The sequence below is a fragment of the Paenibacillus sp. JGP012 genome (genome assembly GCF_014203995.1).
GTDB lineage: Bacteria > Bacillota > Bacilli > Paenibacillales > Paenibacillaceae > Paenibacillus > Paenibacillus silvae.
Genome location: NZ_JACHKG010000014.1, coordinates 1 through 115,343 on the forward strand (window position 1 = coordinate 1; position 115,343 = coordinate 115,343).

The following is a 115,343-nucleotide window of genomic DNA, read 5'->3' on the forward strand; positions in this document are numbered from 1 at the left end:
CCATGATACTTTAATTATAAGCGAAAAAGGTACAGTCTCCACAATTTTCTTGAGAGCTGTACCTTTAACATGGAATGGACTTTTTCAGTGGCCTCTCCCTCGGGCAGTGTCTTTTTTTGTTATATAAGCAGACTTTGAGGAAGTGAGAGAGTATTATTTTCCTGGCAGTATGCAGGGAAGTCGAGCTAATCATGTCGTTTTTGTCTAGTTGTTCGTGACAAAATGTTCATTTTCTGCTTTTTTTTCAGCATCATTTTCATCAACATTGTAACTGGAGATGTAAATCTTTCCGGGAGCGGGGTAATTATAATAAAGAGGTAAGCGTATGACATATGCAATCGAGTTTTTGTTTACATACGCAATGGATTTTATGGTAAAGACCAGAGAGGAGTTTTATAGATGAAAACATGGAAAAAGTGGACAAGTGCATTATTGGCAGCAGGTGTAATTATGGGGGGCAGTACAGCATGGGTAGATCAATCTGTACAGGCAGCTGCGGTATCTTCCAAAGTAACTGCACCGGCTGAAGTCACGTTAAAAGCAGGTGGCAAGACGCTGGCGCAAAAAGGATTGCTTCAAGGTGGTTCGACTTGGGTGTCACTGACAGCGGTCAAAGACGTAGCAGGTGGTACACTCAAATATGATGCCAAAACGAAGTCATACACGGTAACCGCAGCTAACAACGCGATGACCGTTAGTCTGATGGATGGACAACCAAACGTGTACATTAACGGTTATTACCCTCAGGTGGAAGCAAAATTGATTCAGGGCCGATTGTACATTCCGTTCTCTGCCATGAGAGATTATTTGGGTGTGCAGGGCAGTTGGGATGCCAAAGCGAAAACATTGACCCTGAGCAAAGTGAAGCAAAACAGCGTGAAGGTGACTTCCGTGACGAAGAAAGCAACTGTGAAAAATGCCGAAGTAGATATCCGTTATCCGCAGGTGAGCGGGCTTGCGAGCAAAGAAGTGGAAGCAGCGATCAATAAAGTGCTCAAGGATGAGGTGGATACGTCCTTTGCAGCCTTCAAGAAACAAACAATCGAGTTCGGTGGAGCAACAGCCAAACGTCCATATGCATTCGAAACGTCGTATGTGGTGACATACAATGAAAATGGCGTACTGGGTCTGATCACCCAACATTATGAGGACTATGCAGGAGCACACGGCATGACTTACCGTACAGGTCACACATTTGCACTGGACACAGGCAAAGAGCTGACCTTGGATGATGTGATTGCAAACAGCAAATCCATGCGTGAAACGATCAGCAAAAAGGTTGGCGAGCAATTAAAAGCAAGTGGTGGATATTTAGACGGATATAAAGGCTTGAACAAGGACCAGGACTTCTATGTATCTCCAACGGGTGTAGTTGTATTTTTCCAACTGTATGAGTACACAGCTTACGCGGAAGGCTTCCCGGAAATGACATTCTCTTATAAAGAAATTCTGCCTAAAGGCACTGCACCTTTCAGCAACGTAGCATCCGAGAAATAAGCAGGCACTTCTAACAAACGTATACTTGCATCTCCACATCAAGAGCCCTTATTCATTTATACTTGCAAAAAAGGTAAATAGAAACCCCTCGTCATTATTCAAGTGACGAGGGGTTTCTATTTGTCCAGGCAATGCACCCTGTTAACGGGTGGTGTTATTGCCTGTTCATATCAATATGGCACAGGGCGGATTCACCTATACTTCGGTGAATCCGCCCTGTGTATGGAACGGCATGCCTCCAGGCTACAACTTAGATGCCTTGGGAGCCTACGTTTTGAATTACTTTATCGATGATACCGTAATCGGCTGCTTCAGCAGCACTCATGAAGTAGTCACGATCTGTATCTTTTTCGATGCGTTCCAGTGGTTGGCCTGTACGCTCGGAGATGATGCGGTTCAACGTATCACGCATTTTCAAGATGCGGCGTGCGCGAATCTCGATGTCCGATGCTTGACCTTGTGCACCACCCAGCGGCTGGTGAATCATGATCTCGCTGTTCGGCAGCGCAAAACGTTTGCCTTTAGCCCCTGCGTTCAGCAGGAATGCACCCATGGAAGCCGCCATACCTACACAGATGGTAGATACATCCGGTTTGATGAATTGCATTGTATCGTAGATGGCCATACCCGCGGTGATCGATCCGCCCGGGCTGTTGATGTATAAGTGAATGTCTTTCTCCGGATCTTCCGCTGCCAGGAACAACATCTGTGCCATGATGGCATTAGCCACAACGTCATTCACGTCGCTGCCAAGGAAAATAATACGATCCTTCAGCAATCTGGAATAGATATCATAGGCGCGCTCACCCCGGTTGCTCTGCTCAACGACCATTGGAATATAACTCACGTGAAAAACCTCCTCGGGAATGTAAATGTTAAATTGGTGTTTATATTTAAACTGTTACCGTATTAACCACATCATAAACAATCTCAAACAAAAAGTCAAAGAAAGTCAAACTAACTTTGAAAAAAAAGAAACCTTTCCGGTTTCGTTGGTTAAATGCATTATGAGCTGTTATAAAATAAGTGGCGCGCCCGCCAAGAATCGAACTTGGATCTCAGGCTTCGGAGGCCTACGTCATATCCATTGGACCACGGGCGCAAATTATGTGACAGCAATAATGATTATAGCCTATGGAGTATTGAAATGCAAGCCATTGCTTTGCAGGGCAATGGTTTCGCTTATTCGGCAGGTGGTTTGAATTGATTCCGAAATGATCATGATAAAGAGGAATGGATAAAGTCTGGTTTTGAGTACATGCTATAAGAAGTTTTGGACATGCCTGCCAAAAAGCAAATCGTACCGCATATAGACACTAATTTCACCTTTCTTCTATATGTAGTGTGAAGTGTAGTGTGAAACATCTTATAGTATGGTGCGAAACTAACTCATAATCAATGTGAAGCTTCGAGGTCGCTCATCGTGTCCATAACGAAAGTGCAGAGATTGTGAAAATAGGCGCGTACAGAAGCCCGCAAACGTATCGAAATAAGCCATCGAAACACTTGCATATCGCGTCAGTTTTAGGTAGAATAAACGTGGGACTTAAAAAGTTAACCCGGGACATTTTAGGGCCATGAAAGAAGCTTGGAGCGAGAAGCTTGCGGGAGTGGAAAGCATGCGAACGATTTTAGAAGTGCAAAAGCAGCTTCTGCCCGATCTCATGGATGTCTTGAAGAAGCGCTATACGATTCTGCAGCAGATCATGTTATCGGATGTGATCGGACGGAGAACGTTAGCCAATTCCATGCAGATGACCGAGCGGGTTCTGAGAGCTGAGACCGATCTGTTAAAGGCTCAGGGACTTATCGAAATTGACAGTGCCGGCATGAAGATCAGTGAGGCGGGTTACGAGTTGCTGCAGCAGTTGGAGCCTGTCGCGAAAGAGCTGTTCGGATTATCCGAGCTGGAAGAGCGAATCAAGCAAGCCTACGGCCTGCAAAAGGTAGTCGTAGTTCCTGGCGATTCGGACGTATCTCCTTTTGCCAAGAGAGAACTGGGAAGGGCCGGAGCGAAAGCTCTCGGCAGTGTTATGAATGACAACGACGTTGTAGCCGTCACAGGCGGATCGACAACGGCCGAAGTTGCAGAACAGCTCACACCACCAACTTCGCTCAAGGGTGTCTGGTTTGTACCAGCCCGTGGCGGACTGGGAGAGAGTCTTGAAATTCAAGCAAATACGATTGCATCCACGATGGCAAAGCGGGCAGGGGCTCAGTACAAACTCCTGCATGTACCGGATTTGCTTAGTGATCATGCCTATGAATCGCTGCTTCAGGACCCGAGTGTTCAGGAGATTTTGCAGCTGATCAGGCAATCGCGCATCGTTATTCACGGCATCGGTGATGCGGTAGAAATGGCGAAGAGACGCAAGCTTGCCCCTGAGATTATTGACGAGCTTCAGGAGCAGGGCGCTGTATCGGAGTCTTTCGGGTATTATTTCAACGATCAGGGTGAGGTGGTACATACCATGCTTACACTGGGGATGCGGCTTCAGGATATCGAACGCACGGATGTGGTCATCGGCATTGCGGGCGGCACAAGCAAGGCAGCTGCCATTCATTCCGTACTGCGGTTCGGGCAGGAGGATATTCTGATTATTGATGAGGCTGCGGCCAAAATCATTGTCGCGGAAATGGAATGAATCCATTTTCCAGAGCTGAAATAGATTTATTTTCAACACAACTCTTGTTGTCTTGACGGACTTCACCGTCTGTCTTGAATATATAAGTTTCATAAAAATCAATCAAAACTTGGGAGGAACTTACTCATGATTAAAGTAGGTATTAACGGTTTTGGACGTATCGGTCGCTTGGCATTCCGCCGTATTCAAAATGTAGAGGGCATTGAAGTAGTAGCAATCAACGACTTGACTGACGCTAAAATGCTGGCTCATTTGCTCAAATATGATACAACTCAAGGTCGCTTTGACGGCGATGTTGAAGTACACGACGGCTTCTTCAAAGTGAACGGCAAAGAAGTTAAAGTTATCGCTAACCGCAACCCTGAAGAACTGCCTTGGGGAGACCTGGGTGTAGATATCGTTCTGGAATGTACTGGTTTCTTCACAACAAAAGAAGCTGCTGAGAAACACTTGAAAGGTGGAGCTAAGAAAGTTGTTATCTCCGCACCAGCTACTGGCGACATGAAAACCATCGTTTACAACGTAAACCATGACATCCTTGATGGAACTGAAACTGTAATCTCCGGTGCATCTTGCACAACAAACTGCCTGGCTCCTATGGCAAAAACACTGCAAGACAAATTCGGAATCGTTCAAGGTTTGATGACTACAATTCACGCTTACACTGGCGACCAAAACACTTTGGATGCTCCACACCCTAAAGGTGACTTCCGTCGTGCTCGCGCAGCAGCTGAAAACATCATCCCTAACACAACTGGTGCTGCTAAAGCAATCGGTCTGGTTATCCCTGAACTGCAAGGTAAATTGGACGGTGCAGCTCAACGCGTACCGACACCAACAGGTTCCTTGACTGAGCTGGTAACTGTTCTTGGTAAAAAAGTAACAGCTGACGAAGTTAACGCAGCTATGAAAGAAGCTTCCGATCCACAAACTTTCGGATACACTGAAGACGAAATCGTATCTTCCGACATCGTAGGTATCACTTACGGTTCCCTGTTCGATGCGACTCAAACTAAAGTTCTGACAGTGGGCGACCAACAACTGGTTAAAACTGTAGCTTGGTATGACAACGAAATGTCCTACACAGCTCAACTGGTTCGCACATTGGAGCACTTTGCAAAAATGATCAAGTAATAACTTGTAATAACATAGAGCGGAAACAGATTGCCATTGTTTCCGCTCTTTATATATGAAACTTTTGCAAATTTCTCATGAACACCAGGGCTGACAAGGGATTAGAGCCTTGAAAGGTCCACCAAATACATGGGTGCGGAGGAAATAGAGATGAACAAAAAAAGTGTACGTGATATCGAATTGAATGGAAAACGGGCATTCGTGCGCGTAGATTTCAATGTGCCGCTTGAAGATGGTAAAATTACAGATGACAAACGTATTCGTGCAACATTGCCTACGATCAACTATCTGATCGAAAAAGGTGCTAAAATCATCCTGGCAAGCCACATGGGTCGTCCGAAAGGCGAAGTTGTTGAATCTATGCGTTTGACTCCAGCTGCAGAGCGTTTGTCCGAATTGCTCGGCAAACCGGTCATTAAAGCGGATGATTCCGTTGGCGAGGCGGTTAAAGCTCAAATCGCGGCAATGAACAATGGCGACGTATTGTTGCTTGAGAATGTTCGTTTCCACGCAGGTGAAGAGAAAAACGATCCGGAACTGGCTAAACAATTTGCTGAGCTGGCTGATGTATTCGTTAACGATGCATTTGGTGCGGCGCACAGAGCACACTCTTCTACAGAAGGAATCGCTCACTTGCTGCCAGCAGTATCCGGTTTGTTGATGGAGAAAGAACTTGAAGTGTTGGGTAAAGCATTGTCCAACCCAGAGCGTCCTTTCACAGCGATCATCGGTGGTTCCAAAGTTAAAGACAAAATCGATGTGATCGACAACCTGCTGAACATTGCAGACAACGTAATCATCGGTGGCGGTCTGTCCTATACATTCATGAAGGCTCAAGGCTACGAAGTGGGTCAATCCCTGCTGGATGAGTCCAAACTGGATGTTGCTCTGGGCTTCATCGAAAAAGCCAAAAAACTGGGCAAAAACTTCTACCTGCCAGTGGATATCGTAATTTCTGACGATTTCAGTGCGGATGCAAACACTAAAATTGTTGAAGTTGGCGACATTCCTGCGGATTGGGAAGGCATCGACATCGGTCCAAAAACACGTGAGATTTATGCTGACGTTGTTAAAAACTCCAAACTCGTTGTATGGAACGGACCAATGGGCGTATTCGAAATCGAACCTTTCTCCCACGGTACTCGTGCAGTAGCAGAAGCTTGTGCGACAACATCTGCTTACACAGTCATCGGCGGTGGCGACTCTGCAGCGGCAGCTGAGAAGTTCAAATTGGCTGACAAAATGGACCACATCTCTACAGGTGGCGGTGCATCGCTCGAGTTCATGGAAGGCAAACAGCTTCCAGGCGTAGTTGCATTGAATGACAAGTAAGCTTTAAGCTATAGCATGAAGGAGTTGAAACCAATGAGAACACCAATTATCGCGGGTAACTGGAAAATGTTCAAAACGGTTTCCGAATCCAATGACTTCATTCAGGAAGTTAAAGGAAAAGCGGAAGTCGAAGGCGTGGAAACGGTAATCTGCGCACCTTTTACAAATCTGCCATCCCTGGTAGAGGCTGTGAAAGGCACTAACATCAAAATCGGAGCACAAAATCTTCACTTTGAAGACAACGGTGCATTCACTGGTGAAATCAGCGGTGTCATGCTGAAAGAACTGGGTGTAGATTATGTGATTATCGGTCACTCGGAGCGCCGTCAATATTTTGCGGAAACCGATGAGACGGTTAACAAAAAAATGCATGCAGCATTCCGTCATGGCTTGACGCCAATCTTCTGCCTCGGTGAGACACTGGAAGAGCGCGAAGCGGGTCAAACGAAAGATGTATGCAAAGTACAGACGGAAGCAGCTTTGGCAGGTCTGTCTGCCGAGCAGGTAGCACAAACGGTTATCGCTTATGAGCCAATCTGGGCCATTGGTACAGGCAAATCCTCCACATCCCAGGATGCGAATGAAGTTATTGCTTACATCCGTACACTGGTGAAGGATCTGTACAACGAGCAGGTTGCAGATGCAGTTCGTATCCAATACGGCGGCAGCGTGAAACCGGAAAACGTAACGGAATACCTCGGACAAAGCGACATCGACGGCGCACTTGTTGGCGGTGCCAGCTTGCAGCCAGCTTCGTTCATCGCACTTGTTGAGGGGGCGAAGTAAGATGACAGCTCCAAAACCTGTAGCACTGATCATTATGGACGGCTTCGGTCTGCGCAACACGGTGGAAGGCAATGCGGTAGCGCAAGCCAAAAAACCGAACTATGACCGTTTCATGAGCCAGTTCCCACATACAACACTGACGGCTTGCGGTGAGGCTGTAGGTTTGCCGGAAGGCCAAATGGGGAATTCCGAGGTGGGTCACCTGAACATTGGTGCCGGCCGGATCGTATATCAGGATTTGACCCGTATCTCCAAGTCGATTCGTGACGGCGAGTTCTATGACAATGAAACACTTGTCAAAGCGGTGCGCGAAGCGAAGCAGAACGGTAAAAAGCTTCATCTTTACGGCTTGTTGTCCGATGGTGGTGTACATAGCCACATCGACCACCTGTTCGCCATGCTGGATCTGGCTAAAAAAGAAGAAATGAACGAAGTATATATTCATGCCTTCCTGGATGGCCGGGATGTTATGCCGGACAGCGGTAAAGACTTCATGCAGAAGCTGATCGCTAAAATTGATGAGGTTGGTGTAGGGAAAATCGCTACAGTCCAAGGTCGCTATTATGCAATGGACCGTGACAAACGCTGGGAGCGTGTAGAGAAATCTTACCGCGCCATCGTTTATGGCGATGGACCGAAATACACTGATCCGCTCAAAGCGGTTGAAGAATCATATGAGAAATCCGTATTTGACGAGTTCGTTGAACCAACGGTTATCGTTAAAGCGGATGGTGAGCCGGTAGGTTTGGTGGAAAGCGGCGATTCCGTTGTATTCCTTAACTTCCGTCCTGACCGTGCAATCCAGTTGTCACAAGTGTTCACCAACTCCGATTTCCGCGGTTTTGACCGTGGACCGAAGTTCCCTGTGGGCCTGCACTTTGTGTGCCTGACGCTGTTCAGTGAGACGGTTGAGGGTTATGTGGCTTATGAGCCGAAGAACCTCGACAATACGCTGGGCGAAGTGCTTGTACAGAACAACAAAAAACAACTGCGCATTGCAGAAACCGAGAAATACCCGCACGTAACCTTCTTCTTCAGCGGCGGCCGTGACGTAGAGCTTCCAGGCGAAACTCGCGTGCTGATTAACTCGCCTAAGGTTGCAACATATGACTTGCAGCCAGAGATGAGTGCTTATGAAGTTGCGGATGCAGCGGTTCGTGAGATCGAAGCAGATAAACACGACGCAATCATCCTGAACTTTGCTAACCCTGACATGGTTGGACACTCCGGCATGCTGGAGCCAACGATCAAAGCGGTTGAAGTTACAGATGAGTGCATGGGCCGTGTCGTAGACGCAGTTCTTGCCAAAGGCGGCGTGGTACTGATTACTGCGGATCACGGTAACGCGGATATGGTGTTTGATGAGCAAGGACGTCCGTTCACAGCTCATACAACAAACCCGGTTCCATTTATCGTTACAGATCCGAACGTAACGCTGCGTGAAGGCGGAATTCTGGCCGACATCGCGCCAACCATTCTTGACCTGATGCAATTGCCTAAACCGGAAGAAATGACAGGTACATCTGTTATTGCTACCCGCAAATAAGTTGCACAGCCACTATATATGAAATCGGGAAGTTTGGCGTTTACCTCGGAACGAAGGCAGCAGAAATGGTCTGAAGAAGCGTTAGCGTTCGCCTTTATCACAGGATTCCAACTTATGAAAATAAGTTCAAAGGAATCCGGGGATAACAGCGATCGGAGGACGATTCTGCTGACGTAGTGGATATGGGGAAACACAAGTGGTCCTGATTTTAAATAAACTTAAAATTAAAGGAGACTATCACTCATGACTATTATTACTGACGTGTACGCACGCGAAGTCCTTGACTCCCGCGGTAACCCTACAGTTGAAGTTGAAGTATATCTGGAGTCCGGCGCACTCGGACGCGCAATCGTTCCATCTGGTGCATCTACTGGTGCCCACGAAGCGGTTGAGCTTCGCGATGGTGACAAATCCCGTTACCTCGGTAAAGGCGTACTGCAAGCTGTTAAAAACGTAAATGAAGTTATCGCTCCAGAAGTTATCGGTATGGACGCTTTGGATCAACTGGGCATCGACAAAATGATGATCGCTCTGGACGGTACACCAAACAAAGGTAAATTGGGTGCAAACGCAATTCTGGCTGTATCCATGGCAGTAGCTCGCGCAGCTGCTGACGCTTTGGAAGTTCCACTGTATGTTTACCTGGGCGGATTCAACGCGAAAACTCTGCCAGTTCCAATGATGAACATCATCAACGGTGGTGAGCACGCGGACAACAACATCGACGTACAAGAGTTCATGGTACTGCCAGTTGGCGCACCAACATTCAAAGAAGCTCTTCGCGTTGGCGCAGAGATCTTCCACAACCTGAAATCGGTACTCAGCTCCAAAGGCTTGAACACAGCTGTAGGTGACGAAGGTGGTTTCGCTCCGAACCTGGGGTCTAACGAAGAAGCAATCACAACAATTATCGAAGCAATCGAAAAAGCAGGCTACAAACCAGGCGTTGACGTATTCCTGGGTATGGACGTTGCTTCCACTGAGTTCTACAAAGATGGTAAATATACACTGGCTGGTGAAGGTAAATCCTACACTTCCGCTGAGTATGTTGACCTGTTGGCTTCATGGGTTGAGAAGTACCCGATTATCACCATCGAAGACGGTATGTCCGAGGATGACTGGGAAGGTTGGAAATTGCTCACTGAAAAATTGGGTGACAAAGTACAACTCGTTGGTGACGACTTGTTCGTAACAAACACTGAGCGTCTGTCCCAAGGTATTGAAAAAGGTATCGGTAACTCTATCCTGATCAAAGTTAACCAAATCGGTACGCTGACTGAAACGTTCGATGCAATCGAAATGGCTAAACGTGCAGGATACACAGCTGTTATCTCCCACCGTTCCGGTGAGTCCGAAGATAGCACAATCGCAGATATCGCGGTTGCAACGAACGCTGGACAGATCAAAACAGGTGCTCCTTCCCGTACAGACCGTATCGCGAAATACAACCAATTGCTCCGCATCGAGGATCAACTGGATACACGCGCTCAATACATCGGTCTTAAAGGCTTCTACAACCTTAAAAAATAAGCTAGGAAAACAAAAAGAGACAGACCAGTTTCCGGTCTGTCTCTTTTTGTTTTCCTATATAGGTTGCGGTCCATTGGAAGCTATTAATGTTATGTGCTATTCTGGCCTGAGCATGCTCTACCTTCAGCCAAGTTGGCTGTGGTGATTTGTTTAATTGATAGCTGTTACAAAGAGGAAGAGGAATATTGCCATGGAGATATTCACAATTTCGAGTAGTAATAGTGTTTTGCTCATTTTTGTCGGTGATTTAGGGAAAATACCCGCAAGATCAACGGCATACACAATAAAATATAGAACGGCTATCACCTGAGCCATTAATATAGCATGGGAAGATGAAACTAACAGCAGATAGCTGACGATGTAGGATCCGACTCCTAACAAAATTAAAAATACGTTAAAACTCCAAAATACGATTCCCTTGAGCTTGGAAAAATTCCGGTTTTCGATGGGTCCACCCGGAACAAGGATTGCCAGTAAAGTGACATTCAAAAACACGACTATGCTTGCTATAATCATCATCGTTCCATACACATTCCTTTCTTATACGTATCTTCGTTGTTTCCAAAGTATATCAAGTTCGAAAGTGCGTTGTATTGTAAAAAATCAGCATGCACCTGAGGAATTATGATCTGTTGTTGCGCCGTAACATAAAGTTAAGAGTTAGTTCTTCTATCGAATTTTCAAGTTCATTTACGGTTTTACCGGAAAATTTTTTGCAAGTTTTAATGAAATGAGACTGATCATAATATTGCTCATATATGTCGGTGTGCAGTTGTGTATTCATAAGGTTCTGTTGGAACTTTAAGATATCTCCATAAACTTTCGGGGGTAAACCAACATATCGCTTGAATGTTCGTTCAAGCGTACTTATAGAGATTCCAAAATATGATGCCATGTGAGAAACGTTCAGGTTACTGCAATGCTGCTTGACATAAGAAATCATGTGATTTTTATCGCAAGTTTCCAGTGCATTTGAGTTTACTTTTCCAAGAAAATATTGATTAATAGCGGTAATAAGCAGATCGTGATTTTGTGCATCGATGATTTTTTTTCGCAGTTGTTTCATTTCAGGAAATACATCACTTACTGAGCATATTCGCTCGGTTAATTGAGAAATGGGGTAGTTAAAGGACTGAATATATCCCAGAGGGGTCATCGAAATGCCAACTTGGTATAAGTTCTCTCCGTATTGAACATGCTTGGCCCTTTTAATCTGACCAATTACTGCTGAATCAGGGATAAGTACTCGTTTTTTTGTATCTATGAAATAGTAAGGGGATTTGAAGTTAAAAATGATATTAATATGGCCTAGTGGCATAATAATATCTTGTCTGTTCGTTGAGGATAGATGTTCTGCTTCTATAATCCATATGTAATCAATGCTGCTTTTCAGGGCGTCTGTGGCTTGAAATGTTTGGATCATCTGGCCCTCCTATAATTTTATGATTAAGGGATGCATTGCTCAGTTAATATTATAACGTTAATCTGAGCGTATCATCATTCTTAATTCTGGATGTACCAGTTTCTATTCGTTACACTACTTGTATCAGACCCGTTGCTATGCTACAATTAAAGTAACTGTTTTTATGGTGAGATGTTATGCCCACATGGGTAGGAGGTGGAAAGAATGGATATTGCTTTGAAATTGCTGCTCGTTGTTTTCTCGATCGGTCTAATCACTGTAGTATTGCTGCAGCACGGAAAAAGCGCTGGTTTGGCGGGTGCCATCTCCGGTGGTGCGGAACATCTTTTCGGTAAAACGAAAGCGCGCGGACTGGATCTCTTCTTGCAACGTGCAACAGTGGTACTTGGTGCAGGATTTATGATCTTGGCTATTATTGTTACGGTGGTTTCCAAGTAACCTTAAGTTATCTGGATTCCCGAATTGAATTAAATAGCTGAAGCCCCATGGCTTAACGGATAAAAACCTTCGTTTCGTGCTGAAACGGAGGTTTTTTAATAGAAATTTATTGAACCAAAGTTTTCCAACTGTTATGATTTATCGCTGATATTCAATTCAATATCTCTCTTATTACAATAAAAAATGAAGGAAAGTTTGACTTTTTGCTTCTGTACGATTCCCCTTTTGCTGCGACGTATCCCCGAAAATAGCAGGGCATGCTCTTGCCAGTGCTGGATATTCCTAATGTATATTCTCAGTTATGCTGTTTTTTATAAAAATGCTGATGAAGTCAGATCGGGCAGTCTGCTGGCTGCATAAACTGTGTGAAGAAGTGGACTGCCACCGAGTGGGTGCATTGAACCCTGTAGGTTTTTTGGCGTGGTACGGATGGGCTGGATTGAATTCGTGTATACTAGGGTATGAGATAGTGAGGCCGCAGGTTTTAACATTTACCTTATGGCATCTGTATGATTACGGCGCGAATTCGATACATAAAGAGAAGAGAACAGACTACACTCTTACGTTTCCCGAGGTGAAAACTAATGATAACCGAACAACAATTACTCGACTTCATGCGGGAGACCGCTTATAAACCGATGACTTATCAGGAGCTGGAACAGCACTTTCAGATTGAAGATGCTGCAGATTTCAGAGCCTTTTTGATTATGCTGAACACGCTGGAGGAATCCGGCCAAATTTTACTGACGAGAAATAACCGCTATGGTATGCCTGAGCGTATGAACCTGGTGCGTGGGCGCTTGCAAGCGCATGCGAAGGGTTTTGCCTTTTTGATTCCTGAGGATCGGGAGCATCCGGATGTGTACATCCATGCCAATGATATGAAAAGTGCAATGAATGGGGACACTGTGCTTGTAAAAGTGACGTCCCAAGGCCCGTCTGGCGGACGGCTGGAGGGTGAAATTGTACGCATCGTGAATCGTGCGATCACACAGGTTGTGGGTGTTTTTCAGAGTCACGAAGTGTATGGATTTGTTATTCCGGATGATAAACGGATTAATCGTGATATTTTTATCCCGCGTACGAATTTTGCAGGGGCTGTAGATGGGCAAAAGGTCGTTGCCAAGATTGTCAGCTATCCAGAAGGTCGCGCGGCAGCTGAAGGAGAGATTATCGAGATTCTGGGTCACAAGGATGAGCCGGGCATCGATATTTTATCGGTCATACGCAAACATCAGCTGCCTGAGGCATTCCCGGATGAAGTGATGGAAGAAGCAGAAAAAGCGCCGGATTCCATTACGGAAGAAGAGATCGTTCAGCAGGGACGCCGCGATTTGCGCGGATTGAACATCGTGACGATTGATGGCGAGGATGCGAAGGATTTGGATGATGCGGTTAACGTGGAGAAGCTGCCGAACGGCAACTACCGACTGGGTGTGCACATTGCGGATGTGGGTTATTATGTGCGAGAAAACTCCAAGCTGGATCAGGAAGCGTATAACCGTGGATGCAGTGTGTACCTCGTAGACCGGGTTATTCCGATGCTGCCACAGCGTCTGTCCAACGGTATTTGCAGCTTGAATCCGCAAGTGGATCGTCTGACGCTGTCTTGTGAGATGGAATTCAACGACCAGATGAAGGTTGTGAAGCACGACATTTTCACGAGTGTGATCAAGACAAAGGAACGCATGACGTATTCTAATGTGCGTAAAATCCTTGAAGGCGAAGAGCCGGAGCTGCTCGAACGTTATAAAGATCTCGTGGATGACTTCCACCTGATGAAAGAAATTGCACTGAAGCTGCGTGCGATGCGTATGCGCCGCGGGGCGGTTGACTTTGATTTTGAAGAGTCCAAAATCATTGTCGATGAGAACTGCAAACCGGTTGATATTGTGAAACGGGAGCGTTCGATTGCGGAGCAGATCATTGAGGAGTTCATGCTTGCAGCGAATGAGACGGTTGCCGAGCATTTCCACTGGCTCAAAGTGCCGTTCATCTATCGTGTGCATGAGGACCCGGATCAGGAAAAACTGCAAAATTTTCTCGCCTTTGCGGCGAATTTCGGACATCACGTCAAAGGACGTGGCAATTCCGTTCATCCACGCGCGCTTCAATCGCTCTTGGAGGATATTAACGGCACGAAGGAGCAGACGGTCATTAGCACGATGATGCTTCGTTCGATGAAGCAGGCGAAGTATGACTCTGAAATGTCTGGTCACTTTGGTCTGGCGGCAGAGTTCTATAGTCACTTTACATCACCGATCCGTCGTTATCCCGATCTCGTTATTCACCGCGTCATTCGTGAAGTCATCGAGAATAACGGAGCACTGCCGGAGAATCGTCAGGAATATCTGGCAAGCCGGATGTCGGATATCGCACAGCAGTCGTCGGAACGTGAACGTGTGGCGGTTGAAGCTGAGCGGGATACGGAGAAAATGAAAAAAGCCGAATACATGCTCGATAAGGTCGGCGAAGAATTCGAAGGCATGATCAGCAGCGTAACGAGCTTCGGTATGTTCATCGAACTGGAAAACACGGTAGAAGGTCTGATTCGTCTTAGCGCACTGACCGACGACTATTACCATTTTGATGATCAGCATATGGCACTCATTGGGGAGCGCACCTCGAAGGTGTTCCGTATCGGTGACGAAGTGAAAATTCGCGTGGCTCGTGTAAGCATGGAAGAGTATACGATTGATTTTGAGATGGTCGATATGAAACCTCGCAGAGAGCGTGATGGCGGCTTCGAACGAGGTGGTCGCTCTGGTGGTAAAGGTGGTCGCCCGGGAAGCGGCGGCGGACGAGGCGGAGCCAAAGGTGGCTTCGGTGGAAGCCGTGGTGGCAAAGTCGGTGCTGGTACAGGCGGTGGCAAGCGCGAGCGCGGTGGCCGTTCAGCGAGTGAAGGTGGCAAAGGCGCGCGTGGTGGCCGCGGCGCTTCTCCTGCAGCAGCGAATGCTGGTTCAGGTGCAAGCACGGGCTCCGCGACAGGTGGGTTTACTGGCAAACGCGGTGGTAAACCGAAAGGTGAGCGCCGTGGAGGCGAACATGGTGGTGCGAGCAGCCGTGGGCAAGGTGCGGTAAGCTTTGGTTTTGGCTCGGGTAAAGGCGGCTACAGCTCAGCACCGATGGGCCAGGAAAGTGCTTCTGCAGGCGGACAAGGAAGTGGCCTGAACGGCAGCGGCCGTGGCGAAGGCAGGTTTAAATCCGGTAAGGGCGGCAGCGGTAAAGGTGGCAAAGGCGGAGGTAAACGTAAGAATACATCGCCTAGCGGTATTTTTATCGGTGAAAATGCCACACCAGGCGGAGCACAGGAAGAAGGAGCGCCACGCCGCAAGCGCAAGAAAAACAAAGGCGGAGCCGGGAATGCCACAGCGGCGTTTGTACGGAAGAAAAAGAAGTAAGCGAGAAGCCTATAACATGTATTGAGGAGGGGCGGCAGAGACCGCCTCTTTCTTGATTTTAACAGCCGTCCTTGCTACAATTAAGGTCTGGCACAGGGTTTAATGGTGCAACATGGATGCTATGTTAATACAGCATGGTACGGGTTTATTTTACGAAGAAGGAGTGAGGACATGGGCAAGAATGACGGGCAAAATAAAGTGCTTGCACAGAATAAAAAGGCTTCCCATGACTACTTCATTGAAGATACGTATGAAGCGGGCATGGTACTGACCGGCACGGAGATCAAGTCTATTCGCAACGGCCGTGCGAACATCGGGGATGCGTTTGCTACGATTCGCAACGGGGAGATTCATATTCACAATATGCATATTAGCCCTTTTGAACAAGGGAATCGTCATAATCCACTCGATCCGACGCGTACACGCAAGCTGCTGCTGCACAAGGCACAGATTCATAAGCTGCTGGGGTTGTCGAAGCAGGATGGATACAGCATTGTGCCGTTGAAAATTTATGTGCGTAACGGGTACGCAAAGCTGTTGCTCGGACTTGGTAAAGGTAAGAAGCAGTATGATAAACGGGAGGCAGCCGCGAAGCGGGATGCTCAACGTGATATTCAACGTGTACTGCGCGAGAAGCAGAAGGTTGCGCGTTAAGAGAGCATTACGTGTCGTGCGAACCGAAAAGTTGTGCACATCAGGTGGCTGACCACCTTGTCATGAGGAAGGGTACCGCGTGCTTGGAACGGGGTTACGGTTTGTCTGTCGGCTAACTTGTTGATGGAGTAATGAACGTTAGGAGTCCTCACAGCTTGCCATGCATTGGCGCGAGTGGGGATTTTTTTTATGGTGGTTATTGCGTAAATTGGCTTGATGGTGGGTAATTTAATGTCATCAGGGATGTCAGATTGGATTAGGAATGGAATGAAGAAGAATAGGATCAGGTGAGAATGTAAAATGTTTTTGCTTGATACTTCTGGTGAATTCGACTTAGCATTATCTGCATGATGTGTGTTACTGGTGGTGCACGGTTCACCGGATGTTAATCTTCAGGATAAAGGTGTGTAGGCACATATTACAAGATATGATGTGTGTTTGGGCAAACTTTACTTCCGATGATTGACGCGGTATAATATGTAGACGATTGAGCTTGATGTGTCAGGTTGAGTGATCTGATTGGATTAAGTCGGATATTGGATAACCTTACATCTGTGCTCAGTACACTGGATTGCCTTCCAGCAATCTGCACTATATCGGTGATTCGGGCTGTGATATGATTATACATGTAGCAGACAGGAATGCCGAGTATGTAAGAAACATCTTTTCACCTTGGAGGGATTAGATGTGCAGCACCTTTGCTCCGTATTCACGGATTAATCCTGGAGCCCTTCTTATATGAGGGGGCGTTTATGGATTCGACGGGGATAGTTCGAGCATGGGTAGCGGGTAGTGGGGACGCGTCCGCTTTATCAACGCTAAAGCCTATTAAACGGCAAACAACAAACAAACTACGCTTTCGCAGCCTAAGAAACTGTGTGCGTGCTTCTAACCTGCATCGCCCATGTGACAGGATTAGGGGCTAACAAGTAGTGGGATACGCTGTCACATCTCCGCCTGGGGTGTGCTGAAGAAGATAATCAGGCTGACCCAACGTATAGCCGGTTACGGGGCGATACTCGGGTGACATCAAAACTGTGACTACACCCGTAGAAGCCTATGTGTCGTTATCTTCGGACAGGGGTTCGACTCCCCTCGCCTCCATTAGTAGTAACAGCAACGGCCACCATTTGGTGGCCGTTTTTGTTTTGCGTTCACATTTATAAATGGAAAATGATGATTTTTACATATGCTATAATGTAAAAAAAGATGTGATATTATATTTTTTTATAGTCAACTTTTCAACTAACTCTGAGAATTAGCCTTTCTTGACGGTAGATTCGAAATATTCTCTTATTCTACTCTATTAATATACTGAATTCTTATATATAAGTATGCTGTATTACATAGGTTCAAAGTACTAAGGTTAAGGTTCATTAATTACTTATTTTCTATAGTGAAAATTTACTAATATTAAGGGAGAAATAATATAATGCAACCGACAGTAATCTCATTATTCTGTGGAGTTGGAGGATTGGATCTTGGTTTTAACAAAGCTGGTTATAAAGTTATTTGGGGAATAGATATTAATAAAGATAGTTGCTTCTCTCATCGAGCTTGGTCTGACACTGAAATTAGAAATGAGGATATTCGAAGTATTAACAAACTGGAAATTCCCGATTCTGATGTAATAGTAGGATCAGTTCCTGTGAATAGTTTTTCTAGAACTTATAGTACAAAGTATGGAGAAGAAAAGAAGAATTATATAGATATAGTTATAGATATTATCGAGTTTAAAAGTCCAAAAGCTTTTTTGTTAGAAGTTAATAAATTTGAATTTAAAGATGATTTATTAAGAAAATACATTCTAAGATTTAACACTATAGGATATGATGTTTCTTATAAGTTACTTAATACTAAAGACTATAGCATTGCACAACATAAAGAGCGACTAATACTAGTAGGATGCAAGAGCGAATTTAATACATTATTCCAATTTCCTAAGATCCATTCAAATTTAGTTACTGTAAGAGAAGCTATTAAAGATTTAGGATTTATAGATCATAAAGATAGATTTTATATAAGTGAGAATGCACTACAAAAAAGTCTTTCAAGGTGGAATGGTATTAAGAAACTTGATCTCGATAGTTTATCTCCTTCCATCAACGGTGTTACCAAACTAATACGTGAAGACTTATACCAGCACATTGGAAAGCACTGTACTATTGCTTGGCAAGAAGCTGCCGCAATACAATCGTTCCCCAAAGACATCTACTTTTACGGCAGTCTTAATTCGAAGTTCAGACAAATTGCCAATGCGTTTCCTCCGCAGTTAGCATACTATCTAGCACATGAATTATTGCAAATTTTCAAAAAAGATAAAAAAACATCTTATATAAATGAATCTTTCGACAACTCTAGTGATTCTGTTTCGGTAAATCAGTTAAACTCTTCTATCATCTTTCATCAGGATACAAGTTTAGAGTCAGATGAGTTACTCGTGGTAAATAATTTAGAAAAAAATACTGATAAGTTAACTGAAGCTGAAAGTTTTATACACCAGATTAAGTCTTTGCCAAGGGGGAATGGAACAGCTAATAATTATCATGAGCTAATTTTTCAATGTCTAAATTATATATTTATAGACAGTTTCAAAAGGGGGAGGTCTGAAGTTCAATTAAATAATGGGAGGAAGCGTGCTGATATAGTTTTTGATAATTATGCAACTACTGGATTCTTTGCCCATGTAAAAGACGGTTATCAAGTTTTTTGTCCTAGAATATTTATTGAATGTAAGAACTATTCATCTGATCCATCTAATCCTGAAGTGGATCAATTACTTGGTAGATTAGGGAATCGTGTAGGACAATTAGGGATTCTTATTTGTAGAGAGGTTCAGGACACTGAAAAATTGATGAACAGATGTAAGGATGCACTTTATCAATCAGGTAGTTATATTTTTTTTCTTACGGATAAAGACATTATAGAACTATTGAGATTCAAAGAAGCTTCTGACGAGGAATCAATTCTAGAGTACTTGTCTTTATTATGGGATAAACTAACTTTAAATAATTAAGAAACTAGCAGCCTAAGAAACTGTGTGCGTGCTTCTAACCTGCATCGCCCATGTGACAGGATTAGTGGCTAACAAGTAGTGGGATACGCTGTCACATCTCCGCCTGGGGTGTGCTGAAGAAGCATCTTTTATAGGCTCAGGGTCTTTACCAATGTATGGATTTGCTTAGCAATGGTTCATATTCATGAACCCTAATCTAAATAAAACCACAAAATGGTAGTGGTTAGGGCCGCGTTTTATATTTTCCTGAGTTATAAAGGGGTAATAATTAATGAATGACAGGTTCGAAATGGCGGAAAAACTCTTAAAAAGAGTGAAGAGATTAAGAGATGGGCTCGGAGATCATGGCGATCCTTATGAAGAGTCTCTATTAACTGGAGTGGTTACGCCGGAGTTGAAAATCATTGTTAAAGAAATATTTGATCATTTACGTTCCGTTCTTGATTATTGTGCAAGAGAGGTTGTTGAAAAGAGTGTAGCAACTGTAAGTGCTAATGTTTATTTTCTGATTACGAATGTAACCTTCAAAAAGGAGAATTTTAAATCCCGTATAGGTAAGTTATTGCCAGGGATACTTAATAATAGACCGGATTTAGAAACAGTTTTCGAATCATTTCAACCGTTTTACTCGACTCAAAGTGTTTGGTTAGCGGAGTTTGCGACGCTCTGCAACGAGAACAAACATGAGCAACTCAGCGTAAGTAAACGTTCCGTAGCAAAAGTGAATAGTGAAAAACGAGAAGAGGGTAAGGTTTATGTGAGGTATACAAAAGATGATGGTACATATCCCTTTGAAAATGGGATGCCTCTAGTTTTACATGATGGATATTCAGAGAATGGAGAAAGTTAGGCTTATTATATATCATTTGAATCCATCGATAAGGAGTTGCTTGGATTCTTAGATACTTGTATAGATGGTGTGACCAATATTGTTTCCTCTCTTAAAAAGGCGCTTTAAGTGTAAGCAACTCCAATGCTGGAGAAAAGTAACCAAACTTAAACATCCGCATCATCACACTGCGGCGAATTGTGGTTTTGAACAGCCATGGTTCGCCTCCATTAGACCAAGAAACCATCGACCTTTCTGGTTGGTGGTTTTTCTTCTCTTGATATAATCAAGCGTGTTTTAAAAATTGGTGGATTTAACGATGTTAGAGAATCGAGAACAGCATTCAACATTCCAACATAATCCGTGAGCATGACCACTAACGAAACAAGGGGTAAAAATCATATAACAACTCATTTACAATTATAAAAGCGGTTACAAATTGCATTCATCATGGTATAATATGAGGAAATTTATAATAATTTCTATATTTTATGGGGGGGAGGAGGTAGGCAGGAAGTAGGAAGGTAATGTTTCTAGGTTAGGTTCAATGATTATGAATATGCAGTGAATTATAATTAGAATGGAGTGAATGACGCATGAACTTGAAAAAGTTATCGTTAGTGTGGTGTAACAGCTTGGATAAGTTGTTGCTACTGCTCGCCCCTATCTTTGTAACTGCGGAATCTTCTGAATCTCATTACGTATCCGGTATGGATCAATCTACAGGGTGGAACAAGGCATGTGTTGGAAACAGTCGATTAAATTGTTGCCCTTCCACACATAGTAGCCTATGACAATAGATACATTAGATACACAACAGATGTCGTTGCTGACAGAAAAAAAAGTGGTCAAGATTATTATGGACTATGGTTCCATTATATTCGGTCTCAAGCATATTATTGAACAATTCGAATTTATCGAGAATGTAGTTATTAGCCACGGCCTAGATTCGGATGACGTTGAACGGATGAAGCCTGATATTTTAATGCTGCAAGATTCGATTGCTTATCGATATGCCTCCAAACTGGCGAAGTGGAAAAGCAATGGGATTGTTGATCATATTATCGTTTTGTACGATAAAGATAGTGAGCTGAGGGTAGATCAATTATGGAAATGTCAGATCGCTAGCTACTTGCCATCTTACTCAGATGCCAAACAACTGCTGATTGCGCTTGAAGGTCAATTGAGAGGTTTTTCTATTATACCTACCCATATTACCGAGCATATCGAATTAAGACAAAAATCGCAGAAATCGATGCATTTACTGACTCAAAATGAGCAGCGAGTGCTCAAGCTGGTGGCAGCGGGGCAGACAAACACAGAAATTGCACAAGCCATCCATCTAAGTGTCCGTACAGTGGAGACATATCTGAACAAAATATATCGTAAGCTTGACGTACGTAACCGAGCAGAAGCGGTTTGCAAATATTATCAAATTAATGCACATTAATTCAACTTATATTAGCCGAAATCTGAGACATGAACAGTCTTGGTTTTCGGCTTTTTTTATCGAAGTTTGTTATCTTATGGAAAACCACATGGAAAAATGTGGTTTTTACGGATAGGCGATCATGTCATCTTTGAATAATATAAATGTAACAGGATGTTGCTGATCGAGACAGTTTAAGTTAATGGAAGGAGGTGAGAACCTATGAAGGCGTTGGAAATGATAGGCGAAATTAATGAACAGGAATTGATGGAATTGTCGGGTGCCAGAGAAGTACAAGTTGCTTCTTCTTGGCCTTGTGCCATTGTACCGCCAGTAGTCATTTGGACAATCACTGATTCGGCTAATTCTTGCCCGTCGACAGCATGTTCTTCAAGATGCTAATTTTTTCGAATTAAAAAGGAAGGTGGGGATATCAGATGGTTACTTTTCATTCGGATCATCCATATATGAAGGCCTCATATGTATCGGAGCGAATTCCGGCTGGAGCTAATCCTCTCCGTCTGAAAGATCGTTCGGACACATTGTTATCATGGATGGGACAATCCAAAGCAACCGAGCAGGAATTCGCAACAAGGTTACAATCGAAAGGTTTGAATCTTGACGAATTCAATCACTTGCTCGCTAACAAAGATATCCCCGCCACCTTACATACAGGGTGGATGGGCGATCTGGATACAATCTTGAACCAAACACTAGAATCATGGTTGACTCAACATGTACATATGGGAATCGGTGTTGTAGTACTTCCTTTTTTATACGAATATTCGGAACAAGTACGGCGTTGGTTTTCGCTCTCAACCACAGGGAAAATCCTGCAGGAGCCCGTCTTGAATTCGTTGCAGGCAGGCTTCTTGCGTGACTTGCGAATGGTAGCTGATCGGACGAGTGTCTATATGTATCACCTGGCAAAGGAGCAGGAGGCTGATCTGACGCTCGAAACGTATGTGAAACGGTTAGCTTCGGGAATGACTGAGATCAGAAAAATGTTAGAGCAGTTCCCTGTGTTGGCCAGAATTTTGACAGAGATGTCTCTTCGAGCGGCCAATAATACAATTGAAATGTTAGAGCGATTTCAGAATGATTATGACGAGATTGCTGCTACGTATTTTGATGGAAGACAGCTTCGCTTGAAATCAGTACAGACCGGTGCAGGTGATAGCCATCAAAATGGCAGAACAGTCACTATTCTGGAATTTGATTCGAACATCAAGTTGATTTATAAACCGCGTTCGCTAGATACAGATCTTGCTTTTGCCGAGTGGCTGCGTTATTTGAACAATAAAGGACTCCGTTATGAGTTAAAGGGACCGCTGACTTTGTCTAAACAGCAGTACGGTTGGCAGGAGTTCGTGGAGCATCGTGCGTGCCAGAATGAAGCTGAAGTGAGAACGTATTATTATCGCATGGGCATGCTCTGTGGAATTTTGTATGCGTTTCAATCTACGGACATGCATTATGAAAACATCGTTGCTTGCGGTGACATGCCCTATATTATCGATTATGAGACGCTTCTGGCGAATAATATATATGATGAAGAGAAGCTGGATTTCCCGATGTCCATGCTTTACCGAAGTGTATTTCTTTCAGGCTTAATCCCTGTTGGACAAGTGTTCCGTTCCCAGATTGATTTTGATCTGAGCGGGATCGGCGGCAAGCCAGACCAAACCTCAACAAATATGAAAGGTTGGGTCCTCAAACAAGACAATACGGATGAAGTCCAATATGTAGAAGTGCCTTTCAAAACGGCTCAGCTCCAACACCTAGTGCAACTGAATGGCCAGACTGTTGAGCCAGTTCGCTATTTAGCAGAGATTAGCGATGGTTTTAGGGAAATATATCAGATCATGGCGAATGAAAAGGAAACCCTAAAAAGAGAAATTCGAGAGCGGTTTGGTAAGTTGACAGGGCGAGCCTTGTTACGTCCAACATTTTTATACGGTCGCTTCTTGGCAGCATCCCAGCATCCGAAGTATTTACGCAACGGGTTAGATCGGGAAAAATTGCTTGAAATGTTATGGAATATCGTGAAAGTTGATAAGCGTTTCGAACAGATTGTACCCACTGAGATCGATGATTTGCTTAACAATGATATACCGTACTATACCTTTCCGATAGACGACACATGTTTATATACGAGTGATCACAGGAAGATTCCGAATATATTCAAAAAAACGTGCTTAACATGGATTGAAGAAAAACTTGATCGGTACAATGAAAAAGATTTAGCTAACCAGTTGCACTTATTGCAATACGCTATTCATTCCGCTCAGGTCGAACATATGGAATTGCCTGAAATGGAAGCCTTGGACTATGTGGAATCACTTCATTTAACATCGAGTCAATTTGATCCGACAGCCACGGCGATAAATATAGCGGATTATCTACTTGATTATCGATTGACAGAGCAAGGTCATTCAACCTGGCTGGGGCTCAGAAATCACGATAATCGATTCCGTTTGACCCTGTTGGATTTCTCGCTCTACAGTGGAACGTTGGGAATTTCTATGTTTCTCGGCCTTATGTATGTGCAAACTGGAAATTACGAATATAGAAATGTCGCCATGGAGAACTTTCGATACGTTATTTCTGTTTTTGAACGGGTTGCGGATGATGAATTATCACCATCGGTGTTTCATGGTAGAGGCTCCGTTGTCTATGCTGGATTTTTTCTGGATGCGCTCTTTGACTTTCCAGAAGCACGTCAAGCAGCCAGATTGCAGTTAACAAAGATGAAACAATATTCTACGCAACCACTGTCTGCTCAACCGATGGACGAGCTACAGTCAAATCTGGACTTTCTCGATGGATATGCCGGGATCATCACATTATGTGTGCATATTTGGGAAAGTTTTGCGGAACCGGAAGCTCTTGAGACGGCACGCATATATGCGGAGAGACTCTGTCAGCACTTGAAACAGGATCAAGCAAAATTGGTCGGCTTCGCCCATGGTTCCTCGGGGATGATATATGCTCTTCGAAAGATAGAGGCATATGAGTTGCTTTCTCCTGATGAAGACGTGCTGGACACCTTGTTGCAATTTGAGCGAAGCAATTATGACTCTACACGAGCCAACTGGATGGATCTGAGGGGTCATGTAGAGGACCCGTTGGGCTCGTATTATTGGTGCCATGGAGCTCCGGGTGTGCTATTAGGCCGCAGTGAGTTAGATGAACCAATAGATGAGGCTGAGAGATTGAAGCTGCTGAACGCTATGCTTGAACACGCAACAACCAATCCCAGATTATCTTTATGCCACGGTGTTTTTGGGATGATAGAGATTCTTCTGAGCTTGGCTAACAATCCAGGTTGGCAAACGTCAAGCTCGATGATTCGTGATGCGATATGGGGTCTGGTAAGCAGGGCGAGTGTCTCCACCCAGATTGAGGGCATGAAAGATCGCGGTTTAGTAGGGTTAATGCTGGGCGTTTCTGGAATTGGCTGGACCTGTCTGCGGCTTGCGAATGCAGAACTTCCATCTGTGATGACGCTGCAATTTCCAGCCAAAGCCGTCTCGATCACGGAACAGGCGAATCCCGTACTTGCTGAGGAGGGGGCGCGTTGATTCGAAAACGGAACATTCCGTTCATTGAGCAGATGAGTCAAACGGAATGCGGAATTGCATGTATGGCGATGCTCTGTGCCTATTACGGAAAACATGTAACCTTATTTGAATTGCGCGATCGCATTGGCAGCGGCAGGGATGGAAATACATTATATGATCTGAAACGGTTAGGCGAAGATCTAGGTTTGGAGGCAAAGTGCTACAAAATTGAAGATTTAAATCTATTATCCCAATTGAAAGAGCCGTTAATTTGTTTCTGGGAACAAAAACATTATGTCGTATTAGAAAGGATTAGCTCTAAATATTATTACATTCTGGACCCTGCTCAAGGGCGAATGAAATTAAATAAAGAACAATTCATGCATTCTTTTTCTAATTATGTCCTGCATGGTAAACCGGGCACCTTGTTTCAACAACAAAAGCCGAAAAGTCTATGGAAGCCTTACTTGAAAATGTTATGGGAAAAACCGAAATTGCTCACATTTATGCTGTTCACCAACTTGTTGCTTCAATTATTTGTGCTGATTTCTCCCATCTTTGTACAGCAGATGATTGATAATATCGCAATTCAGGATAACAGCAAGTACATAAATATCTACTTGCTCGGAATGATTGTTTCGTTTGCACTATATTTTGTTTTTGCACTCATTAAAAATGAAGTATCCATTCATGTGTTCAAATATTTAGATCATTCGATGTCCTGGCAGTATTTTCGTCACCTGCTTGTTATTCCGTACAACTTTTTTCAGATTCGCAGCACAGGTGATCTGATGTATCGTTTCTCTAATTTGCGATCTATTCGGCTGATCCTGTCCAACCAAGTGATGAAAAGTATTCTGGACGCGATTTTGTTCATTGTCATTGTAAGTTATATGCTTGTGAAATCGCCCTTGTTATCCATCTATGTATTCTTGTTTGCAGGCTTGCTCTATATCGGGATTCAACTGTTAAGACCGCATTTACATGAAGCTAGCCGTAATGAACTGTCTAAAGATACCAAGCTGTTTTCCTATCAGAACGAATCTGTATCAGGGATTTTAAACATCAAAATTACTGGAGCGGAAGAGACGGTATCACAGCGGTGGAAATCATACTATGACCATTTTGTTAAAGCATTTGTCACTCGCGAACGGCTGTATGGTATTTTAAGCGCATTTTCTGGCGGGTTGACCATGTATATGCCTCTATTCATTATCTGGATAGGTGCGGGTCATGTAGCAGCAGGAGGCTTGTCCTTAGGGGAATTGATCGCTTTTCAAACCATTGCGGTTTACTTTATAAGCACTGCGAATTCACTGATTTTGTCCTTGGAAACATTTTATCAGCTTAAAGTTTATTTGCGAAGAATTCGAGATGTCGTAGATACCCCGGCTGAGGTTCCACAAGGAAGGAAGCTGCTTCAGGCAGAGCTGACAGGCGAAATTGCTTTTGACCAGGTATCCTTTGCCTACACAATGTATTCTGAACCCGTATTAAAGGATTTAAACTTTCAAATTCAAGCAGGTCAGAAAATTGCGATCATTGGAGCTTCTGGATCTGGAAAAAGTACATTGGCAAATTTACTAGTGGGCTTGTATCGACCAAGTGAAGGTGAAATCTACTATGGTCCACATCGGTTGGAAGAGCTGGATAAACCGTATATTCGTCAACAGATGGGGATCGTCAATCAACAACCATTTATGTTTAACCAATCAATTGTTGACAATATTAAAGGCAATAACGAGCAAGTCACGATGGAAGATATCGTGCAGGCGGCCAAAGTGGCACAAATTCATGAGGAAATTATGAACATGCCGATGAAATACGAAACTCTTTTATCAGAGAACGCTCAAAATATGTCCGGCGGACAAAGACAGCGATTGGCCATTGCCAGAGCCCTCGTGCATTTGCCCAAAGTTATTGTGTTCGATGAAGCAACCAATGCGTTAGATAGCATTAATGAGAAGAAAATTGATGAATTTCTATCACAATTGCAATGTACAAGAATTGTAATTGCTCATCGATTATCAACGATTATGGATGCCGATCAAATCTTTGTGATGTCCAATGGAAGCATTGTAGAGAAAGGAAGGCATGATGAATTAATTCAAACGAGCACCTATTATCAAAATCTGGTTGAAGCCTATCGCTTTATGGATATGAAAGGAGGTGAGAAACATGTCGTATCAAGCGTTGAAAAACCCGTATTCCAGAACTCATAACAACGTACTTCCCATTGAGAATCCGCTTGTTGAATTGAAAGAGGATGAACTCTTGAAAGCGGGAGGTGCAGCACAACCGCAATGGGCCGAAGTCATCATTACGAGCTTAGCATGTGCCGCTGCGAGTTATTTCATGGGTAACCCAGGGCATGTGTGCACATTGACAGTTGAATGTCAGAAGTCTTGTAACTGATTAGGCAAAAAATAGAGAGACCGAAGGTTTTTACCTCGTCTCTCTATTATCATTTTTGGGGGTGATTCGATGTCCATCTTCAATTCAACGATCGCATACAATGCGCTTTATATTCATGAACGTAAATTATGTGGGCCGGTGGAGTCTGATGCCGATATGTCTTTGGTTATCCCATATTGGCAGCAACTTTTGGATTTTGAAAATCAGCAGTCTTTCCAATCGTATATTGAGCGCCACTATCAAATCGATATTTCCTTTCTTCGTCGTCACTTTTCTGCAGGTTCATCTGGTTTCAGTAAAGTGACTTCCCTCGAATCTGCAGCGTCAAGCTGGCTTGAATACATTACACACATTTTTGATAATCCGCTATTACAACAAGATGATGAGACAGATTATAAGCAGGATATGGAAGGAACGAACTTATCAGCTTTTCCATTTCATCGATTTTATGAAATTTTTGTTCGGGAGTTATATTTTGATTTGTTTAGAGACAGAAGTATAACTGCCAATACGACGATATCCCGGCTAGCGAAGCATAATATTATTCAGTATTACCTGGATCTACTGTATGCAGTAACTCACAAGACCCTTATGTTGGAAATCAATTACTTGCGGATGGAAGGCAAGCTGGAAGGGGAAAGCCCCGAGCAAAGATATTTAGCCTATGTCACAGATTTCCTTGGAGATCACAATTATCTCCAGAGCTTGGTGGAAGAGTATCCGGTCATGTTTAGGCTAATCGCGGAAAAAACTCAAAATCTCAAACAATTTGTTCGTGAGATCATCGCTCATCTGGAGCAGGATCGATCTGAATTACAGCAACAATTTGGTCTGAAAGACACTGAAATTGTTCAATTTATGTTGGGGAGTGGTGATTCCCATAAACAAGGGAAAACGGTAGTTATTCTTGAATTTTCCTGTGGTACAAAGTTAGTTTATAAGCCTCGTCAAATGGGAATTGATGAAACATTTCAGCAGTTTTTACAATGGATGAATGAGCAGGTGCATGATGGGAGACCACTTCGGACAGTGGGCGTGTTGAACAAACACAAGTACGGCTGGATGGAGTTCATCCCTTACCAAGCTTGTATATCGAATGAAGAGCGCAAGCAGTTTTATTACCGTCTAGGTAAGCTGCTGTCTGTGCTACATACGATGAATGCTACTGATTTTCACTATGAAAATATTATTGCGAATTCGGATCAGCCTGTATTAATTGATCTGGAATCGCTGTTTCATCATACGATTATTCAAGATCATAATTATACAGAGAGTGGCGCTATTAATCGGGCGCTTACCTTAATTCGGGATTCGGTATTATCGACTGGAATAGTACCCACTAACATCAATCGGGAGCAGACGTTTGACATTAGTGGAATCGGTGGAATAGGAGAGCAGCAAAGTCCCTTTCAAATTCAAACAGTAGAAGGTCAGAATACAGATGAAATTCGCTTGGTCAAGCAATTCGGTACGCTAAATTCCGGGCATAATTCCCCTCTATCAGGTAGTGATGGAAACGGAGAAAACGATGAAATTATGAACTATCTGGACGATCTGTCAGATGGTTTTCGCGCAGGATATAACTTATTTCTATCTCAGAGAGACGAAGCGGCAAGACAACTGGAAGCATTTAAGGATTGCGATATTCGCAAGATATTAAAAAGTACAATGGTCTACGGCAAGTTGCTTCACTTGAGCTACCATCCTGATTTTTTGCGGAATCAGTTGGACCGGGAGTTCTTGCTTAATCGAATTGCTCTTTCAGCGGATCATTTGAATCAACAAATCATTCGGGCTGAGATTGCGGATTTGTTAGAGGGTGACATTCCATACTTTTCTGCAACCCCTTACGGCACATGGATACAGGATTCACGTAGTCAGATGATTAATGGTGTATTTGTTGAGGATGGGTTAACGAGAAGCATGCAAAAGTTATCCCAGTTTTCCAAAAGTGATTTAGACCAACAGATACAGATTATTAAAGCAACCGTGTCTGCGGTGTATGCCAAGGAAGATATTAAGATTGTTCAGTTGAAAAATTGGAGAGTGCCTGAATCTGAACCGATTAATTTGCTTGATAAGGCAAAGATTATTGGAGATATGTTAATCCGCGAGGCCATTCAATATGAAGGGGAGCAAGGTTTGGAATTTTGCTGGACCAGTATGGTGACCAAGGGAGGAAGGAAGCATTTTTGGCAATATTCCGTGACTGGGCCAGGTATTTACGATGGTAACCCAGGTGTTGCCTTGTTCTTTGCCCAACTTTGGAATTTGACGAGGGAAGAAGTATATCGGGATGCGTGTTTGGCAACCATTCGACCGATTCAAATGATTTTGGAAGAATTAATCCATCCAGATCAGATCAATTTGGGGGCATTTTTAGGTTTAGGCGGTATGGCATATGGTTTTGCACAACTGAGCAGTGTGTTAAATGATCCAGCTATGAAGCAAAGTGCTGACCGCTTATTACAGGAAATCCCCAGATTGCTTCCGCAGGATCGATTGTATGATTTGATTGGAGGGAGTGCCGGGGCATTGGCTGTTATAGCAAGCATGCTTGAACAGAATCAAGAAGATACCTGGTTAATTGACATTGGGGAACAGATCGTAAAACATCTGATTCAATCCGCTGCTCCAATGGAGATCGGGGTAGCGTGGAAACCGGGGAACTCTCCCGAGAGTCCGTATATCGGTTTTTCTCATGGAAACGCGGGCATTATCTTTGCGTTATGTCGTTTTATGCCTTGGTCTGGACAACAAGCAGCTATCCATAAGATTGTGCGGGATGCGATTGATTATGAAAACCGCTTTTATGATGAATCGGTTGAAAATTGGTTCAGTGAACATTTGAATCATCATTCCATTGCGTGGTGTCATGGTGCGCCTGGTATTTTGCTTTCACGTATAGAAGCCGTCCGTCGTCAAGTTGATCACGGGTTACTGGAACGTGACTGTCAAGCTGCCCTGGCGACAACTCTTGATGTATCGTTAGGCAGCAATTTTTCATTATGTCATGGAAACCTGGGTAATCTCGATGTGTTGTTGCTGGCTTCACAAAGTTTAAACGCACAACAACAATCCTTGATCAAAGCAAAACAAAGTGTAATATTGGATGATTTGTTCCACTGTTCTGATGTCATTCATGCGGACATTAACGCTATAGGCGTGATGAATGGTTTGGCCAGTATTGGATATGGACTGTTAAGAATAGCGGACCCGCAACACGTTCCATCCCTCCTGACTTTAGAACTAAAAGGTCCGAAGGGGACAGTTACCCCAAGTGGAGAATTCTCTCGGTTGGCAAATGCAATGCGCAAATAGTAATTTATTTCTTACCTAATGTAATATATTCTTGACTTTAGGTAGGGAATAATTTACAATTGCTGTAAAGGAGGGAGTGACTTGTCAGAACTACTATCAAACAACATTTATATGCAGCGTGCCGAAAGAAGGTGGTCACAGCAGCATCTGGCCGATCTAGTCGGTGTCAGTAGACAGACCATCCTCTCACTTGAAGCGAATCGCTACAATCCTTCCTTAGTTTTAGCATTTCGCATTGCAGAGGTTTTCGAGGTGGGGATTGAAGACGTATTTCAATACCGACCTCAACAGCCGAAAGGGGATGAGTGATCTGTTTATGACTTATTTGCTGCCAGCCGCTTTGTTTATCTTCTTTTTGTCCAGCTTATACTTTTTGCTTGTTTTTCCTCGGGAAAAAGATGAGCGCTACAATTTAATTATGATGTATTCTTTCAAGTATGCTTACTATGCCTTGATGGTGATGTTACTCGCAACATTTATTTTTTCTGAATTGTTGAATTTTGAAGTTGTCAACGAATACTTTACCGAAGCAATTCTGGTCGATCTGCTTATATCTCATCTTGCTTTTACACTAACGGCCATCATTTTAAATAAAAGGATGTAGGTGATGATGGGGTGAGCATGCAACCAGTTCTTGCTGTTAATCAGGTGACCAAAAAAATGGGCAACGAGCAGATTATTCGCTCGGTTTCCTTTAACATTGATCGAGGTGCAGTATTCGGTCTGATCGGGGAAAACGGTGCAGGTAAAACAACAACCCTCGGGATGATCTGCGGGCTGATTAGACCAACCTCCGGCTCCGTATATATTGAAGGGATTCCCGTGAGCTCAAGGCGGAAACATGTGCTCAGACAGGTTGGTGCATTAATTGAAGAACCTCAGTTCTACAAGTACCTGACTGGGATGGAGCATCTGCTTTACGGAAGTCGTCTGTACGGTAAAGTCACAACCGAGCGTCTGGATGAGGTGCTTTCTTTATTGAAAATGAAGGACTTCATCCACAAAAAAGTGGGACACTATTCACTGGGCATGAAAAAACGGCTTGCGATAGCCCAATGTCTACTGCATCGGCCTTCATTGCTGATCCTGGACGAACCAACGAATGGACTTGACCCGGGAGCCATGATTGAATTCCGTGAAATCGTTCAAAGCATTACAAGCAAATTTGAAATTTCCGTTCTAATTTCCAGTCACCACCTCAAAGAAATTGAATCGGTTTGTGACCAGTTTGGCTTACTGCAAAAGGGTGAGTTAACATTGCTTGGCGGTAACAAATCCAGTTCTGCCAATAGTGTTGTCTTCGTTATTGAAGCGAAGGAGCTTGATAAGGCTCTCACCCTGCTCCAACAACAGAACTACATTTTTGAACCGAAGCTTTATGATCACGATAAGATCACATTTAAGATGGACCGTACTCACTATTCTTCACTGCTTATGCTGCTTAGCCAAGTCGAAGTGCAGTCGATAAAGGAAAAGTCGTTTGATTTAGAGGAGGCATATCTGGAATTGACCCGCGTGGATGAATGGGGTGGAAGCTGATGTTGGCATTGTTGCAGGGTGAATGGTTGAAGATTCGGCGGCAGAAAGTGATATATTTGGTGCTTTCAGGGCTTTTTGTGTTGACGCTTGTGCATGGGGTATTTCAAGCATTTCAACAACCTGCTGATCCGATACCGGAGTCGTGGCAACCAGCTTTGCAGAGTGAGTTGGCCCGATTGCAAGAAAAGCAGCCTGAGTTGAATCCGGGTACATTAATGTATGAGGTCAATCGAGACAAAATCTTACTGTATCAATATCAGCTTGAGCATCAAATTCCGCCGGACAACAGCCAAAGCGCATGGAAATTCCTCTCCAGCAACAAGATGTTGCTGACGCTTTCTGGATTGTATCTCATTACGATGTCTGCTTATATTGTAGCGTCTGAATACCAACAGGGCACCGTCAAATTTCTTTTCTTAAAGCCAGTGTCTCGTGTGTCCGTCATGGTAGCAAAATGGTTAATGATTTGCTGGTTGCTGTTGATAACTGTGGGATTTTTTATGATCGTTTCGTTTCTAACCGGGCTTGTCTTATTCGGTAATTCCGGGCCAGCTGAAACTCTCGTGGTGGTGGGAGACGAGGTGATTGTTCAAAACGTAGCCTTTGCTACTCTCCGCTATTATTTTTTCTCGGTCTTAGGAATAGGCGTGTTGTGTGCAGGTGCATTTACGTTAGCTTGTGTGATAAGAAGTGTAGCCGTTGTCACGGCCATCTCGCTGTTCCTGTATTATTCGGGAGAGCTGGTAACCCGACTATTGACTGCCAGATTCGATATAGCAAAATATTTAATATTTGCACATACGGATCTGAATATGTACTTTGAAGGCAGGGCATTCGCCGAGGGAATGAGCATACAGTTTTCATTAACGGTCCTGTCCGTTTATCTGCTCTTCTTTGCAGCTGTTGTATGGAGGAGTGTTTATCGGAAAGATGTTCCCTTGTCTTGAACATGAGAGTTTATTGTGTTGTTACAACTGTATAAACTTTTAAGACAAAGAGCGGCTACCCATAAGATAGCTGCTCTTTTTTGGGAATGATGCGCTCAGCAATGTATAATGAGCATATCAGTGAAGGGCTACGGCTTATCAGCTGGAAGATGAGATTACGGGTTAATCAAAAGTGAGGTCAGGTTATGTCCAAACATGATAATATGCTTGCCATTCTATGGATGTTGAACACAGGAGAGAAATGCACGGCGAAGCAAATATCGGAAAAGTTAGAGATACATATAAGAACAGTTTATCGGTACATCGATGCACTATGTGCCAGTGGCGTCCCGATCATATCTGACACAGGACACAATGGTGGGTATAGTTTGCTGCACAATTTTATCAAATCTCCTCTATTATTTAGTATTGATGAAAAAAAGACATTGCTCCAAGCTGCTCAATTTGCCAAAGAAGCCGGATATCCTTCGAGTGAGACATTAGACAATGCCGCTTCTAAGTTGAAAAGGTATTCGAATCAGGAGCAGGAGCGGTTGCTAAGCGATCATATAACCGGCTTGGAAGTCATAAACCGTAAGGGGTACCCCGCTCTTCAGCCGGTTTTGCAGGAATTGGAATACGCTGTAGCTAAAGAATGGTCTGTCGAAATTTCTTATCGCAACAGTCATGAAGAGCATTCCTCGGATAGGGTCATAGACCCCTATGGCTTGGTTAATTGGAACAACAAATGGTACACCACTGCATTTTGCCACCTGCGCAATGAAATCCGACGTTTTCGGGTAGATCGAATTATGAACATCACACGCACACCATTATCCTTTAAACGTCCCCTTGAGTTTTCAGCTCGTAGTTTTTTTATGAAAAATCTGTTGCCAGATGTAGCTGATCAATCCAAATACATTTCATTTATTATTAGGGGCAGGGCAGAGTCGCTGGATGATTTATGTATTCATTGGTTTCTGGAGCATCATTTGCAGGAACGGACATCAACACAAGCCACTTTTTTAATGGAGGAAAAAACACTATACACACACATTCCGTATATCATTCTTCCCTATGGGAAATCCATTCAAGTTATCGAACCGCAGCGTTTAAAGAATAAACTTGTGGAGGTTGCTTCAGAGCTAATGGAATATTACCAAGAATAACACGTTCACTGACAGGAGTTGTCAGTGAACGTGTTTTATTATAAGAGCAAGCAAGCCACTCATCATCACAGATGAAAGACTGCTGTTACCGAATGAACTTCAAGAGGAGCGTTAGAAATGAATAATACAGTATATCTCTATGTGTTTGACACAATGGCCGATTGGGAAGTGGGTTATTTAACCGCCGAACTGAACTCTGGAAGATATTTCAGAAAAGGGTTGGAAAGGGTAAAAATTATTACGATTGGAATAGAAAAAACGCCAGTAACAACAATGGGTGGATTGAAAATAACACCAGATGTTAGAGTGGATGAGTGTAACATTAAAAGCATCGATGCACTGATTTTACCTGGTGGGAATACATGGACAGAAGCCGTTCACGGGCCCATATTAAAAATGGCCGAGATGTGTCTAAAGGAAGAAATAGTCGTTGGGGCAATTTGCGGTGCTACCTTGGGACTTGCTCAAGCAGGCTTGTTGAATTCACGTTGGCACACAAGCAATGACTTGGATTATCTTAAAATGGTGTGCCCTACGTATACGGGAGAAGAATATTACAACAGGGAATTGGCTGTTACCGATGGGACATTGATCACTGCATCCGGAGTAGCTCCGATAGAATTTACTAGCCATGTTTTAAAAAGGCTTGATGTATTTTCTGACAGGACATTAGACGCTTGGTATCATCTTAATAAAACGCATGAACCTAAATATTTCTACGATCTAATGAGTTCGATCCAATAATCCGGGCGATTCAATCTCCGAATACTTTCGGATTTCTTGAGACACTGGGTGGCGGGTTCCTGAGAAGGGACTCGCTTTCTATTGGTTAAATGCCTGAGAAGAATTTGTTAAAATCTTACGAATAAGAAGGAGTATAGGTGAACCTATAATTGTTGATTAATAGTTTTCTAGATAATACAATATAAACAAAATATTTGGAGGTCAGAAAAATTAAACATATCACTACAATATTATTGTCATTATTGATTTCGATAGGTGCTTTTATCCTCTTGTACATATACGCTATTGATTCAACTGATGAGCCTGAGATAACGGATATATCTGGTCCTGTCCAGTTACTCACATTAACAGTGTTCAGTAATGAAGATCTCGCTGGAACTTCAACAATAAAACAGTTCAATATTCCAGCTGGATATGGTTATGTACAAGTGACTTTTAGAAACACAGGCTCAAAACCGTTCACGTTTACGATTAACCAAGGATCAGCTGCTGGCGCAATGCAGATGTCTGGTACTGTCCCAGCCGATGGTGAAGAATATGAATTTTCTAATGACGAAGCTTGGTCAACTGGAGAATTCTATATAAGCACATCTTCCGCACAAGGAATGTCAGGTACATTGGATGTACAATTGGGCATATTGAACTTTTGATGGAGAATTATAGTAGCCAATCCGTAGTTGTTAGCTTGACACACAAAGATACGGACAAAGTATATTTTTCTCAAAAAATACCTGAAAGAGGTATGATTACGTGGAGAAATTTCGAGCATGGTTACGAAATGGGGCTACGCGGAGGAGAATATATACTTCAATGGAGTGGAGGTGGAAGTCGTGTGAATGGGGCGTTTTCGGGAAAAATGGGTGCCTCGAGTTCAGATTTCTCCAATTGAATGATGTTTTGACTCTGAGAGAATGCTTCAACAACCTGAGCATCACACTTCGGTGTGTTTTTGATCAGCCACGATGTGCCTCCATTAGTAGTATCAGAAGAAGCACCTTGATGGGTGCTTTTTCTTTGTTCTTATACATGGTAATTTGAAAAAACCTATAATTACTGGGGGGTTCCCAGCAATTATAGGACATCAGAAAGTTCAGGGGAATTTTTTCGGAACTCCAAGAGATTATAGACTGCGCTCTTATTAGTCTGCATACCTGTATTGTCATTATCAATTATAGCTTTATCATTTGCTCGCATTGTTCTGCAACAAATTCATCATGTGTAACTATAATAACGGTTTTACCTTGCTGATGGAGCTCATGCAAAGCATTTAGAACAAAGTTGCGATTCATGGAATCTAGTGAACCGGTTGGCTCATCAGCTAAGATAACATCAGAAGGCTTCAATAAAATTCTTGCTAGTGCCAGACGCTGTTGTTCTCCACCAGATAACTCATATACTTTTTTATTAAATGGGATGTTCAAGCCTACTTTCTCTAATGCAGCAGTTTTTAAATGTTTTTTTTCATTTTTCGATTTTTTACTGTAGGCTAGTGCGACCTCCAAATTGTTGCCCACAGGGTCATTTTCGATTAAAGCGAAGTTCTGAAATAAATACGATATGTTATTTCTTAGGAGAAGCATTTGTTCTCTGCTTCCGAGTTTAGGTGCAACGATCCCTTTAAATTTTAAAGTACCTGTGTCCGGACTTTCCAGCATACCTAACAAGTTCATTAATGTTGTTTTACCTGATCCACTTTTGCCTGTAATAGCAATCAGTTGCCCCTGATAAATCGTTAAGTTAAAGTTTTGAACTACCTTATTGTCCCCATAAGACTTACTAACATTATGAAGCTCATACATTGGATTTTGATTCAAATTACTGATCTCCTCCCTTTAGAACTTGGGTCAGGTTTTTTCGCCAGTTTTTTTTCAGCCAGACTAATGTGACCCAAAATTCTAGTAATAAAAGAAAAAGGCACATAACAATAGCTAGAGCTAAATTTGTGCGTTCTGCATAGACCAGCCCTAGTATGGATATAGTCCATGTTAAGGAAAATAAAGCGATAAACTCCTTGTATTTTCTATGTGCAGAGAAACCGAACATTCCGCGTATAATGAATTTCTGCTGATATTTGCCGAAGACAATAGATATGCTTTGAAGTAGTAGAAGGATTAGTATAAACATGCTAATAACCAATGAAACGGAAGCGGTGTAGAACTGAATCTTCAAATGGTATAGCTTAGTTGCTATATATTGGTCAACCGTAATAAGGTAATGAAGATTATCATCCAATTTAAGCTGCTTTAGAGCGGGCTTAATTGACATATACGTTTTTTTTGTGTCACCGTCTATTAATTTTATTTTTAAGGGATCTGTACTACCACCACCCAATATGGCATCTCTATCTCCGAGTAGACTATTCTTTAATGTAACCACCTGAATAATAGGGTCGACAATATTATTATTATTTTGTGGGTAAACATCGGTGTTGAAGCTAAATACTTCTTGTCCATCCGTTGTCCAAATTATGCGAATATTAGGAGAGGCTACTGTTTTAGGTACATCAACTCCTAAAGTTTGTTTATCAAACTCGACTCTTTGTTTGCGTTCAGTTTGAAAGAAATTTAAGAGTTCACTCTCCTTATTTTTAAATTGTTCAGGCACAAGTAATATCCAATCCGTCTCGTCTTCAGAAATATTAACGATTTTCCCTTTTAGATCGTACAAAGGAAACTCATTTAGAAAGTTGGGATTAACATATACAGAGCGATACCCATCATAGTTCTTATCTAATTCAAGAGATGTCGTTTCATATGAGCGAGAGTTAATAAGTACAGAACCCATACTATTGAGTAAAGGATATAACTGATTGGCAGTTGTGCGAATGAATTGTGTTGAGCCATTTTGAAAATCGACAGAATCATAGCCAATGTTTACAGGGTAGAGAACTCCGTAATCGTTACTTTTTTGCCACTTGTGAAGTGTGGATTCTTCATTTTTCATTGCTCCGTAATTGGTGGCCAGATTAACGAACGAAGATACAACTGCGATTATTACTACCACTTTAAGCAGCAAATTAATAGTTAATATAATGGAGGTACTCTTTTTATTCTTTAGTACATAAACCACATTAAGACGTGCCATGCTAATATACGCAGGTATCGTTAAAGTTACTATTACTAGAGATAACAAGCACTGCTGAATAATAAGATCAGAAATAAATAAATAGCTACTACCCGGGACAAAGGATACCAGTATGATGGATAGCAACATTGCAGTAAAAAATACGTATAAGATCCATTTTCCAATTGACTCGAACCAAATTTTTTTTAATGAATATCCGAATAATTTATAAATTGCCAGACGTTTGGCTTCTTGGAATGAGTAGTAGAGAACAAAAAAAGCAGTGATAATAACTAGTACATAAAGTAGTAGTTTGATGTCTGTATTTGAAGTAATGTTGTACATATCCCTCGGAGAAGACATGTTCATAAAAGTTTGGGATGATACAGTAATATGCATATTCTTTGTTTCAAAGTAATGATTAATATTTTCGGTGAATTTTTTTAAAAAAAGCCCTAGAGTATCCCGATTACCTTCTACATAGTAGTACCCGCTAACAGGCAAATAGTCAAAAGAGCTTTTTAAAGGTTTAATAGATATACTATCATTACCTGCAAAATCCTGGATAACCCCTATCTGATGAGCATTACTTCCTTTAGATGTTGATAAAAAAGCCTTATTGTTCTTAGTATCCTCAATACTCAGAAAATTTCCGGATTGTAACGTTATATAATCAAATAGAGTAGTAGGTTTATTTAATAATATGTATTTTACCAACTCCATTTGCTGATCAGGCTTATTGTTAATGGCTGGTCGAATTAAATTCACGTTCATTTCTGAAGAGGTTCTTAATAAAATAGGGTAAATCTCGCTTGGATCTGATAAACCTGCTTCATCAGGTATAAAAAAAGCAGATCCGATTTTCTCTTCCAAAAGCAAAATGCGATTAAGTTCTTTTCGATCATAAGCTTCATAACTGACAAATAGAGAGAGAGAAAACGATAGTATCAAAAACAAGATAATGAGTTTTTTCAAATCAAATATCTCCTTCGCTTTTCTGCACTATTCAGCATTTTCTTGGTTTTATATATAATCCCAGAATTTATATATTATATCATAGTATGTAACAAAGCGAGATCCGAGATGTGTTGACGATAGAAATCTGCCAATGTTAACTTTTTTAGAAAACTGTATTCAGATGGAGGGAAACCCAAATGACCGAGAAACATTGGCTTGTCGTGCAGTATCCGCTGAAGAGTGCCAAGGGCAGCAAGCGTGATCAGTGGTTGAAGGAGAAGGTCATGGAGTATCTTGAAGCTGCGCTGACTCAGCATGATCTGGGAGAGGTGGATGGATGTGACCTGGGGAGCAGTGTGGCCGATCCGAACAAATTTGTGATGAATATTTTTTGTGTGGTGACGGATGAAGATCGAGGTATAGCAATGGTTAAAAAGGTACTGCGAGAGAGTCGGCTGGATTATACCCGTATCAACATTGCGACCATGCCTTACGGCACAGAAGGAAGTTACACGCTGAAATATGCTTCCAAAAAGGGTATTACCGAGTTCTCGCTTTAATTCGCAAGAGTAGCGTTGTTAACGAAGCTCTGCTTTCGCCTGTAGATGTTAGCTACGCGCTTGCGGGAGTCACCTGGCCTATCCTCATTCCCAATATAACTAATATGAGCGACGTTCACTTTTACGGTGAGGGTCGTTTTTTATGTCGTCCAATGTACATTTATTCATTCCCTTTGGAAATCACCTCCCTTACCAGACCGGTTCTCTACCAAAACAAACCTGCTAAAGCGATAAAAACAGTTGAGGTCCTTCAAGATTCAAGCATATAATATACAATTGTATAAAATCCGAGAGAGTGTATACGCCCGGAAAATTTGAGCCGATGGGAGGGCCTGATGTTGAGAAGGAAGCTCCAGCTAAAGTTTCATTGGAGAGAGTTGATGCAGCGTAAGCCCAGGACACTTGCTTTTAAAATCCCCTTTGCGTACTTTGTCATTATTCTGCTAACGGTGGCGTTCAGTGCGCTGGTGCTGAATCGTATTTCGGAAAATGATGCGCAGCAGAAAATTAACGAAGCATCTCTGCAGACGATTACCTCCATCCAGACAAACGTGAATCTTATGATGGAGAATGTGAACAATTATTCGAAAATGATTTTCTCCGACCCCAATCTGCAAAACCTGCTACGGCAGGGCAATGTGTATTCGAATTTGCAGACACAATCCAAGGTTAGTGCTTATTTGACCAACCTTATGCAAGCGGTTCCAATTATTGATTCAGTCTATATCTATGATAACTCGGGACATCGCTTTTCGGTAGGAACGCAGCAATGGCCTGCTTTTCTCGAAGCAAAGGTGGAGGATGCGCCATGGTATGAGCAGGCTTTGAGGTACAAAGGGAGGTATCTGCTCAGACTCAATGGTGGGGACAGCATCGAAAACGAGGTTGAATCGGTAACGGTGGCTAACAAGGAAACAGACAGGAGCCCGAATAACAATGATCAAGGCATTGGGCAACCGGGTCGAAACAATCGTGATAACAATAGTAGGAATATCGGTGAAAACAGCAGTCCAAAAGTGAATGGCCCTCCAGCCATTGGAATGAACATGGAACAAGAATATGAAAAAGTAAAGGACAACCAGCAAGAAAAAGAAAGGGACGCCGGGAGAGAAGATGATCAAGAGAGAATTGTCTCTTTTATACGTTTAATGCGTGATCTGGATGACACATCCCCGCTTGGCTTTCTGGTCATGAACATTAAAGAGAAATCCATTGCTCAAGCTTACGCCAATCTGCCTGCATCTGATTCGTTTCAGGTGGCTATTCTGGATGAGCATATGCGAGTTATCGCAACCAATGCCGCAGCAAACGTCGCTAGAAATACCGCTACAAACATGGCTTCTACAGCAGTTGCTTCAAAATCTCCAGTCCCTTCAGCACTTACATCGTCTACGAAGTCTACATCATCTCCAGCATCAGCAGAGTCATTTGCTTCCCAAGCCTCCACAGCTGCGGCTCAGAAGCAGGCGGGTATGCAGGAGATTTTACAGGCCAATCAGGCCAGGTTATCCCAAGCATTTCAGGAACAGCCCTCGGGTGTTGTGACACTGCATTCCGGCGGACAGGACTACGCAGTAACCTATCTCTCCGCTGGTGAAGATCAGTGGAAATATATCAGCATGAGTCCATACCGTGCCACAGATACCCGTAACAAATCATTGGTGCTGCTTGCACTTATGCTGCTTGCGGTGAACGGGTCTGTCTTTTTCATCAGCTCCTTCATCATCTCTCGCAGTGTAATCAAGCCCATCCATAAGCTGCTTCGATCCATGCAGAAAGCACCAAGCGGTAATTTTCGCAAAGTCAAAGTGGAGCTGAACAGTTCCGAATTCGAACAGCTGTACAGCGGTTATAACCAGATGATCGAGCAGATTGAACAGATGCTGAAGCGTATTATTCAGGAGCAGCAGACGATCCGCCGAGCCGAGCTGAACACACTTCAAGCGCAGATCAAGCCACATTTTCTATACAATACGCTGGATTCGATCACATCTCTGGCGATGTCGGGTATGAACGACAAGGTATGCGAAATGCTGGAGGCGCTCGGGAGCTACTACCGGTTAAGTGTAAGCAAAGGTAATGAGGTGATTACACTGCATGAAGAGGTTGAGATTGTTCGTCATTATCTGTCCATTCAGCAGGTACGTTATCCGGGTGTATTCGAGGTGCAGTATGATATTGATCCTGACTGCGAGCGGGTTATGATGCCGAAGCTCGTACTCCAGCCACTGGTGGAAAATTCACTGTATCACGGCATTCGCGCCAAAGGCAGCCCAGGCATGATACGTATTCAGGCTCGGCAAACGGCAGATGCTGTCACACTAACACTTACTGACGACGGAGTGGGTATGTCCAAAGAACAAATGCAGCAGATCCAGCGTTCAGAAAAGCAAAAATCCTTTTGGCCAATGCTCAAGCCATCGCAATCTGGCACCATCAGTTCAATTCAGGCCTCTTCCGTTCCAGCTTCTGCCCCCAACTCGGACGCTAATGTGAATGCGAGCTTTGGCCTGTGGGGAACGATGGAGCGGCTGCGTATTTATTATGATCGTGAAGATGTAATGAAGCTTGAGAGTGAGCCTGGAAAAGGAACCACCATAACCATTACCATCCCGAAGGGAGAAGGTGCACCATGGAACCATTAAAAGTATTGATTGTGGATGACGAGTACCTCATCCGAAATCTGCTGCGCATGCGCATCGACTGGCAGCAGCAGGGCATGCAGATTGTTGGCGAAGCCTCCGATGCTGCGGAGGCTCTGGAGCAGGTAGAGAAGCTGCATCCAGACATCGTGTTCACGGATATTTATATGCCCAAGATGGACGGCATTGAGCTGAGCGAGCGGATTCTGGAGTGTTATCCGAACATCAAAATCGTAGTGGTGACGGGACATGATGAATTTGAATATGCACGTCAGAGTGTGAAGCTGGGCATATCCGATTTTATTTTGAAACCGATCCGGGCATCCGAGTTATTGCAGGTTACCGCCAAGCTGCGAGCATCCATTGAGCAGGAGAGAGGGCGGGAGATTGAACTGGCGAAGCTGCGGGAGGAGATGGAGCGCAGTCTGCCGTATCTCAAGGAGCGATTTGTGAATCAGTGGCTGCAGGGGGCACTGCATGAAGAGGAAGGACGTGAGCAGATGCACTTTTTCGACGTTCCCATCCCGTCAGGCATGCCGGAATCTCAAGTAGCTGTAATCGAGATTGATGCATCTGTCCACCCATATGTCACAGAGGAGATCCCGATCATGCTTCGTTTGCAGGGTTTACAGCATGTTCAGGCCTACTACCAGGAGAATCCGCACATCATTATCGTGATGGACACACATAACCGCATTGTCACCCTCTCGATCGATCCTAATGCAAGCCTCGCTTCTCAGATGGAGCTCCTTCAGGAGAAACTGCAGCATTTGCTTACTCTCGAAGGCATTGCAGTACAAGTAACGGTAGGGATCGGACAGAGGCATGCCGGGTGGGAGGGGGTCTGTACGGCGTACCGAGAGGCTTGTCGAGCGCTGGAATACCAGGCATTTGCGGGGAAAAATCAGGTCATTTGCTTCGAGGATCTCGTGATGGACGGACGCAATCACAATCAGCCCTATCGCTCCGACACCAGCCTGCTTCAGCAGCTGCAATTTTGCGTCAGTGTAGGTGCGGGGGAAGAGGCGCTGTCTCTGCTCGCCAAAATCCTCGCTGCTCCATTCTCCAATGTGGTACAGTTTCGCATGGCTGCCATGGATGTAATTACGGAATGCCAGCGCGCCGCGATGGAGCAGCAGCTTGAGGGTGAGCAGGTGTTTAACAAGGAAGCTGTTGCCATGATGCTGATGGTAGAGCATTTGCCTGAGCTGAAAATGCTGCTGGAGCAGCATGTCCGGACCATAGCGGATGCGATTCAGACGAAACGTCAAGCGAGGGAAGGCAATCTGATTGATCAGGTCAAGGCGTACCTTGAAGAGCAGATGGGCAATGCGGATGTGGGTTTATCGAGCACAGCGGCTGCTTTTTACGTAAGTCCGGGTCATTTGGGGCGTTTGATGAAAAAAGAAACCGGGCAGACGTTTGTTGAATATTTAACGCAGCTTCGCATGAGAAAAGCCGAATCGCTGCTGAAGCAGACCGATCTGAAGGGGTATGAGATCGGGGAGCAGGTAGGCATCCCGGACCCGCATTATTTCAGCGTGTTGTTCAAAAAACAGTTCGGCCGCTCCATGAATGAGTATCGAAACGTCAAAAGTTAGCGCACTCCGCACCCGGCAATTTGGTCGCGCTTTCATAAATGTTCGAATATTACAAAGCGATGCCTGTTTTCTAAATGGAGCACACTGCACACGTTTACTAAAATGTGAATAGAACCAACAAAAAGATCGGGGAGGTCATATGATGAAAGCGCTATTAAAGAAATCTTTACATCTGTTTCTGGCTCTGGGGCTTGCGGGAAGTCTGGCGGCATGTTCGTCTGGATCAAGCGGCGGGTCGCAGGGAGAAAGCAATGGCAAGATCAAGCTGACACTGTGGGATCAATCCGTCGGTACAACAGACCCGTCAGCCAAGCTGCTGCCCGAGATTGTGGAGAAATGGAACAGCGAGCATCCCGACATCCAGGTTGAACGTACAGGCACCACAGGAGAGCAATATAAAACCAAGGTGAAAACCTCTATCGCGGCAGGTGAGGCGCCAGACCTGTTTTACGGAATGGGCGGGGGCAGCTTTATGCAGCCTTATATCAAATCCGGCAACATCCTGGAGATTACAGAATATTTGAAAGACGATATCAAGGAGCGAATGGGCCCGGGGATGGCAGAGGCGATTAACATGGACGGCAAAATCTACACGCTGCCTGTGTACACACACATCGCTAATCTTTACGTGAATACGGACCTGTTTGACAAGGCGGGTGCCAAAATTCCGACTACATATAACGAGCTGCTGGATGCTGTCACCAAGCTGAAGGCGGCGGGGATTACGCCGGCTGTCATTGGCGAGAAGGATCGCTGGCCGGGCATGTATTGGTATGACATTATTGCGATGCGTCAAGCAGGCAATGCAGCCGTGATCGAGGCCTTCAAAGACCCGTCCAAGTGGGATTCACCAGACTTTGTGGCAGCCGCCACCAAAATGCAGCAGCTCGCCAAGGCTGGAGCGTTCAACAGCAGCATGTTCAGTATGAGCTATGACGAGATGCTGGGGGCGTTTAACGCTGGCAATGGAGCGATGATGTTCCAGGCCAACTGGGTGAATGCAGGTATTGAAGACCCATCGTCTTCAGCGGTAAAAGGCAAAGTGAAGGTCATCCCGTTCCCGATATTTGAGGATGGCAAAGGCACCAATACCGAAATCTTCGGCGGAGCCGTCGATGGATTCTACATCAGTCAGACGACTCAGCATCCGAAGGAAGCCGTGGAATTCCTCATGTATCTGAGCGAGCAGCTGGGTACGCAGGGTTTCCTTGCTGGAGCCGGACTGCCGAGCTGGAAGACGGATTCCCTCGATACGTCCAGCCTGTCCTCTCTCGACCTGTCTGCTGCGGACATTATGAAAACGGCAACCTCATTCATCGCGTGGTGGGATAACATTCTGCCTGCCGAATCGGCCGAAGCACATAAAAACCTGATCGCACAGCTGCTGGCTGGTGATGTGACGCCAGAGGAGTTCTGCAAGCAGATGGCGCAGCTGAAGCCAACGGAGCTAAGCCTGTAGGTTAAACAGGCAAGCATGCTTATGCTGCGTGCACGTCCTTTCGAACTTTGAATGCATATACATCTTGTAAACAGGCTCTCTCTGCCGCCTGCTACAAACAAAATAAAGCCCAAACGAGGCGTGGTCCGGATGTTCCCGGTCACGCCTTTGAGAGGAGAAGAGTGATGAACGCTGTATTTTCCAATAAAGGCACGATTGCCGTCTTTGTCCTGCCCACACTGATTCTGTTCTGCGGCATTGTGCTGATTCCGATTTTCATCTCCAGCTATTACAGTCTGCTCGATTGGAACGGGGTAGGAAAGGGCACATTTATCGGGCTGGACAACTATGTAGAGATGTTCAAGGATACCCGGGTGCTCAACTCGATCAAAAATTCACTGCTCTTTGCAGGTGCCTCTGTATTCATTCAATTGCCTATATCGCTGGTACTGGCGCTGATTCTGGCCTCCAACGTGAAGGGGGAAGGCTTTTACCGGACGGTATATTTCATTCCTGTACTGATCTCCACGGTGGTCATTGCCCAGCTATGGTCCAAAATCTACAATGCGGATTACGGGCTGCTGAACGTCCTGCTGCAGAACATCGGTCTATCCAGCTGGGCGCAGGATTGGCTCGGACAGAAGCACACGGCCTTGACAGCTTCGTTTATCCCTACACTGTGGCAGTACATGGGATATCATATGCTGCTTATGTATGCGGGAGCCAAATCTGTATCTCAGGATGTGCTTGAGGCAGCCCGTATGGACGGTGCTTCCCGTATACGTGTGGCCTGGTCCATTATGATCCCGCTGATGAAGCCGATTCTCAAGGTGTGTCTGGTATTTTCGGTGATAGGAGCATTCAAAGTGTTTGACCTGATCTATGTCCTGACAGGCGGCGGTCCATTCTACAGCACAGAGGTGCCAAGCACGCTGATGTACAGCACGATTTTTGACATGTTCCGGTACGGATACGGCAGTGCGATTTCAGTTTTTATCATTGTGGAATGTCTGGTGTGCACCATTCTCATTAATTCATTGTTCAAGACAGAGTAGAGGAGGGAAGACGTATGAGTACCCTTAATGTGATGCTGCAAAAAAAGCCCCGGCCTCAGCGCTCCATCACCGGAGCCATCGGCAAAGTGCTGCTGCAGGCGTGTCTGATGCTGATCGCCTTCATTCAGATATATCCGCTGATCTGGCTGGCGCTGTTTTCCCTGAAGGATAACAGTGAAATTTTCAGCGGGGATGTCGTGGGACTTCCCAAAGCTTTTCTGTGGAGTAATTATAGCAGGGCCCTGTCTGACGGGCATGTACTGAACTATTTTATGAATAGTGTGCTGGTTACGGTGGTATCCATTGTTCTCGTGCTGATTCTGTCCTCGATGACGGGATATGCGATTACAAGAATGAACTGGAAGCTGAGCGGGCTGACAATGACGCTGATTTTGCTGGGCATGATGGTGCCGATTCATGCGGCGCTGCTGCCGCTGTTTATTATTTTGAAAAACCTGAGTCTGCTCAACAGCTATTGGGCCCTCATTATCCCCTATGTAGCCTTCGGTATTCCGATGGCAGTGTTCATTCTGGGCAGTTTTTTCAAAGGCATTCCGAGAGAGATGGAAGAGTCTGCGGTTATGGATGGGTGCGGCATATACCGCACGTTTTTCTCTATTATTCTTCCGCTCGTAACCCCGGCAATCTCCACGGTAGCGATTTTTACGTTTTTGTCGTGCTGGAATGAGCTGATGTTTGCAGTTACGTTTATTAACAATACCGCTTATCAGACGCTGACGGTGGGCATGATGTCCATGGTCGGAACGTACATTACGCAGTGGGGCATCATCGGAGCAGGTCTGATGATTACAACGGTGCCAACGGTGGTAATCTACCTGCTGCTGAATAAACAGGTGCAGAAGAGCATGATTGCAGGTGCAATCAAAGGGTAGCTCTAAGGCTCTAAGTTGCCTCCAATGTTCTCTCATCGGCGTGTTTGTGTACACATGTTCAACTTTTTATGGACTAGACCCGGGCTTCGGGCCATGAAATAATAAGGTAGAGTGAATCTGAGCAGTCAGAGAGAGGGGAACGAGGTTATATGGTAAAGCAGTCGATCATCGAGCAGGTAACGGTGCAGGAAAAGGTTGTAGCTTTTACATTTGATGATGGTCCGCACCCGGTATACACCCCGCAAGTGCTGGACATTTTCCGCCGCGCTGGCGGTCATGCGACATTTTTTATGATTGGCGAGGAGATGGAGGCACATTCGGACATTGCGGCAGAGGTGCACCGTGAAGGGCATGAGATTGCCAATCATACCTATACCCATCCGAACCTGACCGAGCTTACGCTGGAAGAGGCCGGGGAGGAGCTGCGGCGGGCAGAACAGCTGGTTCAGAAGGTCACGGGCGGGTCTGCCCGGAGCTTCAGGCCGCCTTATTTTGGCGTAAATGATGATATTCTGGCTCTGGCTGCGGAGCGTGGATATCGCACAATTGGGGCAGCGAACGGCGCCGCCAGGGATTGGGACAATCCCGGAACCCAGCATATTGTGGAGCATAGCCGCTCGGCAGTGAAGCCTGGCAGTGTGCTGATTTTCCATGACGGATATGGCGACCGCTCTCAGACTGTTGAGGCTGTGCGTGTGCTGGTGGAGGAACTGACGGCAGACGGGTATCGTTTGGTTACAGTGAGTGAACTGTTAGATATGTAATGCGTTGAAGTGAATATGCAGGTACGAAAATATAGCAAAAATACTCCCCACAGAAACGGACAGGTCATTGCAAACATGATAACTGTACCGTTCATGGGGAGTATTTAATTTAGAATGGGCCTACCTGCTCGTGGTTCTATTCCCGGTTACCGTGATATCAGCAGACTGTACGGTGTCCACCAACGTCAATAACTCTGATACCGGTGTACGTGGTCTGGCGCGGCGAACCTTCGACGGATCGAAATATCCCATATGCAGTGTCCCAACCACCTTCTGGCCTGGCTTTACACCCGCCGCTTCCCGGAATGCGGGATTCCAGTTGTAGTCATTCGTTTTCCAGACAACGCCGATGCCTCGTTCCCAGGCTAACAGCTGCAAATTTTGAATGAGAGCACTTGCCGCTGACAGAGCTTCTTCCCATTCCTTCCAACGGGGCTCCTCGTCAATCAGCACCAGCAGGTGCACCGGGACCTCGGAGCAGTAGGCCTGCTCAACTCGTTCGCCGTACTGCTCACGCTTGTCCGCTGTATATGTAGCAAGCACTGCATCCGAGAAACGCTTGCGTCCTTCTCCAACAAACATGAGGAACCGCCAGGGCTCCTTGCGCGAGTGAAAGGGTGCCCATACAGCGGCATCCAGCAGCTCCATAATGAGCGGTACAGGTACGTCTTCGCCTGTAAAATGATTTACGGTACGCCGTTCGCGGATCGTTTTTTCAATAATCTGATAGGTTTCTTCCATCCTCTGCTCCATGCTCGATTCCCTCCTGATTATGCATATCTTCAGTACACACAATTACGATCATTTGACGAGTGCTTGCAGCACATCATCCACCTTTTTGTTGTAAGCGAGCGGCCCGAAGGTCATCCAATGATCCATGCTTACCTCGTAGGTCTGATTCTTTTTCACGGCGGGGAGGGATTTCCAGATGCTGCTGTTAATCAACTCCTGTGCCAGCTCTTTGCCGCCTTCATCGTAAGTAATGAACAGATGATCTGCTGTAATCTCCGGGATGATTTCCTTAGAGATGACAGCCATGCTGGTGTCTTCACCCCAAGCCAGATCTTTAGCTATCTGTGGTGGATTTAATCCCAGATCGGTATAGAGGACATTGCCGACATATCCCCCTGGTCCGCCATAAAGCCGGATTTCCTTATTGCTGCGAACACGGACAAAACCGACCGTTTCATCTCCGATGGCGGCTTTAAGTTTGGCCTTGGCATCCTTCACCTTGCTGTCATAGCTCTGGAGCACCTTCTCTGCTTCGGCCTGCTTACCCGTTAGCTCACCGATGGTCCGTAAGGCTTCTCGCCACTGATCTGGAGCATCTGCTCCGAAAACGTAAGTAGGTGCAATGCTGGAAAACTTGTCGTAATTCCCGTCATTCGCATAATTAGGGAAGGCAAGCAGGATCAGATCGGGTCTGGCAGCGAGCATCGCCTCGTAATCGATGGCGCTGGTATCCACTTTAGGCAAATCCCCGATGGATGACTGCAAGTATTTCAACGAGAACGAGCCTATAACGGTCTGTGTCACCGGTTTGATTCCCAGAGCTACAAGGTAATCTTCCAGATATAAACCCGCAATCCGCTGGGGGTGGGCAGGTACTTCAATACTTCCAAAGTCATGTTTGAACGTGTTCACCTGAGCTCCGTCCTGCTGTGCGGTTGTTGTTGATGCTTGGTTGTCGCCGGATGCCTCTGCTGTTTGGTCTGAACGGCTATCCTGAGTGGAACTTGCCGGATTCGTGCTCCCACAAGCGGTTAGAACAGCGAATACTAAAACGATGAAGCACACCAGCAAGTGGTCACGTAGGTTCCTCATGTTGTATCCTCCTATATGATAAAGATTATCATTCTCATACGGATTCTAACATGGGCTCTGGCAAATCGACCATACAGAATTGTTCGATTTCATTTATGAGATTGTGCGTTTCATCCGTGGACAGCCTCGCTTCACTGTTGCCGAATCGCGCTTATAGAGCTTATTTTCTGCGGCTCCGTATGGAGTCCAGCACCTGCTGGATTTTTCGTTCATGTCCGAGCATACCAAAGGTCATCCAGATATCGGTTGTACCCATGTACACCTGATTGTTTCGAACTGCGCCGAGTTCAGTCCAATAAGGACTTTGAAACAGCAGCTGTGCCTGTTCAGTCTGAGCATCGTCCACAATAACCAGCAGATGGTCTGCTTCAAGCTGGCTTAGACTCTCGGGTCTGAGCGGAATGACCGCACCTGCAGGGTGGCGAGACCATTCCTGAAGCAGCGGTGGCATTTTCAGGCCTAAATCCTCGTATAACACAGAGCCGGTGTAGCTTTCAGGCCCACCATACAAGCATAATCCTTCTCTGAAATGAAACCGAAGCAAAGCCACAGATTCATCTCCGATCATGCCTGCGAGTTCCTGCTTGGCCCTGTGTGCCTGCTCATCGTATTGTTGAACAGCTTGCTGAGCCTGCTCCTCCCGGTGCACCAGACCTGCGATGCTCATTAATGTTGATCGCCAATCCAACCCGGCTTGCTGGAATACATACGTAGGGGCAATCGCCGCGAACTGCTCGTATCGCGCATCTGCTGCAAAGTCGGGAAATCCGAGCAGGATCAGATCAGGACGCAAGCTTCGCAGCGAGCCAAAGTCGATGCGGCTGACATCCAGCTTCTGCACACCATCCAGAGCGCTCGACAAGTATCTCTGATAGTATCCGGAGCGTGAATACTGCACGATCGGCTGGATGCCCAGTACAGTTAAATGATCTTCCAGAAAGACACCGACAATCCGCTCAGGCGGTCGGTTTTCGGCTGCTGCCGGAGAAATGGAAGCACGCAGATGAGTAGTATACAGCAGGGAGCTGGCGATGCTTCGTTCTTGATTACGCTGTACATATGCCGTCGGTGGCAGGCCCACCACCTGTTTAAAGCGTGAGCTGAAATAATATGGCGTACTGAAGCCGACAGATTGAGCAATCTCGCGTATAGGTTTATCGGAGGTGACCAGCATTTGTTTTGCATGCTTGATTCGAATCTCGGCAAGCCTGTCCATCGGGCTTGTACCCGTTTCTTTGCGAAATAAAGATGAATAATAACCAGGGCTCATATCAGCGATCTGTGCAAGCTGCTCCCGGGTCAGCTCCTGATCGTACTGCTGCTCCATATAGAGAATAGAGCGCTGAATGGCCGGGTTGATGTCTGGAGCCGAGGTTTCCAACCAGTCTGCCTGTTCCCACACATGATCCAGCAGCTCCATGAAGAGCCGTTGCCTCTGAAACTCCTGCCGTTCATCAGACTGTCCACGTCTTGCATATAATTGATCTATCATTTGGCCGATCTGTGGCGGTTCGTACCAGCAGATTTCTCCTTCGTACGGAAATCTTGCGGGTACACGCCTGATCTGTCCTTTTGCATGGTAAGCTTCGATGATGCGTATCCCGTCAAAGACGAGTTCATACCCTTGCAGAGGCGCTTCTTCTTCCTCCATAGAGAGATGATATGCCGTTTCCGGCGAGAGCAAAAAGCAGCTTCCCGAACGCACGGGACATGGCGGCTTGTCCTTCCATTGGAGCCATCCCTGCCCTGAAGCAATATAGATCAACTTGTGGCTGTCGAAGCGAGGCGTGTTTCCCTCCTGCCCGGACAGCTGTCTTATATGTAGAAGCGCAAAGGTCAGAGATGACGGGCCATGCGATGTATATGAATTCATCATGATGGGATTCCATTCCTTTCATATCGTTGACGAGTCAATTTCATCGTCTATCGTCCATCGTTTAAAGCCATTATAGAAACTTGCAGGCAAGGAATCAAACGTAAAGATACAAAAATCACGATGTGGTGAAGGAACAGACCTGGAGAAGTAAAGTGGAAGTTTCCACCGGGTTGTATCGGTTATTCTTGTTTTTGGTTTTTCAGTGTATGATATAATGGCTTAAAACTATAGAAACGGAAGGACTAAAGTAGAATTGATATTACATTGGCAGAGAGGGAGATTTCAGGGTGCATAACATCGAATCACTTGAAGTTGCGATGGCAATGATCCCAATGTTTAAAGCTGCAGTTCCGGCCGAATTATCGATCGCGATTTGTGATACAGAGAGGTTTTTAGCGTATTGGCCTGGTGAGAACATCGACTTGTGTATACAAGTTGGTCAGCCGTTGCATACAGAGGAGCCTTTAATGCAAGCAATTCGAAACAACGTAGCTCTGCGGGCAGAGGTCCCCTCTGGGTTTTACGGATTCGAGTTTATAGGGACAGCTACACCACTACACGATACAAACGGAAAAGTCATCGGTGGTATTGCGATTCAGGTCAGAAAGCAGACTGAACTAATATCCATTTCCAATCAAATTTCAATTTCACTATCTCAAGCCAATCTTCAGCTTTCGCAAGTAACGGAAAGCTCGATTGGATTGGCAGGGACTGCTCAGGATCTTCGTGATCTGGCCTATCAGACAGTAGAACAGGTGAATAAAACGGACAAGGTGTTAGCTATCGTCAGACGAGTAGCGGATCAAACGAATTTACTGGGCATAAATGCGGCGATTGAAGCAGCTCATGCTGGCGAGCATGGGAGAGGATTCGGTGTTGTAGCCAACGAGATACGGAAGTTGTCCAATGAATCAGTCCACTCCACGAATACAATTCAACATACGTTGAAAACATTTGAAGCAGCAATGGATGATATGCGTGATTCGATTGAACATATAACGTCTATTGTGGATCAGCAAGCCATGTCAACTAAACAGGTTCTAACCTACATCGAAGAAATCCATCGAATGTCGGAGCAGCTTAATCAATTTGCCAAAAAATTATGAATAACTCTCCCTTGTTCATAAACATAAATTAATTATCATAACCCCCAAAAAAGCAACCTGTCTGGTTGCTTTTTTGTGTATAGTTCATTATTTAAATATAATAGATGAAATTTTACTTCATGCTCGAAACTGTCTTATAATAATTAGTTAATATACATTGCGTTGGGAGGAAACTATGGAATTTATCCGAAAACAACTAGAAGAGTTGGGCATAAGCGAACCCGCCATTGGATATGTTGCGAGTGTCATAATGATCATATTTATCGCGCTAGTCTCGATGATTGCCAACTATATCGCCAAACGACTTGTATTGAAGACCGTGCATCGGATCGTGAGCCACAATCGGTTTAAATGGGGACACATCGTTGTTCAGAAACAGCTATTCCAGAGGCTGTCCCATCTTGTACCGGCTGTTATTATCTATTACACTGCGTATATTTTCCCGGCCTATCAGGCTTTGATTGAAAAAGCGGCAATGACCTACATGATTGTGATCATGATAACGGTGCTGAATGCACTGCTTAATGTGTTTGACGATATTTATCGTACCTACGAAGTCTCCAAAATTCGCCCGATTAAGAGCTACATTCAGGTAGCCAAAATTGTCCTGTTTATCATCGGCGGCATCATCGTCATCTCCAGTCTGATTGGACAGAATCCGTTAATTATTCTTAGTGGACTTGGTGCGTTATCGGCGGTGCTGATGCTGATCTTCAAGGATTCCATTCTAGGTCTCGTTGCGGGTGTGCAGCTGTCGTCCAATGATATGGTACGTGTTGGCGACTGGATTGAGATGCCCAAGTACAACGCCGATGGCGATGTAATCGACATTACCCTTAATACGGTGAAGGTCATGAATTTTGACAAGACGATTACAATGATTCCTAGCTATGCGCTCATTTCGGACTCGTTCCGCAATTGGCGAGGTATGCAGCTGTCAGGCGGAAGAAGAATCAAGCGAAGTATTTTTATTGATATTAGCAGTATCCGTTTTTGCAATGAAGAGATGGTGGCCGATTTTGAGAAAATTCACTATTTAACGGAGTACATCACATCCAAATTAAAGGAAATTGAAGCCTATAACACAGAACACCAGGTGAACAGGGAAAGTAATGTCAACGGCAGACAGCTCACCAACATCGGTGTGTTCCGTGAATATATCCATCAGTATCTGAGACATCATCCGAAGATCAATAAGGACATGACCATGATTGTGAGACAGCTGGCCCCTGAAGATCGCGGACTGCCTCTCGAAATCTATGCATTCAGTAACGATACCAACTGGGGTGTGTACGAGAATGTACAGGCAGATATTTTTGACCATATCTTTGCGGTGGCACCAACGTTTGGGCTGCGGGCCTTCCAGAATCCAACGGGTCATGACATTGTGCAGCTCAAGGAGACCAGGGAAAAGGAATATGTTCGCGAATACTAACGTCTTGTCTTCAAGCTCCCTTACCTAAGATGTTTTTAAATTTCAGATTGATAGAAAGCCATGACCCTCCCCGGTTGATGGCTTTTTGTCTGTGATATAATAGGCGTATTTAAGGGACGCAGGATAAGAAAAAGAAGCAGTACGGGTCATGAGGGAAGGATATAGGCAGGGGGAAGATTTAATGGAGTTGTTAGTGGATTGGAACGCCCATATCGAGCAATGGAGCCGTGCGGCTGTTCGTCTGCAAAGTATCCGGGCCTATCGTGAGCAGGGGCAGGGTAAAGGTGAGGTTGTGGGGGAACAGTTCGATTCGCAGCCCGGGTTCGAGTCCGGGTCGGAGCCGGAGTCCACATTGGATGCACATATCGGCTGTTTCTTCGTTCTTACGCGAGGAGAGGTCAGGATCAGGATGGCAGATGAGGTGTATCATTGCCGCTCACCGTATATTTTGCATGGGGGTGAGGGTACAGGGCTGAGCTTTGAAGCACCCGATCAGACTCATACATGGACTGGTTATCTCGTAGTATATAAGGTGGTACCAGCATCTTCAAAGGATCGGGAAAGTCTGGCACAATCGTATAGTTTTGCTCCCGCTGCACTATTGCCGATTCAGGAGAAATGTGAAGCCATGGAGCGTTTGCTGCAAGCCAATGATTCGCTGGACAAGCTGCAGGCCCAGTCCTATTTAATGCCCTTCGTGCACGAGATTCTCAGACAAAGAAAACAGCTGCTCACTCAGACCGGGAACACTCGCACCAACATGGTTTCTCAAGCGATTCAATATATACAGGTACACTATAGTGAACCGATTACTGCGGAGAAGCTGGCGAGCAGGTATCATTGCAGCACCAGTTATTTATCTCGTTTATTCCGAAGTCAGATCGGTCTTGGGCCGATCGAGTATTTGATCCATGTACGTGTGCACCGCGCCAAGCAGCTGCTTCTCAAGTCAGGTTCCAAAATTCAGGACATTGCAAGTCAGGTGGGTTATGCAGATGTCTATTATTTCAGTCGGTTGTTTAAAAAATATACCGGGCATTCCCCGCTTCGATATCGCGCAGAGCATCAGCAGAAAATGAACACTCGGGTTCAGAATAATCCATTGCGTGCGTTAGAATCGTCTATTGTCTCCAACTCCTTACCTTCTCATAATGAGAATGAATCTTATTATCAGTGGAGTTGGGAAGGGGATACATCCATGTTTCGATTTTCAAGACCAGCCTTTGGAGCCATGATGGTACTGTACACATCATTGATTCTGAGTGCTTGTCAGGCAAGCACAACTACGGGGGGAACTGCTGCTCAGCAGCCCGTCAGCTCTGCGGCTTCAGCGACTGTATCAGACAGTGCAGCTGTAGAAACGCGGACATATACACACCTGAAGGGCAAGTCAGACATTCCCGTGCATCCGCAGCGTGTTGTCAGCCTCTTTCATCTGGGGGAGCCTATAGCACTTGGCGTGAAGCCAGTGGGCACAACGACATATGTTATGGATAATCCGCATATCAGTGACAAGACCGGGATTACTGATGTTGGAGTTCCGCCGGATGCAGAGAAGATTCTGGCGCTGGAGCCTGATCTCATTGTCACGACACCAACCTTTGCCGAGCTTGTGGAAGGCGGTTATGAAGCGTTGAACCGGATTGCCCCGACAATTGTTGTCGAGCAAACAAATGATCCGATCCAGGATGTGGAGATGTTCGGTGATATTCTCGGGAAGCAGGAAGAGGCGAAGGAGTGGATTGAGCAATTCGAGACCAAGATTGCAACCTACAAGGAGAAAATCAAACCTTATGTCAAAGAGGGTGAGACCTTCACAATCCTGAATGTACGTCCAGATGCACTGATGGTATACGGGGATACCAACATGGGAGGCAATATTTTATACAAATACCTTGGTCTGAAGCCAGCTGCGAAAGTGGATTCGGATGTCATCCATGGCGATACGTGGGAAATCTCGAGCGAGGTCATTCCCGAATATATCGGTGATCGTTTGTTCCTGGCGGTAAACAAGGGAGCAGAGGAGAAGGTCAAGGATGTGCAGAAGCTTATCGATGCCTCACCAGCAGGGAAATCGGGGCATGTGTACTCCATTGATTTTGATGAATTCCTGCCAAGTGACGCTATTGCGGTAGAAAACCAGCTGGACATCATCACAAACATATTAATGGGGAAAGCTCAGTAATTCTGTTTTCCCAAAGCGTTATTCGGGCTGGAGCGTAGTTTGCATTGATTCAGGCTTGTGTGCAGGGGTAGAATAACGAGAGAGCGGTTCGACTTTTCCATTTTATTCAGGAAGAAGGATACTACCTTATACAAAGGAGAGTTCTCGAATGAATCATATCCCGGAGTACACATTAAATGATGGCTTGAAAGTCCCTGCAATTGGATTTGGCACGTACAGTCTGAAAGGGGAGGCTGGCGTTCAATCCATTGCATCTGCAATGGAAGCAGGGTATCGCTTGATTGATACAGCTTATAACTATGAAAATGAGGCGACCGTTGGCAGAGCAATCAAGAACAGCTCTATTACGAGAGACGAGCTGTTGATTACCTCCAAGCTGCCTGGACGATATCATGCCTATGATAAAGCGTTGGTCGCAATTCAGGAGTCTTTGTACAGAGCCGATCTGGACTATTACGATCTGTATCTGATTCACTGGCCGAATCCCAAGCAGGATAAGTATGTTGAAGCATGGCAGGCCTTGATCGAAGCGAAAAAACGCGGATACATCCGCTCCATCGGTGTCAGCAACTTCATGCCGGAGCATAATGAACGGCTGATTCAGGAGACGGGCGTGGCGCCGAGCCTGAACCAGATCGAGCTGCATCCGTTCTTCGATCAGGCGAATCAGCGGCAGCAGGATGCGAAGCATGGCATTGTCAACGAGTCATGGAGTCCGATTGGACGGGGTAATGATGCGGTGCAGGATATTTTGCAGCATGAGCACATTCTTCGGATCGCAGAGACACATCGCAAAACGCCAACTCAGATTATTCTGCGCTGGCATGTGCAGCTCGGCTCCATTCCTATTCCCAAAGCAGGCTCGTTGCAGCATCAGCAGGAGAATATTGAACTTTTTGATTTCGAGCTGAGTGCAGAAGAGATGCAGATTTTGGCCTCGTTTAACCGAGCGGATGGACGGTTGTGGAATCAGGACCCGAGGGATTACGAGGAATTTTGATAAGCTGTTGCGGGAGAGGACGATGAGCATTGGCGGCGAATTGGTGGCTTGCATTAATCATTATGGTTGTGGTTAACGGCATTACAGCCTGGAGTCTATGGACAGGCGAGCGAATCAGCCCGAGAGCGAGAAAATGGTTTTTTGCTGTGACTAATGTGATCGGATTAGGTCTGGCCATCTCTCAATTTTTCTGGATGGATTTTAGCTAAAATAAAGAAGGGTTGCCTCCGTGTCGGAATGACAGGAAGCAGCCCTTTTCTAGTTGTTGCAGTAGTTGGTACGGTTACTGATTCAGTTGTTTACCCGGGGAATGCGGAACGTTAAAATCTCATATGGCTTGATGTCAAAAGTAATACGTGCATTCTCTACGTGGAACTCCGCTTCGATATTCTCCATTAGATCACATGCGTACGCTGTTGAAGCTGCTTCCTCAGGCAATTGCAAGGAGGCACGGCTGCGGCGGCCATGGGCTTCATATACACGGATGATCGTGTCATCGTTGTCCTCGGCTTTTTTAATAACCTCGAGCACCACATTTTCCTGATCTACGGAAGCAAGCGACCATGTACCCGGCAGCGTACCGCTTTGTGAACCTATTTCCAGGCCGACCAGCGGACGGTTCAGATCATAAGCGGCCTGGATGACACGTCCCTCACGGAAATCGCCCTGATGCGGATAGAGCGAGTAGGTGAATACATGCTGCTCTTTATCGGCATTTTCGTTCGGATACGTTGCGCTTTTGATCAGGGACAGACGCATCACCGAATTGTGAATGTCATATCCGTATTTGCAGTCGTTAAGCAGGGCAGCACCGTATCCGCTCTCAGCGAGATCCGCCCACTTCTGACCACATACCTCAAACCGCGCCTGATCCCAGCTGGTGTTGCGGTGTGTAGCGCGTTCCACATTGCCATACTGAATTTCATAGACGGCTTTTTCACTCCAGATATCGAGCGGGAATGCAACTTTGAGCAGCAGGTGCTCCTGTTTCCAGTCTACAAAGGAACGGAAATCAATTCGCCGTGTGTGTGCATAGAAAATGATCGTCTGCTCAACGACAGAGTCCAGAAACTGTCTCTTCACTTGAAGCACGGAACGAACCGGCCCGTTTTCGAGCCATTCCATCGAATGCAGGTCGTTGATCTCCCACATATGCTGTTCGTAATAATCGTCAATATTCCATGCCTCATACTCGGCAGGACGATCCTCGAATACTTGCAGCACGTTGCCGCGCTCACCGGCTTGAAGCAGTTCACGGCCCTCCAGTTTGTCCCATACCGATACGAATTCGGCACTGTCATTCAGGCGAATATCGTACCAAGGGGTTTCGATGGAGCGCTTTTCGGACTGCCACTGGGCAACGGATACCCCTGCGATGCCAAGTTCAGCGGCGGTATCCGGTATGATGCGGAACGTTTTATACCCGGCAGCTGGCACGTTCTCAGCGAGGAACACAAGGCCGCCTTCCTGCGTGAGCTGGCTTGGTACAGGTTGATCACCATCATAGACCGTTACTTTTTTCGCCAATGAAGGCAGCTCCACCACATCGGTCCGGACAAAGCCGGTTGTGTTAAACACAACAATCCCTTCACCGTCTGACGTAATCCGGCTTACGATTCCGTTCAGGGCGCTGTCCTTCAGCTCGTCCGTGACGCGCAGCACCTCTTCATACTGCTCCTGCGAATCGACGTAAACCTGCTCGATCGAGCTGCCCGGCAAAATATCATGGAACTGGTTCAGCATCGTCAGCTTCCAGGCATGCTCCAAAGCATCGGTTGGATATGCTGCCTGTGCATCTGCCTGACGTTGAATCATGGAGAACAGCTCTGCGTCTGCCAGCGCAAATTCACTGTGGCGGTTGTAGCGTTTGTTGCGAGCCATGGACGTGTACGTACCGCGATGGTACTCCAGATAGAGCTCCCCTGACCAGCGCGGAACGGAACGGACTCCGTCCAGATTCTGTTCCAGCTTCTCGAAAAATTCACGTACAAAGGTGCGCTTCACCGCCGGTACGCCGGGCAGTCCTTTTTCAAGCCGTCTGCCGTGTTCCAGCATTTCTTCCGTTGGCCCGCCGCCGCCGTCTCCAAATCCGAAGCACTGCAGCACATCGGTGTTGATATTTTTGTTCTGATATCGCTGCCAAGTGCCCTTCACTTGTGAAGCATTAAAACGGCCGTTGTATGTTGTTTCGAAACGGTGCTTGCCGAATTCCGGATGGGGAATATAGTCTTTGGCCGTAATGAAATGCGTCAGTACCTCGGAGCCGTCAATACCTCTCCAGTACATCGTGTCGTTAGGAATCTGGTTTGTATCATTCCAGGCAATTTTGGTCGTCATAAAATATTCGATTCCGCTCTTGCGCATAATCTGCGGCATCGCTGCACTGTATCCGAATACATCGGGCAGCCAGAGCACACGGTTCTCTACGCCGAATTCTTCTTTGAAGAAACGTTTGCCATAGATAATCTGACGGATCATCGATTCGCCCGAGATCAGATTGCAATCCGCCTCCAGCCACATCGAACCTTCTGCTTCCCAGCGGCCCTCGGCAACTTTTTCTTTAATTTTCTCATATAACGAAGGAAAGTCGGCTTTCAGGTATGCATAGAGCTGCGGCTGTGAGGACATGAACGTATATTCAGGGAACTTGTCCATCAGATAGAGCACACTCGCGAAGCTGCGAATGACCTTCTCCCGTGTCTGATCGAGCGTCCACAACCAGGCCACGTCGATATGGGTATGTCCGATACAGTGAACGGTCGGGATATGATCAGCCGCAGGGCGAGTTTCGCCATAGACATGGTTTTGCAAATACTCGCGAGCTTCCAGCACGGATGCATGGAAGGCGGCGCTGTTTTCCTGACGTAAATCGAGCAGATTCACCGCTTTGTTCAGTTGTTCAATCAGCCTCAGGCGCTCCAGATCATCCTCGCGCAGCAGGTCTGCAGCATCCAGTGCAGCCTTGATGTCATAATACAGATCGGAGACGGCCTGATGATGCTCGGCAATATAGACGTTCAGGAAAACATCTGCAGCGGATGTGCTGCAATAGGCATACAGCGCCAGCTCGAACTCTTCGCCTTTGACAGCGGCAGGAGTCAGGTCAATTTCAGTATGGTTCACATCCAGGCCGCAGATCAGCTCACCATTCAGGAACGCCAGAAACTGCGGATTATCATAGTTCCAGATGTCGGTCGCACCGGTAACGATAGCACATACGACCTTCTTTCCTTCCAGATGATCAGGAATACGGATGCGTGTTTTGAAGCAGCTGTGTACATCCTTACCGCCCCACCCGTCACCCTTGCGGAATACGTTCCACGAAGAAGGGTCTTCATGTACGAGGTCCCACGAGTGGTAACCACTCTCTTTATGATAAAGCTCTGGTATATACGTTTTGGAAGTCAGGCGTGCACTTTCCAAATGTTTAACAATCGTATGGATTCGAGTGGACAAGGAGTTAGCTTTCATATTGGTTTCCCCACCTTGAGATTTAGTAAGTAGACTGTAAGCCTGGCTGTAACGGTTAGCTGTGTAAAAAAGAATAATGTTGAAAACGCTGACATTCAGCTTCATCATATCAAACCCCCACTGCTCCAAACTACGTAATGTATGCTGAAAATACCGTCTTTTTATTGCATTTCATGCTAAAATAAAATCAGGCATGATCAAGAAAGGAGGCATATCCATGACATCGTCGGTTCTGTCATATGAGAAGGGATATGCGATCCAGGTGAACCAGCCGGGTGATCCACTGTTCTATCATCTGGATTACGACGAGCGCTCGCATGATCTCAATATGGAGTTTCAGCATTTTCACGATTTTTATGAAATCTGCATTCTGTTGGACCGCAGTGCGGCACATATTATTGAAGGCAGTTTGTACGAGATGCAGCCCTATGATATCGTTCTGCTCCGGCCTTCCTTGCTGCACAAGACCCAGTATCCTAAGGGCTTACCGCCCAAAAGGTTAATGATCAATTTTGCTATGCCTCGCAGCTTGCCTGGACTTGAGAGCGATTACAGCGAGCTGTTTAACCTGTTTCATGCGCAGGTTCCGATCTTTCGCTTCTCGGAGGAGCGACGGAGGGAAATCCTCGCGCCTATAAACGATATTTTTGCGATATCACAGCATCCTTCACCTATTCAGTCGGTGGCTATACATCATAAATTTGTTGAGTTTCTATGTGGCCTTCATCGTTACGCGGCAGAGAATGCTTATGTACGTGAGGAAACAGGCTCGTCCATGTCAAGGCGTATGTATGCCATTGCATCGTATATTCACAGCCATTATCAGCAGGAGCTGTCACTGGACGAGGTGTCCAGACGTTTTTATGTGAGTGCTCATCATTTATCTCGCCAGTTTAACAAAGTAACAGGCTTTACGTTTACAGAGTACGTGCAGATGACCCGGATTCGTAATGCACAGCAACTGCTGCTGCATTCCAGTGAGAAAATTACAGATATTGCTGCCCAATGCGGCTTCGCCAGCTTTTCGCAATTCAACCGGATTTTCAACAAGCAGAGCGGTATGTCACCGAGTGCTTATCGCCGAAGCAGACCCGCTCAGGATGAGCGTCAGTCGGTGTTTGCAGGGGCAGGTCAGAAGGTGAACTGAGCGAAGCGAGCAGGTGTAGCGCATAGAGCGTCTGAACGGGGTAAACGAATAGAGTGAGGAAGCCTCACGCCAAACAGGAAGAGTCAGCTGCCAAGAAGGGAGCTGACTCTTTGTCACACAGGAGTAGTGGGGAAAAAGCAGTTCCCTATGAAAATGGAAGATAACAGGGTTGCTGAAAAGGTTTAACGATTCTGTGTACCCCACTCGCACAGCTGTTCCAGTACAGGTAATAGCGTCTGTGCTTTGGGTGTCAGTGAGTATTCTACCTTGGGAGGAATTTGCGGAAACTCCTTGCGTATAACCAATCCATCGGTCTCCAGCTCCTTGAGCTGTGCACTTAAAACCTTGTAAGTGATCGTTCCAATTTGCCGCTGCATTTCATTGAAACGAACGGGTTGTTTAGCAGCTAACAGATATAAAATGATCATCTTCCACTTCCCACCGATGACTGACATGGTGTAGCCAAAAGGTGTATCTTGAATAGCCATATTCTCGCTGTTTAAGTCGGATATGCCCATGTTTACACTATCCTTTCAGATAGTACCTATCATCATTGTGCGTACTATCCTAATCTTTTTGCCCAGTCTATACTAGCCTTAATTCAAAGTAAAGGGGCTAGGAACATGACCACCATTCAAACATACAATCACCATCTTTGGGATCATGGTATCTCTCAGGGCTACTGTGTCGACAACACCCTATATATCTCAGGACAATTTTCTCACAATACAGAAGGCAGCTTTGTTGGAGAGGGTGATATTCAGGCACAAGTATTACAGACATTAGAAAATCTGGATACCGTATTAGCACAGTTTGGTGCAACGAAGTCTAATCTTGCATATGTTGAAATATACTTGACCCGGGCGCAGGAGCACGGGGAGGCTGCCATTGAACTGTTCAAACAATATGTTGGCGAGCATCGGCCAGCAGGCAGCCTGATTGGGGTGAATTATCTGGCGTTTCCAGAACAATGGGTAGAGATCCGAGCCGTTGCTAAAATATAAAAGGGATGTGCCTCAATCCATCCTCTGATCTATTGCATTTAATATGGGAGACAGGTGAGAGAACGGAGCGATCACGTCATGAAATATTTGATCATCAATGCCGATGATTTCGGTCTGTCACCGGGCGTGAACCGAGGGATTGTTGAGGCATATCAGGCTGGAGGGATCAGCAGCACGACGCTAATGGTGAACATGCCCGGCTTTACAGATGCCGTAAGGCTGGCACGCTTGCATCCAGGACTGGGGGTGGGTCTGCATTTTAATCTGACCTATGGTCGACCTGTATCTGATGTGAGGCTTGTTCCGTCCCTTGTTCAAAAGGACGGCTGTTTTTTTTCCGATTAGCGAGAACAGCAGTAGGGAGCGGAGCGAGATCGAGATTGAACTGTCAGCCCAGTGGGATCGGTTCATTGCCTCAGGCTTGCACCCGACACATCTGGACGCACATCATCATTTGCACCAGGTTTTGCCGGAAGTATATGAAGCTATGGCACAGTTAGCAGTCAAAGAAAACATTCCGAACCCAAAGTTTCAAAAGCTAGTGAAGAACCTGGGGCTAGTGAAATCCTTGATCCGAATGAATCAACGCATTCGAGGTGAGATGACCATGCTTTCTGAGTTGTTTTCAACGTCTCCATCGCAATGTCCAAACCGAGTGAAGCAGAGACTTCATAAGCTAAAATCTCATTCGTGTCAGCATTTTTAATGGTCGATAGGTAGGCTCGCTTATTTTTCCTATACGTTAAATACGTGATGTCCGTTAATAGCACCTTGCCTGCAATCCCTTGCTTAAAAGCTCGCTTTAACGTGTTAGGACAGGTTCGATGCTCCCTAGTCGCTTTTACGCTTTGATCATCTTGTTCCTGTTTTTTACGATGTAACCTAGCATCTTCGCTACAATATTGCTAATAGCCCGAACGTGAAACTCCAGCAATTTCACAAAGAACATGCACCTTGCGGTGGAAAGAGGATGTATGCATCATCTGTTGAATCAGTTCGAATTTTTGCCACGTACTTAGTTTGGATGTCTTTTTTCTCATCTGCCTTCGAGTTGATCGAGCTTTTTTTAAAATTCACTCTTCGCTTCAAGGTATTTCATTTTTTCTTCCAACCGGGCGTTTTTTTCTTCAAGACTTAATTCACGGGTCAGAGGACGGACTGAGGCGTGTTTTCTACCGTCAGTTAATCAAGCAGGTCCTTGTTCTCAATAATCAGTATGATTTTGTAGTCTTCATATGCTTTGGTACATCTCTCTATTTTTAACAGCTACTAAAATGGCATATTTATGTATAAATGGTGTAATAGATATTAGTTTCCCTTAAACAGAAATTAATGTTTAGACGTAACTGAAATATTGGAATAAAATTATCAGTGCTCACGCTGTAAGAGACTATTTTGAAAAGTATATTTTGTTTTACAAATCTAGGAATAAATTATTCCTGTTGAGGAAGGAGATTATCGGTGCCCTATAAGACCCTTTAACTAACTGTTTTAAACTAAAAAACGGAATAATGATTACTTTGATTCTAGGTGTTTTCTTTAGTTTGATGAATGGATTTCCATAGAAAGTGGATTATTCGTTATCGGGCCTAAGAAATAACATTTCTATGAGGTGAGAATGATGAAAAAAATGTTCTTGATTCTTCTTTTACTAATAGTTGCATTACCAGTAAAAAATGCTTCTGCCTTTTCGGGTGGTTTGCTAAACGGTTTAGCAAGCTACAATCCTTATGGTAATGTCACAACAACCACTGATGGTGATGCATCAACGTATTGGGATTTGGTAAAAACGTCTGATGCTGGGGCGAGTGCTCCTACATATAAAGCAGGTTTAGCTTATAAATTGACCGGATCAGATAGAATGACAGTAAGTAGCTATCGTTTAAAAGCTACTGGAAACTTCATTATGTATATGTACAATGCGGCAGGAAGTGAAATAAGCAAGCAGACAATAACAGCAGATGATACAGTACATACAATTGCTACAGTACAAAATGTACGTCAGATATCTTTGTTCAATTCATCATCCACAGCTGTAGCGCGCGTATATGAATTTGATGTATTTGGTACTGCTCATGATTTGACGGCTCCAAAGGTGCCGACAGATCTTATAGGAAATGCGAATGATGGTGAGGTCATCTTGAATTGGAATGCCAATAGCGAAAGTGATATAGCGGGCTATAGAGTTTATAAAGATGGGATACTATACACTACGGTTACAACTCCAACAGCAACAGTGACAGGGCTAACTAATGGTACTAATTATACATTTTCAGTATCTGCCATTGATAATGTAGCTAATGAATCGGGTAAGGCAAACATTGTTTTAACACCAATTCAGGATCCAAAACCAATACTAAAGCCTACTCTTGATGTGGTCATCGTTCCCGAGAAAATAGGTTTAGGTCAAGAATTCACAGCGGACATTTCTCTCAAAAACGTAAAGGATATCTATGCTGAGGACTTTGAATTAAAGTATGACAATGAGCACCTACAATATATCGGATTTGAAGAAGCAACTGGCTATAAAGTCTACAATAAACCAGTTGATCAGAATGGTGCTTTACGTTTTGTAATAGCTAGTCAAGGAGAAGAATACGGCATAAGCAAAGATACAATTATTCTAAAACTTAAGTTTAAAGCTAAGGCTATTGGAACTGCTGTCGTCGATTCAACCAAAGGAAGGGTAGCAAATACTGAAGGGGAATATGATTTGGACAAAGAGAATTGCTTGGAAGACAGTATCATAATAGAAGCATCAGACGTCAACAAATCAGGTGAATATACTCTTGTCGACCTTGCTATTGATGCTAAATATTTTAAGTATTTAGCGGCAGATGTTGATCCATCAAAATACAACTCACAGCAGGCTGGAGATGAATACGTCAATGATGATGACTTGCTGTTTATCGTTGAACAAATTCTAAATAATCCTGACTACCTCCCGAACATCTAATACTATGATATACAATGGGGCTGTCTCAAAAGCCCTTAAAAAAAACACACATCGGTGAAAAGAATGAACACCGATACGTCCAAAAAGGACAAAGTAGAGGCTCATCCTGCTTTGTCCTTTTTACGTTTTTCCGTCAGTGCGGCTTTTTTGAGTAAATTGTGGACAAGGCAAAGCCAACCCACCTCCAGGCTTACTTTTTGCAAGCCGCGAAGCAGGAATCTTCGAAATCCCCGATTGTTTTTCATTTGCCCAAACACGCTTTCAGGCTCAATCATTCGCTGAACGGAAAGGGTATATCCTTCTTCGCTTCGCAGACGTTCTCGCATCTCGTTTTTTTGCCGCATGTAGGTCAGGCTGATGGCAATTTCCCGTTCACCTTTGGCTTTAGTGCATGTGGCTTTCAGGGGACACTGGCTGCAATCTTCGCTCAGGTAATGATGTGTCCGAATCGTGTAGCCACTCTCCGTCACCGTCCGGCTTTCATACTGAAAATGTAACGTTTGTCCTGCCGCACAGGTCCACGTAACATGTAGAGTGCTGTGGAGTGAAGGACGCCCATGTCTGGAGTATCAGCAGGAGGACGATGTTGCAGTGATCACTGAATATGTTCAGATGACATATGGGGTGCAGCTGCTGGATGTATTTTTCACAGCGGTAGAGCGTTTGCCTGAGGAGACCTAGCCGGAGCCGGAGCTGTCAAAGTGCATGGAAGAGTTATTTCTATTGGGAGAACGAGACAATGGTGGCGTGTAATCGTATGAAAAATGAAACGTATGCCGTCCTATTCATGTATTATAGTATACATATGAACACACCCGAAGGAGGAACGATTAATGGGAATCTTATCGAGGTTTAGAGACGTGATGAAAGCAAACGTGAACCACATGCTTAGCAGGGCAGAGGACCCGGAGAAGACGGTCAATGAGTATATGCGTAGTCTGAGCAGTGACTTGGGACAGGTGAAGGCAGAGACGGCAGCGGTGTTATCGGATGAAAATCGGGCAAAGCGGGCACTGGATGAGTGCCAGGCTGAGGTGAACAAGCTGCAGCGTTATGCGGAGAAATCCGCCGAGTCGGGTGATGTAGACAAGGCACGCAGTTTTCTGGAGAAAAAGGTGAAGCTGGCGGATAAACGCAACGAGTTGCAGGCGGCTTACGACCGGGCATCGGCTAAAGCACAGATGATGAAACATATGAACGACAAGCTCGTTGCTGATCTGGAAAAGCTGGAAGCGAGACATGCCGAGCTGAAAGGTCGAATGGCAGATGCCAAGGCACAGCAGCAGTTAAATGAACGGAATGTGTCTGCGAGCCGTGCGGAATCCGCGTTTAAAGCGATGGAGGATCAAGCGAATCAGGCTCTGAATGAAGCGGAAGCATTGGCTGAGCTTCGCGCGGGTACGCAGGAGGACGATCTCGACGAACTTATTGCACAGCTGGAGCGGGATATGAATGCAGATGCGGGTAATAAGCAGAGTGAGCAACGGACTCCAAGCGCGGACGAGGAGCTGGCAGCGATTCAGGAGAAGCTTGGGAAATAGAGGGAAAGCCAGACATTTGATTTAGACATGGAGGTGAGCAGATGCCGGTAGTAGAGTATAAATGTCCGAACTGCGGCAGTGGCATGATCTTTGACAGTGTATCCGGTGCATTGTCTTGCCCGAGCTGCGGAAGAGAGGACAATATTGAACAGCTCCCCGATCCGATGAAGAGACAGGTATTCACGGAGGATGAGGTGAAGGAATACCACTGCAACAGCTGCGGAGCAGATATTGTTACCGAGCCGGAGACGAGTGCAACGACATGCAGCTTCTGCGGTGCGGCGGTCGTTCTGAGTGATCGGCTGACGGGCAAGCTGGCCCCGGCGATGGTGATTCCTTTTTCCATCAACAAGGAGCAAGCGAAACAGGCATTCAAAAAATGGTGCAAAAACGGTCTGCTCACACCCGGCGGCTTCATGACCGCTGATCGAATCCAGAGCATTACCGGCATCTATGTACCGTTCTGGCTGTATGATTTACATAACCGAATTGAAGTCCATGCTCAGGGCACCAAGGTCAGGTCCTATACGCAGGGTGACTACCATTATACAGAGACACAGCATTTTGATATTTATCGTGAAATTCGGTTGGAGTATGTGAATCTGCCTATAGATGCGTCCGAGAAAATGAATGATGAGCTGATGGATAAGCTGGAGCCCTTTCCCTACAATGAATTGAAATTATTCAAAACCCCTTATCTGGCGGGATACATCGCGGAAAAATACAGTTATACCGAAGACGAGCTGCTTCCCCGAGCCAAGGATAAAACGAGATCTTATATTGATTCATACATTGCGTCTACCGTCTCGGGATATACCAGTGTGAGCTATACGGATAAACAGATTGATACAACGATGAAAAATGCAGATTACGTGCTGCTGCCGGTATGGATGGTGAACTATAATTACAATCGGAAACAGTATACCTTTGCGATGAATGGACAAACGGGTAAAGTGGTGGGCAAGCCACCGATCAGCAAAGCCAAAGTAGCAGGATGGTTCACAAGTGTTTCTGCGGTCTCGTTAATATCGCTGAAGCTGGTGTCCTGGATGATGGGAGGCGGATTCCTGTGATTAAAAAAAGGCCTCTGAGTGCCATGGCTGCGCTTATTGTACTTATAGTGACCCTGTTCGTTCCGATCTTGCCGATGTCATCGGCATCCGCAGCGGAGAACAAAAATCTCATCTATGATGAGGCCAACCTGCTCAGTGAGCAGGACCGTAATGAATTGAATGCACTGGCGAATCAGTATTCGGCGGAGCGGCAGACAGACCTGATCATTTATACGACCAACAACGATGAGCATAAGGATGAGAAGCTGCTGACCGAGGAATTTTATGATGATCGGGCACCGGGATATGACAAGCCGCATGGCAATACGGTAATGCTTACGTTAGACATGTACAATCGTAAAGTATACGCTGCAGGTTTTTATAAAGGTGAAGAATATGTTGATAACAGCAGAGTTGATAAAATTACAGAAAAAATAGCTCCGGACCTGACAGACGGTAATTATCGAATGGCTTTTGAAAAGTTTCTGAATCTGTCGTATGAATATTTGGACCTCAAGCCTGGGGTAAATCCAGATAATATTCTTTTTAAAACATGGTTTCAAGTGGCTGCATCCTTGGCTGTTGGTGGCGTTGTTGTTGGAGTGATGATGTATCGCTCCGGGGGACGTGTGACGGTGAACCGTTCAACCTATGAGGATTCCAGCAACTCTCATGTGATTGATCGTCAGGATCGATATATTCGAACAACGGTCACGAAGACCAAAATCGAGAAGAACAACAACAACGGCGGAGGCGGCGGTGGAGGTACAACCGCGGGTGGACATTCACACAGCGGCAGCAGCCGGTCTTTCTAAATTGAAGGGATGGGATCGAGTATGGGATTTTTCAGAAATCAGTTTTCCAACGTGGTGGAGTGGGAAGAATTCAGAGATGACATGATCTTCTGGAAGTGGAGCAATCGCGAGATCAAGAAAGGCAGTAAGCTGATTATTCGCGCAGGGCAGGATGCGATCTTTCTGAATAACGGCAAGGTGGAAGGAATTTTTGAAGACGAAGGTTCCTTTAATATTGATTCAGAGATTATTCCGTTTCTATCTACGCTAAAGGGCTTCAAGTTTGGATTTGACAGTGGTATGCGTGTTGAAGTCCTGTTTGTAAACACAAAAGAGTTCACCGTACGCTGGGGCACGCAAAGTCCGGTGCTGATTCCGACACCGCAGCTTCCGGGCGGTATGCCGATTCGGGCGAACGGGACGTTTAACTTCAAAGTGAGCGACTATGTGACGCTGATTGATAAGGTTGCGGGCATTAAGCAGAGCTATCTGGTGGAGGATGTCAAAATCCGCATCACATCGGTGCTGGATCAGCTGCTGATGAAATGGATTAGCCGTGAGGGTAAGGATATGTTTAATTTACAAGCGAATGCTTCGGATATTGCACGCGGTATTCAGGAAGACCTGGATATGCAGATGATGGATATCGGAATTGGCATTACCGGCTTCCAGGTGATGAGCTTCAATTATCCGCAGGAGATACAGGATATGATCACCAAAACAGCCTCGCATGAAATGATCGGTAATCTGCAGAAATATCAGCAGGTGAGCATGACGGATGGCATCTCATCCGGTAAAGTGCAGGGCGGCGGCGCGGCCTCGGATATGGCGGGCATGATGATGGGCATGAACATGGCGAATGAAATGATGAAAAACATGAACCAGAATAATCCAAGCTCGAATAATCAAAACCAAGGTCAAAACCAAAATAATCCGAATCAAGGTCAACAACAAAATAACAATGCGAGTGCGTCTCACTCTTCCAATACTGATGGCAAGAAGCCAAACTTCTGCCCGAACTGCGGCGCTAAAAATGAAGGAGCTAATTTCTGTCCGAACTGCGGTCAGAAGCTGGGCTAGAGATAGGGTCACACCGATGATCAGGCTTTAGTTATATAAATTGAACTAGAGAAACGACATGAAGCCGATCAACTGTCCATGATTGTTAAAGAGCGCTGTTGCTGTAATGAGGCAAGAATTCCAGCCTTGGCAGGCTGCTCAAGTCGAAGATGGAATGCTAACGATTCCTACGGAGCTTATTTGCCCTGAATCGGGGCCATTTGAAATCTAACGATCTCCAGGTAGCTTATTTCATTCAAAATTCTGAAAAATGAGCCTGATCAGGCTCATTTTAGCAAAATAGCGTCTCTGGGGATCGTTAGAATTTTCCAAAGCCCGAATATGCCGAAATAAGGCCTCTCCTGATCGTTAGCGCTCGCAGTGAAGGGTGACGGTCTGGCAGATTTGCACTAACCACGGGGCGATATTTGACTAACGTGCCTGGATTGATGAGCATATCGGAGTGGATTGTGCATATTCTTTAGTTCAACTTATCTAGTATTGGAGTTGCTATTGGATTGCTTGTGTAGATCATCTGTAGTTTACGATGGTTACGGATCGAGAGCAGTCTCGATTGAAGAAAGGGATATGTTGAAGGGTTAGTTCTCCAGGAGCTATATAACTGTGGGCTAACCCTTTTTGCTTTGAACCTATAATGAAGCGAGATGTTCGAGCAAGGGTAAAGCACTTTTTTACAAAAACAAAGTGTTGACATCCGATCTAAAATCATTTATCTTTATATTAAGATATTTAATTTGAATACAACACAGAATAGTGACAGCAACCGCAAGGCAAGAATATACTCAAATAAATATCTTTAATCCATGTACAGGAGGAGAGGTCCAGATGATGATTCCAACATTGACGCGAATTAATGAGCTCGCGCGAAAAGCGAAAGCGGGTGGATTGACGGAGATGGAGCAGGCAGAGCAGACTCGCCTTCGGCAGGAATATCTGCAGACCTTCCGTGGTTCAGTCAACGACATTTTGCTGAATGCGACCATCTATGATCCAAACGGCGATGACGTGACTCCAGATAAATTGAAACAAGAGCAGGCTTCCAGACAGAATCCATAGAAGGACTGCTCGGAAGATCGGAAGATAAACACTAGTGCGGATTAGGCATTATCTCTGCACTAGTTCTACAGATCATATATCTTAATTTAAAGATATTAATATAAATAACTTATAAAAATTGCGATATCAACGAACATACAATCCAAGGAGGAAATAATCATGAACATTCAAACAACAGGTATCCACCACATTACGGCTTTCGCAGGAGATCCACAGGCCAATGTTGACTTCTACGCAGGAGTTCTGGGGCTTCGTCTTGTGAAAAAAACGATAAACTTTGATGCACCGGATGTATACCACCTGTACTTTGGAGATGAACACGGCAGCCCTGGCACAATCATCACCTTCTTCCCGGCAGCAGGTTCACCTCGAGGTCAGATCGGCGGCGGGCAGGTTGGCATCACTTCCTATGTCATCCCACCAGGCTCAATGAACTTCTGGCAAAATCGTCTGGAAGGCTATAATATCGAAGTAACCAGAACCCAGCGCTTTGATGAAACGCTGCTGCAATTCGAAGATAGCGAAGGTTTGCGTCTGGAGCTGGTTGAACGGGAAGAGGGCGCAGCCAATACGTGGGTGCAGGAAGGCATCCCGGCTGAACATGCGATTAAAGGTTTCGGCGGAGCTGTACTGTTCAGTGTGAACCCGCAGCGTACCATGGATGCACTTGAGCGCATTCTCGGATTTGTGAAAGTAGGCGAAAATGAAGAGTTTGCCCGCTTCCGTTCCATCGGTGATATCGGGAATATTGTGGATGTACCCGTTACCCGTGTGCCGCTGGGTATGGGCGGCTCAGGAACTGTGCACCATATCGCATGGCGCGCGGTGGATGATGCACAGCATGCACAGTGGAGCGAGGCTGTGCGTGACTACGGATACCAGCCAACCCCGGTGCGGGATCGTCAGTATTTCAACGCGATTTACTTCAGAGAAGCAGGTGGTATACTGTTTGAGATCGCAACTGATCCTCCGGGCTTTGCAAGAGATGAACCGGCTGAAGCGCTGGGACAGAAACTGATGCTGCCGGAATGGTTCGAGCAATACCGCACTCAGATTGAGGATAATTTGCAGCCGATCCAGGTGAGAACACTCACACCTGCAACAGCTATGACTGAGTAAAAAGGTAAATAAGATGTGCCCGGAGCACGTTCTCTGGGCACATCATGAATTTTAACCCAAAGGAGCATTGAGGGATGATGGAGAAAAAGGTCACCTGGCTGGAGCTGTTCTATGATTTGCTTTTCGTCGCGGCAGTCTCCAAAGCAGGCCATGTGCTGCTGCATGCCGAGCATGGCGTAATTACATTTGAATATCTATTGAAATTCGTGCTGATCTTCATCCCGGTATGGTGGGCATGGGTGGGGCAGACCCTGTTCATTAACCGCTATGGTCAGGATATTCTGAGCCACCGGATTTTCCTCATCCTTCAACTGCTGTCCGTACTGGTGATGACGGCGAGTCTATCCACTCATTTTGACGAACACTATCTGGCCTTCTTTATTGGATATATCGGTTCCAGAGCGTTTACCGCGATTCAGTATCTGACCATCCACAAGTCGAAAAGCAAGCATCAGCAGCAGGCTGCCCGTTTTCTGGGCCTGTCGTTTATCATTGGCATCGTGATCTCATCCGGCTCCTTGTTCTTTGATTCATGGGTGCGTTATGTGATCCTGTACGCGGGAATCGCTGTGGATATTATTTTACCGCTGCTTGGTCGTAAAAACCTGGTCAAAGTGCCTGTGCAGACACATCATCTGCTGGAACGTTTTGCCCTGTTTACCCTGATCCTGCTGGGAGAGTCTGTGGTAAGTATTATCGCCGTATTGTCAGCGGATCATTGGGACCTGCCATCCATTCTGTTTACCGTCTTCACATCGTTGTTTGTCATTGCTATGTGGTGGCAGTACTTCGATAACGTGGAGAAAAAGGTGAGCAAAGAGATGCAGACAGCCGGGCAGGCCATCATCTACGGTCATCTGTTTATTTACATCTCGATGAGTATGATCGCCGCGTCCATTCAACTGCTGTACCTGAATCAACTGAACTATGAGTTTATGCTTGCGTTTGTGTTTGGCTCGGTGCTGCTGTATTTCCTGTCAACGACGCTTGTGTTCCATCGCTACAGACACCCGCATCTTCGCCTGGGTCCACGTCATATGGTAATTATGGTGGGATTGTTAGCTGTCTTTGTGGTGGTGGATCTGATCTACCGTGTTCCCGCATATGTCATCATGGGTGAGGATATGCTGTTCTTCCTGGTGTATGCGAAGCTGACGACCTGACCTGTGCTTATATAAAATAAGAGAGCCGCGAACAGAACGTGTTCGTGGCTTTAGTATTTGTTATATGAACATAAATATTTCTCATATATTTTCATACCTGCAATCTGTTAATATGAGACTATGTACAAGTAAATCTGCCATATTCACGAATTTCGTTATTATACAGATATGGGGATGAACAATCAGGAGGGAAATCATTGAGTACAAATCTAATTGGTGTTCCATTGGAAGGGTTTTCAGAATTTAGCCGAACGGTAGCTGCAGAAGGAGCCGTTTTACTTAAAAATGAAGGACAGGTGCTTCCGCTTCGCAACTCCGAAAACGTTTCAGTTTTTGGCCGAATTCAAGTGAATTATTATCGCAGCGGCACAGGGTCAGGCGGCAGTGTGCACGTCGCTTACACAACGAATCTGCTGGACGGACTGCGCAGCAAACAGAACATCACCGTTAACGAAGAACTGGCGGCTATTTATGAGAAGTGGATCGAGGAAAATCCGTTTGATGATGGCGGGAAGGTCTGGGCAGCCGAGCCGTGGAACCAGAAGGAAATGCCGCTTACAGATGAGCTGGTGGCACAGGCCAGAAGACAATCGAGCAAAGCAATCGTGGTGATTGGACGCACCGCAGGGGAAGACCAGGATAACGCAGATGCACCCGGAAGTTATCGTCTGACCGAGGATGAGAAGGCGATGCTGAAGCATGTGACGAACCATTTTGAACATACGATTGTCGTTCTTAACGTCTCGAATATTATGGATATGAGCTGGCTGAACGAAACGGTTCTACATCCCATTCAAGGTGTAATCTACTCCTGGCACGGGGGCATGGAAGGCGGTAACGCCATCGCGGACGTACTCGTGGGAGACGTGACGCCAAGCGGTAAATTGACGGATACGATTGCTTATTCTATTGAAGATTACCCGTCCACAAGCAACTACGGCAATGAGTTCAAGAACCTGTATCAGGAAGATATTTATGTAGGTTATCGTTTTTTCGAAACGTTTCGACCTGAAAAAGTACAATTTGAGTTCGGTTATGGTCTGTCTTACACGACATTTGCGACTCAAACCGAGGAAGCTCGAACGGTTACCGAGAACGGGGAGACGTTGATCGAGGTTCGAGTGAATGTAACCAACTCTGGCACGACTTATGCGGGTAAAGAAGTAGTTCAGGTGTATTATGAAGCACCGCAGGGAGAGCTGGGACAACCGGTGAAGGCGCTCGCGGCTTTTGGCAAAACAGGACTGCTGCAGCCCGGCGACTCCGAGCTGTTAACGATCCGCTTCCCGGTTCATCGCATGGCTTCCTATGATGATGCGGGTGTGACGGGACATGCTTCTGCCTATGTGCTTGAAGCGGGAACATATCGTCTGCACGTGGGTACGAGTGTGAAGCAGGTGCAGCATGTTGGCATCGATGGCCAGGAGGGTTATGTTGTAGACAGCCTTCAGCTGGTGGAGCAATTGCAGGAAGCAATGGCACCAACGGAAGACTTTACACGGTTGAAACCGGGCGCACGCAAGCCAGATGGAACCTACAAGCTGACTTATGCAGCTGTACCAAAACGCAGCGTGTCCATCGCGGATCGCATCGCACAAAACCTGCCGCAGACGCTGGAGCAAACGGGCAATCAGGGCTACAAGCTGAGCGACGTGAAGGCGGGTAAAGTCAGTCTGGAGGCTTTTGTAGCTCAGCTGAGCGATCAGGATTTGGCAGCGCTGGTGCGCGGGGAAGGCATGAGCAGTCCGCTGGTTACTTCGGGAACCGCCTCGGCTTTTGGTGGCGTAAGCGACAGTCTGTTTGGCTATGGCATTCCAGTGGCTTGTACGGCAGACGGCCCATCCGGTATCCGTATGGATAGCGGGGAGAAGGCGACACAAGTTTCCATCGGTACGCTGCTGGCGGCAACGTGGAACGCAGATTTGGTAGAAGAGCTGTATGTGATGGAAGGACAAGAGCTGCTGCGCAATCAGGTGGATACCCTGCTCGGACCTGGACTTAACATTCGCCGTAGCCCGCTGAACGGTCGTAACTTCGAATATTTCTCGGAAGATCCGCTCATCTCGGGAGTATTTGCCGCGGCATGTACGAAAGGTATTATGAAAGGCGGCTCCAACGCCACGCTGAAGCACTTTGCCTGCAACAACCAGGAGAAACACCGCAGCAAGGTCGATGCTGTTGTTTCCGAGCGTGCCCTGCGTGAAATCTATCTGAAAGGGTTCGAGATCGCAGTCAAAGAGGGTGGAGCGAACTCCATCATGACCTCTTACAATCCGATCAACGGACACTGGGCCGCGTCCAACTATGATCTGAATACCACCATCCTGCGCGGAGAATGGAACTTCGACGGCATTGTGATGACCGACTGGTGGGCCATTATGAACGATGTAGCAGAAGGCGGAGAAGCAGATCGCAAGTTCACGAACTGGATGGTTCGGGCACAGAATGATCTCTATATGGTTGTACCCAACTATGGTGCAGAGATTAACGGCTGGGACGACAACACGATTGAATCATTGGAAAATGGAACCCTGACCCGCGGTGAGCTGCAGCGCTCCGCGATCAACATCTGCAAATTCATTATGAATGCGCCGGTATCCTCACGCAAACATGAGATTGTAGAGAACGTGGCTTCATTTCAGGCCAATGCGTCCCTATCCGCTTCAGACGCTCAAGTGCTGGCTGAGAATGCACAGGTGAAACCTGAGGTAGCAGGGCCTGTGTATATGAAAGTGGATGAAGCAGGCCAATATCGGATTATTGTGCAGATCATGTCTCCAGAGCCTGAGCTGGCACAAAGCGCATGTAATGTGCTGCTGAACGGTCAGCTGGCAACAACGATTCAAACGAATGGTACAGAAGGGAAATGGATCAGACAAAAGCTGGTGAAAGTACAGCTGGAAGCCGGACTGTATGAGCTGAAGCTCGACTTTACCAAACCGGGCTTGCAGATCGACTGGATTGAGTTTAAACAGGTCTGATATAGATGTGTTTGACCTCTCCTTGAGGTCGGGCTGACCAAAGTGGTCTTCATTCTTACTTATCCAGGCTGGTTTAATAACAGAGGACACTGCTTGCGGTGTCCTTTTGTTGTAACCGGAGAAGCGGACTGTTATGATCAAGGTACGGGATCGTGGAGAAATCGAACAATGGGGTCAGGGGTGTGGTAATCAATGAAAAGATACAATTATTTAAGTCCGATTCTGCTAATTGTTGTGGCGTTGATCGTCCGGGGGCTGGTCACGAATGTGTGTATGCTGTTTGGACTGTCTCAAGAAGTATCCAGCAATATAGCCATGCTTGCGATGATTATTGTGGCTTTGATTATGTTTAACCGAATGACAAAAGCCCGGCGTAACAAGTAGATGTGAGTGTATTAATATGTGTTGTGCAAGTTGACTGGAAATATGAAAGCCCTTTAATTTAACAAGGTGTAAAACACGGATACTGGAAACAGATGATCAAGACGGAGCAGGGATTTTTTCTGCCTCGTCTTTTTTTATTTTTCACAGGATTGCTTTTTTACTTTCAGAAGGGAGACATATTATTTATAAAATGGCATTGAGAGAACGCTCTACAGGTATTGACGGGAGTTACCTAACGTTTTAGACTGATGGTATATTTAAATAACAAAATAAATAACAAAAATAACAAATGCGAAATCGAAATCTGCAAAAGGAATGAAGCATAAAACTGTAGAATCGACCACACGGATCAACGATGAATGACTGTATTCATGATTCCATCTCATCAGGAGGCCCGCTTATGAAGATTGATGCTGATAAACAATATGTTTTTCGGGAAGGTCAGCCGTTTCAGAGCAGTCATGGTTCTACGGTGGCGGTGCTGCCATCGGGTGTTGCTATTGTGGCGTGGTTTGCAGGACTGCATGAGAAGTCGAGCGACACGGCCATATGGATAGCGGTTCAGGAGCAAGGAGGTTCATGGTCTGCACCGCGTAAAGTGGCGGATGAAGAAGGCGTTGCGCATTGGAACCCGGTGCTGTATGCACAAGGCAGTTCACTGGTACTCTTTTACAAGGTAGGGCACGAAATTACACATTGGCACACTCGCTTCGTACGCTCGGAGGATGGCGGGCAGACGTGGACTGCTGCTCGTGAGCTGGTATCTGGTGATGTGGGCGGTCGCGGTCCGGTGCGTAATCATCCTGTGCAGCTGGCGAGTGGAACGATATTGGCGCCAGCTTCTATAGAACGTTTGGACCCGGAGATGCCGGGCAAACAGGTGTGGGAAGCCTTTGTTGATATTTCAATGGATGAGGGCAGGACATGGACCAAAAGCGCATCTGTGCCGATGAATTTATCTGTTTATGTAGGGGCCGAGCATTGGTTTGCAAAAGGTCTGATTCAGCCTGCCCTGTGGTCTGGTTCGGATGCTGAACATGTACATATGCTGCTTCGCAGCACCGAGGGAGGGATTTACCGCAGTGACTCGGCGGATGGCGGGTACACGTGGTGTGAAGCTTACCCGACAGAGCTGCCAAACAACAATAGCGGCATTGATGTCACACGCATGGAGAGTGGCTTGCTTGCGCTTGTTTACAATCCGGTTAGCGGATATTCAACGGAAAGCCCCCGGACGCCGCTGGTGGTTGCTTTTTCGAATGATAATGGTGAGACCTGGGGGCATGAACGGGTGCTGGAGGATGAACCGGGAGAGTATTCTTATCCTTCCATCGTATCTCAAGGACAAAGTCTGTACATTACGTATACGTGGAAAAGAGACCGGGTTGCGTTCTGGAAACTGAACGTTCAATTATCGGAATAAGGAAGGACCGCAGAGACGCTGAGCAGGCGTTTATTCGGTCCTTTATAGCGTGGTTTGCTGGATGTTCTATGTTGATCAACGTAAGGAGGTGTTTCTATGAAGAAGCAGTCTAAAAGACAACCCATATTAGAAGTCATTGCTACAGACACAGCAGATGCCCGAGCGGCAGAGCAGGGCGGGGCCGATCGTATTGAGCTTGTAGCGGCAATGACCGAAGGCGGGCTTACACCCAGCTATGGTGTGATTGAACAGGTTGTAGCAAACATTTCGATTCCTGTGTATGTGATGATTCGCCCTCATAGCCGCTCGTTCTGCTATAGCCCGGACGATATTCGCGTGATGACGCAAGATGTACGTGTGGCCAGAGCACTGGGAGCGGCGGGGATTGTGATTGGGGCTCTGACAACAGAAGGAAAGGTGGATCGGTCATGCTTGCAACCTTGTCTGTCCGAAGCCAAGGGGCTGGGTGTGACGTTCCATCGCGCCATAGATGCAAGCTCAAACTTGCCGGCAGTGCTGAAGAACCTAGGCGGTATCCATGATGCGAGTGAGAGAAATGTTGTCGAGCGGGTGCTTACATCGGGAGGAAAGCCAGCAGCACCCGAAGGTCTGCCTGAGCTGAAGCAGCTTCAGGAGCTGGGACAGATGCTGAACATCGCTGTTATGGCGGGATCGGGTGTGACCATTGAAGGCATTTCAGACATCGTGGGTGCAACTGGCATAACCGAAATTCATATGGGATCAGGTGTGCGCCGAGTAGGCAGCTTCCAACAGCCTGTTGACGCACAGCTTGTTACCGAGGCCAAAGCACGGCTAATACGTGCCGTGCAGCAGTTGGAGTCGCTCTAGCAGTAATAGCGAACAGAAACATGAATGACAGAACGACAAAGGCCAGGGGAGAACGATGAATTAAACATGGGATGATCCATGTAAGTATAGATAGCTTCTATTATAAGTTTAACTATTCATTTACACGTTAACGGAGGGGACAGAAAAAACCTGAAAAAGCGGAGCGGTCGCCTTTATCACCGGATTTTCCCCTTTACAAAAGGGAATCAAAAAAAATCTGGGGATAACAGCGATTGGAAGGTTATTCTGTCATCGGAGTGGTGTGTGTAAAATCTTTAGTTCAATTTATATAGTAAAGCAAGGCATATGCACACAAGGGAGTGAGAGTTCATGAGTTCAACGCAATCACCAGCCGATTGGATCAAAATGGCGGCACAGGTCAGCCCATCAGAACGGCAGTTAAGATGGCAGGAGATGGAGTTCTATGCGTTTATTCATTTTACCGTGAACACCTTTACAGATCGGGAGTGGGGCACAGGGGAGGAGAACCCGGCGATCTTTAACCCTTCCGAGCTGAGTGCGGAGCAGTGGGTGGCGTCCTGCAAGGCAGCAGGCATGAAGGGACTGATTCTGACGTGCAAGCATCATGACGGATTCTGTCTGTGGCCGAGCCGTTATACAGACCATACCGTTGCTGCGAGTCCCTGGAGAGAGGGCAAGGGTGATCTGGTGCAGGAGGTTGCGGACGCCTGCCGTGAAGCTGGCTTGAAATTTGGAGTATATCTCTCTCCTTGGGATCGCCATGAAGCTTCATACGGGGATTCGGAGCGGTATAATACATTCTTTCTATCACAGCTGCGCGAGCTGCTTACGAATTATGGCGATATTTTCTGTGTGTGGTTCGATGGGGCCTGTGGAGAGGGGGCGAACGGGAAAAGGCAGGTCTATGATTGGGACGCATATTACGCGCTCATCCGTGAACTTCAGCCGGAGGCTGTCATTTCAGTGTGCGGCCCGGATGTCCGCTGGTGTGGTAATGAAGCGGGACATACGCGGGAGTCGGAATGGAGCGTTGTCCCTGCGCATATGCAGGATAATGAGAAGATTCAGGAGCAGTCCCAGCAGGTGGATGATGGAGAGTTTGCCAGAAGAATTAATACACAGGACAGTGATCTGGGAAGCCGGGATGTTATCCGTAATTATGCTGACAAGCTGGTATGGTATCCAGCCGAAGTGAATACCTCGATTCGCCCAGGGTGGTTCTATCATGCTCATGAGGATAATCAGGTCAAAACACTGGAAGAGCTGCTCTCCGTATATCACGGTGCCGTAGGTGGCAATGCCTGTTTTCTGCTGAATCTGCCGCCAGATCGACGTGGGTTGATTCATGAAAATGATGTCCAGCGGCTGAGCGAGCTGGGCTTGGCGCTGCGCGCAACGTTCAGCGAGAATTTGGCTGCAGGTGCGCAGGCAGCAGCTTCGGAGACGATGGACGACGCGCATGGAGCATCGATGATACTGCATTCAGGTGAACAGAGAGATGTCTATTGGTGTCCGCCCGAAGGGACGGAGCAGGCATGGATTGAATTGCTTTTGCCGGAAGAACGGACATTCGACCGTGTAATGCTGATGGAGCACATCCAATCAGGGCAGCGGATTGAGCGATTTACGCTGGAGGTGTGTGAAAGGGATGGTCTGTGGCGGGATATATACGCTGGAACGGTCGTGGGGTATAAGCGCATCTGCTGTTTTCCCAAAGTGACAGCCCGCCGCGTCAGGTTAACCATTCAGGAGTCCAGATGGTATCCAACATTATCGACATTCAGCATACATAACAGTAAGCGGGAGGGCGTGTGAGATGACGGTGCTGAAATATCAGGGAGCGCAGTTCTTGCTGGATGGCAAACCGATTCAGCTTCTGTCGGGTGCCATTCATTATTTCCGAGTTGTGCCGGAATATTGGGAAGATCGGCTGTTGAAGCTGAAGGCCTGCGGGTTTAACACGGTGGAGACGTATGTGCCGTGGAATATGCATGAGCCGCAGCCGGGAGTGTATTGTTTTGAAGGCATGGCCGATGTGGAGCGGTTTATTCAGCTGGCAGGAGCGTTAGGTCTGCATGTAATCATTCGCCCGAGTCCATATATCTGTGCGGAGTGGGAGTTTGGCGGCTTACCGTCCTGGTTGCTGGCAGATGACAACCTGCGGTTACGCTGTACCGATCCAGCGTTTCTGGCGCATGTGGATCGGTACTATGATGTGCTTTTGCCCAGATTAAAACCGTTTCTGAGCACCCATGGCGGGCCCGTTATTGCCATGCAGATTGAGAATGAATATGGCAGCTTTGGCAATGATGTGGGTTATCTGAGCTATTTGCGGGATGGCATGGTACAGCGTGGGATCGATGTATTGCTCTTTACCTCGGATGGACCCACCGATCATATGTTACAGGCCGGTTCGGTGCCTGGGCACTTGGCAACCGTTAATTTTGGCTCAGGTACGGAATGGGCATTTGCCAAGCTGCGTGAATACCAGGGAGAAGAACCGCTAATGTGTATGGAATTCTGGAATGGCTGGTTTGATCACTGGGGCGAACCTCATCACACCCGGGAATCGGCAGATGTAGCCGAGGTGCTGGAGGAGATGCTTGAAGCTGGCACGTCGGTGAATTTTTATATGTTCCATGGCGGTACAAACTTTGGATTTTATAATGGCGCCAACTGTCAGCAGAAGCATCAGTATGAACCGACCATCACAAGTTACGACTACGATTCGCTGCTTGGTGAGTCGGGTGAGCCGACAGCCAAATTCTACGCTGTGCAGGACGTTATTTCACGATATCGTCGTTCGAAAGAACAGGCGAATGGATCTGAATCGAAAAATATTGAATCTAAAGAGGAAGATATGGCCTTGCCAGAACCCATTAAAACGGCCGCCTATGGCAGAGTGGAGATGACGCAAAGGGCAGCGTTGTTCGAGCAGTTGGCTGCGCTGGCTGTACCGATGCAGCGTACCAATCCCGAGCCGATGGAGAAGATGGGGCAGGATTATGGTTTTATCAGCTACCAGACACGCATATCCGGACCAAGAGAGCGGCAGGAGTTGGTGGTTCAGGAGGTGCGAGACCGTGCCTTGGTGTATGTGGATGGGCGGCTGCTAGGTGTTCTTGAACGTGGGAACGGGGGAGCGACCATATCATTTGAAGTCCCGCCGCAGGGTGCAGACCTGCACATTCTCGTTGAAAATATGGGGCGAATCAATTACGGTCCGTACCTGAGAGACCCGAAGGGCATCACGGAAGGGGTGCGGCATGGATTTCAGTTTTTATATGACTGGACCATTCACTGTTTGCCGATGCGTGACCTTTCAGGTCTGAGATTTACGGAGCAGCAGCACTTCATGACGGCAGATGCAGCAGACACACCATTTTTATATAAGGGCAATCTCCAAATTCAGCACAAAAGTGATGTAAAGGATACATTTCTGCGTCTGGATGGCTGGACGAAGGGTGTTGCATATGTAAACGGATTCAATCTGGGGCGCTACTGGAGCATAGGGCCGCAGCAGACGTTGTATGTACCTGCGCCGCTTCTTCGCCAAGGAGATAATGAGATTATAGTATTCGAACTTCATGGAACAGCTGATGCAGCTGTAATGTTCGTAGATAAGCCGGATTTGGGCTAGAAAAGGAAAATTGTTGAGCCATGCGATTATTGGCAATTGCCCAGAGTGCTGGAAAACGGTATACGTTGGGTATGGACATCCATCACAGGAGAGGGAGAGGATGAGCAAGATGAAAGTTGGACTTAGCACGTACAGTTTACAGCAAGCTTTGGATCGTAAGGAGCTGAGTGTGCCGGATGCCATTCGTTGGATTGCCGAGCAGGGCGGTCAACATGTGGAGATCGTGCCGATGGGCTTCAATCTGATTGACAATCCAGAGCTAATTGAAGAGATCAAAACGGCTGCGCAAGAGGTGGGCATTGAGCTCTCCAATTATGCGGTTGGTGCAAACTTTGCTGTTCAAGAGAGTGCCGAGGCGGTGGAGCAGGAGATTCAGAACGTTATGCGTCATGTGGACGTGGCGGCAGCTCTGGGGGTGAAGCTGATGCGGCATGATGTGGCTTTCCGGCCTGCAGCCGAAGGAACAGTAGCTCAGTTTGAAGCAGACCTGCCCGTACTGGTCAAAGCATGCCAGCGCATTGCCGATTATGCGGCAGGTTTTGGAGTTACGACAAGTGTGGAGAACCACGGATATTATGTACAGTCGAGCGAGCGCATCCAGCGTTTGCTGTATGAGACGGGGCGGGAAAATTTCAAAACCACACTGGACATCGGTAATTTCCTCTGTGTCGATGAAGATCCGGTGAGTGCGGTGAAAAATAACATCCCTTATGCGTCCATCGTGCACGCCAAAGACTTCTACTGGCGGCCTTCTACCCGCAATCCTGGTGAGGGCTGGTTCCAGACCTCCCACGGCAATTATTTGCGCGGAGCCATTGTGGGTCATGGCGATATCAACATGCCTGAGGTATTCCGCGTGCTGAAGCAATCCGGGTATGACGGTTACATCTCGATCGAATTTGAAGGGATGGAGCACTGTCAGACCGCTTCGCGGATCGCCATGGACAACGTGCGTCGTTTGTGGGATGAGGCGTAAACCGAGGTAGCATCGGCCCTTGTCTGGCCTGATAAGTGGCTTTTCAGAGTCGAGCACTATAAATTCATGTTTATCCATCAATGGAGGGGTAGTGAAATGTCCAAATTAAAAGTCGCCGTTATTGGCGCCGGTTCTATATCGGATTGTCACCTGAAAGCCTATGCCAGCAATCCGGAAGTGGAGATCTATGCGATCTGTGACCTGAACGAAACTCGTGCTGCCGATGTAGCGAAGCAATATGGAGCATCTCATGTGTTTACGGACTATAGAGACCTGCTTGCCCTTCCGGAAATTCATTCCGTCAGCATCTGCACATGGAATGATTCACACGCCGAGATCAGCATTGCCGCTCTGGATGCAGGAAAAAACGTGCTGTGCGAGAAACCGCTCTGCCAGACCGTTGAGGATGCGTTAGAGGTGGAAAAGGCTGTTCGCCGCAGCGGAAAGCTGCTTCAAGTTGGCTTTGTTCGCCGCTATAGTGACAATGCTCAGATTTTGAAAAAGTTCATCGACGAAGGCGAGCTGGGTGAAATCTATTATGCCAAAGCCTCCAGCCTGCGCCGACTCGGCAATCCGGGCGGCTGGTTCTCGGATAAGAGCCGCTCCGGGGGCGGCCCTTTAATTGATATCGGCGTACACGTCATTGACATCTGCTGGTATCTGATGGGCAGACCGAAGGTGAAGTCAGTCTCTGCCAACGTATCCAATCGGCTGGGCAATCGTGGAAATATTCGCAACCTGTCGTTCTATAAGGCAGCAGACTATGATGCGGAGCAGAACAACGTGGAGGATATGGCGAATGCATTGATTCGTTTTGAAAATGGAGCAAGCCTTCTGGTCGATGTCAGCTTCACCCTGCATGCCAAGGCGGATGAAACCTCCGTCAAGCTGTATGGCGACAGGGGCGGCGCCGAACTGGAGCCCGAAATCTCGATCATTGGCGAGAAATTCAACACCATTCTGAATATGACACCACAGGTGGACTTTAAGTCCTTTGACTTTATGGGATCGTTCCGCAACGAAATCAACCATTTTATCGACAGCACGCAGGGTCGCAAAGAAACCCTCAGCCCCGTAGAGGACGGCGTAGAGGTAATGAAAATGCTGTGCGCCATCTACGAATCCGCACGCGAGGGACGGGAAATTTCGTTATAGATTACACGCAAGGCATCCCTGTCTGTGCCCGTTATAAAGCATCCATTTACACGTGAAACGGAGAGTGCAGAACCAATCTGGAGAAGCGAAGCGCTCGCCTTTATCCCCGGATTTCCCCATAGGGAAAATAGTTCGAAGAAATTCGGGGATAACAGCGATCGGAAGATGGTACTGCAATCGGAGTGCCCAAGTGTAAATCGTATCATTTTATAACGTGAGACATTTTAACTTAAGGAGATGACCCTTTTGACCGAAACCAAAATCCCCCTGCCAGAGCAGGAAGAGCAGATCGTTGAAGCTGGTGTACACAACTTTAGCAAAGAGGATGAGTGGGTAAAGCCCGAAGATCCGTTGCTGCTGGAACGGCTGGAGTGGTTCAAGGACCAGAAGCTGGGGCTGATGATGCACTGGGGGCCTTACTCCCAGCTCGGTTTGGTGGAGTCGTGGGCGCTGAGTGATGAGGATGGCGACTGGTCGCGGGATGATGTCGACTGGACGGAGGATATGGAGGACTTCAAGCGTGAATATTTCGACTTGAACAAAACCTTCAATCCGATCCGATTTCAGCCCGAGCAATGGGCACAGATGGCCGCAGACAACGGCTTCAAATACTTCCTGTTCACGACCAAGCATCATGACGGCTTCTGTATGTGGGATACGAAAACAACCGATTACCGGATCACGGGAAAGGACACACCGTTCCACAAGCACAAATACGCTGATATCTGCCGGGTGCTGTTCGATGCTTTCCGGGCCAAGGGGCTCGGAATCTCTGCATATTTCTCCAAAGCCGACTGGCATACCCCGTATTACTGGGCTCCGGGTATGGAGCGCGGACGCCATATGTGGCGCGGGCCTTCATACGATCCATACAAGTATCCATGGATGTGGGAGAAGTTTGTGGAGTTTACCCATGAGCAGATTATGGAGCTGCTGACGAATTACGGACGCATCGAATGTTTGTGGCTGGATGCGGGCTGGGTGCGTGAAGGCCGCCACGGGCAGGATATCCGGCTTGGTGAAGTGGTTGAGCGGGCAAGAAAAACAACGCAGCCATGGCTTCTGTCCGCAGACCGTACTGTAGGCGGGCCATATGAGAACATCGTAACCCCGGAGCAAACGATCCCGGAGCATCCGATGAATATCCCGTGGGAGAGCTGTATTACCGTGGGACATTCCTTTGCATTTGGCTTCGATGATCAGTACAAATCAGGGCGTCAGCTTGCCCATATTTTGCTTGAGGTCGTTTCCAAAGGTGGCAATCTGGCATTAAATGTTGGTCCTCAGCCGGATGGCCGCCTGCCGAAAGGAGCAATTCGAGGCATTCAGGGACTGGGGAAATGGCTGAACACCCATGGCGAGGGCATATATGGCACCCGCATCTGCGCACCATACTTCACGAAGGAGTGGGCCTTTACGCAAAAGGCAGACAAAAATACCGTTTATGCCTTCCGTATCTACCGCGATGAGCAAGAGAGCCTGGAGCCACAGCTGATCATCCCTTATTTGGAAAAGGTAGAGCGTGTTGAACTTGTAGGTACCGATGACGTACTTTCGTATCAGCAGACGACAGACGGGCTGCTTGTGGAGCTGCCGCGATCCGCAACGGATGGGAAAGCACCCATCACACATACGTTCAGATTGGTCACCACATCATAAACATACATGTCAATTCCGGGGGAGATATAAGAGCCCCCGGAATTTTATTTTGGATACATATGAGATGTAATTCCTGAAGATACACGGCTTTAAATGCTTGCCCCGCAAGGGTTTTTGGAATAAAGAGAGGTCGGAGAAAATTGCAAATTGATCAAAAAGCCCCCGGCAAGGTACTATCAAATCAAGAAAGCGCTACCTGATATGAATGTTGACATTGATTAGATCGAAAGCCATGAATCAGTCTCTAAAAAGAAGATTTAAGGGATGTAAATGTAATGTATTATTACACTTGAGGTTTGAGAAGGAGTGACGCAAATGAGTCGAGCTACGGAAAGCATACCCGCGAACATGGACCTGCAGCAGATGAATCAGGCGGAGCCCAAGCGGCAGCATCCATTCATCCGAAGCCTCAAGAAGCACTGGGAGCTTTACCTGCTAGTGCTGCCCCCTGTGCTGTATCTACTGATTTTCAAGTATATTCCGATGGTCGGTGTACAGATTGCCTTCAAGGATTTCAGTGTAGTCAAGGGCATCTGGGGCAGCCCGTGGGTAGGATTCAAGCATTTTGAGGCTTTTTTTGAATCCCCGAACTTCTGGCTGTTGATCAAAAACACGATTGGAATCAGCTTTTACTCCCTGCTTGCCGGTTTCCCGATCCCGATCCTGCTGGCGCTGGCGCTGAACGAGATTCGAACGGGATATTTTAAAAAGACTGTGCAGATGGTTACGTATGCTCCGCATTTTATCTCTACCGTTGTTATGGTTTCCATCATCATTCTGATGCTTTCCCCGCATGTGGGCGTTGTTGACAAGCTGTTCTCCATGCTGGGCTTCCCGATGACCAACTTCATGGGCATTCCGGAATACTTCAAATCCATCTATGTATGGTCAGGGGTATGGCAGGGTATGGGGTACTCATCCATCATCTACATAGCGGCGCTGGCGGGAGTTGACCCGTCCCTGTACGAAGCAGCGAAGATGGACGGTGCGTCCCGGCTGCGGAAAATATGGCACATTGACCTGCCCACCCTTGTTCCGGTCACGGTGATCATGCTGATCCTGAGTCTCGGCAGCATTATGGGCGTAGGCTTCGAAAAAATATATCTGATGCAGAACCCGCTTAACACGAGTGCTTCAGAGGTGATCTCCACGTATGTGTACAAGGTTGGTCTGATCGGAGCCAACTTCAGCTTTTCCTCGGCCGTTGGATTGTTCAACTCCGTAATCAACCTGATCCTGCTGATTATCGTTAACAGCATTTCCCGCAAAGTATCCGAGAACAGCTTGTGGTAAAGGAGGAGTGTATCCATGTTTAAACGGATGAACCGTAACCGGATCAAGGACCCGATCGGGGACCGCATCTTCATGACGCTTAATTATATTTTTCTCATCGCCATTCTGTTAACGGTGTTCTACCCGCTCTTGTACATTGTCAGCTCCTCGTTCAGCTCGTCACGTGCCGTAACCTCCGGTCAGGTGTGGCTGTTCCCGGTGGATTTCAATATCAAGGCGTACATCTCCATCTTCAAAAGCCAGCAGCTCATGCTGGGCTTCTACAACACGATTATCTACACCTTGGTCGGTACCTTTATTAACGTAGCGCTGACCGTCATGCTGGCCTACCCGCTTTCTCGCAAATCGTTCTACGGACGGGGAGCGATCATCATCTTTATGATGATCACGATGTTTTTTGACGGGGGTCTGATTCCGACCTACCTGCTGATGAAGGATCTTCATCTGCTGGATACCCGCTGGGCGATGTGGCTGCCTGGAGCACTTGCCGTGTTTCAAGTTATCGTTGCCCGGACGTTTTTCCAATCCTCCATCCCGGAAGAGCTTGGGGAAGCAGCCGAGATGGATGGTTGCCGGGATATCCGATATCTAATCAGTGTTGTGCTGCCGCTATCCAAGCCGATTCTGGCGGTCATGACCCTGATGTATGCGGTCGGTCACTGGAATGCGTATTTCGATGCGCTCATCTATCTGCGTTCCGAGAAGCTGTTCCCGCTGCAGTATGTGCTTCGTAATCTGCTGATTCTGAACGCGGCTGACCCGGCGATGCTTGCCAATACAAGCCAGCAGCTGCGAGATCAAGGGTTCGAGCAGGTATTGAAGTATGCGCTCATTGTTGTCGCAAGTATTCCGATCCTGATCATGTATCCATTTGTACAGAAGCATTTTGTCAAAGGTGTCATGGTGGGTTCCCTCAAAGGTTAATCTGCCAGGAGGATAGAGGATCATCTGTATTTGTATCACGATCATATACGTGCTCTGCTATAACTCCAGCGGGAGTCGGACTTTGAAGGGAGGTGGGGGCACGCGCCGGCTTCCGGGATTGGTTTTCAGAAACCTGTATACCCGTATAGCATGACCCAAGGTTTGCCGTTATGAACAAAAAGGAGGAGTCAGATTGAGAAAATCCTGGATTTCGATGTTGTTTCTGATCTTTGCTTCAATGGCTTTGTTGTCGGCATGCAATTCGTCTGAGAAGGCAGAGGGAGGAAGCGAGGGGAGCGGCGAGAGCGGCGGCCCGGTTACGATGACCTTTTTTGCTCCGCAGGGCAAAGCATCGATGGAAGAGAATGAATTTACCAAGTTTATCGAGAAGAAATTCGACGTCAAGCTGAAATGGGATCTTGCTCCGACCGATGCACTGCAGGACCGCAGACAGCTGCTACTTGCCAGTGGCGATTATCCTGAAGTTTTTCTCCACGGCAAGTTCACGACCTCAGATCTGCAAACCTATGGTAAACAAGGTGTGTTCCTGCCGCTTCAGGACTTGATCAAGCAGTATGGCCCGAATTTGACCAAAGTGATGGAGGAGAAGCCATACTTCAAGGACGCCATTACGGCACCGGATGGCAACATCTACGCCCTGCCTATTTTCAACGAGTGTTATCACTGTACGTATGCCCAGAAATATTGGATCAACACCGATTGGCTGGATAAGGTGGGTCTGAAAATGCCTACAACGACTGACGAACTGTACACCGTTCTGAAGGCGTTCAAAACACAGGACCCGAACGGCAACGGTAAAGCCGACGAGATTCCGCTCACAGGTGCTCCGAACAAATATGTATGGAACGGCAATATTGATGCGTACTTGATGAACAGCTTTATATACAACGATAACGACAAATACCTGATTGTGAACGATGGCAAGGTGAGCTTTGCGGCCAATCAGGAAGGATGGAAGAAAGGGCTGGAGTACATGCACAAGCTGTATGCCGAAGGCCTGATTGATCCGGCTTCCTTCACGCAGAATGACCAGGCTGTAGGTCAGCTGGGGAATAAGGAAGGTGATGAGGTGGTGGGCTCCATTACAACTGCGCTCGTCAGCTATCTGGTGAATACGTACGACAAAAACATTACCCGCCACCAGCACTGGGATATCGTGCCGCCGCTGAAAGGGCCGGATGGTGTGCAGACAACAGGGGCAACGCAGAGTGTAGGCGAGTTCGAATTTGCGATTACCAACAAAGCAACCGAAGCGCAGCAGATCGCAGCAATCAAAATCGTGGATTATATGTTCAGTGAAGAGGGAGCGCTGTACGCAGAGTACGGGCCGACAGAAGGAAAGGGCTGGAAGAAGGCTGATCCGGATGAGAAAAACATCAACGGCGAGCCTGCCAAGTACAGCTACTATAATCTGCCTGAGCGTGATCCAAACGTCGTTGTGAACGAGAGCTGGTCACAGATCGGTGCGCATGACTTGTCCAACACGTTCCGCAATCTGTTTGCAGAGGGTCAGGACCCGCTGTCTGCGGAAGGATACGGTACACGCCTCGCCCAAGCGACAAATGTATACGCGCCATATGCACCGAAAGAGGTGTATCCGGCGAATGTATTTATTCGTCCAGAGGATACCGAGTCAGCAGCTCAGCTGACGACAGCGATCAAAGATTACGTGCAGACCAATATGGCGCAGTTCATCATTGGCAGCAAGAGCATTGAGAAGGACTGGGATTCCTATGTCAAAGGATTCGATGGACTTGGCCTGAGCAATTATCTGGATATTTATCAGCGTGCAATTGAGAAAAAGTAATCTGTATCGGACTGTCCCGCCGGTCACCTGTGACCGGGGCAGTCCTCTCCTATGACAACCCCACGTCATTCGATATAATGTACAGCATATTTATGAAAATTCAGTGAACAAGGCAAGTGGTTGTCGTCATGCAGCATGAAATGGAATTGGTGGGGGGCGCGGGAGATGAGCAACAATTGGTTCAGACGTTTGCTGTTATCGTATTTGCCTATATTTTTTATTGTGACGACGATTCTGTTTTTTATTTTTTTCCAGGTTTTTAATGAGCAGAACCGCAGGGAAGCACTCAAGGCGAATGAATTTCTGGCCTCACAGGTCACACAGTATCTGGACAATTCCTTGCGCTCGATTGATTTCAAGGTGCTGCGCGAGATTTTGACCAATTCCAATCTGAAAAACTATTTCTCGGTATCTGGCAGCGAGGATGTATATGCCGGCATTCAGGCAGTCAAGGTCATCGATGAATTGAAGATAGAATATCCGCTGATTGACTCGGTGTATTTGGTCAGATACAGCGATAACACGGTTTTTAGCAACGGTAAGGCCGTACCCATTAATGACTTCCCGGATGCTGCATTTATTGAAGATAGCCGCTCCAGGGATGAACAGAAGTGGGTCGGTGCGCGGTCATTCAAGGCATTCCCATCCCAGACGGCGGAGCAGGTCATTACGATTGTACGCAATGCCGCCAACGGACGAGGACTGGTTGTGACAAATGTGGAGCTGAACACACTGCGCAAATCCATTATGCAGATGTATGACCCGGAGTTTACGTTTGTGAACATTTACAATCGGGCAGGAGGAAGCCTGTGGCACAACGGAATGCCTGAGGATTACACATCTGGCCCTACCCTTGCCTCCCAAACAGCAGCGGCTTCGGGAGAAGTATTCTCTGAATTTACGTCCAGCTACAGCGGCTGGAAGGTGCAGACCGGGCTGAACAACGGAAAGATCGTCAAGTTTGCCCTGCAATTTTATAATATCTGGTTTATCTTTGCTGCTGGTGTTGTGCTGGTCGGGGTAGCATGGGTGGTCTATGTGACTCGCAGAAACTACAAGCCCATTCAGCAGATCGTGACGCTGATCCAGACCGTATCTTCACAGAAGCCGTCTGCGCTGAATTATGGCAAGGAGAATGAGTTCCGTTTTATTCATACGACACTGGAGCGCATGATTGATCAGACACGGCAGTACCAGGAGGAGCATGAGGAGAATCTGATTTTGCAGAAAAAAGTCTTCTTTCAGGAGCTGCTCGAAGGTACACGCGATTACTCGGGTCATGAGCTGTCTGCCAATATGAGCAGGTTCAAGCTGCCGGAACTGGAGCATCGCTGGGCTGTGCTGGTGGTGGAGATGGATCGGTATGACGTATTTGCAGCCGAGTACCATCAGCAGGACCAGGCTCTTCTGAAATTTGTGCTGTCCAGCATTCTGCAGGAAAGTGCGCGGCATGAAGGAACAGACGTGTGGGCCGAGTGGGTCTCCGATCAGCGTCTCTATGCGATTCTTTGGCTGCCGGAGACAGAGCATTCGGAAGAGATGGAAACACGTTTGCTCACCGATTATCTGGACCGGATCGGGCAATATCTGAATTTTACGGTCACGATCGGGGTAGGCCGCGTTGCGGTTGATCTCCGCGGGCTGCGAGCTTCCCTCAAAGAGGCAGTGCACGCGCTGGAATACAAGGCTGTGCTTGGCACCAATCGTATTATTCCATGTAGTGACGTACCGAATTCCACCAATGATGTGTATGAGTTTCTAAAAACAATCTCCCTGCTGGTGCAGGCAATGCGTCTGTCGGATGACGTCTGGGAGCAGCATTTCGAGCGGCTCTTCAAGCAGATTCGCCAGTCTGTCCTGTCGCGGCAGGAGATTATGAACACGATGCAGCTGTTGTTCCAGCATTATAATCGGGAATTTGCCGAGCTGCCGCCGGAATATAAGGAGACGTGGGCTGCGATATTTACACCGCTGCTGCCAAGGCTGGAAGGCTGGGAGACGCTGGACAATCTACGAGAGCTGTGTCTGGAGGGTTTCCGGGAACTGGCCCGTCAGATGCAGACACTGCAATGCTCTCGCAAGCATCGGTCACATATTTTGGAGATTCGCAAATATATCGAGGAGCACTATAACAATCCTGATTTGTCTCTGAATTACCTGAGTGATCTGTTCGATATCAATCCGAAGTATCTGAGCAAGCTTTTCAAAGATGAGCTTGGAGAGAAGTTTGTGGATCTGCTCATCAGTCACCGCATCGAAAAGGCGAAGCAGCTCATGCAGGAGACGGACAAAGCCATTCAGGAGATCAGCGAAGAAGTTGGGTACACGAACTATAATTCCTTCAACCGGGCTTTTAAAAATGTCGTGGGCATGGCTCCGAGTGACTATCGCAAGGCGATGTGAAGGCGGTGAGGTTGGAAGTCTGGTAAGTGTGAAGGGATGCTAGGCAGCGCAGGTGATAGACTCGGGAGTGCTAGTCAGGTGATGCTGGTGATAGCCGTGCCAGACCAACTCAAACACAGGAGGAGAATGTGCACATGCAAACGCAAATGGGCTACAAAGACGCTTCGCTCCCCATTCAGCAACGGGTTCAGGACCTGCTTGAACGAATGACTACCGCAGAGAAGATCGGGCAGCTGCTTCAGCCTATGGGCTGGAAGATGTACAAGAAAGAGACAGATGGCACCGTACAGGTAACGGAAGAGTTCGAGGCGGAACTGGCACAGGGTGGTGTTGGCTCGCTGTATGGCGTGCTCAGAGCTGATCCGTGGACAGAGGTCACGCTGGAGACGGGACTGACACCGCGCCAAGGGGCGGTAGCAACAAATGTAATTCAGCGCTATGCGATAGAGCATTCCCGTTTGGGGATTCCGATTCTGTTCGGAGAAGAGTGCTCCCACGGGCATATGGCGATTGGTTCAACGGTTTTTCCTGTACCGCTAATGGTTGGCAGTACGTGGAATACCGAGCTGTATCGCAGCATGTGTGAGGCGATTGCTGTGGAGACCCGGAGTCAGGGCGGCGCAGCCACGTATTCTCCAGTGCTGGATGTCGTGCGTGACCCGAGATGGGGACGGACGGAGGAATGTTTTGCCGAGGACCCGTATCTGATCGGGCAGTTTGCCGTGGAAGCGATCTACGGATTGCAGGGGGAACGCCTGGATTCCAACCATACCGTAGTGGCGACGCTTAAACATTTTGCAGCATACGGCAGCTCGGAGGGAGGGCGCAACGCAGCACCTGTGCACATGGGCATGCGTGAGCTGCATGAGATCGACCTGCTGCCGTTCAAACAAGCGGTGGAAGCCGGAGCCGGCTCGGTCATGACCGCTTATAACGAGATTGATGGCGTACCCTGTACGTCCAGTACGTATCTGCTTCATGATCTTTTGCGGAAAGAGTGGGGCTTTGACGGATTTGTAATTACAGATTTTGGAGCCATCCAGATGCTGGTGAACGGACACAACACGGCTGAGAACGGCGAACAGGCTGTAGCACAGTCACTCAGGGCAGGTGTAGATATGGAAATGTCGGGTTTCATGTACCGCAAACATCTGGCACAGGCACTGGAGCAGGGTTTATTGGAGGAGAAGGAGGTGGACCTGGCTGTACGGCGGGTGCTGGAGATGAAATTCAGGCTGGGCTTGTTCGAGCAGCAGTATGTTGATCCTGATTTTGCTGAACGTGTGATTGGCTGTGAGGAGCATGTGCAGCTGGCGAGAGAAGTGGCACAAGAGGGCATCGTACTGCTGAAAAATGAAGACCATGTGCTTCCGCTTGCTGCACAAGGCATTAAACTGGCTGTCCTCGGGCCGAACGCCAATCATATGTATAACCAGCTTGGAGACTATACGTCACCACAGCCGAGGGAGCAGATTGTCACGGTACTGGATGGCATTACACGCAGGCTTGGAGCCAGCTCGGGTCAGGTGCTGTACGCACCCGGATGCCGCATCAAAGGAGATTCAAGAGAGGGATTCCCGCAGGCACTTGCTTATGCCGAGCAGGCAGATGTGATCGTCATGGTGATGGGCGGATCAAGTGCGCGTGATTTTGGCGAAGGTACGATTGATCTGCGCACGGGTGCGTCCGTGGTGACGGATGATCCGTGGAATGACATGGAATGCGGGGAAGGCATTGACCGTTCGTCATTGAATCTGATGGGTGTGCAGCTGGAACTGGTGCAGGAAGTATATAAACTGGGGAAACCGGTTGTTGTGGTATATATTAATGGACGCCCGATTGCCGAGCCTTGGATTGACGAGCATATTCCAGCGATTGTGGAAGCGTGGTACCCGGGGCAGGAGGGTGGCAATGCCGTTGCGGATATCCTGTTCGGGGATGTGAATCCATCCGGTCGCCTGACGGTTTCCATTCCCAAGCATGAGGGACAGCTTCCCGTGTACTATCATGCCAAGCGGACGCGCGGCAAGAGGTATCTGGAGATGGACCTTGCGCCGCAGTACGCGTTTGGACATGGGCTGAGCTACACGCAATTCAAGTATGACAACGTGAGAGTTACCCCGGAGGTCATCGGGCCAGATGAGCAGGCCGAGGTGCAAGTGGAGGTCACGAACATTGGAGAAGTGGCGGGCAAAGAGGTCGTGCAGCTGTATATCACCGATGTGTCGGCTTCTGTCACCCGGGCAGAGATGTCATTGAAAGGTTTTCGTAAAATTCATCTGGAGCGAGGGGAGACCCGTACGGTAACGTTCCCTGTGCAAAAGGAACATCTAGCCCTGATCGACTCCCGTCTCCAGTCCATTGTAGAACCGGGTGAATTCAAGCTGATGGTCGGACGCAGCTCGGTGGACTGGAGGGCATGCAGTCTGCATGTACAGCAAGTGGAGGTGACCGTATGATTCGAATTCAGCGATTTATTGAAGATATGAAGCAGCGGCAGTGGCTGGATGTGGTAGAGCTTCCCGAGTGGCAGATGCAGCGAGCGCGATATATGCTGCCGGGTGAATATGAGTACGGGGTGGAGGCAGCAGTAACGCAGCCTTTAAATCCGTTAAACAGCACACACGGCACAACTTATTTTCTGAGCAAAACCGTGCAGATTCCTGAGATGTGGCAGGGCCAGGCAGTCGGATTTCTTTTTGAAGCGGGCGGGGAAGGATTGCTCAAGGTGAATGGGGTCCCTTATCACGGACTGGATCGCAATCATTCCTTTGTGCCTCTGCCAATAGAGCGTGTCGGCGCTGAACCGAAGCTGGAGATCGAACTGTATGACCCCATCCCCGAGCCGCATGACCCGCTCAACCGACAAGCGGTGATTCAGCCTCCCATTCAGGGGATACGAGCCGCGCTGGTGCATGTGAATCAACCGCTCCAGAGCCTGATGTACAGCATGATGGTGCTCTCCGAATCGTTGCAGGTTCTGCCGGATAAAGATACTAAGCGCACGCCACTGATCCGGGCAATGCATCAGGTGATGGATGAGATGAATCATGAGCCGCGCCGCTGGCAGGATGGGGTTTGGCTGCAGGAACTGGAGCAGAGACTCGCTCAGCACGTACAGCAGGCAGACCCGGAGCAGTACCGAGGCGGCTTTATGCATCTGGTTGGACAATCTCACATTGATGTGGCCTGGCTCTGGCCTGTACGGGAGACGGTGCGTAAGTCCAGCCGAACGTTCTCTACGATGTGCACACTGATGGACACGTACCCGGATTTTGTGTATTCCCAGAGCCAGCCCCAGTTATATGCTTTTGTGAAGGAGCATTATCCAGAGCTGTATGAACGGGTGAAGGCACGAATTGCCGAAGGGCGGTGGGAGCTTGTTGGCGGCATGTGGGTGGAGCCGGACTTGAACATTCCAAGCGGAGAATCGCTTGTACGCCAGATTTTGTATGGGCAGCAGTTTTATCAGTCCGAGTTTGGCAAACGTTCAAATATCGAGTGGCTGCCCGATACGTTTGGGTATTGTGCTTCACTGCCGCAGATTTTGCGGCTTGCGGACATTCCTTATTTTATGACCACCAAACTAAACTGGAATGATACGAATGTGTTCCCGTATGATCTGTTCGACTGGGTAGGGATTGACGGTACATCCGTGCTGGCTTACCTCAACCATGGTGTGAACGAGCATACACGTCCCAAGGATGTGGATGAACACTGGCAGTCCTTCAAACAAAAGGACGTACATCCAGAGCAGATGCTGCTCTATGGTCATGGCGATGGCGGCGGCGGTGTGACGCATGAGATGGTGGAATTTGCCGAGCGTGCTCACCTGATGGTGGGGCAGCCTGTCAGCAGATTCAGTACGGCCGGGGCTTTTTTTGAAGGCATTGAGGCAGGTGAACCGACACTGCCGAGGTGGCATGGTGATCTGTATCTGGAGCTGCACCGCGGAACCTATACAACCCATGCGAGGAACAAACGAAGTAATCGCAAGGCCGAGGTGCTCTATCGCGAAGCAGAGATCTGGAGCCAGTTCGGGGCATATGACAGCAGGGTTACGCATAACAAGGGAGTGCTGGATGAAGGCTGGAAGCTGATGATGCTGAATCAGTTCCATGACATCATCCCGGGCACGTCGATCCCTGAAGTGTACGTTACGTCTGCTGAGGAGTATACAAAGGTGTTTTCCCTGGGCAATGACGTCCTGCACCATACACTTGGCGCACTCACCAACACCGTTACAACAGATGAAGTACCCGGCACACCGTACGTGATCTTCAACAGCCTTGGCTGGGAGCGCAGCGAAGTAATCTGCATCTCCGGGGGAGCGGAGCTGGCCGGAATGATAGCATATGATTGCCCTGGCAATCGTTTGGTTAGTGGGGCGGAGCAATATGAAGGCGGGGCAAGTATGTATATTCTTGTTCCTTCCATTCCGGCTTTCGGGTACAGCACGATATGGCTGCGCGAGTCGGAGGATTTTATTTCGGTCGCGGAGCAATCCAGATTGGAGCCGGCTGCAGCATCCGAGGTAGTTCACGATAAGGTCAAGACTCTAACGGACTTGGATACAGTGCTAGTGCCATTCGCAGATAACTCGAAAGAACAAGGCGCGGCTAAACTCGAGGTGATTCCTGCTCGATGGGAAACTGCATTTTACACGCTGGAGTTCAACGATTTGGGTGAGATCACGAGATGGTATGACAAAACGGTAGAACGTGAATGGCTAAAGCCGGGAGACAAAGCGAATGAATGGCAGTTTTTCCATGACCGACCGACGTACTGGGATGCGTGGGACATTGATCCGCGATTTGAATCGCAGCGGGCGGGGGCTGTGAAACTGGTATCCAGAGAGGTTGTACAGCGCAGCGCTGTGCAGGATGTGCTGCGTTTTCGCTGGCAACTGAACGATTCGCAGATTAGCCAGGATGTGATTCTGTATCATCATCAGCGCCGGGTGGATTTCAAGACAAGTGTAGACTGGAACGAGAGCCACAAGCTGCTCAAGGTAGCATTCCCGGCAGATTTGGTGGCAGCCAAAGCAACGTATGAGATTCCGTTTGGTGCCTTGGAACGTGCAACCCATAACAATACAAGCTGGGAACGGGCACAATTTGAGGTCTGCGGGCATCGCTGGGCTGATCTTTCGGAGGGTAACAGCGGCATCAGTCTGCTGAACGACTGCAAGTATGGTTATGACATCAAGGATCGGATGATCCGCCTTTCGCTGCTGCGAGCGCCCAAATGGCCGGATGTGCGTGCCGATCAAGGGCAGCATGGGTTCACGTATGCTGTACTGCCGCATGCAGGAGACTGGCGTCAGGCGAGTGTTGTGCAGCGCGCCATGGAGCTGAATCATCCCGTACAGGTCGTTGCGGCGACTCCGCACAAGGGCAACAAACCTTCCAGACACAGCTGGCTTCAATTCCAGAGTGAACATGTCATTCTGGATACGATCAAGGTATCGGAAGACGGAACAGGCACAGTGCTTCGATTCTATGATTCCAGTGGAGGGCGGGAGAAGGTGCAGGTGAAGTGGAATGAACAGCATGTCCGTGCGTCCATCATCAATCTGCTGGAGGATCAGTTGGAGCCGCTTGCCTGTGAAGACGGAGTTTTCGAGCTGACCTTCAGGCCCTTTGAGATCAAATCAGTGAAGCTTGTCCCATTGAGCTGAAGCAGATATTAAGTTGAACGATTCATTTACACGTTAACGGATTATCCATCCAATCATTCGCGGGAGGTACGACATGAAATTAACGAACAAGATCGGTGTCATCGTGGATAGCTTTGGCGTAGGGGTCAGGGAAGGGTTGATCAAAGCCAAGGATGCAGGTGCAGAAGGTGTGCAGATCTATGCGGTGAAGGGGGAGATGGACCCCGAAAATCTGCCTGCTGCGGCACGTAAAGAGCTTCGAAGCTACATTGATGGTCTGGGGCTCGAGATTTCAGCGCTGGTTGGTGATCTGGGCGGACACGGCTTCCAGGTTCAGGCGGATAATGCATGGAAAGTGGAAAAATCCAAGCGAATCGTCGATCTGGCTCTTGATCTGGGCACGAATATTGTCACTACACATATCGGGATTGTCCCTCATGATGCCTCCTCGGAGGTATACGCAACCCTGCACGCCGCTTGCGAGGAGCTGGGGCAATATGCGAAAAGTGTGGGTGCCTACTTTGCCATTGAGACTGGCCCGGAAACGGCTGCTGATCTGAAAGGCTTTCTGGACACACTCTCCACAAACGGAGTGTCGGTCAATTTTGACCCGGCCAATATGGTCATGGTCACCGGGGATGATCCGGTGCAGGGTGTGAAGCTGCTCAAGGATTACATCGTGCACACCCATGTGAAGGATGGTTTGCGTCTGAAAGAGGTTGATCCGCGCGATGTATACGGTGCGGTGGGTTACGCGCCTATGGATCATGACAACATTGCTGAAATGGTCGCTTCGGGTACCTTTTTCCGGGAAGTGCCGCTGGGTGAAGGGGCTGTTGATTTTGATGCGTATTTTGCCGCTCTGCAGGAGATCGAGTATAAGGGATATTTGACTATTGAGCGTGAGGTAGGTCACCAGCCGGAAGTGGATATTCGTAAAGCTGTGCAATTCATTGAGCGATATCGACAATAGGGAGTGGAGCAGATGAAGATTGGTCTGAGCACGTACAGTTTGTTGAATGATCTGAACTCGGGAGCCATGACGGTGCTGGATGTCATTGACTGGATTGCAGCAAACGGCGGCGAGCATATGGAGATGGTCCCTTACGGATATACCGTGGAAGACAATCATGAGCTTGCCCATGCCATTCGGGAGCGAGCCGCAGCTGCGGGCATCGAGCTGTCGAACTATTCCATGCCGGCTAATTTTGTGCAGGAGACAGAAGAGGCTTTTGAAGAAGAGATGGCCCGGGTCAAGAGACATGTGGATGTGGCACACCTTATGGGTGTCCGGCATCTGCGCCATGACGTTACTGCCTTCAGGCTGCCGAAGGAGAGCACAACGATTGCCTGGTTTGAGCAGCATCTGCCGCTGATGGTTAGAGGAAGCCAAATCATTGCGGATTACGCTGCGCAGTATGGAATGACTACTACGATTGAGAACCACGGCTTCAGCGTACAGGCGAGTGATCGGGTACAACGGGTGTTGCACGCCGTAGATCGACCAAACTTCAAAACGACGCTAGATATTGGAAACTTCATGTGTGTGGATGAAAACCCGATCATCGGTGTGATGAAAAATCTGCCCTATGCTTCGCTCATTCATTTCAAAGACTTCTACTTCCGTCCATATGACGAGCATCCAGGGGAAGGGGAGTGGTTCACGACAACCTATGGCAACTTTCTGCGTGGTGCAATTGTAGGTCAAGGGGATATTCCCATTCGCAAAATCGTCAAGCTGATCAAAGACTCCGGCTATGATGGCAACATTACGGTGGAGTTCGAAGGCATGGAGGAATGCAAAGCCGCTTCCAAAATCGCCATGGACAATCTGCGTCGCTTCTGGGACGAAGCCTAGAAATGGGTTGCCAGAGCATGGATTGCAAAGATCAAACAATATGCTATCCCTTCCGGGCCGCGAGATCGCGGCTCTTTTTGACATGTGGAGCAAAGCTTTTTCCAATAAACACCGGAGAGTCACAGGTAAGGCATAAGTTCCAATGATCACAAGTATGGTATACTGAGGATATTCAGCCTGAACATAACTGGCTATGGATAGGAGAGGTACAGATCTATGCAGGTATTTGAGGACTGGAACCAGAAGGTAAAGAAGACCTTTAACGCAACGAATCCCGAAGTGGTGCTGACAGTGACTGAAGCGGGCAACCTGCTGGGGCTGAGTAAAGACCAGATGAAGCTGTATGTTGATAAAAATAAACTCACCAAGGTACCTATTATGAGAAGTGTGCATCGATACCTTTTGTTAAAAAGTGAGATTGATCGTATTGTGAAGGCCTGATAAATCGTTGAATACAAGGCGATGCACCCCTGTTCAACAGGGTACTAACAGAATAGAACATTTACAGCCACTTGACCGATAATGCTCGGAAGAGTGGCTTTTTTTTGAATAGAGAAGATGTGGTGAGAGCAGGGAATATCTTTAGCATATTTGGAGAAATATAGCTCTGTCACGGCTTGCGAATATAGTGGAAAATTTGTGCTTGTCAGCGGACAATGCATTCCTATATACTCTTGTCGCAACCAGCCTGTACCATATGATTAAATGAATTCAAGGAGATGAACAATCCATGGCAATTAGCTTGAATGTGTACCTTGTAACCAACGGGAATGGGCGTGAAGCTGTCGAGTTCTATAAAGAGGCATTTGGTGCGCAAGTGCTTGCAATGCAGACTTTCGGAGAAGGTCCATCCAGTCCGGATCATCCGATTCCACCGGAAGCCAAAGACTGGATTATGCATGCTTCTCTGCAAATTGGGAGCTCGGTGCTGATGTTATCGGATACCCTGCCCGGTATGCCGCACACCATTGGAGATAATATCACGATTACGGTCAATACGGACACGGCTGAGGAAGCGAAGAACATTTTCGGTAAACTTGAAGTGGGCGGTAAAGTGAATATGCCGATTCAGGAAACGTTCTGGAGCCCGGCTTACGGTAATGTAACCGACAAGTTTGGCGTGCTGTTCCAAATCAGTGCAGCAGCAGACCAGGCCTGAGTATCTCGTTAAATGGGGATTGTATCATTTCTGATATGGGAAAACGGATCGGCATACTGCTGAATAAAGGCTGGGGTGTACAGCCAATTCATAAGCAATTGCTAAAAAACCTCCATCAGCTACAAGTAGCGTGGAGGTTTTTCGGGTTACTTTTTTATTAAAAACAGAGAACTACTCTTCCTTCTGAATCTTGGACGGGTTGTTGATTTTGTAAGGCACCGGGTTGCGTGTCAGCTTTTTCTTGATGATTTTTGCTTCAAACGTGAGCACGTCACCGACCTCCAGCTCCTGCTTCTTCATCGTTGCACTATGGCTGGACCACGCTTCACCCACCTCGATCACTTCCGGTTCTGTAATAGTGACGGATTCGTAAATGATGACCTCATCGTCATTATCCGAGAAATGATTCGGTACCGTCGTAAATTCTTTGACCACTGCGCTCATCTTCACTTTGCCATCGGGCAGATCAATTTTGGCGGCTTTGGCCTTCGGTGCCGCTTTGGTTTTAGGTTTGGCTTCTGCATCTGAATCTATAGCTGTACCGCTCTGAGGACCGATGTATTCCTCCACCAGGCCGTCAGGGTCACCCTTGAGTCTGGAGGATGATTCCGTGTTATCATCATCTTCTTCCATATCATACGTACGGGCTGATGTGTCAGCTTGATCAGAGGTATCGGCAGGCTCAGAGGTTTGTTCAATAGCTTCAGCACTTTGGCCTGTTGCATCCTGTTCCGTGCCTGGCTCTGTCCCCGCTCCGCTTAATCCTCGTGTGCTGTAGCCGGAGGCCTGCATTTCTTTCAGATACGAAGGGTGAATACAATGCTTTTGTCCGTTATCCAGCTCGATGACTGCCGTCATGTGATCTACAAAGCCGAGAATGGTGCAGGGCAGATGCTGCCCGTTTCCTTTATAATAGAACGTTTTGAGTTTGGTGGCTTTGGCCGAGATCAGGCCCCACTCCTGACATTTGGCTATTAACTCTTGCTCGTTATCCAGTGCGTAATAATCCGGTGGTTCAATGGTAAAAGCGTATGTCATATCGAATTTCCGCCTTTCAGCTGCTCTTATGTTCATCGTTTCCAAATTAACACCAGTGTATCACAATTAGAACCCCGAAAGATGCAGATTCTGAAAGCTCGGGTGCAGAGGGCTGTGCTATAATTTGATGAAAATGTGAGTTGGAGTCTCTGTCAATGAAATGTCCGTGTATACATGATCTTTAATTTAACTTATACAGCTTAAACAGCTTGAACATATGTGGAGGAAGGATGGTTTTGGTGGAGAAAAAGGTGAATCATCAAGCGCTGTGGCTGGCGGTTGGTTTGGCAATTGGAGCCAGTATCGGTACAGCAACCGGGCAGATCGGGCTGGGTATCGCATTTGGTGCTGCTCTTGGGGTGGTTATCGGTTCAGTGGTTAGCAAGCGAACAGGCGCTGATTCGCATGACATGTTAAGCGAGCATGTGCTGGAACTGCACAAAACGCAGGATTGGGAAGAGGTGCTTCGCCGCTCCCGGGAGCATCCAGTGCTTTTGCTGAAACACAGCACAACCTGCCCTGTCAGCGCGCGTGCGTACCGGGAATTTATGGCTTTTGTCGGCACCAATGCCTCTGACCCGAAACAAAACATGCAGTATCGCATCGTCAAAGTCATTGAGAACCGCCCACTGTCACGCCGTATTGCCGAAGAAACCGAGATTCGCCATGAATCCCCGCAGGTGCTGCTGCTGGATCAGGGGCAGGTTGCAGAGCATACGTCACATGGAAAGATCACCAAGAAACGATTGATGCAGTGGGCGCAGAGCTATTCACTTTAAAGAAAATGAAGCGCCAATCCGGCTCGGATTCCACCATATATACGAGAGACCCGTTTTTTTCAGCTTGCCGCTGAGAAGAACGGGTCTTTTTTACGCTTTTTTTACAGCGGTGGTGGCATATCTTTACCCCCTTTTTACAGCGTTTCGTAATACGATTTTGACTGTAGCAAGGCAGACTCCGGCTTGAATTTATATTGTTCCATCTGAACGGTAGAGAGGATGAAGGGCGCATGGTCAATGATGCAACGATGGTTGGGCTGATTCTCCTGTTGTTTGTAGTGTTCTGGGGATTTGTGAAATTTTGCGAGAAGGCCTGAGGGCAGGGAGGTGAGCTCGAATCATGATTTTTATCGGCATGCTTGTGCTTGTGTTGATTATCTATCTCGGATATGTGCTGGTGAAGCCTGAGAAATTCTGAGGCAGCTGTTCGGACAATGCACCGAAAAACGGAGCGGAGATAAAGGGATGTAAAGGTCAGGGCAATGTTGAGGTTGATTAGGGAGGATATGCAGATATGGGTATCGGTGTAGTGCAAGTTGTGGTAACCTTGCTGGTCATTTTGCTGTTGGTGAAGCCGGCAGGCAGTTATCTAGTGAAGGTGTTTGACAGGCAGCGAACAGGACTTGATCGTGTGTTTGGCGGGCCGGAGCGATTGTTATATCGGTTGATGGGTGTGCGGGAAGAAGAATCCATGGGGTGGAAACAATACGCAGCCGCTGTGCTCATCTCTAATGCGGTCATGCTGACCCTGATGTATCTGGTGCTGAGACTGCAAAGGTTTTTGCCGCTCAATCCGGACGGAATCGAGAATATGCCTGCGGCGCAGGCGTTTAATACAGCGGTATCGTTTATGACCAATACGAACTGGCAGTCGTATACGGGCGAGAACGCCCTGTCGTATCTATCGCAGCTGCTGGCCGTGACGTTTCCGATGTTCACATCGGCGGCTACGGGCTTCGCCGTAGCGATTGCCTTCATTCGCGGGCTGGTGGGACGCAGGGATGATCTAGGCAACTTTTATGTCGACCTGGTTCGGTCGATTACCCGTATTTTTTTACCGCTGAGCTTCGTTGTGGCCTTGTTTCTTGTGTTCCAGGGAGTGCCGCAGACGTTGGCAGGTGCGGTGAATGCAACGACGCTGGAGGGTGCGCAGCAGACGATTACCCGCGGTCTGGTTGCTTCGCTGGAGTCGATCAAACATATCGGAACCAACGGTGGCGGCTGGTTCGGCACGAATGCAGCGCATCCATTCGAGAATCCGACCGGCCTGAGCAATCTGGTGCATATCGTTTGTATGATGCTGCTTCCTACAGCGCTCGTCTATGCGTTTGGTTTGATGGTGAACAACCGCAAGCAGGGATGGGCCATTTTCGGGGCGATGGGTTTCCTGTTCCTCGTCATGCTTACAACCGTGTTTGTGTCGGAGTATCGAGGTGTGCCAGCGCTGGATGCTGCGGGACTGCAGGGCAATATGGAGGGCAAAGAGGTCCGGTTTGGCATTCCCGAGTCGGCTTTGTTTACGGCGGTGACTACAGCAGCAACGACAGGTTCGGTCAACAATATGCATGAGTCGCTTACTCCGCTTGGCGGGCTGGTTTCGCTTGCCCAGATGATGCTGAACAACGTATTTGGCGGGAAGGGGGTCGGTCTGTTAAACGGCCTGCTCTATGTGATCATAGCGGTATTTATCTGCGGGCTGATGGTGGGGCGGACACCGGAGTTTCTGGGCAAAAAAATCGAAGGCAAAGAGATCAAGCTGGCCTGTATCGCCTTGCTGATCCATCCGTTGATTATTCTCGCGCCATCTGCACTCGCCTTGATGCGGCCTGAGGCCGTGGCTTCCATCTCCAACGGTGGAACACATGGGCTCACTGAGGTGCTGTACGCGTTTGCCTCCGGGGCTGCTAATAACGGATCTGCGTTTGCCGGATTAAATGCCAACACGGATTTTTACAATATCACTATCGGTATCGTCATGCTGCTGGGCAGATATGTTTCGATGTTCGCCATGCTAGCGATTGCAGGCTCACTTGCCGTAAAACGGGTTGTGCCTGTCACCACAGGTACACTAAGGACGCATACCCCGCTCTTTGCTGGCATTCTGGTCATGATGATTGTCGTAGTGGGCGCATTGACGTTTTTTCCTGCACTTGCTCTCGGTCCGATTGCGGAGCATCTGGCGATGGTTCGATGAATTTACGTTAAGAAGATGCAGTGAGAAGATACAGTAAGAAGATGCATTGGGAAGATACAGTAAGAAGGTACAGTATGGAGGTGGCATTCACGATGAATGCAATGGAGCGTAAGAAGGAGCAAAACATACAGCGAACGGTTAATGCCGAAGAGGATATAACGCATAATGGCACATGGAATGCGGACCCTGAGTTGCCTGGGGTCAAAACAAATATTGAGCCGCAGCATCAACCCCAAAATAATCTACAGCGTGATCCTGGATCGAAGAGGCCTTTGGACAAACAGATGCTGCTTCAGGCTATGCGTGATGCGTTCAAAAAGCTCAATCCGATGGTCATGATCAAAAATCCGGTAATGTTCATTGTGGAGGTCGGCACGTTCATTACACTGTTATTATGCTTTTATCCAGACTTGTTCACTGCGTCTGATGCAGGTCGGGGGTACAATATTGCTGTATTTTTCATTCTGCTGTTGACTTTGCTTTTTGCAAACTTTGCAGAGGCACTGGCAGAAGGACGAGGCAAAGCCCAAGCGGATACGCTGCGCAAGACCAAATCGGAGACGATAGCCTATTTGGTGCAGAAGGACGGAACTTTGAAGCAAGTCGCTTCGACCCAGTTGAAAAAAGGGGATCTCGTCCGTGTGGAAGCAGGTCAGCTCATTCCAACGGACGGTGAGATTGTTGAAGGCCTGGCCTCTATTGACGAATCGGCCATTACAGGTGAATCTGCACCGGTCATCAAGGAAGCGGGCGGTGATTTCTCTTCCGTAACCGGGGGTACACGAGTCACTTCGGACTACATTATTATGCGGGTGCAGACAGATCCGGGTGAATCGTTTCTGGATCGCATGATCTCCCTCGTTGAAGGGGCACAGCGTCAAAAAACACCGAACGAGATTGCGCTGACAACCCTGCTCGCCGTGCTGACGCTTATCTTCCTGATTGTCATTGTGACGATGGTTCCTATGGCCGATTATCTTGGCATTCATCTGGATCTGGCAACCCTGATTGCCCTGCTCGTTTGCCTGATTCCGACGACGATCGGCGGCTTGCTGTCGGCCATCGGTATTGCAGGCATGGATCGGGTGACACAGTTTAACGTGCTCGCCATGTCAGGCAAAGCTGTGGAAGCCGCTGGTGACATTGACACGTTGATTCTGGACAAAACAGGCACGATTACGTACGGCAATCGTATGGCTTTCGAATTTACCCCGGTGCAAGGTGTGACGACAGCCGAGCTGGCTCAGGCGGCGCTTCAAGCTTCTGTTAGAGACGAGACTCCCGAAGGCCGTTCCGTTGTAGAGCTGGCAGGCAAGCAGGGGCACAGCTGGGCGGAGAGTCATTACGCGGGAGCGGAGAGTGTGGAATTTACCGCCGAGACACGGATGTCTGGTCTGAATTTGACTGATGGAACGAGAATTCGCAAGGGCGCGGTTGATGCAATCAAACGGTATGTAATCTCTGAAGGTGGCCGTGTACCGGGTGATCTGGAGGAGATGGCAGCACGAATAGCCAAAGCCGGGGGGACACCGCTGGCTGTAGCGATCAATAACCGTATCTTTGGTGTGATTTATTTGAAGGACACGGTGAAGCCGGGGCTCAAGGAGAAATTCGCAGAGATGCGTGCAATGGGCATCAAGACCATCATGTGTACAGGAGATAACCCCCTTACAGCAGCGACGATTGCACTTGAAGCGGGCGTGGATGATTTTATAGCGGAGGCGAAGCCCGAGGACAAGATTGCAGCAATCAAAAAAGAGCAGCAGGAGGGCAAGCTCGTCGCCATGACGGGCGACGGCACCAACGATGCTCCTGCTCTGGCGCAGGCTGATGTTGGCCTGGCGATGAACTCGGGAACCATGGCGGCCAAGGAAGCGGCCAATATGATTGATCTGGACTCTGACCCGACCAAGCTGCTGTCGGTCGTCTCCATAGGCAAGCAGCTGCTCATTACTCGCGGGGCACTGACGACCTTTTCCATATCCAATGATATCGCCAAATATTTTGCCATCATTCCGGCCATGTTCATTCTCGCCATGCCGCAGCTTCAGGCGCTGAACATTATGAGACTGGCATCCCCGCAGACTGCAATCCTGTCCGCCTTGATTTTCAACGCCATTATTATTCCGTTGTTGATCCCGATTGCCATGAAGGGTGTGAAATATCGGGCGATGTCTGCCGAACGGCTGCTAGGGCGTAACGTGTTCATTTACGGTTTAGGTGGGGTGATCGTACCTTTTGTGGGTATCAAGCTGATTGATCTGGTGCTGTCGAGTTTGATGTGATTCAGGGTAAAAGTTGCCGGATTGCTTGATTGAAATTGATCCATTAAATCTATTCAGGACGTGATATGTATGAAAATGTTTATACCCGCTTTGCGGTTGTCCGTAGTGTTGATGTTACTCTGTGGTCTTGCCTACCCTCTCCTGACGACGGGAGTTGCGCAGTGGCTGTTTCCAGCTCAGGCGAATGGCAGTCTGATCACACAAGATGGGAAAATTATCGGTTCTTCTCTGCTCGCGCAGGAGGTGAAATCGCCGGGGCTGTTCCAGCCCCGGGCATCAAGTGCTAATTATGATGCAACCGCTTCGGCGGGGTCTAATCGCGCTGTTGCATCCCCGGAATATATTGCCGAGATGAAGGAAAAGCTGGCTACTCTCCGCAAGGAGAACCCTGCATCTACGCTGCATATTCCGGCTGATCTGGTGACGGGTTCTGGCTCGGGGCTTGACCCTGACCTGTCTCCTGAAGCGGCTGAAGCACAGATTCCACGCATTAGCCAGGCAACAGGTATGAGCGAGCAGCAACTGGCTCAGCTTGTGGAGCGGCATACGCAAGGCCGCAAGCTAGGCTTATTCGGTGAACCACGCGTGAACGTTAACGAACTGAATCTGGCTTTGATAAATGCACAGAAGTGAGGAGGCTTCGAGAAGGAGGATACAGTTGTGGAGGACAGCTTCAAACGCAAATCTCCTGAAGAGATGCTTCGTATGATCTCGAAGCTGCACGAGGGTACGCTGAAAATTTACATTGGGCCAATCAGTGGTTCGGGCAAAACCTATCACATGCTTCGGGACGGCAACCATCTGCGTGAGCAGGGCGTAGATGTCGTGATCTGCGCTGTGTCCACGATGAGAAGACCGGAAACGGTAGAACAGCTCGGCGAGCTTGAACGTGTACCCAGCATTCACTGGATAAGACGCAGTGATGGAGCAGAGATGAAGGATCTGAATCTGGATGCTTTGCTGGTGCGCAATCCCGAGGTTGTACTGGTTGACGGGCTTGCCCATCGGAACCGGGCGGGGGCAGCATATGCGACCCGGTTGGAGGACATCCGCTTTTTGCTGCGACATAACATCAGTGTCATGACGACAGTGAATGTATATGAGCTGGAGGGTTACACGGAGCTGGCGAGACAGCTGACTGGGGTAAGAGCTATGCACACGGTACCCGCAGACACGCTTGAGCTTGCAGATGAAGTAAAGCTGATTGATGTTACGCCAGAGACTATTCTGAGTCGTTTAGCCGAAGGGCACCTGCAAGGTCATGGCGATAAGGATGTGTTCCGCCAAGGCAACGTAGGTATATTACGTGAGCTGGCCCTGAAGCTTGTCGCGGAAGGGGTCAATGAGTCTTTGCGTGAGCATAGGGAAGAGCTTGGCCTTCCTGCTACGACAGGTATTATGGAGCGTATTCTCGTCTCCGCACAGTATCACGGGAACGGTTCCATCTACATCCAGCGTGGGCAGCAGATTGCTCGCAGATTGAACGGGAGCCTGCATGCCGTCGTTTTCCGCCAGATGAAACAGCCGCTGAGTAAGGAGGAGGCTGTTTTTCGCCGCAGCATGATGAAGCTGGTGGAGAAAATCGGCGGACATATGCAGGAGACTCCGATCCTGCACCACCGCTATATTCCTGCCGCCTTGGCAGATTATGCGATGAAACAGCAGATTACCCGAATCGTAATGGGGCATTCGCGGCGTACACGCTGGCAGGAGTTATGGCAAGGCTCCATCATTAACTCTTTGCTGCGCCAATTGCAGGGGGTAGACCTGCTGCTGGTGGCGGATCGTGTAGCCTGCGAAGGTGAGAGGGTCCTTCCGGCCAAAGTCAGCGAGGTAGAACCTCGGACCTACCGCAGACTTAGCGAGCAGGAGATGAAGGAACAGATCGGATTGATTCGTCGCGGTACGTTCAAAATCTATATCGGAGCTGCTCCGGGTGTGGGGAAGACCTACATGATGCTGCGGGAGGGCAATGATCTGCTGCGCAAAGGCATCGACGTACAGATCGGACTGCTTGAAACGCATGGAAGGGCAGACACCGTGAAGCAGATTGGCGCACTGTCCATTATTCCGCGGGTGCAGCGCATGTATCAAGGATCGCAGCTGGAGGAGATGGACACGGAGGGCATATTACGAAGCCATCCAGAGGTAGTACTGGTGGATGAACTGGCACATACGAACGTGCCCGGGGGTGCCTGGCACAAGCGTTATGAAGATGTTCTGCAATTGCTGGATGCAGGCATATCCGTCATTGCAACCGTGAATGTGCAGCATCTTGAAAGTTTGAACGATGCCGTGGAGCATATCACAGGGGTTCGTGTGCGAGAGACCGTTCCTGATCGGATTATTCAGTCGGCAGATGAGGTGCAGCTGATTGATGTGGCCCCCGAGGCCTTGCGGCAGCGCATGCGAGAGGGTAAAATCTATGCATCTGCCAAGGTTGAACAGGCGCTTGCGAACTTCTTCAGAATGGGCAATCTGATTGCGCTGCGAGAGCTGGCCCTGCGTGAGCTTGCAGATGTTGTGGATGAACGGCTCGAAGCCCAACAATCCCCACGAACGCTGCGAGGCCCGTGGCGCAAGGAGGAGACTGTGTTTGTCTGTGTCAGCAATGACCGTCATGCTGAGCGCCTGATTCGCCGAGGTTTTCGCATGGCATATCGTTTGAAAGCGGCCTGGTATGTCCATCATGTACACATTGGTACAAAGATAAGCGGCGAGTTGCAGGAGGAGCTCTCCAGTTTGGAGCAGCTTACGGTTCGGCTTGGGGGTTATTTTCACATCCACTACAGCTCCAGGTTGAGGGAAGTGCCTGATATTCTTGCTGCCAAGGCTGCGGAAGTGAAGGCAACCCAGCTTGTAGTAGGGCAGGCGAGGCGAGTCTGGTGGTTGAATGGTCACCGGGGCTCCGGCTCCGTCGTCAATCGGCTTGTACGTCTGTCGAGGCATCGGGATGTATTGATCGTGGCAGATGATGACTATAAATAATGAAGATAATGAAGAGCAGTGGAAGACGAATTGTCTATGAAATAAAGAGGGATTATCTATGAAAGCAGCTGGAATCGAAATTGTCTGATGAAACGGGTGGGAAAGAATTTGTCTGAGTACACTGAAAAGGATGGAGACTCGAGCCGTGTACGTTTTTATTTTCGCTGGAAAAGGGTACCTGCCTATCTATGGGTTACGTTTGGCATCATTCTGTTAACTGTGCTGCTTCATATCATGGGCGTGAGCGATGATCTGGTTAATGTTGCTCTGGTGTACCTGTTCCCCGTACTGGTGAGTGCTGTGTATTGGGGAATGGGGCCAGCTGTGTACGCGGCCACCTTGAGTGTAGTTATGTTTGATTTCTTTTTCGTCCCGCCATATTTAAGTTTTACGGTAGAAGATCTGCGGTATCTGATCTCGTTCGTCGTATATCTGGCTGTCGCCGTCATGACGGCGAGCCTTGCAGGCCGATTGCGGCAGCAGCTGGATCGGGTTAAATCACGTGAAGCAACGACAAATGCGTTGTACGATCTGAGCCGTCAGATTACCGCAATTAGCGATCTGGATACTTTACTGGATAACATGACAAGCCATATATCACGGATGCTGGGTAGCAAGGCGGTCATGTATCTGCCTGATCCTCAAGGGGAATTGAAGCTGTGGGTGAGCAGTGGGTCTGCAGCAGCAGATTCGGAAAAGAGTATCTGGGGAAGCCATTCCTCGGAACTGGCGATCGCGGGTTGGGTGTACAAAAACGGGCAAATCGCGGGCCAAGGCTCGACTATGCTCGGGAAGTCCTCCGGGCTGTATATTCCGCTGCGGACAGAGGATCACATCCATGGCGTGCTGGCGGCAGACATGACCGCAAGCGAGATAGAGAAGCGGCAGGAGCAGCGTCTGCTGCTGGAAGCCTGCGGCAGTCTTGCGGCTGGAGCTATCGCGCGGGTGAAGCTGGCGGAGGAGGCTCGTCTGGCTCAGGTGACTGCTGAATCGGAGCGGATACGAACCGCGCTGCTGGATTCCGTGTCCCATGAGCTGCGCACACCGCTGACCGCGATTATCGGCTCGGCCACAGGGCTGATCGAGAATGATCAACTTTTTACAGCCGAGGATCGAAAAGAATTGACCAGCAACATTCGCGATGGTGCATTGCGTATGAATCGTCTGGTGACCAACCTGCTCGGTATGGTGCGACTGGAGAGCGGCATGCTGCAATTGAACCGTAAGTGGTGCGATGCAGGTGATATGATCAGCATTGTGCTCGCGAAGATCAGGGAATTCAGTCCTCAGCGAGAAATTACGGTGCAGCTGCCGGAGGAGCCGGTCTTTTTTTACGGAGATGAAGTGCTGCTGGAGCAGGTGCTGGTGAATGTCGTTAGCAATGCGATCAAGTATTCGCCTGAGGGAAGCAAGGTCACCATACAGGTGAGTGAGGATAAAAAAGAGGACACATTGATCCTCATCGTGGATGATCAGGGGATTGGAATTATGGAAGCGGAGCGGCATAAAATTTTTGATAAGTTTTATCGCTCTCCATCTACGCTCCATATAACGGGAACGGGGCTCGGTCTTGCCATCTGCAAAGGAATTGTAGAAGTTCATGGAGGGACGATCCAGGCTGAGACTAACCCGGACGGAGGAACAAGAATACGTATAGATTTGCCTGCGGGAGCGGAAGAATTACCGTTGACCTGTTCAGTGCAAGGAGAGGCTGGAGAATAGATGAACACTGCATCAGGGGCCCGCATTCTGGTGATTGATGATGAGCCGCAGATTCGCAAACTGCTGAAAGTGACCCTTCAGGCTCACCAATATGAGCATTATGAATGTGTGGATGGAGAAGAGGGCATCGTGCAGGCGAGCATCGTTCATCCCGATCTGATTATTCTCGATCTGGGCTTGCCCGGCATATCGGGCATGGACGTGCTTCGCCGGATACGAGAGTGGTCACAGGTGCCGATTATTGTACTTACAGCGAAGGATCAGGAGGCGGATAAAATTGCAGCACTGGATGGAGGGGCAGATGATTATGTGACCAAGCCGTTTGGCATGGGTGAACTGGTTGCCCGGATTCGGGTGGCGCTGCGCCATGTCGCCAAAACAACGGATGAACCCGTACTGCGCTTCGGATCACTGGTTATGGATCTGGCCCTTAGACAAGTTGAGCTGGATGGGGAACAGATCAAATTAACGCCGACGGAGTATGAAATGCTCAAGGTGCTGGCCTCTAATGCAGGCAAAATTATTACGCAGCGTCAGCTTTTGCAGCAAGTGTGGGGTGCGCATCATCATGAGTCAGACAGCCACTATCTGCGGGTTTATGTGGGCCATTTGCGCAAAAAGTTAAAGGAAGACCCCACCCGTCCTACATTTATCCAGACCGAGCCCGGGATAGGGTACCGTTTTTTATTACAGGATGAACCATAACAAGCAAAAGCGCCGTTTCCGGGTAGTCCAGAAACGGCGCTTATTGATTTATGAAGTGAATTTAGGCAGCCAGTCGCCGTGGGCTTCAATCAAATCGTCGCACATGGCTACGATGTCATCCATGGAGAGCTCGGCAGCTGTATGCGGGTCAAGCATGGCGGCATGATATATATGTTCTTTTTTACCCGTCATCGCGGCTTCGATTGTAAGCAGTTGTGTGTTAATGTTGGTGCGGTTCAGTGCTGCCAGCTGAGGCGGCAAATCTCCGATGGTTGTCGGGCTGATACCGGAACCATCGACCAGACAAGGCACCTCGACACATGCTTCACGCGGCAGATTGGTGATGAGTCCGTTGTTCATGACGTTGCCGCCGATTTTGTACGGACGATCCGTCTCCATTGCTTCCATAATATGCGAGGCATATTCACGGCTGCGCGTATGCTGAATATTTTCACTCGCAAACAGCTTCTCCCGCATTTCCTTCCATTCTGCAATCTGGTTTACACAGCGGCGTGGATATTCATCCAGCGGAATGTTGAAACGTTCGATCAGCTCCGGGTAGCTGCGTTTGATAAAATACGGATGATACTCCGCGTTATGCTCGGAGGATTCTGTGACATAGTAACCAAAGCGGTGCATCAGCTCATATCGTACCATGTCGTCATGGGTTTCCTGCTGCTTCTGTCTCGCAAGGCGTTTGATTTCAGGATACAGATCGACGCCATCCCTTGTCACCTCCAGCAGCCATGCCATGTGGTTAATGCCTGCGATTTTAGCAACGACACCTGTCTGATCCATTCCGAGCGCATCGAACAAGTGGGGTACGCAGACCTGTACGCTATGACACAGTCCTACCGTTTTAATGCTCCCATGCACATTCATGACGTTGGTGAGTACAGCCATCGGGTTGGTATAATTCAGGAACCAGGCATCCGGACATACCTCTTGCATGTCGCGCGCAAAGTCGAGCATCACCGGGATGGTACGCAGGTTGCGGAAAATGCCTCCAATGCCGAGGGTATCGGCAATCGTTTGACGCAGGCCGTATTTCTTCGGTATTTCAAAATCCGTGATGGTGCATGGATCATATCCGCCGACCTGAATGGCATTGATTACATATTTGGCTCCGCGCAGCGCTTCCTTGCGATCATGATATGTTTTGACGGAACAGCGACTGCCCAGGGATTGCGCCAGGCTTTTTAACAAGCGCTCCGAGTCACTTAGACGCTCGGCATCAATATCAAACAAGGCTAATTCAAAGTCCTGCAGGGCCTCCGTCATCATGACATCACCCAATACATTTTTTACAAAAACGGTGCTGCCCGCACCGAGAAACGTAA

General features: G+C 47.3%; 87 protein-coding genes, 1 tRNA gene, 1 other RNA gene and 2 pseudogenes (1 of these 91 running past the window's edge). 77 read left to right on the plus strand and 14 right to left on the minus strand.

The annotated features are described in order from the left end of the window. Positions 1–399: 399 nt before the first annotated feature. On the plus strand, positions 400–1,497 hold the full coding sequence (locus HNR77_RS17210) for a stalk domain-containing protein (RefSeq protein WP_184186884.1): 1,098 nt from the start codon (positions 400–402) through the stop codon (positions 1,495–1,497). Positions 1,498–1,747: 250 nt separating this feature from the next. Here the strand turns inward: HNR77_RS17210 and clpP are convergent, their stop codons facing one another. Further along, a complete protein-coding gene (gene clpP / locus HNR77_RS17215; protein WP_090924795.1) occupies positions 1,748–2,344 on the minus strand; it encodes an ATP-dependent Clp endopeptidase proteolytic subunit ClpP in 597 nt (198 codons plus the stop codon). Positions 2,345–2,524: 180 nt separating this feature from the next. Further along, positions 2,525–2,599 (minus strand) — tRNA-Arg (locus HNR77_RS17220). Positions 2,600–3,116: 517 nt separating this feature from the next. On the opposite strand from HNR77_RS17220, the gene HNR77_RS17225 reads away from it, so the two are divergent. From HNR77_RS17225 to eno, 6 genes are all read left to right on the plus strand, one after another. Then, on the plus strand, positions 3,117–4,142 hold the full coding sequence (locus HNR77_RS17225; RefSeq protein ID WP_145405832.1) for a sugar-binding transcriptional regulator: 1,026 nt from the start codon (positions 3,117–3,119) through the stop codon (positions 4,140–4,142). Positions 4,143–4,268: 126 nt separating this feature from the next. Beyond that, positions 4,269–5,276 carry a type I glyceraldehyde-3-phosphate dehydrogenase gene (gene gap / locus HNR77_RS17230; RefSeq protein WP_184186887.1) on the plus strand — a complete coding sequence of 336 codons (1,008 nt, stop codon included), beginning with the start codon at positions 4,269–4,271 and terminating at the stop codon, positions 5,274–5,276. Positions 5,277–5,426: 150 nt separating this feature from the next. Beyond that, positions 5,427–6,608, plus strand: coding sequence for a phosphoglycerate kinase (locus HNR77_RS17235; RefSeq protein WP_184186890.1), 1,182 nt, complete (start codon positions 5,427–5,429; stop codon positions 6,606–6,608). 33 nt (positions 6,609–6,641) lie between these two features. Beyond that, positions 6,642–7,394 (plus strand): triose-phosphate isomerase, encoded by a 753-nt coding sequence (gene tpiA, locus HNR77_RS17240; RefSeq protein WP_111270231.1) that lies wholly within the window; start codon positions 6,642–6,644, stop codon positions 7,392–7,394. A gap of 1 nt (position 7,395) precedes the next feature. After that, positions 7,396–8,940 (plus strand): 2,3-bisphosphoglycerate-independent phosphoglycerate mutase, encoded by a 1,545-nt coding sequence (gene gpmI, locus HNR77_RS17245; protein ID WP_184186894.1) that lies wholly within the window; start codon positions 7,396–7,398, stop codon positions 8,938–8,940. A gap of 243 nt (positions 8,941–9,183) precedes the next feature. After that, the gene (gene eno / locus HNR77_RS17250) at positions 9,184–10,470 is read left to right on the plus strand and encodes a phosphopyruvate hydratase (RefSeq protein ID WP_110898842.1); all 1,287 of its coding nucleotides are present in this window, start codon (positions 9,184–9,186) and stop codon (positions 10,468–10,470) included. Between the two features lie 150 nt (positions 10,471–10,620). Here the strand turns inward: eno and HNR77_RS17255 are convergent, their stop codons facing one another. Both HNR77_RS17255 and HNR77_RS17260 read right to left on the minus strand, forming a co-directional pair. Further along, positions 10,621–10,989: a DUF8051 family protein gene (locus tag HNR77_RS17255; RefSeq protein WP_184186897.1), complete on the minus strand. Its 369-nt coding sequence runs from the start codon at positions 10,987–10,989 to the stop codon at positions 10,621–10,623. 103 nt (positions 10,990–11,092) lie between these two features. After that, entirely contained in the window at positions 11,093–11,893 is an 801-nt protein-coding gene (locus HNR77_RS17260) for a helix-turn-helix domain-containing protein (RefSeq protein WP_184186900.1), read from the minus strand. A 204-nt stretch (positions 11,894–12,097) separates the two neighbouring features. Here HNR77_RS17260 and secG point away from each other — a divergent pair, with 204 nt between their 5' ends. The 19 genes from secG to HNR77_RS17355 all read left to right on the plus strand — a co-directional run bounded on the left by secG (position 12,098) and on the right by HNR77_RS17355 (position 35,987). Next, positions 12,098–12,331 (plus strand): preprotein translocase subunit SecG, encoded by a 234-nt coding sequence (secG, locus tag HNR77_RS17265; protein WP_111270229.1) that lies wholly within the window; start codon positions 12,098–12,100, stop codon positions 12,329–12,331. A gap of 584 nt (positions 12,332–12,915) precedes the next feature. Further along, positions 12,916–15,732 carry a ribonuclease R gene (gene rnr, locus HNR77_RS17270; protein ID WP_184186903.1) on the plus strand — a complete coding sequence of 939 codons (2,817 nt, stop codon included), beginning with the start codon at positions 12,916–12,918 and terminating at the stop codon, positions 15,730–15,732. 171 nt (positions 15,733–15,903) lie between these two features. Next, entirely contained in the window at positions 15,904–16,386 is a 483-nt protein-coding gene (gene smpB, locus HNR77_RS17275; protein WP_184186906.1) for an SsrA-binding protein SmpB, read from the plus strand. 742 nt (positions 16,387–17,128) lie between these two features. Continuing rightward, positions 17,129–17,493, plus strand: a transfer-messenger RNA (tmRNA) gene (gene ssrA / locus HNR77_RS17280). Between the two features lie 325 nt (positions 17,494–17,818). Further along, entirely contained in the window at positions 17,819–19,402 is a 1,584-nt protein-coding gene (locus HNR77_RS17285) for a DNA cytosine methyltransferase (RefSeq protein ID WP_184186910.1), read from the plus strand. A 271-nt stretch (positions 19,403–19,673) separates the two neighbouring features. Continuing rightward, positions 19,674–20,252, plus strand: coding sequence for a hypothetical protein (locus HNR77_RS17290; protein WP_184186913.1), 579 nt, complete (start codon positions 19,674–19,676; stop codon positions 20,250–20,252). 805 nt (positions 20,253–21,057) lie between these two features. After that, the gene (locus tag HNR77_RS17295) at positions 21,058–21,681 is read left to right on the plus strand and encodes a response regulator transcription factor (RefSeq protein ID WP_184186916.1); all 624 of its coding nucleotides are present in this window, start codon (positions 21,058–21,060) and stop codon (positions 21,679–21,681) included. Between the two features lie 201 nt (positions 21,682–21,882). Then, on the plus strand, positions 21,883–22,062 hold the full coding sequence (locus tag HNR77_RS17300) for a class II lanthipeptide, LchA2/BrtA2 family (RefSeq protein WP_184186919.1): 180 nt from the start codon (positions 21,883–21,885) through the stop codon (positions 22,060–22,062). Positions 22,063–22,214: 152 nt separating this feature from the next. Then, positions 22,215–25,244, plus strand: coding sequence for a type 2 lanthipeptide synthetase LanM family protein (locus HNR77_RS17305; RefSeq protein ID WP_184186922.1), 3,030 nt, complete (start codon positions 22,215–22,217; stop codon positions 25,242–25,244). Next, positions 25,241–27,445 (plus strand): peptidase domain-containing ABC transporter, encoded by a 2,205-nt coding sequence (locus tag HNR77_RS17310; protein ID WP_184186925.1) that lies wholly within the window; start codon positions 25,241–25,243, stop codon positions 27,443–27,445. Before HNR77_RS17305 ends, HNR77_RS17310 begins: the two co-directional genes overlap by 4 nt. Next, positions 27,402–27,638 carry a plantaricin C family lantibiotic gene (locus HNR77_RS30805; protein ID WP_184186928.1) on the plus strand — a complete coding sequence of 79 codons (237 nt, stop codon included), beginning with the start codon at positions 27,402–27,404 and terminating at the stop codon, positions 27,636–27,638. Before HNR77_RS17310 ends, HNR77_RS30805 begins: the two co-directional genes overlap by 44 nt. A 69-nt stretch (positions 27,639–27,707) precedes the next feature. Next, positions 27,708–30,959, plus strand: coding sequence for a type 2 lanthipeptide synthetase LanM family protein (locus HNR77_RS17320; protein WP_184186931.1), 3,252 nt, complete (start codon positions 27,708–27,710; stop codon positions 30,957–30,959). Positions 30,960–31,070: 111 nt separating this feature from the next. After that, a complete protein-coding gene (locus HNR77_RS17325; RefSeq protein ID WP_111270267.1) occupies positions 31,071–31,268 on the plus strand; it encodes a helix-turn-helix transcriptional regulator in 198 nt (65 codons plus the stop codon). A 7-nt stretch (positions 31,269–31,275) separates the two neighbouring features. Then, positions 31,276–31,563 carry a hypothetical protein gene (locus HNR77_RS17330; protein WP_111270218.1) on the plus strand — a complete coding sequence of 96 codons (288 nt, stop codon included), beginning with the start codon at positions 31,276–31,278 and terminating at the stop codon, positions 31,561–31,563. Positions 31,564–31,580: 17 nt separating this feature from the next. Then, on the plus strand, positions 31,581–32,498 hold the full coding sequence (locus HNR77_RS17335) for an ABC transporter ATP-binding protein (RefSeq protein WP_260410623.1): 918 nt from the start codon (positions 31,581–31,583) through the stop codon (positions 32,496–32,498). After that, positions 32,483–33,445 (plus strand): ABC transporter permease, encoded by a 963-nt coding sequence (locus tag HNR77_RS17340; RefSeq protein WP_184186937.1) that lies wholly within the window; start codon positions 32,483–32,485, stop codon positions 33,443–33,445. The genes HNR77_RS17335 and HNR77_RS17340 overlap by 16 nt, the downstream gene beginning before the upstream one ends. 185 nt (positions 33,446–33,630) lie before the next feature. Continuing rightward, positions 33,631–34,593 carry a helix-turn-helix transcriptional regulator gene (locus HNR77_RS17345; RefSeq protein ID WP_184186940.1) on the plus strand — a complete coding sequence of 321 codons (963 nt, stop codon included), beginning with the start codon at positions 33,631–33,633 and terminating at the stop codon, positions 34,591–34,593. Positions 34,594–34,710: 117 nt separating this feature from the next. After that, positions 34,711–35,337: a type 1 glutamine amidotransferase family protein gene (locus HNR77_RS17350; RefSeq protein WP_184186943.1), complete on the plus strand. Its 627-nt coding sequence runs from the start codon at positions 34,711–34,713 to the stop codon at positions 35,335–35,337. Positions 35,338–35,570: 233 nt separating this feature from the next. After that, positions 35,571–35,987, plus strand: coding sequence for a hypothetical protein (locus HNR77_RS17355; RefSeq protein WP_184186946.1), 417 nt, complete (start codon positions 35,571–35,573; stop codon positions 35,985–35,987). 519 nt (positions 35,988–36,506) lie between these two features. Here HNR77_RS17355 and HNR77_RS17360 read toward each other — a convergent pair. Together HNR77_RS17360 and HNR77_RS17365 are read right to left on the minus strand one after the other, a co-directional pair. Beyond that, positions 36,507–37,136, minus strand: a complete 630-nt coding sequence (locus HNR77_RS17360) for a putative bacteriocin export ABC transporter (protein ID WP_184187149.1) — start codon at positions 37,134–37,136, stop codon at positions 36,507–36,509. Positions 37,137–37,152: 16 nt separating this feature from the next. Then, a complete protein-coding gene (locus tag HNR77_RS17365; protein WP_184186949.1) occupies positions 37,153–39,375 on the minus strand; it encodes a DUF1430 domain-containing protein in 2,223 nt (740 codons plus the stop codon). Between the two features lie 179 nt (positions 39,376–39,554). Between HNR77_RS17365 and HNR77_RS17370 the strand changes: the two genes are divergently transcribed. The 7 genes from HNR77_RS17370 to HNR77_RS17405 all read left to right on the plus strand — a co-directional run bounded on the left by HNR77_RS17370 (position 39,555) and on the right by HNR77_RS17405 (position 48,310). After that, on the plus strand, positions 39,555–39,917 hold the full coding sequence (locus HNR77_RS17370) for an SAM domain-containing protein (protein ID WP_184186952.1): 363 nt from the start codon (positions 39,555–39,557) through the stop codon (positions 39,915–39,917). Positions 39,918–40,297: 380 nt separating this feature from the next. Beyond that, positions 40,298–42,562, plus strand: coding sequence for a cache domain-containing sensor histidine kinase (locus HNR77_RS17380; RefSeq protein WP_260410624.1), 2,265 nt, complete (start codon positions 40,298–40,300; stop codon positions 42,560–42,562). Next, on the plus strand, positions 42,550–44,160 hold the full coding sequence (locus HNR77_RS17385; protein ID WP_184186955.1) for a response regulator transcription factor: 1,611 nt from the start codon (positions 42,550–42,552) through the stop codon (positions 44,158–44,160). Before HNR77_RS17380 ends, HNR77_RS17385 begins: the two co-directional genes overlap by 13 nt. 142 nt (positions 44,161–44,302) lie before the next feature. After that, the gene (locus HNR77_RS17390; RefSeq protein ID WP_184186958.1) at positions 44,303–45,619 is read left to right on the plus strand and encodes an extracellular solute-binding protein; all 1,317 of its coding nucleotides are present in this window, start codon (positions 44,303–44,305) and stop codon (positions 45,617–45,619) included. A gap of 164 nt (positions 45,620–45,783) precedes the next feature. After that, positions 45,784–46,653, plus strand: coding sequence for a carbohydrate ABC transporter permease (locus HNR77_RS17395; protein WP_145405812.1), 870 nt, complete (start codon positions 45,784–45,786; stop codon positions 46,651–46,653). A gap of 14 nt (positions 46,654–46,667) precedes the next feature. Beyond that, positions 46,668–47,546, plus strand: coding sequence for a carbohydrate ABC transporter permease (locus HNR77_RS17400; protein WP_221443892.1), 879 nt, complete (start codon positions 46,668–46,670; stop codon positions 47,544–47,546). Positions 47,547–47,695: 149 nt separating this feature from the next. Continuing rightward, a complete protein-coding gene (locus HNR77_RS17405) occupies positions 47,696–48,310 on the plus strand; it encodes a polysaccharide deacetylase family protein (protein ID WP_184186961.1) in 615 nt (204 codons plus the stop codon). 120 nt (positions 48,311–48,430) lie between these two features. On the opposite strand, the gene HNR77_RS17410 is transcribed toward HNR77_RS17405, so the two are convergent. The 3 genes from HNR77_RS17410 to HNR77_RS17420 all read right to left on the minus strand — a co-directional run bounded on the left by HNR77_RS17410 (position 48,431) and on the right by HNR77_RS17420 (position 52,010). Then, the gene (locus HNR77_RS17410) at positions 48,431–49,063 is read right to left on the minus strand and encodes a nitroreductase family protein (protein WP_260410618.1); all 633 of its coding nucleotides are present in this window, start codon (positions 49,061–49,063) and stop codon (positions 48,431–48,433) included. A gap of 48 nt (positions 49,064–49,111) precedes the next feature. Next, positions 49,112–50,134 carry an ABC transporter substrate-binding protein gene (locus tag HNR77_RS17415; RefSeq protein WP_184186964.1) on the minus strand — a complete coding sequence of 341 codons (1,023 nt, stop codon included), beginning with the start codon at positions 50,132–50,134 and terminating at the stop codon, positions 49,112–49,114. Between the two features lie 160 nt (positions 50,135–50,294). After that, positions 50,295–52,010, minus strand: a complete 1,716-nt coding sequence (locus HNR77_RS17420; protein ID WP_184186967.1) for a helix-turn-helix domain-containing protein — start codon at positions 52,008–52,010, stop codon at positions 50,295–50,297. 467 nt (positions 52,011–52,477) lie between these two features. On the opposite strand from HNR77_RS17420, the gene HNR77_RS30665 reads away from it, so the two are divergent. The 5 genes from HNR77_RS30665 to HNR77_RS17445 all read left to right on the plus strand — a co-directional run bounded on the left by HNR77_RS30665 (position 52,478) and on the right by HNR77_RS17445 (position 57,945). After that, entirely contained in the window at positions 52,478–53,116 is a 639-nt protein-coding gene (locus HNR77_RS30665; RefSeq protein WP_311768644.1) for a methyl-accepting chemotaxis protein, read from the plus strand. A 175-nt stretch (positions 53,117–53,291) separates the two neighbouring features. Then, on the plus strand, positions 53,292–54,551 hold the full coding sequence (locus tag HNR77_RS17430; RefSeq protein WP_184186970.1) for a mechanosensitive ion channel family protein: 1,260 nt from the start codon (positions 53,292–53,294) through the stop codon (positions 54,549–54,551). Between the two features lie 181 nt (positions 54,552–54,732). Next, positions 54,733–56,736, plus strand: a complete 2,004-nt coding sequence (locus HNR77_RS17435) for an AraC family transcriptional regulator (RefSeq protein ID WP_184186973.1) — start codon at positions 54,733–54,735, stop codon at positions 56,734–56,736. Between the two features lie 148 nt (positions 56,737–56,884). Beyond that, complete coding sequence (locus HNR77_RS17440) at positions 56,885–57,736, plus strand: aldo/keto reductase (RefSeq protein ID WP_184186976.1); 852 nt, start codon at positions 56,885–56,887, stop codon at positions 57,734–57,736. 29 nt (positions 57,737–57,765) lie between these two features. Next, positions 57,766–57,945 carry a hypothetical protein gene (locus tag HNR77_RS17445; protein ID WP_184186979.1) on the plus strand — a complete coding sequence of 60 codons (180 nt, stop codon included), beginning with the start codon at positions 57,766–57,768 and terminating at the stop codon, positions 57,943–57,945. 82 nt (positions 57,946–58,027) lie between these two features. On the opposite strand, the gene HNR77_RS17450 is transcribed toward HNR77_RS17445, so the two are convergent. Continuing rightward, entirely contained in the window at positions 58,028–61,315 is a 3,288-nt protein-coding gene (locus HNR77_RS17450) for an alpha-mannosidase (RefSeq protein WP_260410619.1), read from the minus strand. Positions 61,316–61,424: 109 nt separating this feature from the next. Between HNR77_RS17450 and HNR77_RS17455 the strand changes: the two genes are divergently transcribed. Then, positions 61,425–62,354, plus strand: a complete 930-nt coding sequence (locus HNR77_RS17455; protein ID WP_184186982.1) for a helix-turn-helix transcriptional regulator — start codon at positions 61,425–61,427, stop codon at positions 62,352–62,354. A gap of 182 nt (positions 62,355–62,536) precedes the next feature. On the opposite strand, the gene HNR77_RS17460 is transcribed toward HNR77_RS17455, so the two are convergent. Next, on the minus strand, positions 62,537–62,872 hold the full coding sequence (locus HNR77_RS17460; RefSeq protein ID WP_184186985.1) for a winged helix-turn-helix transcriptional regulator: 336 nt from the start codon (positions 62,870–62,872) through the stop codon (positions 62,537–62,539). Positions 62,873–62,977: 105 nt separating this feature from the next. On the opposite strand from HNR77_RS17460, the gene HNR77_RS17465 reads away from it, so the two are divergent. The 3 genes and pseudogenes from HNR77_RS17465 to HNR77_RS17480 all read left to right on the plus strand — a co-directional run bounded on the left by HNR77_RS17465 (position 62,978) and on the right by HNR77_RS17480 (position 66,314). Further along, a complete protein-coding gene (locus tag HNR77_RS17465; protein ID WP_184186988.1) occupies positions 62,978–63,358 on the plus strand; it encodes a RidA family protein in 381 nt (126 codons plus the stop codon). A gap of 78 nt (positions 63,359–63,436) precedes the next feature. Further along, a pseudogene (locus HNR77_RS30810) lies at positions 63,437–64,064 on the plus strand (carbohydrate deacetylase). 915 nt (positions 64,065–64,979) lie between these two features. Next, complete coding sequence (locus tag HNR77_RS17480) at positions 64,980–66,314, plus strand: cohesin domain-containing protein (protein WP_184186997.1); 1,335 nt, start codon at positions 64,980–64,982, stop codon at positions 66,312–66,314. Between the two features lie 101 nt (positions 66,315–66,415). On the opposite strand, the pseudogene HNR77_RS17485 reads toward HNR77_RS17480, so the two are convergent. After that, a pseudogene (locus tag HNR77_RS17485) lies at positions 66,416–66,835 on the minus strand (transposase); the annotation flags it as partial. 13 nt (positions 66,836–66,848) lie between these two features. Between HNR77_RS17485 and HNR77_RS29960 the strand changes: the two are divergent. The 27 genes from HNR77_RS29960 (at position 66,849) to HNR77_RS17615 (ending at position 102,292) form a co-directional block, all read left to right on the plus strand. Continuing rightward, complete coding sequence (locus HNR77_RS29960) at positions 66,849–66,995, plus strand: hypothetical protein (protein ID WP_221443893.1); 147 nt, start codon at positions 66,849–66,851, stop codon at positions 66,993–66,995. Between the two features lie 152 nt (positions 66,996–67,147). Beyond that, on the plus strand, positions 67,148–67,855 hold the full coding sequence (locus HNR77_RS17490; RefSeq protein WP_184187000.1) for a PspA/IM30 family protein: 708 nt from the start codon (positions 67,148–67,150) through the stop codon (positions 67,853–67,855). A gap of 41 nt (positions 67,856–67,896) precedes the next feature. After that, on the plus strand, positions 67,897–68,928 hold the full coding sequence (locus HNR77_RS17495; RefSeq protein ID WP_184187002.1) for a TFIIB-type zinc ribbon-containing protein: 1,032 nt from the start codon (positions 67,897–67,899) through the stop codon (positions 68,926–68,928). A gap of 23 nt (positions 68,929–68,951) precedes the next feature. Next, positions 68,952–69,722: a TPM domain-containing protein gene (locus HNR77_RS17500; protein WP_184187167.1), complete on the plus strand. Its 771-nt coding sequence runs from the start codon at positions 68,952–68,954 to the stop codon at positions 69,720–69,722. A 21-nt stretch (positions 69,723–69,743) separates the two neighbouring features. Further along, positions 69,744–70,781 (plus strand): SPFH domain-containing protein, encoded by a 1,038-nt coding sequence (locus HNR77_RS17505; RefSeq protein WP_184187005.1) that lies wholly within the window; start codon positions 69,744–69,746, stop codon positions 70,779–70,781. Between the two features lie 828 nt (positions 70,782–71,609). Further along, on the plus strand, positions 71,610–71,837 hold the full coding sequence (locus HNR77_RS17510; RefSeq protein ID WP_090924289.1) for a DUF896 domain-containing protein: 228 nt from the start codon (positions 71,610–71,612) through the stop codon (positions 71,835–71,837). A 159-nt stretch (positions 71,838–71,996) separates the two neighbouring features. Beyond that, positions 71,997–72,956 carry a ring-cleaving dioxygenase gene (locus HNR77_RS17515; RefSeq protein WP_184187008.1) on the plus strand — a complete coding sequence of 320 codons (960 nt, stop codon included), beginning with the start codon at positions 71,997–71,999 and terminating at the stop codon, positions 72,954–72,956. 74 nt (positions 72,957–73,030) lie between these two features. After that, positions 73,031–74,119: a low temperature requirement protein A gene (locus HNR77_RS17520; RefSeq protein ID WP_184187011.1), complete on the plus strand. Its 1,089-nt coding sequence runs from the start codon at positions 73,031–73,033 to the stop codon at positions 74,117–74,119. Between the two features lie 197 nt (positions 74,120–74,316). Further along, positions 74,317–77,100 carry a glycoside hydrolase family 3 C-terminal domain-containing protein gene (locus tag HNR77_RS17525; protein ID WP_184187013.1) on the plus strand — a complete coding sequence of 928 codons (2,784 nt, stop codon included), beginning with the start codon at positions 74,317–74,319 and terminating at the stop codon, positions 77,098–77,100. Positions 77,101–77,292: 192 nt separating this feature from the next. Continuing rightward, positions 77,293–77,484, plus strand: coding sequence for a hypothetical protein (locus tag HNR77_RS17530; protein WP_090924244.1), 192 nt, complete (start codon positions 77,293–77,295; stop codon positions 77,482–77,484). Between the two features lie 400 nt (positions 77,485–77,884). Beyond that, positions 77,885–78,907 carry a sialidase family protein gene (locus tag HNR77_RS17535; RefSeq protein WP_184187016.1) on the plus strand — a complete coding sequence of 341 codons (1,023 nt, stop codon included), beginning with the start codon at positions 77,885–77,887 and terminating at the stop codon, positions 78,905–78,907. 96 nt (positions 78,908–79,003) lie between these two features. Next, positions 79,004–79,756: a copper homeostasis protein CutC gene (locus tag HNR77_RS17540; RefSeq protein ID WP_184187019.1), complete on the plus strand. Its 753-nt coding sequence runs from the start codon at positions 79,004–79,006 to the stop codon at positions 79,754–79,756. A 330-nt stretch (positions 79,757–80,086) separates the two neighbouring features. Further along, a complete protein-coding gene (locus HNR77_RS17545; RefSeq protein WP_184187022.1) occupies positions 80,087–81,553 on the plus strand; it encodes an alpha-L-fucosidase in 1,467 nt (488 codons plus the stop codon). A gap of 1 nt (position 81,554) precedes the next feature. Next, entirely contained in the window at positions 81,555–83,378 is a 1,824-nt protein-coding gene (locus HNR77_RS17550) for a glycoside hydrolase family 35 protein (protein ID WP_184187026.1), read from the plus strand. Between the two features lie 109 nt (positions 83,379–83,487). After that, positions 83,488–84,354 (plus strand): sugar phosphate isomerase/epimerase family protein, encoded by an 867-nt coding sequence (locus HNR77_RS17555; RefSeq protein ID WP_184187170.1) that lies wholly within the window; start codon positions 83,488–83,490, stop codon positions 84,352–84,354. 96 nt (positions 84,355–84,450) lie between these two features. Further along, a complete protein-coding gene (locus HNR77_RS17560) occupies positions 84,451–85,509 on the plus strand; it encodes a Gfo/Idh/MocA family protein (protein WP_184187028.1) in 1,059 nt (352 codons plus the stop codon). A 246-nt stretch (positions 85,510–85,755) separates the two neighbouring features. Further along, complete coding sequence (locus HNR77_RS17565) at positions 85,756–87,168, plus strand: alpha-L-fucosidase (protein ID WP_184187030.1); 1,413 nt, start codon at positions 85,756–85,758, stop codon at positions 87,166–87,168. A 348-nt stretch (positions 87,169–87,516) separates the two neighbouring features. Then, positions 87,517–88,461, plus strand: coding sequence for an ABC transporter permease (locus tag HNR77_RS17570; RefSeq protein ID WP_240636867.1), 945 nt, complete (start codon positions 87,517–87,519; stop codon positions 88,459–88,461). A 15-nt stretch (positions 88,462–88,476) separates the two neighbouring features. Then, on the plus strand, positions 88,477–89,385 hold the full coding sequence (locus HNR77_RS17575; RefSeq protein ID WP_184187033.1) for a carbohydrate ABC transporter permease: 909 nt from the start codon (positions 88,477–88,479) through the stop codon (positions 89,383–89,385). A gap of 193 nt (positions 89,386–89,578) precedes the next feature. After that, positions 89,579–91,213, plus strand: a complete 1,635-nt coding sequence (locus HNR77_RS17580) for a type 2 periplasmic-binding domain-containing protein (RefSeq protein ID WP_145405783.1) — start codon at positions 89,579–89,581, stop codon at positions 91,211–91,213. Positions 91,214–91,378: 165 nt separating this feature from the next. Further along, a complete protein-coding gene (locus HNR77_RS17585) occupies positions 91,379–93,616 on the plus strand; it encodes a helix-turn-helix domain-containing protein (protein WP_184187036.1) in 2,238 nt (745 codons plus the stop codon). Positions 93,617–93,762: 146 nt separating this feature from the next. After that, a complete protein-coding gene (locus HNR77_RS17590; RefSeq protein ID WP_184187173.1) occupies positions 93,763–96,075 on the plus strand; it encodes a glycoside hydrolase family 3 N-terminal domain-containing protein in 2,313 nt (770 codons plus the stop codon). Then, the gene (locus tag HNR77_RS17595) at positions 96,072–99,296 is read left to right on the plus strand and encodes an alpha-mannosidase (RefSeq protein WP_184187039.1); all 3,225 of its coding nucleotides are present in this window, start codon (positions 96,072–96,074) and stop codon (positions 99,294–99,296) included. The genes HNR77_RS17590 and HNR77_RS17595 overlap by 4 nt, the downstream gene beginning before the upstream one ends. Before the next feature lie 73 nt (positions 99,297–99,369). Then, the gene (locus HNR77_RS17600) at positions 99,370–100,248 is read left to right on the plus strand and encodes a sugar phosphate isomerase/epimerase family protein (protein ID WP_184187042.1); all 879 of its coding nucleotides are present in this window, start codon (positions 99,370–99,372) and stop codon (positions 100,246–100,248) included. 12 nt (positions 100,249–100,260) lie between these two features. Then, positions 100,261–101,133, plus strand: a complete 873-nt coding sequence (locus HNR77_RS17605) for a sugar phosphate isomerase/epimerase family protein (RefSeq protein ID WP_184187045.1) — start codon at positions 100,261–100,263, stop codon at positions 101,131–101,133. A gap of 216 nt (positions 101,134–101,349) precedes the next feature. Beyond that, positions 101,350–101,574, plus strand: coding sequence for a DNA-binding protein (locus HNR77_RS17610; RefSeq protein ID WP_184187048.1), 225 nt, complete (start codon positions 101,350–101,352; stop codon positions 101,572–101,574). Between the two features lie 289 nt (positions 101,575–101,863). After that, complete coding sequence (locus HNR77_RS17615; RefSeq protein WP_184187051.1) at positions 101,864–102,292, plus strand: VOC family protein; 429 nt, start codon at positions 101,864–101,866, stop codon at positions 102,290–102,292. A 171-nt stretch (positions 102,293–102,463) separates the two neighbouring features. Here HNR77_RS17615 and HNR77_RS17620 read toward each other — a convergent pair whose 3' ends face one another. Then, positions 102,464–103,330: a hypothetical protein gene (locus HNR77_RS17620; protein WP_184187054.1), complete on the minus strand. Its 867-nt coding sequence runs from the start codon at positions 103,328–103,330 to the stop codon at positions 102,464–102,466. A gap of 239 nt (positions 103,331–103,569) precedes the next feature. On the opposite strand from HNR77_RS17620, the gene ytxJ reads away from it, so the two are divergent. The 8 genes from ytxJ (at position 103,570) to HNR77_RS17660 (ending at position 114,003) form a co-directional block, all read left to right on the plus strand. Next, positions 103,570–104,109: a bacillithiol system redox-active protein YtxJ gene (gene ytxJ / locus HNR77_RS17625; protein ID WP_311768646.1), complete on the plus strand. Its 540-nt coding sequence runs from the start codon at positions 103,570–103,572 to the stop codon at positions 104,107–104,109. Positions 104,110–104,464: 355 nt separating this feature from the next. Next, entirely contained in the window at positions 104,465–104,527 is a 63-nt protein-coding gene (locus HNR77_RS30815; protein WP_367398484.1) for a potassium-transporting ATPase subunit F, read from the plus strand. Positions 104,528–104,623: 96 nt separating this feature from the next. Then, positions 104,624–106,303, plus strand: a complete 1,680-nt coding sequence (gene kdpA / locus HNR77_RS17635) for a potassium-transporting ATPase subunit KdpA (RefSeq protein WP_221443894.1) — start codon at positions 104,624–104,626, stop codon at positions 106,301–106,303. 284 nt (positions 106,304–106,587) lie between these two features. After that, positions 106,588–108,588: a potassium-transporting ATPase subunit KdpB gene (gene kdpB / locus HNR77_RS17640; RefSeq protein WP_221443901.1), complete on the plus strand. Its 2,001-nt coding sequence runs from the start codon at positions 106,588–106,590 to the stop codon at positions 108,586–108,588. A 69-nt stretch (positions 108,589–108,657) separates the two neighbouring features. Then, positions 108,658–109,221 (plus strand): potassium-transporting ATPase subunit KdpC, encoded by a 564-nt coding sequence (kdpC, locus tag HNR77_RS17645; RefSeq protein ID WP_184187060.1) that lies wholly within the window; start codon positions 108,658–108,660, stop codon positions 109,219–109,221. Positions 109,222–109,284: 63 nt separating this feature from the next. Then, positions 109,285–111,576: a histidine kinase gene (locus tag HNR77_RS17650; RefSeq protein ID WP_184187183.1), complete on the plus strand. Its 2,292-nt coding sequence runs from the start codon at positions 109,285–109,287 to the stop codon at positions 111,574–111,576. Between the two features lie 87 nt (positions 111,577–111,663). Further along, entirely contained in the window at positions 111,664–113,298 is a 1,635-nt protein-coding gene (locus tag HNR77_RS17655) for an ATP-binding protein (protein WP_184187063.1), read from the plus strand. Next, positions 113,299–114,003: a response regulator gene (locus HNR77_RS17660; RefSeq protein ID WP_184187066.1), complete on the plus strand. Its 705-nt coding sequence runs from the start codon at positions 113,299–113,301 to the stop codon at positions 114,001–114,003. It abuts the gene before it with no gap. 48 nt (positions 114,004–114,051) lie between these two features. On the opposite strand, the gene melA is transcribed toward HNR77_RS17660, so the two are convergent. After that, a protein-coding gene (melA, locus tag HNR77_RS17665; protein ID WP_184187069.1) for an alpha-glucosidase/alpha-galactosidase crosses the window boundary here: on the minus strand, positions 114,052–115,343 show its 3' portion. Its footprint extends 10 nt past the window's final position; only the last 1,292 of its 1,302 coding nucleotides appear in the window; its start codon lies off the right edge, out of view; it ends in the stop codon at positions 114,052–114,054.

What these genes read in the sequence shown, in the direction of transcription:
- HNR77_RS17600 (WP_184187042.1), top strand. Translation starts at nt 99,370, where the DNA reads ATGAAATTAACGAACAAGATCGGTGTCATCGTGGATAGCTTTGGCGTA.
- HNR77_RS17535 (WP_184187016.1), top strand. Translation starts at nt 77,885, where the DNA reads ATGAAGATTGATGCTGATAAACAATATGTTTTTCGGGAAGGTCAGCCG.
- secG (WP_111270229.1), top strand. Translation starts at nt 12,098, where the DNA reads ATGGATATTGCTTTGAAATTGCTGCTCGTTGTTTTCTCGATCGGTCTA.
- HNR77_RS17360 (WP_184187149.1), bottom strand. Translation starts at nt 37,136, where the DNA reads ATGTATGAGCTTCATAATGTTAGTAAGTCTTATGGGGACAATAAGGTA.
- HNR77_RS17650 (WP_184187183.1), top strand. Translation starts at nt 109,285, where the DNA reads ATGCTTCGTATGATCTCGAAGCTGCACGAGGGTACGCTGAAAATTTAC.
- HNR77_RS17530 (WP_090924244.1), top strand. Translation starts at nt 77,293, where the DNA reads ATGAAAAGATACAATTATTTAAGTCCGATTCTGCTAATTGTTGTGGCG.
- HNR77_RS17620 (WP_184187054.1), bottom strand. Translation starts at nt 103,330, where the DNA reads ATGACATACGCTTTTACCATTGAACCACCGGATTATTACGCACTGGAT.
- HNR77_RS17390 (WP_184186958.1), top strand. Translation starts at nt 44,303, where the DNA reads ATGAAAGCGCTATTAAAGAAATCTTTACATCTGTTTCTGGCTCTGGGG.
- eno (WP_110898842.1), top strand. Translation starts at nt 9,184, where the DNA reads ATGACTATTATTACTGACGTGTACGCACGCGAAGTCCTTGACTCCCGC.
- gpmI (WP_184186894.1), top strand. Translation starts at nt 7,396, where the DNA reads ATGACAGCTCCAAAACCTGTAGCACTGATCATTATGGACGGCTTCGGT.
- HNR77_RS17370 (WP_184186952.1), top strand. Translation starts at nt 39,555, where the DNA reads ATGACCGAGAAACATTGGCTTGTCGTGCAGTATCCGCTGAAGAGTGCC.
- HNR77_RS17550 (WP_184187026.1), top strand. Translation starts at nt 81,555, where the DNA reads ATGACGGTGCTGAAATATCAGGGAGCGCAGTTCTTGCTGGATGGCAAA.
- HNR77_RS17450 (WP_260410619.1), bottom strand. Translation starts at nt 61,315, where the DNA reads ATGATGAAGCTGAATGTCAGCGTTTTCAACATTATTCTTTTTTACACA.
- HNR77_RS17460 (WP_184186985.1), bottom strand. Translation starts at nt 62,872, where the DNA reads ATGGGCATATCCGACTTAAACAGCGAGAATATGGCTATTCAAGATACA.
- HNR77_RS17540 (WP_184187019.1), top strand. Translation starts at nt 79,004, where the DNA reads ATGAAGAAGCAGTCTAAAAGACAACCCATATTAGAAGTCATTGCTACA.
- HNR77_RS17420 (WP_184186967.1), bottom strand. Translation starts at nt 52,010, where the DNA reads ATGATGAATTCATATACATCGCATGGCCCGTCATCTCTGACCTTTGCG.
- HNR77_RS17405 (WP_184186961.1), top strand. Translation starts at nt 47,696, where the DNA reads ATGGTAAAGCAGTCGATCATCGAGCAGGTAACGGTGCAGGAAAAGGTT.
- HNR77_RS17380 (WP_260410624.1), top strand. Translation starts at nt 40,298, where the DNA reads ATGCAGCGTAAGCCCAGGACACTTGCTTTTAAAATCCCCTTTGCGTAC.
- HNR77_RS30665 (WP_311768644.1), top strand. Translation starts at nt 52,478, where the DNA reads ATGCAAGCAATTCGAAACAACGTAGCTCTGCGGGCAGAGGTCCCCTCT.
- HNR77_RS17655 (WP_184187063.1), top strand. Translation starts at nt 111,664, where the DNA reads ATGAAACGGGTGGGAAAGAATTTGTCTGAGTACACTGAAAAGGATGGA.
- HNR77_RS17490 (WP_184187000.1), top strand. Translation starts at nt 67,148, where the DNA reads ATGGGAATCTTATCGAGGTTTAGAGACGTGATGAAAGCAAACGTGAAC.
- HNR77_RS17615 (WP_184187051.1), top strand. Translation starts at nt 101,864, where the DNA reads ATGGCAATTAGCTTGAATGTGTACCTTGTAACCAACGGGAATGGGCGT.
- HNR77_RS17465 (WP_184186988.1), top strand. Translation starts at nt 62,978, where the DNA reads ATGACCACCATTCAAACATACAATCACCATCTTTGGGATCATGGTATC.
- kdpC (WP_184187060.1), top strand. Translation starts at nt 108,658, where the DNA reads ATGAAAATGTTTATACCCGCTTTGCGGTTGTCCGTAGTGTTGATGTTA.
- HNR77_RS17335 (WP_260410623.1), top strand. Translation starts at nt 31,581, where the DNA reads ATGCAACCAGTTCTTGCTGTTAATCAGGTGACCAAAAAAATGGGCAAC.
- HNR77_RS17305 (WP_184186922.1), top strand. Translation starts at nt 22,215, where the DNA reads ATGGGACAATCCAAAGCAACCGAGCAGGAATTCGCAACAAGGTTACAA.
- HNR77_RS17385 (WP_184186955.1), top strand. Translation starts at nt 42,550, where the DNA reads ATGGAACCATTAAAAGTATTGATTGTGGATGACGAGTACCTCATCCGA.
- HNR77_RS17560 (WP_184187028.1), top strand. Translation starts at nt 84,451, where the DNA reads ATGTCCAAATTAAAAGTCGCCGTTATTGGCGCCGGTTCTATATCGGAT.
- HNR77_RS17415 (WP_184186964.1), bottom strand. Translation starts at nt 50,134, where the DNA reads ATGAGGAACCTACGTGACCACTTGCTGGTGTGCTTCATCGTTTTAGTA.
- HNR77_RS17500 (WP_184187167.1), top strand. Translation starts at nt 68,952, where the DNA reads ATGGCTGCGCTTATTGTACTTATAGTGACCCTGTTCGTTCCGATCTTG.
- HNR77_RS17575 (WP_184187033.1), top strand. Translation starts at nt 88,477, where the DNA reads ATGTTTAAACGGATGAACCGTAACCGGATCAAGGACCCGATCGGGGAC.
- HNR77_RS17435 (WP_184186973.1), top strand. Translation starts at nt 54,733, where the DNA reads ATGGAGTTGTTAGTGGATTGGAACGCCCATATCGAGCAATGGAGCCGT.
- kdpA (WP_221443894.1), top strand. Translation starts at nt 104,624, where the DNA reads ATGGGTATCGGTGTAGTGCAAGTTGTGGTAACCTTGCTGGTCATTTTG.
- HNR77_RS17235 (WP_184186890.1), top strand. Translation starts at nt 5,427, where the DNA reads ATGAACAAAAAAAGTGTACGTGATATCGAATTGAATGGAAAACGGGCA.
- HNR77_RS17515 (WP_184187008.1), top strand. Translation starts at nt 71,997, where the DNA reads ATGAACATTCAAACAACAGGTATCCACCACATTACGGCTTTCGCAGGA.
- HNR77_RS17480 (WP_184186997.1), top strand. Translation starts at nt 64,980, where the DNA reads ATGAAAAAAATGTTCTTGATTCTTCTTTTACTAATAGTTGCATTACCA.
- HNR77_RS17225 (WP_145405832.1), top strand. Translation starts at nt 3,117, where the DNA reads ATGCGAACGATTTTAGAAGTGCAAAAGCAGCTTCTGCCCGATCTCATG.
- HNR77_RS17400 (WP_221443892.1), top strand. Translation starts at nt 46,668, where the DNA reads ATGAGTACCCTTAATGTGATGCTGCAAAAAAAGCCCCGGCCTCAGCGC.
- HNR77_RS17260 (WP_184186900.1), bottom strand. Translation starts at nt 11,893, where the DNA reads ATGATCCAAACATTTCAAGCCACAGACGCCCTGAAAAGCAGCATTGAT.
- HNR77_RS17590 (WP_184187173.1), top strand. Translation starts at nt 93,763, where the DNA reads ATGGGCTACAAAGACGCTTCGCTCCCCATTCAGCAACGGGTTCAGGAC.
- kdpB (WP_221443901.1), top strand. Translation starts at nt 106,588, where the DNA reads ATGCTGCTTCAGGCTATGCGTGATGCGTTCAAAAAGCTCAATCCGATG.
- HNR77_RS17320 (WP_184186931.1), top strand. Translation starts at nt 27,708, where the DNA reads ATGTCCATCTTCAATTCAACGATCGCATACAATGCGCTTTATATTCAT.
- HNR77_RS17660 (WP_184187066.1), top strand. Translation starts at nt 113,299, where the DNA reads ATGAACACTGCATCAGGGGCCCGCATTCTGGTGATTGATGATGAGCCG.
- HNR77_RS17520 (WP_184187011.1), top strand. Translation starts at nt 73,031, where the DNA reads ATGATGGAGAAAAAGGTCACCTGGCTGGAGCTGTTCTATGATTTGCTT.
- HNR77_RS17510 (WP_090924289.1), top strand. Translation starts at nt 71,610, where the DNA reads ATGATTCCAACATTGACGCGAATTAATGAGCTCGCGCGAAAAGCGAAA.
- HNR77_RS30805 (WP_184186928.1), top strand. Translation starts at nt 27,402, where the DNA reads ATGTCGTATCAAGCGTTGAAAAACCCGTATTCCAGAACTCATAACAAC.
- HNR77_RS17395 (WP_145405812.1), top strand. Translation starts at nt 45,784, where the DNA reads ATGAACGCTGTATTTTCCAATAAAGGCACGATTGCCGTCTTTGTCCTG.
- smpB (WP_184186906.1), top strand. Translation starts at nt 15,904, where the DNA reads ATGGGCAAGAATGACGGGCAAAATAAAGTGCTTGCACAGAATAAAAAG.
- HNR77_RS17495 (WP_184187002.1), top strand. Translation starts at nt 67,897, where the DNA reads ATGCCGGTAGTAGAGTATAAATGTCCGAACTGCGGCAGTGGCATGATC.
- HNR77_RS17605 (WP_184187045.1), top strand. Translation starts at nt 100,261, where the DNA reads ATGAAGATTGGTCTGAGCACGTACAGTTTGTTGAATGATCTGAACTCG.
- HNR77_RS17330 (WP_111270218.1), top strand. Translation starts at nt 31,276, where the DNA reads ATGACTTATTTGCTGCCAGCCGCTTTGTTTATCTTCTTTTTGTCCAGC.
- HNR77_RS17300 (WP_184186919.1), top strand. Translation starts at nt 21,883, where the DNA reads ATGAAGGCGTTGGAAATGATAGGCGAAATTAATGAACAGGAATTGATG.
- HNR77_RS17595 (WP_184187039.1), top strand. Translation starts at nt 96,072, where the DNA reads ATGATTCGAATTCAGCGATTTATTGAAGATATGAAGCAGCGGCAGTGG.
- rnr (WP_184186903.1), top strand. Translation starts at nt 12,916, where the DNA reads ATGATAACCGAACAACAATTACTCGACTTCATGCGGGAGACCGCTTAT.
- HNR77_RS17325 (WP_111270267.1), top strand. Translation starts at nt 31,071, where the DNA reads ATGCAGCGTGCCGAAAGAAGGTGGTCACAGCAGCATCTGGCCGATCTA.
- HNR77_RS17440 (WP_184186976.1), top strand. Translation starts at nt 56,885, where the DNA reads ATGAATCATATCCCGGAGTACACATTAAATGATGGCTTGAAAGTCCCT.
- HNR77_RS17410 (WP_260410618.1), bottom strand. Translation starts at nt 49,063, where the DNA reads ATGGAGCAGAGGATGGAAGAAACCTATCAGATTATTGAAAAAACGATC.
- HNR77_RS17570 (WP_240636867.1), top strand. Translation starts at nt 87,517, where the DNA reads ATGGACCTGCAGCAGATGAATCAGGCGGAGCCCAAGCGGCAGCATCCA.
- HNR77_RS17610 (WP_184187048.1), top strand. Translation starts at nt 101,350, where the DNA reads ATGCAGGTATTTGAGGACTGGAACCAGAAGGTAAAGAAGACCTTTAAC.
- HNR77_RS17285 (WP_184186910.1), top strand. Translation starts at nt 17,819, where the DNA reads ATGCAACCGACAGTAATCTCATTATTCTGTGGAGTTGGAGGATTGGAT.
- HNR77_RS17340 (WP_184186937.1), top strand. Translation starts at nt 32,483, where the DNA reads ATGGGGTGGAAGCTGATGTTGGCATTGTTGCAGGGTGAATGGTTGAAG.
- HNR77_RS17555 (WP_184187170.1), top strand. Translation starts at nt 83,488, where the DNA reads ATGAAAGTTGGACTTAGCACGTACAGTTTACAGCAAGCTTTGGATCGT.
- HNR77_RS17290 (WP_184186913.1), top strand. Translation starts at nt 19,674, where the DNA reads ATGAATGACAGGTTCGAAATGGCGGAAAAACTCTTAAAAAGAGTGAAG.
- gap (WP_184186887.1), top strand. Translation starts at nt 4,269, where the DNA reads ATGATTAAAGTAGGTATTAACGGTTTTGGACGTATCGGTCGCTTGGCA.
- tpiA (WP_111270231.1), top strand. Translation starts at nt 6,642, where the DNA reads ATGAGAACACCAATTATCGCGGGTAACTGGAAAATGTTCAAAACGGTT.
- HNR77_RS17585 (WP_184187036.1), top strand. Translation starts at nt 91,379, where the DNA reads ATGAGCAACAATTGGTTCAGACGTTTGCTGTTATCGTATTTGCCTATA.
- HNR77_RS17350 (WP_184186943.1), top strand. Translation starts at nt 34,711, where the DNA reads ATGAATAATACAGTATATCTCTATGTGTTTGACACAATGGCCGATTGG.
- HNR77_RS17210 (WP_184186884.1), top strand. Translation starts at nt 400, where the DNA reads ATGAAAACATGGAAAAAGTGGACAAGTGCATTATTGGCAGCAGGTGTA.
- HNR77_RS17545 (WP_184187022.1), top strand. Translation starts at nt 80,087, where the DNA reads ATGAGTTCAACGCAATCACCAGCCGATTGGATCAAAATGGCGGCACAG.
- HNR77_RS17455 (WP_184186982.1), top strand. Translation starts at nt 61,425, where the DNA reads ATGACATCGTCGGTTCTGTCATATGAGAAGGGATATGCGATCCAGGTG.
- HNR77_RS17505 (WP_184187005.1), top strand. Translation starts at nt 69,744, where the DNA reads ATGGGATTTTTCAGAAATCAGTTTTCCAACGTGGTGGAGTGGGAAGAA.
- HNR77_RS17255 (WP_184186897.1), bottom strand. Translation starts at nt 10,989, where the DNA reads ATGATGATTATAGCAAGCATAGTCGTGTTTTTGAATGTCACTTTACTG.
- HNR77_RS17430 (WP_184186970.1), top strand. Translation starts at nt 53,292, where the DNA reads ATGGAATTTATCCGAAAACAACTAGAAGAGTTGGGCATAAGCGAACCC.
- HNR77_RS17345 (WP_184186940.1), top strand. Translation starts at nt 33,631, where the DNA reads ATGTCCAAACATGATAATATGCTTGCCATTCTATGGATGTTGAACACA.